Below are 108404 nucleotides of genomic sequence, written 5' to 3'. Positions count from 1 at the left end.
CTGAATACGACGCTCGCCAGCGTGATGCCCGCGCACGTGGTGTACCCCAAGGTCGATTCGCGCCCTGCCGGCTTCTCGTCGCGCTGGCTGAACGACATCCTGCGCGGCCAGCTCGGCTTCGGCGGGGCCATCGTGAGCGACGACCTCAGCATGGCCGGCGCGCGTGTGATCGACGGCAAACCCGTCAGCTTCACCGAAGCCGCGCTCGCGGCGCTGGAGGCGGGCTGCGACCTCGTGCCGCTGTGCAACCAGTCGGTGGAAAGCGAAGGCGGTTCGGCGATCGACGAACTGCTCGAAGGCCTGGCACAGGCCAAGGCGAAGGAACGCTGGCAAGGCAGCGACGTGAGCGAGGAGCGGCGGCTGGCCCTGCTCGCGCGCGGCCCCGCCTTGCCATGGGATGAATTGATGTTCGAGCGCGACTACATGCACGCGCTCGACCTGCTGCCGTGACAGGCGCAGCGCGTCAGCGGATCGCACCCGCGTAGGCGAGACCGGACGCCACGCCACCGAACAGGTCGCCCACGATCAGCTGGGCGCCGGGGAATTCGCGGCGCAGCAAGTCCTGGAACGGCCGCAGGGCCGACGATCCGCCCGTCAGGTACAGGCCGCCCAGTTGAGAGGGCTGCAAGCCCGCCCGGCGCAGGCATTCGTGCCCGCAATCGGCGACGTTCTTCAGCAGGTCCGCGAGGTCGTGCGCGGTTTGCGCCGCTGCGAGGGGCGAGGCCAAGCCCGGCTCGATGCAGGATAGGTCGATGGCCGTGGGCGCATCGGACATCGAGGTGCGGATCTTCGCCTGTTCCACTTCGCTCGCGAGCTGGTGGCCGAGCCGATCCTGCAGGACACGGGTGAGCCGGTCATGCAGGGTCTTGTCTCGATAGTCCACGCGCAGGTCCTCCACCTGCCGCATCACGCGGGGGGTGTAGAGCCAGTTGATCAGGTGCCAGGTGGACAAGTCGAAGAAGACGCTGCTCGGGACCTCTCGACCCGTGGGGCCCGCATGACGGTACCCGAGCAGCGGCATCACGCGCTCCAGGCTCAGCTTGCGGTCGTAGTCGGTGCCACCGATGTGCACCCCGGTCGTCGCCAGCACGTCGCCCTTGCGCTCCCGCCGCATCGCGCGGTCCGGGCCGAGCCGCACGACCGTGAAATCGGATGTGCCGCCGCCGATGTCGACGATCAGCACGACCGTCTCGCGTGTCACGCGCCGCTCGTAGTCGAAGGCTGCGGCGATGGGCTCCAGTTCCAGCGACACCTCTTCGAAGCCCGCGGCATGCGCCGCCTGGGTCAACGCCTGCTGGGCCCGCTTGTCGCGTTCCCGGTCCTCGTCGACGAAGTGCACGGGCCGGCCCAGCACCGCCTTGCGCACGTCGTGCCCGAGGCGCTGGCAGGCCCGGGCGCGCATTTCGCGCAGGAAGCGCGCGATCACGTCGCGAAAGCTCACCATGCCCTCTGGCACGCGCGTCTGCTCCTCCAGCAGGCTGCTGCCCAGGAGGCTCTTGAGCGAGCGCATCAGGCGGCCGTCGACGCCGGTGAGGTAAAGGGCGATCGCTTCGCGGCCGAAATGGATGCTGCGCTCTTCCGCGTTGAAGAAAACGGCGGTCGGCAGCGTGGGCTCGTCGCCTTCGAGCGGAACCGGACGCGCCAGCCCGTCCGGCCCCACGAAGGCCATTGCCGAATTGGAGGTGCCGAAGTCGACGCCTAGCGTGCCGCGGGCCGCGCCGGGCATGCGGCTCAGGTCTCTCGCCGCAGGGCGGGGAACAGGATCACGTCCCGGATGCTGGGGCTGTCGGTGAGCAGCATCATCAGGCGGTCGATGCCGACGCCGCAGCCGCCGGTGGGCGGCATACCATATTCCAGCGCGCGCACGAAGTCGTGGTCGTAGAACATGGCTTCGTCGTCGCCCGCGTCCTTGGCATTGACCTGCGCGTTGAATCGCGCGGCCTGGTCTTCGGCGTCGTTCAGCTCGGAGAAGCCGTTGCCGAATTCGCGGCCGGTGATGTAGAGCTCGAAACGCTCCGTCACTTCCGGGCGCTCGTCGTTGGCGCGCGCGAGCGGCGAGATTTCCGTGGGGTGCTCCATGATGAAGGTGGGCTGCCAGAGCTTTTCTTCCACGGTCTCCTCGAAGTAGAGCACCTGCAGGCTGGCGAGCGACCGGCCCGACAGCTTGTTCTTTTCTTCGGTGAGGCCGAGCTTGCGCACGGCATTCGTCAGCCACTCGCGGTTGTCCACGTTGTCACCCGCGTCGGTGTGTTTCACGATGGCTTCGCGGATGGTGAGGCGCTCGAAGGGCTGGGACAAATCCACCTCCCTGCCGCCGTAGGTGAGCTGCAACTTGCCCGTGGCACGCTGCGCGGCGTCGCGGATCAGTGCCTCGGTGAAGTCCATCAGGTCGCGGTAATTCCAGTACGCCGCGTAGAACTCCATCATGGTGAACTCGGGGTTGTGGCGCACCGAGATCCCTTCGTTGCGATAGCTGCGGTTGATCTCAAAGACCTTCTCGAAGCCGCCCACGATCAGCCGCTTCAGGTACAGCTCCGGCGCGATGCGCAGGAACATCTGCTGGTCCAGCGCGTTGTGGTGCGTGACGAAAGGCTTCGCGTTGGCGCCGCCCGGGATCGGGTGCAGCATCGGTGTCTCCACCTCGAGGAAGCCGTGCGACACCATGAATTCGCGGATGCCGCTCACGGCCTTGCTGCGGGCGACGAAGCGGTCCTTCGCCGCCGGGTCCATCATCAGGTCCACATAGCGCTGGCGGTACTTCACCTCCTGGTCGGCCACGCCGTGGAACTTGTCCGGCATGGGGCGCAGGCTCTTGGTGAGCAGGCGGATCTTCGTCGCATGCAGCGACAGCTCCCCGGTGCGCGTCTTGAAGACCTTGCCCTCGGCCGCGACGATGTCGCCCAGGTCCCAGTGCTTGAAGGCGGCGTAGGTGTCCTCGCCGACGTCGTCGCGCGTCACGTAGACCTGGAAGCGCCCCGTGGCGTCCTGCAGCGTCGCGAAGCTCGCCTTGCCCATCACGCGCTTGAGCATCATGCGGCCCGCGATCGTCGCGGGAGTGCCTTCCCCGGCCAGAAGTTCCGGCGCCTTCTCGCCGTGCGCGGCGAGCAGGTCGGCGGCGCGGTCGGCGGGCTTGAAGTCGTTCGGGAAGGCGACACCGCCGCCTTGCCGCGCTGCCTCGCGCAGGGCCTTGAGCTTCTCCCTGCGCTCGGCGATCAGCTGGTTCTCGTCCTGGGGGACGGGCGGGGCGGGCGTTTTGTTGTCGGACATGGATGTGGGGTGCGTGTGGCGGAAAAAGCGGGCTCCGCGAGCGGGCGAAACCGTCCATTTTAGTTTTTTGGCGGCGCCCGCGCGCGCGCCTCGATAATCGCGCCCATGTTTCTCAAAGCCGGCGCCTTGTCCCTGGCCCTGCTGCTGGCCAGCCGGGTGTTCGGGCTGCTGAGGGAGTCCGCCCAGGCGGCGGCGTTCGGCGCCTCGGGATTGGCGGACGTCGCAGTCCTCATGCTCACCTTGCCCGACTGGCTCACGGGTGTCCTCGCGAGCGGCGCGCTCGCCTATGTGCTGGTCCCCGCCTGGGCCGGCGAGACACGCGCCCGCGTCACGGCGAGCGAACGCGCGGTGGCGCGCATCCTCCTGGCCCTGGCCGCTGCGCTCGTGGTGGCGCTGGTCCTGGCGCGGGCGTTCGTGGTCTCCCACCTCGCGGGCGGCGTGCCGGCGTCGATGGTGCCCACCGCCACGACAGCCCTGACGTGGAGCGCCTTCGCACTGCCCGCGGCCTTGCTCGCGAGCCTGTGGACCACGCGGCTGCAGCACGAGCACGACTTCACGGGCATGTACGCCGCGAACCTCGTGGTGAACGCCGTGCTGATCCTCGCAATCCTCGTGGCGGCCCCGCGCGTGATCCAGGGGGACGCGCTGCAGTGGCTCGGTGGCGGCCTGCTCGCGGCGATGGCGTTGCGCCTTGCGTGGCTGCGCTGGCGGATGCGGCCCGCGCTGCAGGACCCGGCCGACCCCGGCGCGGGCCGGATCGCGCTGCCCGCGCCGCCGGTCTGGCTGTGGGCGATCCTGTCGGCCGGGCTCCCGCTGGCCTTGCCCTTCGTGGCGCGCTCCGTGGCGTCCCAGGCAGGCGAGGGCGCGCTGGCCACCTTCAACTACGCGTGGAAGCTCGTCGAGCTGCCGCTCATGCTCGCGATCCAGCTCGTGGCGACGCTCGCGTTCCCGGCGATCGCCAAGGGCATGGCCGCGAGCGACGAAGCGGGGACGGCACGGGCCGTGCAAGGTGCCATCGCCCTGGCCTGGACCCTGGCCTGTGCGGCGGCGGCCGCGCTTCTCGTCGGTTCCCCCGCCATCGCGCAATTGCTGTTCGGTTGGGGCCGCATGCACCCCGAGGCGCTGGAGCGAGTCGCGCAGTGGGGCGCCATCGGCGCGTGGGGCCTGCTGCCGCAGGCGCTGATCGCCGTGGCCCTCACGGTGCTGGCTGCGGGCGGACGCATGCGTGTTGCCGTGCTCGCCTACGGCCTCGCGCTGGTGCTTCTGCTGGTGGCGGCGCGGCTGGGCGTGGCCGATGGCGCGACCTTGATGGGTCTTCTCAACCTGCTGCTGGGCGCGGTCGCCGTTGCCGTGCTGCGCGCGCTCGGTCCGCAGTTGCGCGCATGGATGCCTTGGCGTGCGCTCGCGATCGCTTTTGCGAGCCTCGCCGTGCTGGCGATCCTGAGCCTGAGCTTGCCGATGCCGGAGACACTTTCGCTGGCCGCGGGACTGGCGACTGCCGTCGCGGCCGCGGCGCTGGTGATGGGCCTCACCTGGTGGGGCAGCCCCGAGCTGCGTGCAGCCCTCGCGCGATAATTGCGGGCTCCCATGCTCGAACTCCTCCAGATCACGAACGACCCGGCGTTCGCGCGCCGCTGCGACGCGCAGGGCCACTTCCGGCTCTTTGTCGATCTGGAGCGGCTCGGCAAGGCCGAGCGGCAAGCGGGCCGCAATACCTTCATCAGCGTCCACCAGCTGGACGACGTCTCGCGCATCCGCGACGCCGTGAAGCATTCGCCCCTGATGGTCCGCGTCAATCCGCTGAACGACGGGACGGCCTCCGAGGTCGACGCCGTCATCGCGCGCGGCGCGGACCTGCTGATGCTGCCGATGTTCACGACGGCGGCCGAACTGCAGCGCTTTGCATCGCTGGTGGACGGGCGCGTGCCGATCGTGCCCCTGCTCGAGACCGCGTCCGCCCTCGACTGCCTGGGCGACTGGATCGCCACGCCGGGACTCCAGGAGGCGTATGTCGGCCTGAACGACCTGCACCTCTCGCTGGGCCATCGTTTCATGTTCGAGCCGCTGGCCATGGGCCTGGTGGACCGCGTGGCATCCGCGGCGCACGCGCAGGGCCTGCGTTTCGGCTTCGGCGGCATCGCGCGGCTGGACGAAGGCCTGCTGCCGGGGCGCGACGTGCTGGCCGAGCACCTGCGGCTGCGCTCGGGCGCGGTCATCCTGTCGCGTACTTTTCACCGGGCGCAGGACGGTTCGTTCGAGGACCAGGTCGCGCAGTTGCGCCAGGCCGAAGCGCAGCTGGCAGCCCGCTCCGCCGAGCAGGTCGAGGCGGATCGCCTGCGCATCGCGGACCTCATCCGCCGCATCGCCGCCGGCATGGGCTCGCTGCCATGAAGCGCCTGCTGGACGTGCTGCTTTCATCGGTGGCGCTGCTGTTGCTGTCGCCGGTCCTGCTGGGCGCGGCGCTCGCCATCGCGCTCGAGAGCGGCTTTCCGGTCCTGTTTCGCCAGACCCGGGTCGGCCTGCAAGGTCGCGAGTTCGGCATGTACAAGTTCCGCAGCATGGTGAAGGACGCGGCATCCATCGGCCCCTGGCACACCGCGAGCGACGATCCGCGCATCACGCGCGTCGGCAGGTTCTTGCGCCGCACCAGCATCGACGAGCTGCCGCAACTGGTCAACGTGCTCAAGGGCGACATGAGCCTGGTGGGCCCGCGTCCCGACGTCCCCGCGCAGCGCGGGCTCTACAGCGATGCCGACTGGGCGCAGCGATGCAGCGTGCGACCTGGCATCACCGGCCTGGCCCAGGCGCAACTGCGCTCGGAGGCCACGCCCGCGCAACGCCTCGCGCTGGACCTGCGTTACGCGGCGGAACACAGCCTGTGGCTGGACGCGCGCATCATCGGGTGGACACTGGGCCGCGTCACCGGCAAGGGAAGCAACTAGATGTGCGGGATCTTCGGTTACTGGGACAGGCAGCGCCGCGCGCTGGATGACGCCGCGCTGGGCGGCATGGCGCGCAGGCTCGCGCACCGGGGCCCGGACGACGAGGGCATCTGGAGCCGGCCGGAGCGCGGCGTGGCCATCGGCAACCGGCGCCTGTCGATCATCGACCTCGGCGGCGGCCACCAGCCCTTCGTCTCCGACGACGGAAAGGTCGCCGTCGTGCAGAACGGTGAAATCTTCAACTACATCGAACTGGCGGCGGAATTGCGCGCCCAGGGCGTGCAGCTGCGCACGGCCTCCGACACCGAGGTGATCCTGCGCCTGTACGAACGCGAGGGCATCTCGTTCCTGTCGAAACTCAATGGCATGTTCGCGATCGCGATCGACGATGCGCGCGAGGATGCGATGTACCTGGTGCGCGACCGCATCGGCGTGAAGCCGCTGTACTTCTGCGACGACGGCACGCGCGCCATGTTCGCATCCGAGATCAAAGGCATGCTGCCCTGGTCCGGGCTTCCCACCGGGTTCGACGGGATCGACCTCGAGGCGATCCACCACTACCTCACGTTCAACTACATCCCCGCGCCATGGACGGTGTGGCGCGGCGTCCGGCACGTGATGCCGGGCACGTGGATGAAGTTCACGCGTGGCGGCGTGGAGACGCAGCGCTGGTGGAACCTTGCCGCCCAGCGCGAGCAGGATTACGAGTTCAGCGAGTGGTCGCGGGAGTTCATGGAAATCCTCGACGACGCCACGCGCATCCGCCTGCGCGCCGACGTGCCCTGGGGCGCGTTCCTCTCCGGCGGTGTGGACTCCAGCACCATCGTCGGCCTGATGGCCCGCCACGTAGACCGCCCCGTCAAGACCTTCTGCATCGGTTTCGCGGACCCGCGCTTCGACGAATCGCCTTTCGCAGCCGAAGCCGCGCGCCGTTTCGGCTGCGAGCACACGATGGAAGTCGCCGAGCTGAACATGCTGGATCGCTGGCCGAAGGTGCTGTACCACCTGGACCAGCCGCACGGCGACGCGTCGTTCATGCCGACCTTGCGCGTGAGCGAGCTGGCGGCGAAGCACGTGAAGGTGGTGCTGACCGGCGACGGCGGCGACGAGCTTTTCGCGGGCTACGAGAAGTACGAGGAGTTCTTCGCGCGGCCGGAGGCGCAGGTCCTCCCGGAAGACGCGTTCCGCCGCAGCTACTTCGATTCGATCTCGCTGTTCTCCCCGCAGGGCAAGGGCGACTTGTACGGGGCCGAGATGGCGGCGGCGGTCGGCGGCATCGACAGCTTCTCCACGGCGGCGAAGCCTTGGTTCGACGAGGCCTCGCACTTCGACCGGCTCAACCAGGCGCTCTACCTCGACATGCAGCTGCTGCTCTCGGGCAACAACCTCGTCAAGCCCGACCGCATGGGCATGGCGGTGTCCATCGAGGCGCGCACGCCCTTCCTCGACTGGCGCATGATGGAATTCGCGTTCCGCTCGCGCGGGGCGACCAAGCTGCAGGGCGCGGACAAGAAGCATTGGTACAAGAAGGCCGTGTCGCCCCTGATCGGCGAGGACCTCGCTTACCGCAAGAAGCAGATGTTCACGGTGCCCGTGGGCGAGTGGTTCCGCAAGGACAGCTTTCCCTGGCTGCAGGCCACGTTGCAGGGCAGCGACCTGCTGCAGCGTCTGTTCAAGCGCGAGGCGGTGGGGGGCCTGCTCACGCGGCATCGCGAAGGAACGGCCAACCACACGCGCGAGTTGCGCGCGCTCGCCGCCCTGGCGCTCTGGTGGACCGGCATCCAGGCGGGCGCGTGAAAAAGGTCCTGTTCGTCTGCTACGGCTCGGGCCATGTGCGCATGGTCGTCCCTGTGGCGAAGGCATTGGTCGCGCAGGGCCTCGCGAGCGTGCAGGTCCTGGGGCTGACCACGGCCGCCCCGGTGGTGCGCGCGGCGGGCTTGCCTTTGCTGCAGATCAAGGATTTCATCGAGGCGTCCGATGCAGCGGCGTTGGCGCGGGGCCGCGAGCTGGTGGCCGGGATGGGACAGGTCGACGACCCGGTCGAAAGTGCGGCGTACCTGGGCCTCAGCTACGCCGACCTGTCCGCTGAAGCGGGCGAAGAAGAGGCCGCGCGAAGGCATGCGCAGCTGGGCCGCCAGGCCTTCCTGCCGGTGCGTACGCTGCGCAGGGTGCTCGAGCGTGTGAAGCCGGACCTGCTGGTCGTCACCAACTCCCCGCGCGCGGAGCGCGCCGCCGTCCTCGCCGCGCGCGGACTCGGCATCCCCGCCGTCTGCATCGTCGACCTGTTCGCGGTGGACGAGGTCCGATGGATAGGCGCGCGGGGCTACGCTCAGCGCATATGCGTCCTCAACGAGGGCGTGCGGGACTTCCTGGTGGCGGCAGGCCGGCAGCCGCGCGAAATCGTCGTGACGGGAAATCCGGCCTTCGATGCACTGCGTGACCCGGCCAACGCGACGCTCGGCGCGCAGATCCGCCGCAGTCAGGGCTGGGAGGGCAGGCGTGTGCTGCTCTGGCCGAACCAGGCCGAGCCGGCGATCCACCCCTTCGACGGTTCCCCGGGCGATCCGGACCTGCCCGCTCGCGTCCTGCAGGCACTGGTGGACTGGACGTTGGCGCATCCCGACGCCGTGCTGTGCGTGCGGCCGCGCGCCGGCGAAGCACCGCCGCCGCTTCCTTCCGCGAACCAGGTCGTCGTCACGGGACAGGACTGGGCACTTCCCCCGCTCCTCCACACCGTGGACGCCGTGGTCACCTTGACTTCCACCGTCGGGCTGGAAGGGCACCTGTGCGGTGCGCGGCTCGTGCAGGTGCTGGGCTCGGTGTTCGACGCCGCGATGCCTCTGGCGCGCTTCGGGGTGGCGGACGCGGCCGTGCCCCTGGCGGGACTCGGGGACGCGCTGGATCGCTGGACTGCCGCCGGGCGCGGCGCGACCACCGGCGCCCCGGGCGAGGCCACGGACCGCGTCGTCCGGGTGCTGGCCGAATTTCTATAATCCAGCTTTCACCGGCGGCCGCTGCCATGACGCGGCGGCGCCTCCTTTCCGCTCCCACACACGCATGCCGCTCATTCCCAATCCGAAGCCGGTCGACCTGGCCGCCTTCGATGCTCCCGACGACACCGCCGAAGTCAAGTACGGCCTGCCGCGCTATGTGCATTTCTGCAAGCACTGTGTCATTTCGAACCAGCGGCCGAATTCGGCGGTGGAGTACGAGCACACCAAGGCAAGCAAGAAGGCCACCATCAACTTCGACGAGGAAGGCGTTTGCGACGCGTGCCGCTACGGCGAGCAGAAGCGCGGCACGATCGACTGGAAGGCGCGCGAGGACCAGCTCGCGGCCCTGTGCGACAAGTTCCGCAGCAAGTCGGGCTACGACTGCCTGCTGCCCGGCTCGGGCGGCAAGGACAGCTTCTACGCCTCGCACATCCTCAAGACGCGCTTCGGCATGCATCCGCTCACCTGCACCTGGGCGCCGCACGTCTACACGGAATGGGGCTGGAAGAACTTCCAGTCCTGGCTGCACGCGGGCTTCGACAACTACCTGATGACGCCCAACGGCCGCGCGCACCGGCTGCTCACGCGCCTGGCGGTCGAGAACCTGTTTCATCCATTCCAGGCTTTCATCTTCGGGCAGAAGTCGCTGGCGCCCAAAATGGCCGTGCTGCACGACATCCCCTTCGTCGTCTACGGAGAAAACGAAGCCGAATACGGCAACCCGATCGGCGACACGTCCAGCGCCAGGCGCGACTGGTCGTACTTCACCTCCTCGGACAAGTCGAAGATCTACCTGGGTGGCACCTCCATGGCGAGCCTGGTGAACGATTACGGGCTGGACGAGCAGGACCTGCTGCCTTACCTGCCGGCAGACCCCGCGCAGATCGAGAAGAAGCAGGTCGAGGTGCACTACCTGGGCTACTACCTCAAGTGGCATCCGCAAAGCTGCTACTACTATGCGGTCGAGCACGGCGGCTTCGAGGCTTCCCCCGAGCGCACGCCCGGCACCTACAGCAAGTACAACAGCATTGACGACCGCATCGACGACTTCCACTACTACACGACCTTCACCAAGTTCGGCATCGGCCGCGCCACCTACGACGCCGCGCAGGAAATCCGCTCGGGCGACATCGACCGGGACGAGGGCGTCGCGCTGGTGCGCCGCTACGACGGCGAATTTCCGGAGCGCTTCGCCGAGGAAATCTTCCGCTACCTGAGCATCAACCCCAAGGAATTCCCCAAGGCGTCGAAGATGTTCGAGTCGCCGGTCATGGACCGCGATTACTTCATGCGGCTCGCGGACAACTTCCGCTCGCCTCACCTGTGGAAGCGCGAAGGCGGCCAGTGGAAGCTGCGCCACACGGTGTGGCAAGAGCCGACCGCCTGACCGGGAGCCGCCAATGAGCCATGTCCGGATCATCGCCAGGCTGGACATCAAGGGTCCGAACCTCATCAAGGGCATCCACCTCGAGGGCCTTCGCGTGGTGGGCGACCCGCACGAGCACGCGCTGCGCTACTACAGCGAAGGCGCGGACGAGCTGCTCTTCATCGACATCGTCGCGAGCCTCTACCAGCGCAACAACCTGTCTGACATCATCAAGCGCACGGCCGACCGCATCTACGTGCCGATCACGGTGGGCGGCGGCATCCGTTCGCTGGACGACGTGAGCAAGATGATGCACTCCGGCGCCGACAAGGTGGCGATCAACACGGCCGCGATCGCGCGGCCCGAATTGATCGGGGAGGTCGCGCGGCGCTACGGCTCGCAATGCATGGTGCTCGGCATCGAGGCCAAGCGCACCGCGCCGGGCAAGTGGGAGGCCTATACCGACAACGGCCGCGAGCGCACGGGGCAGGACGTCGTCGAGTGGGCACGACGCGCCGTCGACATGGGGGCAGGGGAGATCCTGCTGACGTCCGTGGACCAGGAAGGCACGCGCAAGGGGTTCGACATCCCGCTGGTGCAGCAGGTGTGCGATGCGGTGAACGTGCCGGTGACGGCCAGCGGCGGCTTCGGCCGCGCCGAGGATCTCGCGGCGGTGGGCGCGACGGGCGTCTCCGGCATTGCCATTGCCGATGCGCTGCACTGGAAGCGCATGTCGCTCATCGACATCAAGGCGGCAGCGGCAGCCGCGGGGCTCGACGTGCGGCCGATCGCGGGGAGCCCGGCATGAGCATTCCCGTCACGGTCCTCGATTACGGCATCGGCAACCAGCTGAACATGCTGCGTGCGCTCGAGCATTGCGGTGCGGCGGTGAAGGTGGTGCAGAAGGCATCGGCCGCCGACCTGGATGCCGACCGGCTCGTGCTTCCCGGCGTCGGCGCGTTCGGCGACGGCATGACGGAGCTGCGCGCACGCGGCTTCGACGATCTCGTGAAGCGCTTCGCCCAGACGGGGCGGCCCTTCCTGGGCATCTGCGTGGGCATGCAGGTGATGTTCGAGGCGAGCGAGGAGATGGGTGAGCATGAAGGGCTGGGCCTGCTCGCCGGGCGGGTGCGCGCGGTGCCGGCCACCGGCGCGGACGGCAAGCCGCATCGCATTCCGCATATCGGCTGGCGGCCGCTGCAGGCGACGTCGGCGTGGGAAGGTTCCATCCTTGCCGACGTGCAGCCGAAGGAGCGCGTCTACTTCGTCCATTCCTTCGCTGCGCACCCTTCTCGTGACGGCGTGGAACTCGCGCATGCGGATTACGACGGCGTGCCGGTCTGCGCGTCGGTGCGGCAGGACAACCTGCACGGTTGCCAGTTCCATCCCGAGCGCAGCGCTGAGACGGGGCTCAGCGTCCTGCGCCGTTTCCTCAAGCTATGAGCACCGGCCGCACCATTGCCACCATCTGTGCCCGGGGCGGCAGCAAGGGCCTGCCCGGCAAGAACATCCGCGAGTTCGCGGGCCGGCCGCTGATCGCCCACACCATCGCGCAGGCGCTTGCTTGCGAGGCCCTCGCGGGCGTCTATGTATCCACCGATGACGAGCGCATTGCCCAGGCAGCGCGCGCGGCGGGCGCCACGGTGCCCTACCTGCGGCCCGCAGAACTCGCCACGGACCAGGCGGGCAAGCTGCCGGTGATCGAACACATGGTCGCCCACCTGGAGCAGCAGGGCATCGCGATAGACCGCATCGTGGACCTGCAGCCGACTTCGCCGCTGCGGGAAAGCAGCGACATCGCTGCGGCCCTGAAGGAGGGGCCCGGTGCGCAGCTGGTCGTGAGTGTCACCGAGGCGCACGACAACCCTTACTTCAACCTCGTGGAGCAGGGCGCCGATGGCCTCGTGCGCCTGTCCAAGGGGAACGGTGCGGCGCGCCGGCAGGACCTGCCCGCCGTTTACGCGCTCAATGGCTCGATCTACGTGTGGCAACGCGCGGCCTTGGCGCATGCGGCCATGCATGGCTTGTGGAGCGTAGGCGTCGCGCCTTACGTCATGCCGCGCTGGAAGTCGGTGGACATCGACACGCTCGAGGATTTCGAATACGCCGAGTGGCTGCATGCGCGGCACTTCGGCCAGGGAGCGCCACGTGGCTGAACATGTGTTCGTGATCGCGGAAGCCGGCGTCAACCACAACGGCGACCTCGCGATGGCCCTGCGCCTGTGCGATGCCGCCAAGGCCACCGGTTCGGACGCGGTGAAGTTCCAGACCTTTCGCGCGCAGGACCTCGTGGTTCCCGGCGCACCCACTGCCCAATACCAGGCGCGCGAGACCGGCCAGCAGGACCAGTTCGCGATGCTCCAGCAACTCGAGTTGTCGGTGGAGCAGCACCGGGCGATCAAGGCGCACTGCGAAAAGATCGGCATCGAGTTCTTCTCGACACCGTTCTCGGTGGACGCGGTCGACATGCTGGTGACGCTGGGCGTGCGGCGCATCAAGCTGTCCTCGGGCGAACTCACGCATCGCGCGCTCGTCGAGCGGGCCGCCGCGGCGCAGTTGCCGCTGCTGGTGTCCACCGGCATGGGAACGATGGAGGAGATCCGCGAGGCGCTGGGCTGGATCGCGGGCGCGCGCGGTTCGCTGCGCGACGTCACGGTGCTCCATTGCACGTCCGCCTACCCGGCGCCCGACAACGCGCTCAACCTGCGCGCGATGCAGTCCATGGCGCGGGACCTCGACGTCGCGGTCGGCTACTCCGACCACAGCCTCGGCATCGAGGCGACCCTCGCCGCGGTGGCACTCGGCGCATCCGTGATCGAGAAGCACCTCACGCTGGATCGCACCCTGCCCGGCCCCGACCACAGCGCGTCGCTGGAGCAGGCGGAGTTCACCACCATGGTCGCGGGCATCCGGCGCGTGAGCGCGATGCTGGGCGATGGCGTCAAGGCGCCGACGCCCGAGGAGCGGGATACTGCGCGCGTCGCACGCCGCAGCGTGGCGGCCGCCGTCGACATCGCGGCCGGCACCGTCATCACGGACGCCATGCTGATGTGCCGCCGACCCGCCACCGGGATCGCGCCGGCCGACCTGCAGAAGGTCGTCGGCACGAAGGCGCGCACCCCGATCGCAGCGGGTACCGTGTTGACGTGGGAGCAGTTGCAAGGCGGGCGTCCGACATGAGCGAAACGGCCACGCGGCGCATCGTCTATCTCTCCGGCACGCGAGCCGACTTCGGCCTCATGCAGTCCACCCTGCAGCGCATCGCCGCGACGCCGGGGCTGGCGGTGCAGGTCGCCGTGACGGGCACGCACCTGAGCAAGGCGCACGGCGAGACGATCACCGAGATTCGCGCGAGCGGGCTGCCCGTCTGCGCGGAGATCCCGGTGGATGTCTCGACGCGCACGCCGCGCACCATGTCGCTGGCCATTGCCGAGGTGTTGCGCGGCATGACGGAACTGCTCGATCGCGAGCGCCCGGATGTCCTGCTGCTGCTCGGCGACCGCGGCGAAATGCTCGCGGGTGCGGTCGCGGCCCTGCACCTCGGCGTGCCGTGCGTGCATGTGCACGGCGGCGAGTTGTCGGGCACCGTGGACGAGCCGGTGCGCCACGCGATCAGCAAGCTCGCCGCCTATCACTTCGTCGCGACGGCAGGCTCACGCGAGCGGCTGCTGCGCATGGGCGAGGCGGAACCCCGAATCTTCGTCACGGGCGCGCCCGGGCTGGACGGCCTCGCGGAGCTGGGCAACATGTCGCGTGAAGAGTGCGCGCGCGCGCTGGGACTGACCGGCACGGGCCCGTTCGTGCTCGCGCTTTTCCATCCGGTCGTGCAACAGGCCGGCGAGGCCCGCACGCAGACCCTCGCGCTGATCGAAGCGCTTGGCAGGCTGGCACTCCCCGTGGTCTGGCTGGAACCGAATGCCGATGCGGGATCGCTCGAGATCCTCGCGGCGCTGGACGAATCCCCCCTGCCGCCGGGATCGAAGCGCTTGCGCCATGTGGCCCGGCCGCTCTATGCGTCCGCGTTGCGCCATTGCGCGGTGCTGGCAGGGAACTCGTCGTCCGGCATCATCGAAGCAGCGTCGTTCGGCACGCCGGTCGTGAACATCGGGGACCGCCAGCGGCTGCGCGAACGCAATCCCAATGTGACGGACGCCCCGCCTGAGGCGCAGGCGATGGAGACTGCGTTGCGCGCGGCCGTCGCGCACGGGCGGTGGCCGTGTGAAAATCTCTGGGGAGACGGGCATGCGGGCGAGCGCATCGCGCAACTGCTGGCGACGCTGCCGCTGCAGCCCGGTTTGCTCGAAAAAATCAACTCTTACTGAAACGGGAACAGGCCAGGCGTGTCGACGTTGCTGATTCTGGGTGCGGGCGGCCATGGCCGCGTGGTGGCCGATGCCGCGGTGGCATCGGGCGCATGGACGCGCGTGATCGCGTCCGACCGGGATCCGGGACGTTGCACGGGGGAGTTGCTGCCCGGGGTCGCGCTGATGCCGCTCGACCAGGCGCTTGGCCTCGCGGGCGCGGTGCATGTCGCGATCGGCCAGGCGGCGGCGCGCGAGCGCGAAGTGAAGTCCCTGCCCGCGGGCAAGCTCGCGAGCGTGGTGCATCCGCGCGCCAGCGTTTCGGCACACGCGCAAGTGGCGCCTGGGTGCTTCATCGCGGCGCAGGCCGTGGTCGCGCCGCGCGCTGTGCTGGGCGCCTCGGTGATCGTCAATCATGGCGCCGTGGTGGACCACGACGTCGAGGTGGGCGACTATTCGCACGTGGCGCCGCTCACGGCGCTCGGCGGCGCGGCGCGCATCGGCCGCGCGGTCCTGGTCGGCAGCGGCACGAACGTGCTGCCGGGCAAGCGCGTGCGGGACGGCATCGTGATCGGTTCGGGCGCGGCGGTGGTCGATGACCTCGCCGAACCCGGTGTGTATGCGGGCGTGCCTGCAAGGAGGATCAAGTGACGGCTGACGAATTCGCGGCGCTGTGCGTGCCCGCAAGCTGCACGCTGCATGATGCGCTGGCGCGTCTGAACGACACCGGCCGCGGCGTGCTGCTGGTGCTGCATCCCGATGGCCGGCTTCGCCGCACCCTGACCGATGGCGACCTGCGCCGCGCCGCGCTGGCCCATGTGCGCGACACGGAGCGCATCGAGGCGCTGCCCGAACATCCGCCGATCACCATCGGCACGGACGCCACGATGCCTGCCGGGCTCGCCGTGCTGGACAGGCACCAGATCGACCACCTGCCCATCGTCGACGCGGATGGGCGTGCGGTGGACGTGATGTTCCGCCGCGAACTGTCGCAGCGCATCTGGCTGTCTTCCCCGCACCTCGGTGAAGAGGAAACCGCGTTCGTCGAGGACGCCTTCCGCACCAACTGGATCGCGCCGCTCGGCCCGCACGTGGACGGCTTCGAGCGCGACCTGGCTTCGTACGCGGGTGTGGGCCATGCGGCGGCGGTGAGCTCCGGGACCGCGGCCATCCACCTCGCCTTGCTGCTGCTGGGCGTCGAGCGCGGCGACACGGTCTTCTGCTCGTCGCTGACCTTCGTCGGCAGTTGCAACCCCATCCTGTACTGCGGCGCGCAGCCGGTCTTCATCGACTCCGAGCCGCAGACCTGGAACATGTCGCCTTCCGCGCTGGAGCGCGCCTTCGCGTGGGCGAAGCAGGAGGGCCGCATGCCGCGCTGCGTCGTGGTGGTCAACCTCTACGGCCAGAGCGCGGACATGGACGCGATCCTGCCGATCTGCCAGCGCTATGGCGTGCCCGTGCTGGAGGACGCCGCCGAGTCGCTGGGCGCGCTGTACAAGGGGCGCGCCAGCGGCAGCTTCGGCCGCATCGGCGTGTTTTCCTTCAACGGCAACAAGATCATCACCACCTCCGGCGGCGGCATGCTCGTCGCGGACGACGAAGCCCTCGTGCAGCGCGCGCGCAAGCTTGCGACCCAGGCGCGTGAACCCGCGGCGCACTACGAACACGTGGAGGTGGGCTTCAACTACCGGATGAGCAACGTCCTTGCCGGCATCGGCCGCGGCCAGCTTAAAGTGCTGGAGCAGCGCGTGGCGCAGCGCCGCCAGGTGTTCGAGACCTATCGCAAGGAATTGGCCGGTCACACGCAGCTGCACTGGATGCCCGAGCCCGCGGGCGACAGGTCCACGCGCTGGCTCACCTGCTTCACGCTCGACGGCCCGCATGCGTCCGTCAAGCGGGACCTTGTCCTGCGCTACCTGGAGCGGCATTCGATCGAGGCGCGGCCCGTGTGGAAGCCCATGCACCAGCAGCCGCTCTTTCGCGGCGCGCCGTACTTCGCGCACGAGGGGGGCGACCTGTCGGGCTCGCTCTTCGACGCGGGGATCTGCCTGCCGTCCGGCTCCAACATGACGGACGAGCAGCAGGCACGCGTGATCGAGCAGCTGCGCCGCGCACTCGCCCTCGCAGAGGACACGCGTGCGGCTGCCTAGGAACACGCTGGTCCTGCTGGTCGCCGATCTCGCGCTGGTCCTCGTCGCGGGATGGGCCGCGTTCTGGCTGCGTTTCAATTTCGACATCCCGCCCGAATTCGACCGGCTCGCGCTGCTCGCGAGCCCGTGGTCGGTGCTGGCCTACGGTGTCGGCCTGTCGATGGCGCGCGTGTACCGGCAGGTGTGGAGCTACATCGGCTTGCCGGAGCTGCGGCAGCTCGCCACCGGCATCATGCTCGGCGGCCTGCTGACCAGCGCGCTGATCCTGATGCAGCGCATCCCCAGCTTCCCGCGTTCGGTCCTGCTGCTTCAGCCGCTGATCGCGCTGGTGCTGCTCGGCGCGGCGCGCGCAGGCTGGCGGACCTTCGTGGAGCGCCGCACGCTCGGGCACGGCGGGCGGCGCCTGCTGATCATGGGCTCGCTGCAGGACGCCGCCGATGCGCTGCGCGCGCTCAAGGGCTCCGCGCAGTGGCAACCCGTGGGCATCGTCTCGCCGATTGCCGGCGAGGCGGGCCGCTCGCTCCAGAACATCCGCGTCCTGGGGCACACCTCGGACATCGCGCATATCGCGGAATCCGAAGAGGCTGCGGCAGCGCTCGTCGCGAGTCCGGCGGGCTCCGAGGAACGCCGCGAAGCGCTCATGAATGGCGCCGGCTCCCGGCTCGCGCTCCTCACGATGCCCCGTCCCGACGAGTGGCTGAAAACGGAAAGCGCCGGTCCCCGCCGGATCGAGCTCGAGGACCTGCTGGGGCGCACGCCCGTGCAGCTCGACGTCGCGGGCCTGGGGGACATGCTGTCCGGGCAGACGGTCCTGGTCACCGGCGCCGGCGGCTCGATCGGCTCGGAGTTGTGCCGCCAGGCCGCGCGCTTCGGCGTGGGCCGGCTCGTGTGCGTGGACGTCTCGGAGTACGCCATCTACCAGCTCGAACAGGAAATGCGGCAGACGCATCCCCAGATGCAGGGCCTGTATTACACGGCGAACGTGCGCGAGCTGGACCGGCTGCGCGCGATCGCCATGAAGCACAAGCCGGCCGTGGTGCTGCACGCCGCGGCCTACAAGCACGTGCCGCTGATGGAGGAACTCAACGAGATCGAGGCCTTGCGAACCAACGTGATCGGGACCTTGCATGCGGCGCGGGTGGCGGGCGAGTGCGGCGCGCGCCGCTTCGTCATGATCTCCACCGACAAGGCCGTGAACCCCACCAACGTGATGGGCTCGAGCAAGCGCCTCGCGGAATTGATGGTGCAGGGCGTGGCGGCCGAACACGCGGGCACGCAGTACGTGTCCGTGCGCTTCGGCAACGTGCTGGGCTCCAGCGGTTCGGTCGTGCCGCTCTTCACCAAGCAGATCGCGCGCGGAGGTCCCGTCACCGTCACGCACCCGGAGATCGTGCGCTACTTCATGACGATTCCCGAGGCCGCGCAGCTCGTCCTGCAGGCGGGACTCATGGGCCGGTCGGGGCAGATCTTCGTGCTGGACATGGGTGAGCCCGTGAAGATCGTCGAGCTCGCCCGCATGCTGATCCGCCTCTCGGGCAAGACGGAGCAGGAGATCCCCATCAGCTATTCGGGCCTGCGGCCGGGCGAGAAACTGTACGAGGAACTGCTCGCGGACGACGAGACGACGGAGCCGACGCCGCACCCCAAACTGCGCGTCGCGAAAACTTCGGGCCAGTTGCCCGACATCGAAGCGGTGCGCGCATGGATCGGCGACGCGGGCGCATGGCCGTCCAGCGAAGAACTGCGCGCGTGGCTGCGCACGCAAGTGCCGGAGTACTCGCCGCGCTAGGTCGCGATGCCCGTGCGCGCGAGCACGTCGCTCACGAGTTCGAGCCGCACCAGCGGGTTGTCCAGTTCCATCATCCGCTGCTTGAGCGGCGTGGGCAGCGGCAGCAGCTCGCACCAGCGGTTGGCCACCCATCCGCAGTTTTCGAGCTGGAAGGGGCCCTGCAGCGGCATCTGACCGTCGCTGGGCGTTTTTTCCTCCAGGGACTGGATCAGTTTGCCGAGGGCGGTGGCGGTGAACTTGAGGTCCTCGGGGATGGGGACCGCCATGTCCGCCGGCAGCCGCTCCACGTCGGCGACCCACAGGCCGTGTTTGAGCTGGTCGCTCGACGTGATGCGAAACCGCTGGGCGCCGCTCGCGCGGATCATCATGAGGCCCGGACGCGGATTGTCCAGTTCGTCGATGGTGGCGAGGGTCCCGACGTGCGAGAAGGCTTCGCTGACGCTCGGGTGGCGCACTTCGCCGCCCTGCGTCAGCAGCACCACGCCGAAAGGCGCGCCGGCCTTGTGGCAGCGCGCGATCATGTCGAGGTAGCGGACTTCGAAGATGCGCAGCGGCAGGACGCCGCCGGGGAACAGAACGGTACCCAGGGGGAAGAGGGGCAGCGACTGCAGGGTCAGGGCAGGGGACACGTGGTTTTCCGGTTTCTGCCCGCTATCATCCCACGACCCACAGCGCCCCGCCCCATGGCCTACCAAATCCTTTCCTTCCTCCTGGACGTCGCTGCAGGCCTGCTCGGCGGCGCCTGCCTGCTGCGCATGTACATGCAGTACCAGCGCGTCCCGTTCGGCAATCCGGTCGGCCGTTTCGTGTTCGCGCTCACCGACTGGCTGGTGCTGCCGCTGCGCAAGATCCTGCCGGCCATCGGCCGCATCGATACCGCCAGCGTCGTGGCCGTCTTCCTCGTGGAGCTCGCGCAGTTCAGCCTGCTGTGGCTGCTGACGGGCCGTCTCACGGGCTACGAAGTGATCCCGCTGCTCGCGGTGTTCGGGGTGCTGAGGCTGGTGATTTCAGCGCTCACGGGGCTGGTGATCGTCTACGCGGTGCTGTCGTGGATCCAGGCGGATTCGCCGGTGGTCGACATCATCGACCGCCTGTGCGCGCCCCTGCTGCGCCCCTGGCGCAAGCTGATCCCGCTGGTGGGCGGCATCGACCTGTCGCCGCTCGCGTTCCTGGTCGCGCTGCAGGTGGCGGCGATCGTGCTGGCGTACCTGCAGGCCGCTGTGTTGCGCTAGCCGACCGAGTCGGCGGGCTGGCGCTGGAGCATGGCCAGCGCGTGCGAGACGGTCTTGCGCAGCTCCCGCCGGTCGCAGATGAAATCCACCGCACCCTTGGTCTGCAGGAACTCCGCGCGCTGGAAGCCTTCCGGCAGGGTGACGCGCACGGTCGATTCGATCACGCGCGGCCCCGCGAAACCGATCAGCGCCTTGGGTTCCGCGATCACGATGTCGCCCACGAAGGCGAAGCCCGCGCTCACGCCGCCCATGGTCGGGTCGGTCAGCACGCTGATGTAAGGCAGGCCCTTCTTCGCGAGCCGCGTCAGCGCGGCGTTGGTCTTGGCCATCTGCATGAGGGACAGCAGGCCCTCCTGCATCCGCGCGCCGCCGGTGGCGGTGAAGCAGATGAAGGGCACCTTCTGCTCGATGGCCGCGTGGACGCCGCGCACGAAGCGCTCGCCCACGACGCTGCCCATGCTGCCGCCCATGAAGTCGAATTCGAACGCGGCCGCGACCACGCTGACGCTTTGCACGGCGCCACCCATCACGACCAGCGCGTCGGTCTCGCCGGTGTTTTCCAGGGCTTCCTTCAGGCGCTCGGGGTACTTGCGGCTGTCCTTGAACTTGAGTGCATCGACCGGCAGCACTTCCTGGCCGATCTCGTAGCGGCCTTCGGCGTCGAGGAAGCCGTTCAGGCGCGCGCGGGCGCCCATCCGGTGGTGGTGGCCGCAGGTCGGGCAGACGTTCTGGTTCTGCTCGAGGTCCGTCTTGTAGAGGACGCTCTCGCAGCTCGGGCACTTGATCCACAGGCCCTCGGGCACCTGGCGGCGCTCGGCCGGGTCGGTCTGTTGGATCTTGGGGGGGAGTAGTTTTTCGAGCCAGCTCATCGTGTTTGTTCGCTCCTTGGCGGATTATGCGTCGAGTGCCGCGCGGATTTCGCCGAGGAAATCCGACACCGCGCCCACCACCTTGTCGCGCGGCTGGGCTTCGGCGACCTGGATGAGCCGGGTGCCGATCACCACCGCGTCAGCGACCTTGCCGACGGCCTTGGCGGTGGCCGCGTCGCGGATTCCGAAACCCACGCCCACGGGGACTTTCACATGCCGGCGGATGCGCGGCAGCATCTGTTCGACCGCGCCCGTGTCCAGGTGGCCCGCACCCGTCACTCCCTTGAGTGAAACGTAGTACACGTAGCCGGTGGCGATGCGGGCGACCTGGCCCATCCGCGCGTCCGTGCTCGTCGGCGCCAGCAGGAAGATCAGGTCTAGGCCCTGGGCTTTCAGCTTCGCAGCGAATTCCTCGCACTCTTCGGGCGGGTAGTCCACGATCAGGACGCCATCGACCCCTGCCGCGGCCGCATCGCGGATGAACGCGTCGGCGCCGTGCATGAGGTCGTAGCGCTCCACCGGGTTGGCATAGCCCATCAGGACGACGGGCGTCTTGTCGTCGCGTTCGCGGAATTGGCTGACCATCTGCAGTACCTGGACGGTGCCGATGCCCAGGGCCAGTGCCTGCTCGCCCGCCTTCTGGATGACAGGGCCGTCCGCCATGGGGTCGGAGAAGGGCACGCCCAGCTCGATCACGTCGGCGCCGCCGCGCACCATGCCGTGCATCAGCTCCGGCGTGACATCGGCGAAGGGGAAGCCGGCGGTCATGTAGGGTATGAGCGCCTTGCGGCCGCGCGCCTTCAGCGCCTCGAACGTGGCTGCGATGCGGCTCATGACTTTCCGCCCTTCACCTGCAGGCCGCGCATCGAAGGGCGGTCGTAGAAATCGACGCCGGCGAGGTCCGCCACGGTACCGATGTCCTTGTCGCCGCGCCCGGAGAGGTTCACGAGGATGCTCTGCGTGGGCTTCATCGTCTTCGCGAGCTTCATGGCGTACGCGATGGCGTGACTGGATTCGAGCGCGGGGATGATGCCTTCGGTGCGGCACAGGTAGTGGAACGCCTCGAGCGCCTCCTGGTCGGTGATGCCCACGTACTCCGCACGGCCGATGTCCTTGAGCCACGCGTGCTCAGGGCCGACGCCGGGATAGTCCAGGCCCGCGCTCACGCTGTGCGTTTCGGTGATCTGGCCGTTCTCGTCCTGCAGGATGTAGGTGCGGTTGCCGTGCAGGACGCCGGGGCTGCCGCGTTGCAGGGACGCGGAGTGCTTGCCGCTTTCCAGGCCTTCGCCTGCGGCTTCGACACCGACCAGCCGCGTGTTCACATGATTGATGTAGGGATAGAAGATGCCCATGGCGTTGCTGCCGCCGCCGACGCACGCCACCACGACGTCCGGCTGCCCGCCGGCGATCTCGGGCATCTGCGACAGGCACTCGTTGCCGATGACGCTCTGGAAGTCGCGCACCATCATCGGGTAGGGATGAGGGCCAGCCACCGTGCCGATGATGTAGAAGGTGTTCTCGACGTTCGTGACCCAGTCGCGCATCGCCTCGTTCAGTGCGTCCTTCAGCGTCTTGCTGCCGGACTCCACCGGCACGACACGCGCGCCGAGCAGGTTCATGCGGTAGACGTTCGGGCTCTGCCGCTTCACGTCGGCGCTGCCCATGTAGACGACGCATTCCAGCCCGTAGCGCGCGCAGATGGTGGCCGTGGCCACGCCGTGCTGGCCCGCGCCGGTTTCCGCGATCACGCGGGGCTTGCCCATGCGCCGCGCGAGCATCGCCTGGCCGATCACGTTGTTGATCTTGTGGGCGCCCGTGTGGTTCAGGTCCTCGCGCTTGAGGTAGATCTGCGCGCCACCCTGCTCGAGGCTCATGCGCGCCGCGTGGTAGACCGGCGAGGGCCGCCCCACGAAGTGCTTGAGCTCGCTTGCGAACTCCGCGAGGAACTGCGGATCATGCTGGTAGCGCGCGTACGCCTCGCGCAGTTCGTTGATGGCGTGGGTCAGCGTCTCGCTGACGAAGCTGCCGCCGTACTTTCCGAAGTGGCCGGTCGGATCCGGTTGTTGGTAGCTGGACATGGGTCCCTCATGCAGGAAGCTTGTCGGCGGCACGCACGGCCGCGACGAAGCGATGGATCTTTTCCGGGTCCTTGATGCCCTTGCGGGTGCCGTCCCCGTCGGACACCTCGACCCCGGAGCTCACATCGACGGCCAGCGACTTACAGCGCGGCCGCACCTGCACGATGCCATCGGTCACGTTTGCAGGCGTCAACCCACCAGACAAGACGAGGCGAGCGTTGACGTTTGGAGGAAGGCGTGACCAATCGAAGGCTTTCCCGCCGCCGCCGTATCCCTCGACGTGGGCGTCGAGCAGGAGGGCTTGGGCATGTGGATATTGAGCCGCGAATTTTAACAAGTCGAAGGGTTCGGTGGACTGCAGAGGTATGCGGGCCGCGCGCAGGTAGGGACGCAGTCCGCCGGACGTGGCCGCGTCGCATTGCGCAGGCGATTCGTCGCCGTGGAACTGCAGGGTGGCGTGGGGCAGCTGGGTGCAGGCCTGCGCGATGCGCTCCGGCGACTCGTTCACGAAGAGGAGCACCGGCGTGACGAACGGTGGAAGCCGCCGCGCGAGTTCGGCGGCCCGCTGGGGCGAGACGCAGCGCGGGCTGTGCGCATACATGACGAAGCCGACCGCATCCGCGCCGGCATCGACTGCGGCATCGACGTCCTGCTCGCGCGTCAGCCCGCAGATCTTGATGCGGGTGCGTGAAGGTGTCGTGGAGGCTGCGCTCATGGCAGCCAATCATAAGCAGGCGTGCGGGTGGGCAGGTTCCACTCGGCCCCATAGACCGGCCCCAGGAAATACAGGCCGTCGGGCGAGAACGTCGGCGAGGCCGCGTCCCGGTCGCGCGCCTCGAGCACCCCGCCCATCCAGGACGCCGGCTGTTGGCCCTGGCCCACGACGAGCAGTGAACCTATGATGTTGCGGATCATGTGGTGCAGGAAGGCGTCCGCTTCGAAATCGAAGCGCCAGTACGCGCCGCGCCTGGCGATGGCTATGCGCATCATGGTCTTGACGGGCGAGCGCGCCTGGCATCCGGAGGCGCGGAACGAGGTGAAGTCGTGCTGCCCCAGCAGGAAGGCGGCTGCCTCCTGCATGGCATCGAGGCGCAGGGGGCGGAACACCCAGCCGACGCGGCCCGCGTCCACGCTGGGACGCACCGCCGACTCGCGCACCACGTATGCGTAACGCCGGGACGTGGCGGACGCCCGGGAATGGAAGGCATCAGGGACCGGGCGAGCCCATTCGACCGCGATGTCGGGCGGCAGGAACCGATTGGTGCCGCGCACCCAGGAAAACTCCTCGCGCTGCAGTTCGGTGTCGAAGTGGACGACCTGCATCAGGCCGTGCACGCCCGAATCCGTGCGGCCCGCGCAGACGGTGGAGACGTCCTGCGCCGTGAATTGGGAAAGGGCGGATTCCAGCTTGTCCTGGACGGTGCGCCCCGAAGGCTGGCTTTGCCAGCCTTCGTAGGCTTGTCCGAGGTAGCTGATACCCAGCGCCAGCCTCATGGGCAGGCCTTTCGTGAGGAAGACGGGCGGCGCCTCAGCCGATTTCGGCGAGGAACTTCTGCGCCTTGCTCTTCAAGTCGCCCGAGGCTTCCGCGACGACTTCCTGGGCCAGCGAGCGAGCGCCGTCCGGGTCGCCGATGGCGTTGAATTCCTGGGCGAGGGCGAACTTCGTGGCCAGCGGGTCGCCGCTGGCGGAATCCTCGAATCCGGCCGTGCTTTCGCCGGACCTGCTGGAAGGACCCGAATCGATTTCTGGCAGGCCCTTGGCGGCGGCGGCAGGCGTGGCGGCCGCTGCGGCGGAAGCCGCCGGCGCGGGCGTCGCGCCGGGAAGATCGAGGGACAGGGAACCCAGGTCGAATTCGATCATGCCCGAGCTGTCCGCAGCCGGAGCGGCTGCCACCGGCGCTGCGGCGGGTGGCGGGGAAGCGGGGGGCGGTGCATCCAGGTCGAAGCTCAGCGCGTTGTCGTCCGCGGCGGGGGACTCGAGGTGGGCGGGCTCCGTGGGCGCTGACGTCATCGAAACCGTCGACGCGGAACCGAAATCCATGTCCAACGGGGGCATGGCATCGGATCCGGCGGGAGCGGGCGGCACCGTCATGGCCAGCGTCGGCTGCGGCGCCGGGGCAGGGGCGTAAGCACCCATCACGGGGGCCGCGGGTGCCGCGGCAGGTGCTTCGGCCGGCGAGTCCAGGTCGAAGTCGAGATCGAGGTCCAGATCGACCGGCGCGGCGGCCACCGGCTGGGTGGCTTGCGAACCTTGCGTGGCCTGCTGCGCCGACGTCGCGCTGAAGGCCGCGCCCGCGGCTGTGGCGGCAGCCGCTGCGGCCACAGCGCCTTCGGCGGGTGCGCCGCCCGGACGGTACAGCGGATTCGTCGCGTCCAGTTCGTGGCCGAGTTCGCAGATGTGTTCCCACACCGGGCCTTCACCGTGGGTGAGGCCGTAGGCCTCCGTAGCCACGAGCTCGAAGGCCTTGTTGTCGCGGCGCTTGGAGTAGATTTCCAGCAGCTTGCTGTGCACCGCCACGCGTTGCGGGTTGGTGCGCAGGGCTTCCTTGAGGATTTCCTCGGCCTGCAGGTCGCGCCCGTAGGCGAGGTACACGTCGGCTTCAGCCACCGGGTCCACATCGCCGGCGGCGTCGAGCTGGCTGGGCGAGTACACCATCGAGGAGCCGGTCGCGTTGCCCTCGTTGGTGTCGATGCGCTGGCCGCCGCTGGCGCCGAAGAAGGAATCGGGCTGCAGGCGGCTTTCCAGGAAGGAACTGTCGACCTGAGTCGACTTCTTGCGCTGCTGGGCGCGATAGAAACCGAAGCCGAGCAGGAAGGCCAGGATGCCGCCTATCGCAGCCGGGACCATCGGGTTTTCGAGGAGGTCGTCGAGGAAGCTGGTCTCGGCCTTGCGGGGCACCGCCGACGGCTTGGGTGCGGAGGCGGCGGCGACGGTCGCCGGCGCGGGAGCGCTGGCCGGCGCCGCGGCGGACGACGCAGGGCTGCTCGCGGCGGCACTTGCGCTGACGGAGGAGGGCATCGCGACAGGCGCGCTTGCGGCCGACGATGCAGGCGATGCGGAAGCGACTGCTGCCGAGGCCGACGGCGGGGACACGGTGGCCATCGGCGAGGCGCTCGATGCCACCGGAGACGGTGCGGCCACCACGGCCGGGGCCGCCGAGGCCGGCCTGGCCGCGGAGGCCGAGGCGGCGACGGGTGCGGACGCGGCTGCGGCAGGCGCAGAGGCAGGCTTGGCCGCCGAGGCAGGCGCGGTGGCCGTCACCATCGCCGGTGCGGAAGCCGGCTTGGCTGCCGGAGCCGAAGCAGCCGCGGATGCCGGTTTGCCGGCCGAACTCGCCGCCCCTGCGACGGGGACACCCACGCCAGGCCTCGCGCCGCTGGCGCCTGCGCCTGCCGGACCCGAAGCGGCGCTGAGCCGGTTCAGGTCGGCGATGTTCTTGTTCAACTCCGCCACGCGGGCGGCTGCGTCCTTGGCCGACCTCTCGCGCGCAATCTTGTCCTCGGCCGCCTTGCCTTGCACGGCACCCTTGGAAAGCGTGAGCTTGTCCGGAGCCGAGGCGCCGGGCTTCTTTTCCTGGACCTGCGCCTGGATCTTGCCGGAGGACTGGCGGTCTGCGGGCGCCACGTTCGTCGTCGGCAGGCCTTCGGCCAGGCGCCGACGGAATTCGTTGAAGTCGCGGCTCTGGGCGACCAGTGTTTGCTTCGCGTCGTCGGGGGGAATCAGGTTGGCGTCTTCGGTGGTCGGTACCGTCACGACGGCGCCGGCGCGCAGGCGGTTGATGTTGCCCCCGATGAAAGCGTCGGGGTTCGCGCGCAGCATGGCCACCAGCATCTGGTCCAGCGAGACGCTGGCGGGCTTGTTCGCCGCTGCGATCTTTCCTGCGGTGTCGCCGGCCTGCACGGTGACCTGCTTGCCGTCCCCGGACGGCGCGCGTGACGCCGCTGCGGGCGCGGGACGTTCCGCGGGCGCACGGGCGGCTGGCGCGGCCGGCGCGACGGAGGGCGCGCGGGCTGAAGGAGCGGGGGCCGGAGCCGGTGCGCGCGTGGAAGGCGCCGCCGGCGTCACCTGGGCGGCGAGCGGCGCCGCGTTCGAGCGCAGGGCCGGCGGGTCGAACAGCATCGTGTAGTCGCGCACGATGCGGCCGGAGGACCAGGTGGTTTCCAGGATCAGGTCGACGAAGGGATCGTTGACGGCCCGGTTGCTGGACAGCTGCAGGAAGTGGCGGCCGTCGGGCCGGCGCTGCAAGGTGATGACGATGCCCGAGAGCGTCGGGTTGAATTCGAAACCGGCTGCGCGGAATGCTTCAGGTGACGCCACCGCCGTACGCAGGCTGGCGATTTCTTCCGCGTTGATTTCGGGAACGTCGATCTCGGCCCGCAGCGGCTCGCCGAGAGCCGACTGGACCGTGATGCGACCCAAGCCAAGAGCGTAAGCAGTCGATGTGGAAACACCCAGCAACGCCGCCGCCGCGATTGCCAGAGCGGTAGCGCGCCATTGCGGCTTCGTCATCGGTTTTTGCGCCCCCATTGCTCGGTCTGCAGGCAATTTTTTTCTCATCATGCGGACAAACGCCTCGACGCTGAATTTGCTAAAAGGACCATAACATCAATGTCTTAGGCTGACAAGCTGAGACAGCTTTTAACTTCCGCACGCACTCTCGGTGCGCACATGCACCACGCACGTTGTTGTGATGTGACAACGGCCTGTCACCATCGGTGACAGGCCGTCGTTCGCGGCTCGGGCGGGATTATGCGTCGAGAAGGATGCGCAGCATCCGGCGCAGCGGCTCCGCCGCGCCCCACAGCAACTGGTCGCCGATCGTGAATGCGCCGACATACTCCGGGCCCATCGCGAGCTTGCGGATGCGGCCCACCGGGATGCCCAGCGTGCCGGTCACCGACACGGGCGTCAGGTCCTTGAGCGTCGCTTCTCGGTTGTTCGGCACCACCCGCACCCATTCGTTGTCCGCCGCGATCATCTGTTCGATGTCCGCCACGGGAACGTCCTTGCGCAGCTTGAAGGTGAGCGCCTGGCTGTGGCAGCGCATGGCGCCGACGCGAACGCAGAAGCCGTCCACGGGCGTCGCGGGCTTGGCAAAGCCGGGGCCCTGGCCCAGGATCTTGTTGGTCTCGGCACCGGCCTTCCATTCTTCCTTGCTCATGCCGTCGCCGAGGTCCTTGTCGATCCAGGGGATGAGCGAGCCGCCCAGCGGCACGCCGAAGTTGGCGGTCTCTTCGCCGGACATGGACTGCTGGCGCGCGAGCACCTTGCGGTCGATCTCCAGGATCGCGGACTTGGGGTCGTCCAGCAGGCCGCGCACCTCGGCGTTGAGCGTGCCGAACTGCGTGAGGAGTTCGCGCATGTGCTGGGCACCCCCGCCGGATGCCGCTTGGTAGGTCATGCTGCTCATCCACTCGACGAGGCCGGCCTTGTACAGCGCGCCCACGCCCATCAGCATGCAGCTCACGGTGCAGTTGCCGCCGATCCAGTTGCGCCCGCCCTTGACCAGCGCCGACTTGATCACCGGCATGTTCACCGGGTCCAGCACGATGACGGCGTCATCCTTCATGCGCAGGGTCGATGCCGCGTCGATCCAGTGGCCGGTCCAGCCGGCGGCGCGCAGCTTGGGAAAGACTTCGGTCGTGTAGTCGCCACCCTGCGCGGTGATGACGATGTCGCACTTCTTCAGCGCGTCGATGTCGAACGCGTCCTTGAGCGTGATCTCGTTCTTCGCCTGCGCCGGGGCCTTGCCGCCCGCGTTGGAAGTCGAGAAGAACACCGGCTCGATCAGGGCGAAGTCGCCCTCGGCCTGCATGCGGTCCATGAGGACCGAGCCGACCATGCCGCGCCAGCCGACCAGGCCGACCAGCGGCTGCTGTCCGTTGGAGAGTTTCATTTCAGATCGCCCTTTCTAGAAAAATCAATCTCTGGTCCCCGGCTCGTCTGGCCGGGGAAGGGCGCGACGAACCGGAGCTTGCTAGCCCTTGGTGGTCTTTTTGGTAATCGCGGCCACGACGGCGTCGCCCATCTCGCGCGTGCCGACTTTCGTGGTGCCGCTGGAATGGATGTCCGCGGTGCGCAGGCCCGAGGCCAGCACGGCCTTCACCGCGGACTCGATACGGTCGGCGGCGGCGGCTTGGTTGAGGGAGAAGCGGAGCATCATGGCGGCAGAGAGGATTGTAGCCAAAGGATTGGCGATGCCCTTGCCCGCGATGTCCGGCGCGCTGCCGTGGCTGGGCTCGTACAGCCCCTGGTTGCTGGCGTTCAGGCTGGCCGAAGGCAACATGCCGATTGAACCCGTCAGCATCGCGGCCTCGTCGGACAGGATGTCGCCGAACATGTTGCCCGTTACCACGACGTCGAACTTCTTGGGCGCCTTCACCAGCTGCATCGCCGCGTTGTCCACGTACATGTGGTCGAGCTCGACGTCCGGGTATTCCTTGCCGACTTCCGTGACGATGTCCTTCCAGAACTGGAAGGTCTCGAGCACGTTGGCCTTGTCGACGCTGGTGACGCGCTTGCTGCGCTTGCGGGCGGCCTCGAAGGCGACGCGCGCGATGCGCTCGACTTCGGGACGCGAATAGCGCATGGTGTCGAAGGCTTCTTCGCTGCCGGGGAAGTGCCCGTCGACGGCGGTGCGCCGGCCGCGCGGCTGGCCGAAGTAGATGTCGCCCGTGAGCTCGCGGATGATGAGGATGTCCAGGCCCGCGATGAGTTCCGGCTTGAGGCTGGATGCGCCGACCAGTTCCTCGTAGCAGATGGCCGGGCGGAAGTTCGCGAAGAGGCCGAGGTTCTTGCGCAGGCCGAGGATCGCCTGCTCCGGGCGCAGCGCGCGTTCGAGCTTGTCGTACTTCCAGTCGCCCACGGCGCCGAAGAGGACGGCATCCGCTTCCTTCGCGAGCTTGAGCGTGGCTTCGGGCAGCGGGTGGCCATGGGCTTCGTAGGCGGCGCCGCCGACCAGCGCGGTCTCCGATTCGAACTTCAGGTCGAGCGCGTGCAGGACCTTCACCGCTTCCGCGACGATTTCCGTGCCGATGCCGTCGCCGGGGAGGATTGCGATTTTCATGAGCGTGCAGGGTTCAGTTGACGAGGGAATGGGCGAGCCAGGGCTTGGAGGCGAGGCGCTCGGCTTCGAAGGCGCGGATCTTGTCGGCCTGGCGCAGCGTGAGTCCGATATCGTCGAAGCCGTTCATGAGGCAGAACTTGCGAAACGGCTGCACGTCGAATTCGAATGCCTTTCCGTCCGGCTTGACGACCAGCTGGCGGTCGAGGTCGATCGTGAGCTCGTAGCCCGGAAATGCCTGGGCGGAATCGAACAGTTCGCTCACCTGCGCATCCGGCAGGACGATCGGGAGCAGCCCGTTCTTGAAGCAGTTGTTGAAGAAGATGTCGGCGTAGCTCGGCGCGATGATCGCGCGAAAGCCGTACTGGTCCAGCGCCCACGGCGCGTGCTCGCGCGAGGACCCGCAGCCGAAGTTCTTGCGCGCGAGCAGGATGGAGGCGCCCTGGTAGCGCGGCTGGTTCAGCACGAAGTCCGGGTTGGGCTTGCGCGTGGCGGGGTCCTGGCCGGGCTCGCCGTGGTCCAGGTAGCGCCATTCGTCGAACAGGTTCGGGCCGAAGCCGGTCTTGCGGATCGACTTCAGGAATTGCTTGGGGATGATCGCGTCGGTGTCGACGTTCTCGCGATCCATCGGGGCGACGAGGCCCTTGTGGACGGTGAAGGGCTTGAGGGCTACGGTGCTCATCGTACGTTCTCCTGGCTCAGGCGAATTGGCGGACATCGACGAAGTGGCCGTGCACGGCGGCGGCCGCGGCCATCGCCGGGCTGACCAGGTGCGTGCGGCCCCCCGCGCCTTGCCGGCCTTCGAAGTTGCGGTTGCTGGTGGATGCGCATCGCTCGCCGGGCTCGAGCCTGTCGGCGTTCATCGCCAGGCACATGGAACATCCCGGCTCGCGCCATTCGAAACCCGCGGCCTTGAAGATCTCGTGCAGGCCTTCGCGCTCGGCCTGCTCCTTCACGAGCCCCGAACCCGGGACCACCAAGGCGAGCTTCACGTTGCGCGACACCTTGCGGCCCAGCTTGCGAACCATCGCGGCGGCCTCGCGCATGTCCTCGATGCGGCTGTTGGTGCACGAGCCGATGAAGACCTTGTCGACGTGGATGTCGTTGAGCGCCTTGCCGGGCTCGAGCCCCATGTACGTCAATGCGCGCTCGATCGCGCCGCGCTTGTTCGCGTCCTTCTCCCGGTCGGGGTCCGGCACGCGCGCGTCGATGCCGAGCACCATCTCGGGGGAGGTACCCCAGGTGACCTGGGGGATGATGGACGAGGCGTCGAGTTCGACGACGGTGTCGAACTTCGCGCCCGCGTCGGACTGCAGCGTCTTCCAGTACGCCACGGCATGATCCCATTCGACGCCGGTGGGCGCGAGGGGGCGGCCCTTCACGTACTCGATGGTCTTGTCGTCCACCGCCACGAGCCCGGCACGCGCGCCCGCTTCGATTGCCATGTTGCAGACCGTCATGCGGCCCTCCATCGACAGCGAGCGGATCGCCGAGCCGGCGAACTCGATCGTGTAGCCCGTGCCGCCGGCCGTGCCGATACGGCCGATGACGGCCAGCACGATGTCCTTGGCCGTGACGCCGGGCGCGAGCCGGCCCTCGACCTTCACCAGCATGTTCTTCGCCTTCTTGGCGAGCAGCGTCTGCGTCGCCATCACGTGCTCGACCTCGCTCGTGCCGATGCCGTGCGCGAGCGCGCCGAACGCGCCATGGGTCGAGGTGTGCGAGTCCCCGCAAACGACGGTCATGCCCGGCAGCGTCGCGCCCTGCTCGGGGCCGATCACGTGCACGATGCCCTGGCGCTTCGACAGGAAGGGGAAATAGGCCGCCGAGCCGAACTCGCCGATGTTCTTGTCTAGCGTGGTGACCTGCTCCTTGCTGATCGGGTCGTCGATGCCGTCGTACCCGCGCTCCCAGCCGGTGGTGGGCGTGTTGTGGTCCGCCGTGGCGACGATGGAGCTCACGCGCCATACCTTGCGCCCGGCCTGCCGCAGGCCCTCGAAAGCCTGGGGGCTCGTCACTTCATGCACGAGATGGCGGTCGATGTAGAGGATGGCGGTGCCGTCCTCCTCGGTGTGGACGACGTGCTCGTCCCAGATCTTGTCGTAGAGGGTTCTTGCCATGGTCTGTTCTCTCGCTTGGGATGGCTAGGAGGCGGCCAGTTCGGCCGCTTCGATGACGGGGACGCGCGCGGTGAGGTGTTCCACCAGCAGGCGGCCCGTGACGGGAAGGGTGGAGAAGTCGCGCGACACGAGGTCGATGCGGCGGTCGGCCCAGGCATCGGTGAGGCGAACGCTTTCCAGATCGCCGACGCCGTGCATCAACTCGAAGGCGCGGCGCGGCATCACGCCCACGCCGAGGCCGTTGTGGATCATGCGGCACATCGCGTCCAGCCCGGTGACGTGGATGCGAAGCCGGATGTTGCGGCCCGCGAGCGCGGCGGCGTCGCGCATCGCGAGGTAGACGGAGCTGTTCGAATGCAGGCCCACGTGGTCGCAATCGAGCGTGTCCTCGAACGCGACCGCCTTGCGGCGCGCCAGCGCATGCCGGCGCGGGACGATCAGCACGAGCTGGTCTTCACGATAAGGGCGCGTCTGCAGGCCGTGGCCGGGCGACAGCACCGCCGAATTGCAGATGCCCAGGTCGGCGGCGCCTTCCTGCACGGCGCGAACGACCTCGGTGGAGAGGTGCTCCTCGAGGTCGATCTTCACTTCGGGGTGGGCGCTGATGAATTCGCCGAGGTCTTCGGGCAGGAACTGCACGACTGCCGAAATGCTCGCGTGCACCCGCACGTGGCCGCGCACGCCGTCGGCGTATTCGCTCAGCTCGCCCTGCATCTTCTCCAGGCTGAAGAGCACGGAACGCGCGTGGTGCAGCAGGCTTTCGCCGGCAGGCGTCAGGTCCACCCCGCGGGTGTGGCGGTAGAGCAGCGGGGTGTCGAGCGTCGCCTCCAGGTCCGACAGGCGCTTGCTCACGGCGGAGGCGGCGATGAACTCGCGCTCCGCGGCCTTGCCGATGCTCCCCAGCTCACACACGGCCACGAACAGCTGGAGCGACGTGAGGTCGATCCGGCGTGCGAAGTTGCGTTCCGAGGGCTTCATGGCGGTGATGGCTTGAGTCATCGCGGTTGGCGATGGGAGAAGGCGATTTTCCCCTAAAACAGGGGATTTCGGCATCGCGAACCGAGATGGCCATGCTGCCCGGCTGGAAACGAAAAAGCCCGCCGAAGCGGGCTTTGCGCGGACCGCGGCGGTTCAGCGCTGCGCGAGCGGCTTCACGTCGCGCTTCACCGAGCCGGTGAAGAGCTGGCGCGGACGGCCGATCTTGTATTCCGGGTCGCCGATCATTTCGTTCAGCTGGGCGATCCAGCCCACGGTGCGCGCCGCCGCGAAAATCGCGGTGAAGAGCGACACCGGGATGCCGATCGCGCGCTGCACGATGCCGGAGTAGAAGTCCACGTTCGGGTAGAGCTTGCGGGAGACGAAGTATTCGTCTTCCAGCGCGATCTTCTCGAGCGCCATCGCGAGCTTGAACAGGGGGTCGTTTTCCAGGCCGAGCTCGCCCAGCACTTCCTTGCAGGTTTCCTGCATGAGCTTGGCACGCGGGTCGTAGTTCTTGTAGACGCGGTGCCCGAAGCCCATCAGCTTGATGCCGGAGTTCTTGTCCTTCACCTGCTTGATGAATTCGCCGATCTTCTCGACGCCGCCCGCCTTCTGGATGTCGTAGAGCATGTTGAGCGCCGCCTCGTTGGCGCCGCCGTGCGCGGGGCCCCAGAGGCAGGCCACGCCCGCCGCGATGGCCGCGAACGGGTTCGTGCCCGACGAGCCGCACAGCCGCACGGTGGAGGTCGATGCGTTCTGCTCGTGGTCCGCGTGCAGGATGAAGATGCGGTCGAGCGCGCGCTCGAGCACCGGGCTCACGGTGTAGGGCTCGCAAGGCGTGGCGAACATCATGTGCAGGAAGTTGCCTGCGTAGCTGAGTTCGTTCTTCGGGTACATGTACGGCTGGCCTGCGCTGTACTTGTAGGCCATGGCAACCAGCGTCGGCATCTTGGCGATCAGGCGGATCGCGGCGATCTCGCGGTGCTCCGGGTTGTTGATGTCCGTGCTGTCGTGATAGAAGGCCGACAGGGCGCCGACCAGGCCGGTCATGATGGCCATCGGGTGCGCGTCGCGGCGGAAGCCCCGCAGGAAGAACTGCATCTGCTCGTTGACCATGGTGTGCATGGTCACGGTGCGCGTGAACTTCTTCTTGCCTTCCTCGTTGGGCAGCTCTCCGTACAGCAGCAGGTGGCAGGTTTCCATGAAGTCGCACTTCGTCGCGAGCTGCTCGATGGGGTAGCCGCGATAGAGCAGTTCACCCTTGTCGCCGTCGATGTAGGTGATGGCCGACTGGCACGCGGCCGTGGACATGAAGCCCGGGTCGTACGTGAACATGCCGGTCTGCGCGTACAGCTTGCGGATGTCGATCACGTCGGGGCCGACGCTGCCCTTGTAGACAGGTAGTTCGACGTTCGGGCTGCCGTTGGAGAACGACAGGGTGGCCTTGTTGTCAGCGAGTTCCATGGCTTTCTTCCTTTAACTAATCGGTTGGCCTGCTTCGCAGCATCGCAAGCACTTCACGCACGGGCTTCGTGTCCAGTTCGCCCTCCGGCTCCTTGCGCCGCAAATGCAGGTCCAGCAAGTCGTTGTCGGGCAGATCCATCAACTCATTCAGCGCCGCCGCCTGACCGGTGGTCAGCGACGCTTCGTAGCGGCTGAAGAACCGTTCGATGAACAGGTCGTTCTCCAGCAAACCGCGGCGGCACCGCCATTTCAGTTTGGAGAGCGCCCGCTCGTCAAGCAGGTCGTCAGCTTTCGCGTCCATATCCGGTGGTGCGTCAGATCGACCGGCGCACCATCAATTCCTTGATCTTGCCGATGGCCATGGTCGGGTTCAGGCCCTTCGGGCACACATCCACGCAATTCATGATCGTGTGGCAGCGGAAGAGCCGGTACGGGTCTTCCAGGTTGTCCAGTCGCTCGGCGGTGGCTTCGTCGCGGCTGTCGGCGATGAAGCGGTAGGCCTGCAGCAGCCCGGCCGGGCCGACGAATTTGTCCGGGTTCCACCAGAAGCTCGGGCAACTCGTGGAGCAGCTCGCGCACAGGATGCACTCGTACAGGCCGTTGAGCTCCTCGCGTTCCTCGGGCGACTGCAGGCGTTCCTTCTCGGGCGGCACGTTGTCGTTGATGAGGTAGGGCTTGATCGAGTTGTACTGCTTGAAGAACTGCGTCATGTCCACGATCAGGTCGCGGATGACGGGCAGGCCGGGCAGTGGCTTGAGCACGATGGTGCCCTTGAGCGTGAGCATGTTGGTGAGACATGCGAGGCCGTTCTTGCCGTTGATGTTCATCGCGTCCGAGCCGCACACGCCTTCGCGGCAGGAGCGGCGGAAGGAAAGCGTCGGGTCCTGCGCCTTGAGCTTCATCAGGGCGTCCAGCAGCATGCGCTCGTGGCCGTCGAGTTCGATCTCGATGGTCTGCATGTACGGCTTGGCGTCCTTGTCCGGGTCGTAGCGGTAGATCTGGAAGGTCCGTTTTTCCATGGCTTTATCCGTTTAATTTAGTCGTTGCTGCGGTAGGTACTAGAACGTACGGACCTTGGGGGGAACGCTGTCGACGGTGAGCGGCTTGAGCTGCACCGGCTTGTACGACAGGCGGCTGCCTTCGCTGTACCACAGGGTGTGCTTCATCCAGTTGGCGTCGTCGCGGCCCATCGGCGCCTGCGGGTCGTCCACCGGCTTTTCGTAGTCGCTCACGGTGTGGGCGCCACGGCATTCCTTGCGCGCGGCGGCCGACACGATGGTGGCCTGCGCGCACTCGATCAGGTTCTCGACCTCCAGCGCCTCGATGCGGGCGGTGTTGAAGACTTTGGACTTGTCCTTGAGCGCCAGGGAATTCACGCGGCTGCGGATGGCGGCGATCTTGCCGACGCCTTCGTCCATGCTCGCCTGCGTGCGGAACACGCCCGCGTGCAACTGCATGCTCGCGCGGATGTCGTTGGCGACGTCCTGCGCGTATTCGCCGGAGGCGGTGTTTTCGAGGCGGTTCAGGCGTTCCAGCGTGCGGTCCGCGGCGTCGGCGGGCAGATCCTTGTGGGACTTGCTGCGGCTCGCGAATTCCACGATGTGGTTGCCCGCGGCCCGGCCGAACACCAGCAGGTCCAGCAGCGAGTTGGTGCCCAGGCGGTTGGCGCCGTGCACGCTCACGCAGGAGCATTCGCCCACCGCGTAGAGGCCGTTGACCACCTCGTTGTGCACGCCGCCGTTCTGCACGACGACCTGCCCGTTGACGTTCGTCGGGATGCCGCCCATCTGGTAGTGGATGGTCGGCACCACCGGGATCGGCTCCTTGGTGATGTCGACGTTGGCGAAGTTCACGCCGATCTCGTACACCGAGGGCAGGCGCTTGTGGATGGTCTCGGCGCCCAGGTGGTCGAGCTTGAGCAGCACGTAGTCCTTGTTGGGACCGCAGCCGCGGCCTTCCTTGATCTCCTGGTCCATCGAGCGGGAGACGAAGTCGCGCGGCGCGAGGTCCTTCAGGGTGGGGGCGTAGCGCTCCATGAAGCGCTCGCCGTTGCTGTTGAGCAGGATCGCGCCTTCGCCGCGGCAGCCTTCCGTGAGCAGCACGCCCGCGCCGGCGACGCCGGTGGGGTGGAACTGCCAGAACTCCATGTCTTCCAGCGGGATGCCGGCGCGCGCCGCCATGCCCAGGCCGTCGCCGGTGTTGATGAAGGCATTCGTCGACGCCGCGAAGATCCGTCCCGCGCCGCCCGTGGCGAGCAAGGTGGTCTTCGCCTCGAGGATGTGCAGGTCGCCCGTTTCCATCTCGAGCGCCGTGACGCCGACGACGTCGCCTTCCGCATCGCGGATCAGGTCGAGCGCCATCCACTCGACGAAGAAGCTGGTCTTGGCCTTGACGTTCTGCTGGTACAGCGTGTGCAGCATCGCGTGGCCGGTGCGGTCCGCCGCGGCGCAGGCGCGCTGCACGGGCTTCTCGCCGTAGTTGGCGGTGTGGCCGCCGAACGGGCGCTGGTAGATCGTGCCGTCCGGGTTGCGGTCGAAGGGCATGCCCATATGCTCGAGGTCGTACACGACCTTGGGTGCTTCGCGGCACATGAACTCGATCGCGTCCTGGTCGCCGAGCCAGTCGGAGCCCTTCACGGTGTCGTAGAAGTGGTAGTGCCAGTTGTCCTCGGACATGTTGCCCAGCGACGCCCCGATGCCGCCCTGCGCCGCGACGGTGTGCGAACGGGTCGGAAAGACCTTCGAGAGCACGGCGACGTTCAGGCCCGCGCGCGCGAGCTGCAGCGACGCGCGCATGCCGGAGCCCCCGGCCCCGACGATGACGACGTCGAACTTGCGCTTGGTGATGTTCTTGTTGGTATACGACATGCTCAGAGTCTCCAGAGAACTTGAATCGCCCAGCCGGCGCAGGCCGTAAGCCAGACGATGGTGAAGACTTGCAGCACGAGACGCAGCCACACGGCCTTGATGTAATCCATCCACACGTCGCGCATGCCCACCCAGACGTGCCAGAGGAGCGCGGCGATCACGGTGAAGGTCAGCACCTTCATCCATTGCGACGAGAAGATCCCCGCCCATTTGTCGTATCCCATCGGGCCGCGCGAGAAGATGACCTGCAGCAGGACGATAAGGGTGAAGAGAGCCATCAGCGCGGCGGTGACGCGCTGGCTGAGCCAATCGCGCAGGCCGTAGTGCGCGCCGACGACGATGCGCTTGGAGCCGTAGTTCACGGACATGTTGTTGTTCCCGTTGTTCTTGTCAGTAGAGGCCGAAGAGCTTGGCGCCCAGGACGAGCGTGAGCAGGACGCTCGCGCCCAGCGTGACCTGCGCGGAACGGAAGCCGAATTCCTTCGTCACGGCCGCGTGGCTCACGTCCATCCAGAGGTGCCGCAAGCCGGCGATGAGGTGGTGCAGGTAGGCCCAGATCAGCGCCAGCACCACGAGCTTCATGAACCAGCCCGGAAAAATCCAAAGGCCGCTCGTGAAAGCGGCCCGGAACTTGGCGAAGGAGATTTCGGAGGAGACGGACTTGTCGAACATCCAGATGATGAACGGCATCAGGAGGAACATCATCGCGCCGCTGATACGGTGCAGGATGGACACGATGCCCGCGGCGGGCAGCCGGTAGGAGGGGAGGTCCGTCAATGCGTGGATGTTGCGAAACTCGGGCCGCTTCTTGGCTGGCTCTGTCATGGCTTGGCTTTCTTGGTGGTGCGCATGTGCGGTTCGTGACGGAAATAAGCAGACAACCCAAAATTCTATTGCAATGCACCAAACTGACACGGGGCCTTCATGAAATCCATACGGCCGCGGTCATCGGCGTGTGGTCAGCTCAATTCGTTGCGGTAGTGGTGGGTCTCCGTGACGTACAGCCCGCGCCGCAGTTCCATCGGCACGTCGTTATAGGTGTAGGCCACCCGCTCGACGCTCAGGAGCGGCGTGTGTTGCTCCACTTTCAATAGCATGGCCTGTTGCGCGTCTGCCGCCACCGCGCGGATGCGCTCCTCGGCGCGCACCATGCGCACGCCGAATTCCACCTCGAACATGGCGTAGGTCGGCCCGTGGTATCCCGCCATCTGCCCGGCATTGAGGCCCTTGAACGCGTTGCCCGGCAGCCAGAGGTCTTCCAGGATGGTGGGCACGCCGCCGAAGGACAGGATACGGCGCACCTGCACCACCGGGTCGCCGGTGCGCAGGCCCAGCGTGCGGGCGATGTCGGCGCTCGCGCGAGCGCGTTTGCACTCCAGCACCTCACGCTGCGCGGGCCCTTCGGTGTCCACGTCGCCGCTGTCGGGAATGAGCCGCAGGAAGCGATAGCGCACGTGCTGCTCCGCGTGCGTCGCCACGAAGGTGCCCTTGCCCTGGCGGCGCACCAGGAGGTTTTCCGCCGCGAGCTCGTCGATCGCCTTGCGCACCGTGCCCTGGCTCACGCGAAAGCGCGCGGCGAGCTCGATTTCGCTCGGGATCGCCTCGCCCGGCTTCCATTCTCCGTCCTGCAGGCTTTGCAGGATCAGCACCTTGATCTGCTGGTACAGCGGGCTGAACGCGGGCGTGGCCTGCACCGCGCCGTCGGCGGCGGCGCTGTCGTTGCTGGAGGGAGGTGTCTGCGACATCGCGGGACAGGTGCTGCGGAATTCGTGCTGCGATACGCGTGCTGGAAAGGGCGGGGCCCACCGTTGAAGTGGTCGAATCATATCTTATATAAGACATAAGACAAATTGACGTGCTAGGGTTTTCGCGGGTAAACTTCGCGGTTCCCCCCACACGAAATTTCGGAGATTTCCATGAGCAAAAAGCCCGTCCGCGTTGCCGTCACAGGCGCTGCCGGCCAGATCGGTTACGCCCTGCTGTTTCGCATTGCCTCCGGCGAGATGCTGGGCAAGGACCAGCCCGTCATCCTGCAATTGCTCGAAATCCCCGACGAGAAGGCCCAGAAGGCGCTCAAGGGCGTGATGATGGAGCTCGAGGATTGCGCGTTCCCCCTGCTGGCCGGCATGGAAGCCCACAGCGACCCGATGACGGCCTTCAAGGACACCGACTACGCGCTGCTGGTCGGCTCGCGTCCCCGCGGCCCGGGCATGGAGCGCGCCGAGCTGCTCGCCGTCAACGGCGCCATCTTCACGGCACAAGGCAAGGCGCTCGACAAGGTCGCGAGCCGCAACGTCAAGGTGCTGGTCGTGGGCAACCCCGCCAACACGAACGCCTACATCGCGATGAAGAGCGCCCCGAGCCTGCCGCGCGAGAACTTCACCGCCATGCTTCGCCTCGATCACAACCGCGCTCTGAGCCAGATCGCCGCCAAGACCGGCAAGGCCGTCGCCGACATCGAGAAGCTCACCGTGTGGGGCAACCATTCGCCGACCATGTACGCCGACTACCGCTTCGCCACCGTCGGCGGCAAGGCCGTCAAGGACCTGATCAACGACCAGGTCTGGAATGCCGAGACCTTCCTCCCCACCGTCGGCAAGCGCGGCGCCGCGATCATCGAAGCGCGTGGCCTCTCGTCGGCCGCTTCCGCCGCCAACGCCGCGATCGACCACATGCGCGATTGGGCCCTGGGCACCAACGGCAAGTGGGTCACCATGGGCGTGCCCTCCAACGGCGACTACGGCATCCCGAAGGACATCATGTTCGGTTTCCCCGTCACCACCAAGGACGGCAAGTATGAAATCGTGAAGGGCCTGGAGATCGACGCGTTCAGCCAGGAGCGGATCAACAAGACCCTGAAGGAACTGCAGGACGAACAGGCCGGCGTCGCCCACCTGCTCTGAAAGCGGGTGAAGTGAGCGACGACGGGCCGCCCCTAGGCGCGAAGACCCCCTCGGGGGGCAGCGTAGTACACGAAGTGACAAGCGTGGGGGCCATGCTTCATCCGCGCGATATCCTCCTGGGCGCCCAGGCGCAGACTGGTTTTCTTCCGGTTTGCGACCACTACAGCGGTGTCGAGGCGCGGATGCGAAAGAGCCTGCAGCTGCAGGCCGAGATGACCGAGGAATTCGGCGCCTGCGTCTTCGATGTCACGCTCGACTGCGAAGACGGCGCGCCCGTCGGCGGTGAAGCCGAGCATGCGGCGCTGGTCGTCGCGCTCGCCTCCCTCGCCAGCGACAAGGCGCGTGTCGCGGTGCGCGTCCATCCCGTCGACCACCCGGCATTCGAGCAGGACATCGCCACCATCGCAGGCAAGGCCGGCAAGAAGCTTTCGCACGTGATGGTGCCCAAGGTGGAATCCGTCGCGGACGTGGAGCGCGCGGCCGCCGCGCTCGATGCCGCCGGTGCACAGCGCCTGCCGCTGCACGTGCTGATCGAATCGCCGGCCGCGGTGCATCGCGCCTTCGACATCGCCGCGCATCCGCGTGTGCAATCGCTCAGCTTCGGCCTGATGGATTTCGTGTCCGCGCATGGCGGCGCGATTCCCGCAGCGGGCATGGGCATCGACGGCCAGTTCACGCATCCGCTGGTCGTGCGCGCGAAGCTCGAAATTGCTTCGGCCTGCCACGCGCACGGCAAGGTGCCCGCGCACGGCGTGGTCACTGAATTCAAGAACACGAAGGCGCTGGGTGCGGCCGCCCGCCGCGCCGCGCAGGAACTGGGCTTCACGCGCATGTGGAGCATCCACCCGGACCAGATCCGGCCGATCCTGGAGGCGTTCTCGCCCGGGACGCAGGAGATCGAGACCGCCGCGAAGATCGTGGAGGCTGCCGCGCGTGCGGACTGGGCGCCGATCAGCCACGACGGCAAGCTGGAAGACAGGGCGAGCTATCGCTACTACTGGCAGGTACTGGAGCGCGCCCACCGCACCGGCAGGAAACTGCCCGATGGCGTGCGGGCCTGGTTCACGGCCGCGCCTTGATGCATACACGGAGACAACCACAGATGAAGTTCCTTCTCACCGCGACGCTGATCGCCCTGGCGCCGGCACTGTCGCTGGCGCAGGCGCCTGCCAAGGCGAAGTCCGCGCCTGCTTCGGCCGCGAAGGCCACGGTCAAGAAGCGGGGCGGCCAGGTCGTGCCTAAGACGACCGAGGAAAAGATCGAGATCGACGACGACCCCGCGGTGAAACTGACGCCCGCCGACCTGGAAGTCGCGAAGCTCGTCCATACGGGCGACATCGCGTGCGAGCTGGGCGCCACCGTCCACGTGACCCCGCACAAGCGCGAGGGCTTCTTCATCGTCCGCGTGGGCCTGCAGCGCTTTCGCATGCACCCCGTCGAGAGCCGCACGGGCGCCATCCGGCTGGAGGATCCCGTCGGCGGCGCGATGTGGCTGCAGTTGAGCAACAAGTCGATGCTCATGAGCCAGAAGCTGGGCCGAAGGCTCGCCGACGAGTGCATGAGCACGGCGCAGTCCGCGGTGGCGGATGCCCTCAAGAAGAACCCGATGCCCAGCCTGCTGGAGCCGCTGCCGGCGGCCAGCGCTGCCGCATCCGCGCCGGTTGCGGCGGCATCCGCGCCGGCGGCCGCCGCCTCGGCACCGGTCGCGGCTGCGTCCGCTCCCCCGCAGGCATCGGCGCCCGCCGCGCCGGCGTCGAAATGAACGTGACTGTCCAGAGAATTTGAAACCGAACGGAGAACACCATGTTGCAAGCCTATGTTGAACACGTCGCCGAACGCGCCGCGATGGGAATCCCGCCGCAGCCCCTGTCGGCCAAGCAGACTTCCGACCTGATCGAACTGCTGAAGAACCCCTCTGCCGCGGAAGCGGACTTCCTGCTGAACCTCATCACGAACCGCGTGCCCGCGGGCGTGGACGACGCGGCGAAGGTGAAGGCCAGCTACCTTGCCGCCGTGGCGCACGGCACCGAGAAGTGCATGATCATCAGCCGCGCGAAGGCGACCGAACTGCTCGGCACCATGCTCGGCGGCTACAACATCAGTCCGCTGATCGACCTGCTGGACGACGGGGAAGTCGGCGCCGTCGCGGCCGATGGCCTGAAGAAGACGCTGCTCATGTTCGACCAGTTCCACGACGTCAAGGAAAAGGCCGACAAGGGCAACGCCAACGCGAAGGCCGTGCTGCAAAGCTGGGCGGACGCCGAATGGTTCACCTCCCGTCCCGAAGTGCCGGAAAGCATCAAGGTCACGATCTTCAAGGTCTCGGGCGAGATCAACACCGACGACCTGTCTCCCGCGCCCGACGCGTGGAGCCGCCCGGACATCCCGCTGCACGCGCTCGCGATGCACAAGAACCCGCGCCCCGGCATCACCCCCGAGGAAGAGGGCAAGCGCGGCCCGGTGAAGTTCATCGAGGAGCTCAAGGCCAAGGGCAACCTGGTGGCCTACGTCGGCGATGTCGTCGGCACCGGTTCGTCGCGCAAGTCGGCGACCAACAGCGTGCTGTGGTGGACCGGCCAGGACATCCCGTTCGTTCCGAACAAGCGCTTCGGCGGCGTGTGCCTGGGCGGCAAGATCGCCCCGATTTTCTACAACACGATGGAAGACGCGGGCGCGCTGCCGATCGAGCTGGATGTGAGCAAGATGGAGATGGGCGACGTCGTCGAACTGCGCCCCTACGAAGGCAAGGCGATCAAGAACGGCGAAGTCATCGCCGAGTTCAAGGTCAAGAGCGACGTGCTGTTCGACGAAGTCCGCGCCGGCGGCCGCATCCCGCTGATCGTGGGCCGCGGGCTCACGGCCAAGGCGCGCGAAGCCCTGGGCCTGCCGCCTTCCACGCTGTTCCGCCTGCCCACCCCGCCGGTGGACACGAAGAAGGGCTTCACGCTCGCGCAGAAGATGGTCGGCCGCGCCTGCGGCTTGCCGGAAGGCCAGGGCATCCGCCCGGGCACCTATTGCGAGCCGAAGATGACCTCCGTGGGTTCGCAGGACACGACCGGCCCGATGACGCGCGACGAGCTGAAAGACCTCGCGTGCCTCGGCTTCTCCGCCGACCTCGTGATGCAGTCCTTCTGCCACACCGCCGCGTACCCGAAGCCCGTCGACGTGAAGATGCACCACGAGCTGCCGGACTTCATGTCCACGCGCGGCGGCGTCTCGCTGCGCCCCGGCGACGGCGTGATCCACAGCTGGCTGAACCGCCTGCTGCTGCCCGACACGGTGGGCACGGGCGGCGACAGCCACACGCGTTTCCCCATCGGCATTTCTTTCCCCGCAGGCTCCGGCCTCGTGGCTTTCGCGGCCGCCACCGGCGTCATGCCGCTGGACATGCCCGAATCGGTGCTGGTGCGCTTCAAGGGCCAGATGCAGCCGGGCGTCACGCTGCGGGACTTGGTCAACGCGATCCCGCTGTACGCCATCAAGCAGGGCCTGCTGACGGTCGAGAAGAAGGGCAAGAAGAACATCTTCTCCGGCCGCATCCTCGAGATCGAGGGCCTGCCCGACCTGAAGGTCGAACAGGCTTTCGAGCTGTCCGACGCGTCCGCCGAGCGCTCGGCCGCCGGCTGCACGGTGCACCTGAACAAGGAGCCCATCATCGAGTACGTCAACAGCAACATCACGCTGATGCGCTGGATGATTTCGCAGGGCTATGCGGACGCACGCACGCTGGGTCGCCGCATCGCCGCGCAGGAAGCCTGGCTGAAGGATCCGCAGCTGCTCAAGGGTGACGACGATGCCGAGTATGCCGCGGTGATCGAGATCGACCTGGCGGACGTGCACGAACCCATCGTCGCCTGCCCGAACGATCCGGACGACGTGAAGACGCTGTCGGAAGTCGCGGGCGCGAAGATCGACGAGGTCTTCATCGGCTCGTGCATGACCAACATCGGCCACTTCCGCGCGGCGTCCAAGCTGCTCGAAGGCAAGCGCGACATCCCGGTCAAGCTGTGGGTTGCGCCGCCCACCAAGATGGACGCGACGCAACTGACGGAAGAGGGCCATTACGGCGTGCTCGGCCAGGCGGGTGCGCGCATGGAAATGCCGGGCTGCTCGCTGTGCATGGGCAACCAGGCGCAGGTGAAGGAAGGCGCCACCGTGTTTTCCACCAGCACGCGCAACTTCCCCAACCGCCTGGGCAAGAACAGCAACGTGTACCTCGGTTCCGCCGAGCTCGCGTCGATCTGCTCCAAGCTCGGCCGCATCCCGACGAAGGAGGAGTACATGCTCGACATGGGCGTGCTCACCGCCGCGAGCGACAAGGTCTACCAGTACCTGAACTTCGACAAGATCGACGACTACCAGTCGGCCGCGGACAAAGTGCCCGCCTGAGTTTTCCGGCGCAAAGAAAAAGCGGCCCGAGGGCCGCTTTTTTCATGGAAGGCCGCTGCTTAGTTGCGGTCGGCCTTGGCCATGCGCTTGCCGGACATGCCGGTGCTGGACGTGTCCGTGTTGGAGCCCATGGTGGTGGAGCTGCTCGTCGAGCCGCCCATGGTGCTGCCGCTGGACGACGTATTGCCGGCGGTCTGCGAGCTGCTCGAACCCGTCGGGCTGGAAGTCGTGCTGGCCGTCGAATCGGTGGACGACGTGGAAGGTGCCGCGCCCATCGTGGAGGTCGAGCCGGCCGTCGTGCCCGTCGTGTTGCCGGCGGTCGTGTTGCTGGTGGAGGAGCCGGCAGCGGCGCCCGTGGAACCTGCCGTGCCCGAGCCGCCGCCTGCCGTGGCCGCCGTGCCCGTCGAGCCCGACGTCCCTGCAGAGGTACCCGCGCCGCCGCCGGTGGCGCTGGCGCCCGCGCTCGTGCCGCCCGTGCCTGCAGAGCCGCTGCCTTGCGAGAAGGCGACACCGAAGGTGCCTGCCAGCGAGGCGGCGAGGACGGTCATGGCGAGTTTGCGATGGATGGATTTCATGGATGCTCCCTAAGGTGTGAGTGGGTGGAGCGCCACGGAATGCGGCGCGCTGATGCATGTTGTGTCGGCTGGCGCGTGCGCATCGTCGGCCTTTCTGCCGCACGTGCGTCGGCGTGCGCTGACGCCGCGTTGCCACTGCTCAGGCAGTCGAACCCGGAGGCGATCAGCGCGGTGCGAGCGAGCGCAGCACGCTACCGGTGTGCGCATCCGCAGGGAAGAATGTTTCCAGTGCGAGTTCCTGAAGGGTCACGTCCACCGGCGTGCCGAAGACGGTGGTGGTGCTGATGAAGCTCAGCACGCCATGACGGGTGCGGAACCTGAACGGCATGGCGATACCCAGGTGCTCGCCGTCGATGTGCAAGCCGTCGGCATCCGCCGGAGCGGGATAGCCGCGCAACTCCTCCAGCAAGGCCGCGAGCGTGGCGTCACCCGTCGCGTGGATCTGCTGCCGCAGCCGCTCGAAGAGATGTGATCGCCACTGGTGCAGGTTGACGATCTTCGGCGCGAGGCCCTGGGGGTGCAGCGACAGGCGCAGCACGTTGACGGGGCCTTGCAGCAGCGAAGGGTCCGCGCCTTCGAGCAGGTGCGGCAGCATGCGATTGGCGGCCAGCAGGTTCCAGTGCCGGTCCACCGCGAGGGCGGGGTAGGGCTCGTGGCTGCGCAGGATCAGGTCGACGGCCTCGCGGGCCGACGCCAGCGCGGGATCGTCGAGCGGGCGCTCGCGGTACATCGGCGCGTAGCCCGCGGCCACGAGCAGTGCGTTGCGTTCGCGCAGCGGGACCTCCAGCCGTTCGGCCAGGCGCAGCACCATCTCGCGGCTGGGCACCGAGCGGCCGGTTTCGACGAAGCTCAGGTGGCGGGTCGAGATGTCCGCCTCCTGCGCGAGGTCGAGCTGGCTCAGGCGCCGGTGCTGGCGCCAGTGCCGCAGGTGTTCGCCGAAAGCACGTGGCGTGGTGCGGCGGGACGGGGTCGCGCCGGAGGTCGCGGTGTTCATGGACCGCATCGTAGTGCGGGCGCCGCGCCTTGCCCATGACCTCGCGGGTAATCGACGCGGTGCGGCGCACGGCGAATGATCGCGCCACTTCGTCATCAAGGAGCCCTCATGTCCCTCTTCGCTTCCCCCCGGTTTCTTCGCCACGTGCTTTTCGCGGATGCCGCCTCGTGCGTCGCCACGGGGCTCGCGCAAGTCCTGTTCGCCAACTTCCTCGCCACGTGGCTGGGGCTTCCCGCGTGGCTCCTGACGGCCACCGGATGGTTCCTCCTCGCCTACGCGGCCGTGGTCGCCTTCACGGCTTCGCGGCCCGTCGTTGCGCACGGGTGGGTCCGGCTGTTCGTCGCCGGCAACCTCGCCTGGGCCGTGCTCTGCGTTGCCGTGCTCGCGGGTGGCGTCTTGTCGCCGGGCAAGCTCGGGATGGCCTGGATCCTGGCGCAGGCAGTGGTCGTCGTCGTATTGGCCGAACTTCAGTGGATGTCGCTGCGCAGGGCTCCGGCCGTCGGCTGGGCCTGACGCGGGCGCGGGGCTGCATTGCAGGCGGGAAAGGGGATTTCCTTTCTTGTATGCTGGCTGCACTATGACCCGCGTTTTCAACTTCAGCCCCGGACCCGCCACCCTGCCCGAAGCCGTGCTTCGCCGCGCCGCCGACGAGATGCTCGACTGGCACGGCTGCGGCATGTCCGTGATGGAAATGAGCCATCGCGGCAAGGACTTCATGTCGATCTTCGCGGAGACGGAAAGCCTCGCGCGCGAACTGCTGGCCGTTCCCGCGAACTACAAGGTGCTGTTCATGCAGGGCGGCGCACTGGGCGAGAACGCGATCGTGCCGATGAACCTGATCGGCAGGACGGGCAAGGCCGACTACGTCGTCACCGGCGACTGGTCCAAGAAATCGCTGAAGGAAGCCGGCAAGTACGGCGCTGCGCGCATCGCGGCGTCCGGCGATGCGAGCAACTTCACCGCCATCCCGAAACAGTCCGAATGGAAGCTCGATCCGGCCGCGTCGTACGTGCACATCTGCTCGAACGAAACGATCGGCGGCGTCGAATACCACTGGACGCCGGATACGGGCAGCACGCCGCTGGTGGCGGACATGTCGTCCAACATCATGTCGCGTCCCATCGACGTGAGCCGGTACGGAGTGATCTACGCGGGCGCCCAGAAGAACATGGGCCCTTCGGGCGTCACGCTCGTGATCGTCCGCGACGACCTGCTGGGGCACGCGCTGCCGATCACGCCTTCGGCCTTCAACTACCAGGTGCAGGCCGAGAACGAATCGATGTACAACACGCCGCCCACCTACGCCATCTACATCGCCGGGCTGGTGTACCAGCACATCAAGGCGAGCGGCGGCCTGGCGGCGATGGAGAAGCACAACGCGCAGAAGGCGGCGCTCCTGTACGACTTCCTCGACGAGAGCCGCTTCTTCACGAACAAGGTCGCGAAGGCGGACCGCTCGCTCATGAACGTCACCTTCTGGCTCAAGGACGCTGCGCTGGACGACGAATTCGTGAAGGGTGCCCAGGCCAGGGGCATGGTGCAGCTGAAGGGCCACCGCTCGGTCGGCGGCATGCGCGCGTCCATCTACAACGCGATGCCGGCCGAGGGCGTGAAGGCGCTCGTCGCCTACATGAAGGACTTCGAGGCGAGGCATGCCTGACCCCTTCCGGGTGCTGGTGCTCAACCAGGTTTCGGCCAGCGGGCTGAAACGGTTGCCGTCCGACACCTATGTGGTCGGCAAGGAAGTCACCGACCCGGATGCCGTGCTGCTGCGCTCGGCGGACATGCACGCGATGGACATCCCGCCGGGCGTGAAGGCGATCGGCCGCTGCGGCGCGGGCACCAACAACATCCCCGTCGCCGCGATGAGTGCACGCGGCGTGCCGGTCTTCAACGCGCCCGGTGCCAATGCCAACGCAGTGAAGGAACTGGTCCTCGCCGGCATGCTCATGGCCGCGCGCAACCTGGCGCCCGCCCAACGCTTCGTGGACCTGCTCGACCCGGGCGCCGCCGACCTCGAGAAGGCGGTCGAGGCCGGCAAGAAGGACTTCGCGGGCACCGAGCTCGCAGGGCAGACCCTCGGCATCATCGGCCTCGGTAAGATCGGCAGCCTCGTCGCCGACGCTGCGATCAAGCTCGGGATGAACGTGCTGGGCTACGACCCAGAAATCACCGTCGATGCCGCTTGGAGCCTGCCTGCGCAGGTGAAGAAGGCCGCCGGCGTGAACGACGTGCTCAAGAGCGCGAACTTCATCACCCTGCACGTCCCCTTGCTGGACGCCACCCGCAACCTCGTCAACGCGAAGAACCTGGCGCTGGCGAAACAGGGGGCGGTCCTGCTCAATTTCTCGCGCGAGGGCGTGGTCGACGACGAGGCCGTGCTCGCGGCCCTGGACCGCAAGGATCTCGGCTGGTACGTGTGCGATTTCCCCGGCTCGCGCATCCTGCGGCACGCCAGAGTCATCGCCTTGCCCCATCTGGGTGCGTCCACGCACGAGGCGGAGGAGAACTGCGCCGTCATGGTCGCCGACCAGCTGCGTGATTTCCTCGAGCACGGCAACATCGCGAACGCGGTGAACTTCCCGAACGTGAGCATGGAGCGCGAGTCGCGGTTCCGCGTCGCCATCGCCAATGCCAACGTGCCGAACATGCTGGGCCAGATCTCCACCGCCATGGCGCGCGCCGGCCTGAACATCCACACGATGGTGAACAAGTCGCGCGGCGACATGGCCTACACGCTGGTCGACGTGGACAGCCCCGTGGGCGAGGAAGTCATTGCCGCGTTGAAGCGGATCGGGGGCGTGCTGGCGGTGCGTTACCTTCCCCAGCCCTAAGGTCGTTGTTCTGGTTGCAAAATGGGTGCAAGAGCAACAACACGACCGAGGTTCCGATGCCCCACGCGTTCGCCGACACACTGAAGAGCTTCAGGACGGCATCCGGCAAGTCCGGCAAGTTCTACTCCCTGCCCGCGCTCGCGAAGCAGTTCCCCAAGATCAACCGCCTTCCCGTCTCGATGCGCATCGTGCTGGAGTCGGTGCTGCGCAACTGCGACGGCAAGAAGGTCACGGCCGACCATGTCCGGCAGGTAGCGAGCTGGTTTCCGAACGCGGACCGCAACGAGGAAATCCCTTTCGTCGTCGCGCGCGTGATCCTGCAGGACTTCACTGGCGTGCCGCTGCTCGCCGACCTCGCGGCGATGCGCAGCGTCGCTGCGCGCCTGGGCAAGCGGCCCGGCGCCGTGGAGCCCCTGGTGCCGGTGGACCTGGTGGTCGACCACTCGATCATGGTCGATCACTACGGGACCAAGGGCTCCATCGACCTCAACATGAAACTGGAATTCCAGCGCAACCGCGAGCGCTACGAGTTCCTGCGCTGGGGCATGCAGGCCTTCGACACCTTCGGCGTGGTGCCTCCGGGCTTCGGCATCGTGCACCAGGTGAACCTGGAGTACCTCGCGCGCGGCATCCATCGCGGGCAGGACGGCGTCTGTTATCCCGATTCGCTGGTCGGCACCGACAGCCACACGACGATGATCAACGGCATCGGCGTGGTGGGGTGGGGCGTCGGCGGCATCGAAGCGGAAGCCGCGATGCTCGGCCAGCCGGTCTACATGCTCACGCCCGACGTGGTCGGCTTCGAGCTCACGGGGCGGCTACGCGAGGGCTGTACGGCCACGGACCTGGTGCTCACCGTGACGGAAATCCTGCGCAGGGAAAAGGTGGTCGGCAAGTTCGTCGAATTCTTCGGCGAAGGCACGCGCACGCTCGCCGTGCCGGACCGCGCCACCATCGGCAACATGGCGCCCGAGTACGGCGCGACCATGGGCTTTTTCCCGGTCGACGAGAAGACGATCGAATACCTCACCGGCACCGGCCGCACGCCCGAGGAGATCGAGGCGGTGGAAGCGTACTTCCGCGCGCAGGGCCTGTTCGGCGTGCCGCGCGCCGGCGAGATCGACTACACGCAGGTGGTGAAGCTCGATCTCGGCCAGGTCACGCCGAGTCTCTCGGGCCCGAAGCGTCCGCAGGATCGCATCGAGCTCGGCAAGGTCGCGAGCCAGTTCACGCGCCTGTTCAGCAAGCCGCCCACGGAAAATGGCTTCAACCAGTCCGCCGACGTGCTGCTGACGCGCCACCTCGTGCGCCACGCGGGCGAAGTCCCGTCGCCCAAGGTCCCGGCGAACCCGCCCACGCCTCCCGCCGCGCCCCGCTTCGAGATGGAAATGGAAGGCAACAAGCCCACGCTCGCCGCCGCGCACGCAGAGGCACCGCCGCCGCTGGTGGAGGTGGAGAACATCACCATCGGCAATGGCGACGTCCTGATCGCGGCCATCACCAGTTGCACGAACACCTCCAACCCGGGCGTGATGCTCGCCGCCGGCCTGCTCGCGAAGAAAGCGGTGGAAGCGGGCCTCACCGTCAAGCCGCACATCAAGACCTCGCTCGCGCCCGGCTCGCGCATGGTCACCGACTACCTCACGAAGACCGGCCTGATGCCCTACCTCGAGAAGCTGGGCTTCGCGCTGGTGGGCTACGGTTGCACCACCTGCATCGGCAACTCGGGCGACCTCACGACCGACATCAACGAGGCGATCACCAAGAGCGACCTCGTGTGCGCCGCGGTGCTCTCGGGCAACCGGAATTTCGAAGCGCGCATCCACCCGAACATCAAGGCGAACTTCCTCGCGAGCCCGCCCCTGGTGGTGGCCTACGCCATCGCGGGGACGGTGCTGCGCGATTTGATGACCGAGCCGGTGGGCAAGGGCAAGGGCGGCAAGGACGTGTTCCTGGGCGACATCTGGCCGTCCAGCGATGAAATCCACAAGCTCATGAAGTTCGCGATGTCGGGCAAGGCCTTCCGCGACAACTACGGAAAGGTCCGCAGCGATCCCGGCGAGCTCTGGAAGGGCATCCACGGCGTGAGCGGCGAGACCTACACCTGGCCTACCAGCACCTACATCGCGGAGCCGCCGTTTTTCGAGCACTTCGAGATGAATCCGCTGGTGGCGCAGCCGCAGGGCGTGGGCGGCGCGGGCAAGAAGGAAGCCGTGTCGGTGCGAGGCGCGCGCGTGATGGCGCTCTTCGGCGATTCGATCACGACCGACCACATCTCCCCCGCCGGGTCGATCAAGGAAACCTCGCCGGCCGGGCAGTGGCTGCTGGCGCACGGCGTGCAGAAACCCGATTTCAACAGCTACGGATCGCGCCGCGGCAACCACGAGGTGATGATGCGCGGCACGTTCGCCAACGTGCGCATCAAGAACCTCATGATCCCGGCCGCGGCCGACGGCTCGCGCGAGGAGGGCGGCGTGACGCTGTACCGCGGCCCCGGCGGCGGCGAGCCGAAGAAGATGTTCATCTACGACGCCGCGATGAAGTACATCGCCGACGGCGTGCCCACGGTGGTGTTCGCCGGCGAGGAGTACGGCACCGGCTCCTCGCGCGACTGGGCGGCCAAGGGCACGCAGCTGCTGGGCATCAAGGCGGTCATCGCCAAGAGTTTCGAGCGCATCCACCGCAGCAACCTCGTGGGCATGGGCGTGCTGCCCTTGCAGTTCCAGGGCAGCGATACCTGGCAGTCGCTGCGCCTCACCGGCGACGAGACGATCGACGTGATCCCCGACCCGGAGCTTCGCCCGCGCAGCCCCGCCAAGGTCATCGTCACGCGTGCCGACGGCAGCACGCAGGAAATCACGGTCACCCTGCGCATCGACACGCCGATCGAGGTGGACTACTACCGGCACGGCGGCATCCTGCCCTTCGTGCTGCGGCAGCTGCTGGCTGCCTAAGTCGCCTTGGCCATGTAGTTGCCGAGGAAGCCCACCGCATATTCCGCGATGGGCGACAGGCTGCGCCCGCGCAGCGAACTCACACCCACCTCCGAGGCCTGCGGTGGCAGGTCGCGCACCTCCAACGGGTGCAGACGTCCCGCCGCGACCTCCGCTTTCACGATGGCGGGGGTTCCCACCATGACCGTGTCGGTGGCGAGGGCCACGGCCTTCAGCGCGGTCGTGTCGTCGCACTCCAGCGCCACCGGCAGGCCCTCTTCGGGACGCCGCCCCATCAACCGGAGCAACAGCGCCTGCACTTCCTCGGGCAGCCGGCCGAGCGCCAGCTTGTACGGCGCGACATCCGCCATCGAGACCGACCTGCGGTCGCGCAGCGGGTGGCCCTTTCGCACGTAGAGGCCGCCGGAAAGCAGTCCCAGCCGCCGGACCTCGAACTCCGGGTTGTCCTGGGTGGGCCTGATATCGCCCACGAAGAAATCGTGCTCTTCGCTGCGCACGTGCTGCAGCGCGTAGATCGGGTTGTTCACCTGCACGCGCACCTGGATGCCGGGGTATTTGCAGCGCACATCCAGCAGCAAGGGGATGAGGAGCGTCGCCGCCGGGAAGGGGCCGATGCCGAAGGAGAGGTCGCCGATCTGGCGGTCCCGATAGAGCTCGACGTCGCGTTCGAGCGCCCGCGCGGATTGCAAAAGGTGTTTTGCCTTTTCCACCACGAATGCGCCCGCCGCCGTGCACCGCACCTCGGTTCCGCCGCGCTCGAACAGCTTCATGCCCCACTCGGTTTCCGCGGCCTGGATGCTGCGGCTGAAGGCGGGTTGGGTGAGATGGACCCGCGCGGCGGCCTTGCCGAAATTGCGTTCCTCGGCGAGCGCGACCAGGTGGCTCATTCGGCGGGTTTCCATGATGTTCACGCTCCCATGCAGTGAGTGCATCGATTTTAATCCGTCAATGCATTGGACGCTCATATTGAATATATTAATAATTCACGTGTCAATTACTTAGTTGTGAAGGAGTTATCGATGCAAGGGGCCGAAAGCGTGCAATCTGTCCACCGTCTCATGGGTGCGAGCGTGTCCCGCATGCCGGGCTCGGTGGTCGAGCAACTTCTCGGCCTGCGCAAGCAGATCACCGCGTTCAACGCCAGCCGCGGCATGCGGACGGCGCTGCTCTACAGCAACGGCTGGTTCGTGCAGTGGCATGAAGGCCCGAGAGATGCGGTGGAGGCGTTCTGGGCCGCCGCGCAGGCCCACCCTGGCAACGCGCACTCCCGCCTCATCCATCGCAGCGACGGCGTCGCCACGCTCCCGAGGCCCCTGCACATCGCCAGCCTGCACGGCCGGGACAAGCCCAGCGACGTCGCCCGCCGCATCTACGCCGTGGAGCGCGAGCGCGAACTGGGCTGGGTCGCCGAGCCGCACGAGATCTGGGAGGCGCTGAGCGCCCCGTGCACGATCCGCGGCGCCGACGCCATGAGCGCGGCTGCGCGCACGCACATCGTCGCCGTCACCTCCGAGTTCAACGAGTCGGTGGATCTCGTGAAAGCCGTGGCCGACCGCAGCCACACGCCCGTCACCTACCAGCGCTTCGCCGACGGCGATCCGCGCAATCCGGACATCGGCGCGGCCTACGTCGACACCGTGGCAGGCGGCCAGATGACGCGGCTGCACGCGCTGTCGCGCCGCGCCATGGAGGACGGCATGGTGCAGCTTTCGATGCGGCGCATGCATTGCCTGGTGCTGCTGCTGGGCAACCGGCAGCGCCCGACCTCGCGCCTGGCCGCGACCACCGCCGAAGTGCTCGCGAGGATGCCGACCCGGCCCCCCATCCGCCTCGTGGGCCCTTGTCTCGACACCTGCGACGACGTCGCGCGCGCCCTGCGCGGTGTGGCGGGGCTGAACATCGCATCGATCCGCGCGGGCATCCCCGGCCGCAGCCGCGCCGACGCGGTGCTCGATTCCGTGGCGGACGGCTCCTGCACGATGCCTGCCGAACTCGACCTGCTCCTTTCCTGACCCTTCCGTTTCCTCCCACTTCCAAGGACCTTTTTATGAAGCTCAAGACCCTCTTCTCCCTGTCCGTCATCGGTGCCGCGCTCGCGCCCGCGATGGCCGCCGCGATGGTGTTCGCCGTGAACGAAGGCGCGACCTACCGCGTCTCCGACCTGGAGATCCAGAACAAGTACAAGCCCGTGGCCGAGGACCTGAGCAAGCTGCTCGGCCAGAAAGTGACCATCGTTCCCGTGTCGGACTACAAGTCGATGTCCGAGGGGCTGAGCGCGGGCCGGTTCGACCTCGCGTACATCCACCCCGCGCACATCGCGCTCAAGGGCCTGGCGCAGGACGGCTACCAGCTCGTCGCGCTGACCAAGGGCTTCACGGACTACCGCGCGCACTTCCTGGTGCGTGCGGACTCCGGCGCGAAGAGCGTGGCGGACCTGAAGGGCAAGAAGCTGGGCATTCCGTCGCCGGACTCGATCACGTCCGTGCTGACGCGCAGCACGCTGCGCGAGGGCGCGCGTGACGGCGCCGACCCGGTCGCCTATGTGTCCACGCGCTACCAGGACGCGATTCCCTTCATGGTGGAGCATGGCCTGGTCGATGCCGGCGTGACCGGCTCCGACAGCGTCGCCAAGGCCTGGACACAGGCGGGCGGCCGCATTGCCTTCTCCAGCAAGTCGGTCCCGGTGAAGCTCATGCTCGCGTCGAAGAACGTGCCCGCCGCCGAACTCACGGCGCTGCAGAACTACTTCACTTCCCTCGGCCAGAGCGACAAGGGCCGCCACACGCTGGAGGCGATCGACAAGCAGGGCTTCGTCGCCTTCGACGCCAAGGCGCTCGCGGCGGTGGACCGCTGGATCGAGACCGGCGTCAAATAATCGCTTCGCGCATGTGCACAATCGGTGCGCATGACCCAACAGGCGTTGATCGTCGGCGGCGGCATCGCCGGACTCGCGGCTGCCACGGCCGCGATGCGGGCGGGCTGGCAGGCCCGGCTCTACGAGCGCGCCGCGCAGTTCAGCGAGGCAGGCGCGGGCATCCAGCTGGGCCCGAACGCGACTCGCATCCTCATCGGGTGGGGGCTTCGCGAGCCCCTCGAAACCATCGCCGCGCTGCCCGAGCGCCTGCGCGTGCAAGGCGGGCTGGACGGGCGGGAACTCGGCGTCCTCGAACTCGGCCAGCCCTTCGCGCGGCGCTACGGCGCCCCTTACCTCACCGTGCACCGCGCGGACCTGCAGGGCATGCTCCTCGAAGCGGCGCGGGCCTTGGGCGTGGACTTGCGGCTCGCATCGCCGATGCAGGAAGCGGCGGAGGAAGGGGAGGCGGTGTTGCTTCGCACGCCGGCGGGCGTGCCCATCGAGGGCGACGCGCTCATCGGCGCGGACGGCTTGTGGAGCGCGGTGCGTGCGCGCGTCTGCAGCGACGGCGCACCGCGCGACACGCGGCACGTCGCCTACCGCGCGTTGACCGCGCAGCGCGACCTGCCCGCGCGCCTGCGCAGCTTCGACGTCCGCGTCTGGCTCGCGCCGCGACTGCACGTCGTGGCCTATCCCGTCAGCGGCGGCGAGCACCTGAACGTCGTGGTGCTGGTGGAAGACGAGTCCCATGGCGGCGACGTGCGCGACTGGGACCGGCACGCCACCTTCAACGCGCTGCAGGCCGCGGCCGGCCCGCTGTGCGCCGACTTGCAGGAGTTGCTGATCTCGATGCCGGGCTGGCGGCTGTGGGCGCTGCATGACCGTCCGCCCGTGCGCGGACCGGAGGAGATGGCGCGGGGACGCATTGCGCTGATGGGCGACGCGGCGCACCCGATGCTTCCGTATTTCGCGCAGGGCTCGGGCATGGCGATCGAGGATGCGCGCGAGCTGGGCCGCGCCTTCGAGTCCGTGCGCCAGGGCGTGGTGGACGTTCCGCTGGCCCTGCGCCGCTATGCGCTCAACCGCTGGCAGCGGGTCGCGCGCGTGCAGGCGATGTCGCGGCGCAACGGGACCATCTTCCACGCGCAAGGCCCGCTGCGCTGGGCGCGCGACCTGTCCTTGCGCCTGCTGTCGGACCGGCTGCTCGACCAGCCTTGGCTCTACCAGGACCCCTGGGGATAGCTCACAGGTCCGTGCGCAGTTTCCAGATCTCGGGGAAGAGCACGGTGTCGAGCATCTTGCGCAGGTAGCTCACGCCGCCGGTGCCGCCGGTGCCGCGCTTGAAGCCGATCACGCGCTCCACCGTGGTGACGTGGCGGAAGCGCCAGAGGCGGAACGCGTCTTCCAGGTCCGTGAGCTCTTCGCCGAGCTGGTAGAGGTCGAAGTACCGCTCGGTATCGCGGTACACGACGAGCCACGCCTGCTCCACCTCCGCGCTCTCCTGGTAAGGCTGGGTCCAGTCGCGCTGCGTGTGCGATGCGGGCACCGGCAGGCCGCGGCGCGCGAGCAGGCGCAGCGCCTCGTCATACAGCGAAGGCGCCTCGTAGGCGGCCTGCACCTGCGCGAGCAGGTCGGCACGGTGCGCGTGGGGTTTGAGCATGGCCGCGTTCTTGTTGCCCAGCGCGAATTCGATGCAGCGGTACTGCGCGCTCTGGAAACCGCTGGAGTTCGCGAGGTAAGGGCGGATCGCGCTGTATTCCGGCGGCGTCATCGTCGCGAGCACGTCCCAGGCGTGCACGAGCTGTTCCATGATGCGGCTCACGCGCGCGAGCATCTTGAAGGCGCCCCCGAGTTCGTCGGCGGCGACCTTGGCGATGGCGGCCCGCAGTTCGTGCAGCATCAGCTTCATCCACAGCTCGCTGGTCTGGTGCTGGATGATGAAGAGCATCTCGTTGTGGTCCGGCGAAAGGGGCTTCTGGGCGTTGAGCACGGCATCCAGCTGCAGGTAGTCGCCATACGTCATCGCGTCCTTGAAGTCGAGCTTCGGCGCTTCCTCGACGACGATGGACTGGGGCGTGGCGGGTCGTTCGGTCTTCATCTCAGGTCACCGCCTGCTTGCGATTGAATTCGGGTCGCTGCCATTCGCGCCCGGCGAGCACGAGGCGCAATTGTTCGACGGCGTTCCACACGTCCTCGAAGCCGATGTAGAGCGGGGTGAAACCGAAGCGCAGGATGTCCGCATGCGCGCCGCCGTCGCCCGCGCGGAAGTCCCCGATGACGCCGCGCTCGATCAGCGCCTGCACGATCGCATACGCGCCATCGGCGCGGGACAGGCACACCTGCGATCCGCGGCGGGCGTGCTCGCGCGGCGTGACGAGCGAGAGCCCGTGTCCGCCGCATCGCTCTTCGACGAGGCGGATGAAGAGGTCGGTGAGCGCAAGCGACTTGTTGCGCAGGGCCGGCATGCCGCCCAGCGGTTGCGCGGCCAGCATCGCGTCGAGCCCGCATTCGAGCGCGGCCATGCTGAGGATCGGCTGCGTGCCGCACAGGTAGCGGGAAATGCCGGCGGCGGGCCGGTAACCCGGCGTGAATTCGAACGGGGCCGCGTGGCCCCACCAGCCGGAGAGCGGCTGGCGGAACCGGTCCGCGTGAGTGGGATGGACCCAGGCGAAGGCGGGCGCGCCGGGGCCGCCGTTGAGGTATTTGTAGCCGCAGCCGATGGCAAAGTCGGCATCGGCCCCGTGCAGGTCCACGACGACCGCGCCCGCGCTGTGCGCGAGGTCCCATACCGTGAGCACGCCCGCTTCGTGTGCCGCGCGGGTGACGGACGCCATGTCATGCATGGCGCCGGTGCGGTAGTTCACGTGGGTGAGCATCAGCACCGCGACATCCGCCTGGAGCGAGGCGGCGACCTGCGATTCCTCCACGAGGCGCAACTCCATGCCATGCTGCTCGCACAGCGATTCGGCGATGTAAAGGTCCGTGGGGAAGTTGCTGCGCTCGCTCACCACGGCCTTGCGCGCCGGGTCCCTCGAGCATGCGATCCGCAGCGCCGCGCTCAGCACCTTGTACAGGTTGATCGACGTGGTGTCAGTGGCCACCACCTCGCCGGGCTTCGCGCCGACCAGCAGTGCGATCTTGTCCCCCAGGCGCTGCGGCATGTCGAACCAGCCGGCGGTATTCCAGGATCGGATGAGGCCCTGGCCCCATTCCTCCTCCACCGCGCGCGCGACGCGCGATGCGGCGGACCTGGGCAGCACGCCGAGCGAATTGCCGTCGAGGTAGGTCACGCCGCGCGGCAGCGTGAAGAGGTCGCGCAGTGCGCGCAGCGGGTCTTGCGCGTCGAGCGCGCGGCAGTCTTGCAGGGTGGTCATGGTTCGCGCAGCACGGCGCGCACGGGAGAGGCGTCGGCCGTCATGAGTTTCAGGGGCAGGGCGATCAGTTCGTAGTCGCCTTCGGGGACCTCGTCGAGCACCAGGTTCTCCAGCACGCGCAGGCCCAGGCGGCGGATCACCTGGTGGCTGGAGAGCGCCTTGCTCTCCGCGGGATCGATGCTCGCGGTGTCGATCCCCACGAGGCGCACGCCGAGCGATGCGAGCTTCTCGATCGTCTCCGGCGCGTAGGCAGCCAGTTGCGGGTCCCACCGGTCGTGCGGCATGCGCTCGTACGTACGCACGAGCACGCGTGCGGGCAGGTCGCGCGCGGCATGTTCGAGGTGCCGCCATTCGATGAGCGGCCCCTGTGCGATCGCATGGATGACGCGGCAAGGGCCGAGGTAGGCGGTGAGGTCGACTTCGCCGATCGGCGCGCCGTCCGGGTCGTAGTGCAAGGGCGCATCCGCGTGGGCGCCCACGTGCGGCGACATCGTGATGCGGCTGACGTTCACCGGGCATCCCGGCCCCAGCGTGGCGGACCATTCCTGGCTATAGGGGGTGTCGCCCGGAAACACCGGCGAGCCCGCCGCGACCGGCGGCGAAATATCCCAGATTCTTTTCATGCGGCGAAGTTTGCGCCGGGCTTCGCGGGCGTGGTGTCGGTTAATCCCAACACGGTCAACCGCGGTGTGACGGGGTGCGTTGCTTCGATGCTGTATGAATAAACAGTATCGCATCCACTTTCAACACCCCACCGAGAGGAGACCACCATGGAATTGCAGACGGCTCGCCAGATCATCGACACGCTCGCGAGAGGTGTTCACCCCGTGACCGGCGAGTGCATGCCGGCCGACAGCCCGTACAACGAGCCTCCGGTGATCCGCGCGCTCTTCACGGTGTCGAAGGCGCTGGAGGACGTGCCGGCGCGCGCCGCGCGAACCCCGCGCGTCGCGCCGCCGAATGCCGGCAAGCCCTGGGCGCCGGAAGACGACGCCACGCTGGAGAACGGATTCGATGCGGGAACCGAGGCGAAGGAACTGGCGGCGCAGCTGGGCCGCACGCGATTCGCGGTCGAGGCGCGGCTGGCGGCGCTGGGCAAGCTGCCGCAACCCGCGGGGATGCGCTTTCCGGTGGCGGCCGCGCGCTGAAGCCGGCTCAGCCGACCTTGCCGAGCAGGAGGTACTCCATGAGTGCCTTCTGCGCGTGCATGCGGTTCTCGGCCTCGTCCCATACCACCGACTGCGGGCCGTCGATCACATCCGCTTCGACTTCCTCGCCGCGATGCGCGGGCAGGCAGTGCATGAAGAGCGCGTCGGGCTGGGCCACGCGCATCATTTCGGCGTCCACGCACCAGTCGGCGAAGGCCTTCTTGCGCTCCTCGTTCTCGGCTTCGAAGCCCATGCTGGTCCACACGTCGGTGGTCACGAGGTGCGCGCCGCGGCACGCATCCATCGGGTCCTTGAAGACCTGGTAGCTCTCGTTGCTGCGGATACCGGCGATGGTCTGGTCCACCTCGTAGCCGCTCGGCGTGCTCAGGTGCACCTTGAAGCCCAGCAGCTCCGCGGCCTGCAGCCAGGTGTTGGCCATGTTGTTGCCGTCGCCCACCCACGCCACCACCTTTCCCGCGATCGAGCCGCGATGTTCGATGTAGGTGAAGATGTCCGCGAGGATCTGGCAGGGATGGAACTCGTTGGTGAGCCCGTTGATCACCGGCACGCGCGAGTGCTGAGCGAAGAGCTCGATCTTGTCCTGGCCGTAAGTGCGGATCATCACGAGGTCTACCATGCGGCTGATCACCTTCGCGCTGTCCTCGATCGGCTCGGCGCGCCCGAGCTGGCTGTCGCCCGTGGTCAGGTGCACGACGCTGCCGCCCAGCTGGTACATGCCGGCCTCGAAGCTCACGCGCGTGCGCGTGGATGCCTTCTCGAAAATCATCGCAAGCGTGCGGTCCGCGAGCGGATGGTACTTTTCGTAGGACTTGAATTTCTTCTTGATGACGGCCGCGCGCTGGAACAGCCACTCGTACTCGGCCGCCGTCAGGTCGCTGAATTGCAGGTAGTGCTTGATCGTCATGGGCGCCTCATTGCGCAAGGAATTCCTTCACCAGCGGGGCGAGGATGCTGACGACTTCATCGGCCTCCGACGTGGTCATGATGAGCGGGGGCAGCAGGCGGATCACGTTGTCCGCGGTGACGCTGATCAGCAGCCCGGCTTCCGCGGCGCGCGGCGTGAGCACATTGCAGTTCTTCTCGAGCTCGACGCCGATCATGAGGCCCTGCCCGCGGATTTCCTTCACGCCGGCCAGGCCGCCGATCTCCCGCGCGAGCGCGCCCTTGAGGTGCGAGCCGACAGTGGATGCGTTCTCCAGCAGGCGGTCTTCCTTCATGATGCGGATCGTCTCCACGCCCGCCCGCATCGCCAGCGGGTTGCCGCCGAAGGTGGTGCCGTGGTTGCCCGGCTGGAAAATGTCGGCGGCCTTGGGGCCCGCGACCACGGCGCCGACCGGCACGCCCGAGCCGAGGCCCTTGGCGAGCGGCATGACGTCCGGCACGATCCCGGCCCACTGGTGCGCGAACCACTTGCCGGTGCGGCCCATGCCGCACTGCACTTCGTCGATCATCAGCAGCCACTCCTGCTGGTCGCACAGCTGGCGCACCTGCTGCAGGTAGTCCAGGCGCATTGGGTTGATGCCGCCTTCGCCCTGGATCGTCTCGAAGAACACGGCGACGACGTTCCTGTTGCCTTCGGTCGCGGCCTTGAGCGCGGCGATGTCGTTCAGGGGCACGCGGATGAAGCCTTCGACCAGCGGGCCGAAGCCCTTCTGCACCTTCTCGTTGCCGGTGGCGGAGAGCGTCGCGATGCTGCGGCCGTGGAAGGCCTTCTCGTACACGACGATCTCGGGCCGCTCGATGCCGCGGTCATGCCCGTACTTGCGCGCGAGCTTGATGGCGGCCTCGTTGGCTTCCAGACCGGTGCAGCAGAAGAACGCGTTGGTCATGCCCGAGAGCGCCGTCAGCTCGGCCGCCAGGCGCTCCTGGTTGGGCACGTGGTAGTAGTTGCAGCTGTGGATGATCTTGCTGACCTGGTCCTGCAGCGCCGGCACGAGCTTGGGATGGTTGTGCCCGAGCGTGTTGACGGCGATGCCGGCCAGCGCATCGAGGTACTGCTTGCCATTGACGTCCCACACGCGCACGCCCTGGCCGTGCGACAGCGCGATCGGCAGCCGGCCGTAGGTGTTCATGGTGTGGGGCGAGGACGCCTCGATGAAAGCCATTTGCAGCACTCCTGAAATGAAAATCGGCTCAACGAAGTGAGCCGCTGAGGACCGATTTTAGGCACATCGCCACGCGCCGTTGGTTGCCGATTGCGCATCACTGCGATGCGCCTGCACCCGCCCGCTGACAGCGCTTCGACAGGGCGCAAGCATATCGCGCAGATAGAATGGTTGTGCGCCGCAACATGATGGTTTCCCCCTCCGCCAAAGAAGTTTTCATCCAGGGCATCACCCGGGACGGGAAGACCTTTCGCCCCAGCGACTGGGCGGAGCGGCTGGCGGGCGTCATGAGCTCGTTCCGGCCCGGCGGGCCACAGCCGGGCAGCCACCTCAGCTATTCGCCCTGGTGTGTGCCCACCACGGTGGACGGCGTGAAGTCCGTGGTGGTGAACTCCGAGTTGAAGGCCTACGACGTCATGGCCTGGGACTTCGTCATGAACTTCGCGCGGGACAACGACCTGCAGGTGGTCGAGGCATGCCTTCTTCCGGATGCGCCGGTGGCCGCTCCGCCCACACGCGGGCCGGCGGCATGAAGGGGTTGCTCGCCGCCGCGCTGGTGTTGTGCGCCGGTACAGCCGCTGCGCAAGGCGATTGGGACGCCCCACAGGCGCCATTCACGGTCCACGGCTCTACGAATTACGTGGGCACGGCGGGCATCAGCGCCTTGCTCATCACTTCGCCCGCGGGCCACATCCTCATTGACGGCACGACGGTGGCCGGCGCCAAGGTGGTCGCGGCCAACATCCGCACGCTCGGCTACGACGTCCGGGACATCCGCTACATCCTGAGTTCGCACGCGCACGGCGACCACGCGGGGGGCATCGCCGCCTTGCAGAAGGCGAGCGGGGCCCGCGTGCTCGCGGGGACCGGCAATGTGGAGACGCTTCGCACGGGAGTGACGCCCCGGCAGGACCCGCAGTTCGGTACGCTGTCGCCATTTCCCGGTTCCGCGCGCGTGGGGGCTGTCCGCGACGGCGAAGTCGTGAAGCTCGGGCCTCTGGCCCTCACGGCGCACAGCACGCCCGGGCACACGCCGGGCGGCACGACCTGGACGTGGCGTTCGTGCGAGAAGGACAAGTGCCTGAACATGGTGTTCGCCGACAGCGTCACGGCCGTGGCCGCCGAGGGCTTCCGGTTTTCCCGGCACCCCGAGTTGATCGCCCAATTCCGGCGCAGCTTCGAGGCGATGGCCCAGCTCCCCTGCGACATCGCCATTGCCGCCCACCCGGAAGTGAATGCCCTCTGGGGTCGCCTCGAGCGTGCGGCACGGGAAGGGTCCGCGGCTTACGCCGACACCGGGTCGTGCAGGGCGATCGCCGATGCGGGACGCAAGCGGCTGGACGACCGCCTCTCCCAGGAAAAGCGCTGACCTTGCTTCGATGGCCCGGAAATGCAAAAGGCCGTCTTTCGACGGCCTTTGGCTTTGCTCGACAGCGCACCCGTTTCAAACGGCGGCTTCCTGTGGACAGGAGGCCGGGCTGGACCTGAATACGTCAGGCGGCGGCGGTAGCCAGGGCTTTCACCTTGGCGGCCAGGCGGCTCTTGTCGCGAGCGGCCTTGTTCTTGTGGAAGATCTGCTTGTCGGCGATGGTGTCGACGATGCTTTGCGCCTTGGCGAAGGCTTCCGTCGCCTTGGTCTTGTCGCCTGCGGCGACAGCCTTCTCGACGTTCTTCACTGCGGTGCGGTACTTGGAGCGCAGGGACGTGTTCGCTGCATTGAGCTTGACGTCCTGGCGTGCGCGTTTACGGCCCGACGCGAGGCGCGGGTTCTTTTTCTTGGGTTTGGCTGATGCCATGAGTAAATCCTTTGTGTCTGAGGATGATGCCGAGCAAAGCCCACCATTATAACGCGGCCCGCCGTCCCGCGCCCACGGGCTAAACTCCCGGGCAAAGACCCCCGATGAGCCTACTCAAAGCCGCCTCCACCGTTTCCCTCCTGACCTTCGCCTCCCGCGTGACCGGGCTCATGAGGGACCTGCTGATGGCATCCACCTTCGGGGCGAGCGCGCTGACGGACGCCTTCAACGTTGCCTTCCGCATCCCGAACCTGTTCAGGCGCCTGTTCGCCGAAGGCGCCTTCAGCCAGGCCTTCGTGCCCGCCCTCGCGCATTCCAAGGAGCGCGACGGGGCGCAAGTGACCCGCCGGCTGATCGATTCCGTCGCCACCGCGCTGGCCTGGGCGCTGTTGGGGACCTGCGTCGTCGGGGTCGCGGGCGCACCGGTCCTGGTGTGGGCGCTGGCCAGTGGCCTGAAGCAGTCCCCGCACGGTTTCGAGGCGGCCGTGCTCATGACCCGGTGGATGTTCCCGTACATCGGCTTCATGTCGATGGTCGCGCTGTCCTCGGGCATCCTGAATACCTGGCGGCATTACGCCGTGCCCGCGGCCACCCCCGTTCTGCTCAACCTGTGCATGATCGCGGCCGCGTGGTTCGGCGCGCCCTGGTTCGGCCGCATGGGCATCGAGCCCATCTACGCGATGGCGGGGGGCGTGATGCTGGGCGGGGTCATGCAGCTGGCCGTACAGGTTCCGGCGCTGAGGCGCCTGGGCCTGCTGCCACGCATCGGCGTGAGCTGGCGGCGCATTCGCGAGGCCTGGGCCGACGCCGGCACGCGCGAGGTGGCGGGGATGATGGCGCCGGCGCTGCTGGGGGTGGGCGTGTCGCAGATCTCCCTGATGATCAACACGCAGATCGCGTCCTGGCTGGGCCCCGGCAACGTCACCTGGCTGGATTACGCGGGCCGCCTGATGGAATTCCCGACCGCGATGCTCGGCGTCGCGATCGGGGTCGTGCTGACGCCGCAGCTGGCCAGCGCCAAGGCCAGCGACGATCCCGTGCGCTATTCCGCCATGCTGGATTGGGGCCTGCGACTCGTCGTGCTGCTGGCCGTGCCTTCCTCCGTGGCCCTCCTGGTGTTCGCCAAGCCGCTGGTTGCAACGCTGTTCCACTACGGCGCGTTCAAGGAAAGCGACGTGTCGCAGGTGTCGCTCGCGCTCGCGGGCTACGGGGTGGGTCTGCTCGGCCTGGTCGCGATCAAGGTCCTGGCGCCGGGCTTCTACGCCAGCCGCGACATGAAGACGCCGGTGCGCATCGCGATCGTCGTGCTCATCGTGACGCAGCTGCTCAACCTCGCGCTCGTGCCTTCGCTGCGCCAAGCCGGTCTCGCGTTGTCCATCGGCATCGGCGCGCTCATCAACGCGGGCTGGCTGCTGGTCGGGCTGCTCAAGCGCGGCAGCTACAAGCCGTCGCCCGGCTGGGGCGTGTTCGGCCTGCAGGTGGTCGGCGCGAGCGCGCTGCTGACCATCTTCCTCATGTGGGCCGCGACAAGCTTTCCCTGGATCGAGATGCGGGCCGAACCGCTGTACCGCGCCGGCCTCATGGCCTGTGTCCTGGCTGCCTCCGGCGCTATTTATTTTGTAGCGCTGTGGGCCGCCGGGCTGAAACTGCGGCAGTTCGTGACGCGTTGATGCAACCGCGGTCCGCAGTCGCTTGACGCGCGCGGGCCACTCCATTACAAAGACTTCATGCAGCTGAACCTCACGGCCCCGACGCCGCTCGAGTATTTCGCCTCGCTGGTGCAGAGCGACGACGAATTTCCCCTGCTGGAAGCCGCGGCCAGCATCGCGCAGGACGAATACCCCGACCTCGACGTGCAGCAGGTGCTGGGCGACGTGGACCAGTTGCTCGCCCGCCTGAAGCGCCGGCTGCCGGCGGACGCCGGCGCCTTGCAGCGGCTGCGCATGCTCAACCAGTTCTTCTTTCGCGACCTGTCGTTCGGCGGCAACGTCAACGATTACTGCGACCCCGACAACAGCTACCTCAATGTCGTGCTGCGCACCCGCCGCGGTATCCAGATATCGCTGGCGGTGCTGTGGGTCGAACTCGCGCAGGGCCTGGGCCTGCATGCGCGGGGCGTCTGTTTTCCCGGCCACTTCATGGTGAAGGTCAACCTGCCCAAGGGCCAGGTGGTGATCGACCCGTTCACCGGGCAGTCGCTGTCGCGCGAGGAACTCTCCGAACGGCTCGAACCCTACAAGCGCCGCAGCGGCCTGGTGGACGAATTCGAGGTGCCGCTCGGCCTGTACCTGCAGGCCGCGCCCGGCCGCGACATCATCGCGCGCATGCTGCGCAACCTGAAGGAAATCCACCATGCGCAGGAGGACTGGCAGCGTGCCATCGCCGTGCAGGACAGGCTGGTGATCCTGCTGCCGGAGGCGTGGGCCGAATACCGGGACCGCGGTCTCGCGCATGCGGAGCAGGGCCATGCCGCGCTGGCCGTGCACGACCTGGAAACCTACCTGGTCCACGCGCAGGACGCACTGGACATCGATGTCATCGCCGACCGCGTGGCGAGCCTGCGGCGCGAGAAGAACTGAAGTCCCCGCGGTCCCCGGGGCGCACGCACGGTGCGGCGATAATTTGGGGATGAATCCGAAAGACACGTCCACCGGCACCTTGAGCTATGAACAGGCGGGCGTCAATTACGACCTGATCGACCCCCTCAAGGTGGCAGCGCAGCGCGCGGCGGCAGCCACCGGCGCCAACCTCGCGGCGCATGGGTTCACCGAAGTCCCCGCCTCCCGGGGCGAATCGGCCTATGTCGTGGATGTGGGCCCTTTCTACCTCGCCTCGATCGTGGAGTGCCTGGGCACCAAGACGCTCGTCGCGGACGATATGCAGAAGCTCACCGGCAAGAGCTACTACGACTCCATCGCGCAGGACACGATCGCCATGGCGGTCAACGACCTCATCACCGTCGGCGCGACGCCGCTGGTCGTCCAGGCGTACTGGTCGGCGGGCGGGTCCGACTGGTTCGGCGACGCGCAGCGCTCGCAGGCGCTGGTGGCGGGCTGGAAGCGCGCCTGCGACACCTGCGGCGTGGCGTGGGGCGGCGGAGAGACGCCGGCGCTCGCAGGCATCGTCGAAGCCGGGCGGATCGACCTGGCGGCATCCTGCACCGGCCTCGTCAACCCGAAGGAGCGGCTGTCGGTGGGCGACAAGCTCGCGGCCGGCGACGCCATCGTGCTCCTGGCTTCCAGCGGCATCCACGCCAATGGCCTCAGCCTCGCGCGCAAACTGGTGGAGCGCCTGCCGCAGGGCTATCTCACGAAGCTGCCCGACGGCACGACGTATGGCGAAGCGCTGCTCGCCCCGACCGTGCTCTATTCGCCGGTGACCGAAGCCTTGTACAAGGCGGGCATCACACCCCACTACTGCGCCAACATCACGGGGCATGGATGGCGCAAGCTCCTGCGCCACCCCGCCACCCTGACGTACCGCATCGACAAGGTGCCTCCCGTGACGCCGGTCCTGCGCTTCATGCAGGAGCACGCGAAGCAGGACGATCGCGAGGCCTACAGCACGCTCAACATGGGCGCGGGATTCGCGCTCTTCGTGCGCGCGCAGGATGCGCAGCGCACGGTGGAAGTGGCGCAAGCGGCGGGCGTGGCCGCGCTCGTCGCGGGCCGCGTGGAAGCCGGTCCCAAGCAGTTGCTGATCGAGCCGCTGGGCATCCGCTTCGGCGACGACGACCTCCAGCTGCGCTGACCCGGCCCGGCACGATGCAGTTCACCTCCGGCCAGAAACGCGCGGCAGCCTGGCTGCTGATCGCGCTGCTGGCCGTGCTGGCGCTGCGCTCCCTCGGGCCGGTGCTGACGCCCTTCGTGGTAGCCGCGGTGCTGGCCTACGCCCTCACGCCGCTGGTCGATCTGCTGTCCCTGCGCACGCGCATGCCGCGCGTGCTGGCGGTCATTGTCGTGGAGCTGCTGTTCATCCTCGCGTTCGTGAGCCTCGTGCTGCTGATCGTGCCCGTGGTCGCCAAGGAAATCCCGCTGATGCGCCAGCAGCTTCCCTCGGTGTTCGACAAACTCAATTCGACCCTCGCGCCCTGGCTGCAGCAGTTCGGCATCCACGTCGCGCTGGACCTCGAGAGCCTGAAGGCGGTCGTGCAGCGCTACCTCAACGCCAATTACGCCGATGCGTTCAATTCGGTGCTGCCGTCCCTGCGCCTCGGCGGCAGTGTCGCGCTGACCGTCATCGGCAACGCGGTGCTGATCCCCGTCGCGCTCTTCTACCTCCTGCTCGACTGGAAACAGTTCGTCGCGCGCGTGCTGGAGCTCGTGCCGCCGCGCGCGCGCCCCGGCGTCGACTCTTTCCGGGAGGAAGCCGACATGGTGCTCGGGCAGTACCTGCGCGGGCAGTTGCTGGTGATGCTGACCATGGCGGTTTTCTACAGCGTCGGCCTCGCGCTGTTCGGCCTGGACCTCGCCCTGCCGATCGGCTTTTTCACCGGCCTCGCGATGTTCGTGCCTTACGTCGGCTTCGGAATCGGCTTGCTGCTGGCCCTGCTCGCGGGGCTGCTGCAGTTCGCATCCTTGAAGGCGCTGGTGATGGTCGCCGCCGTGTACGGCACGGGCCAGGTGATCGAGGGTTTCTACCTCACGCCGCGGCTCGTCGGCGAGCGCATCGGCCTGCATCCGCTGGCGGTCATCTTCGCCTTGCTGGCCTTCGGGCAGCTGTTCGGCTTCGTCGGCGTGTTCGTGGCACTGCCCGCAAGCGCTGTGCTGCTGGTGGCGATCCGCCGCATCCGCAGCGGCTATCTCGGCAGCAACCTCTACCGGGGCGGGGTGTGAAGCAGATCGCGCTGGACATCGGCCTCGCCCGCGGACCGACGCTGTCGAGCTTCTGCGCGGGACCCAACGAGGCGGCATTCCGCCATCTCCAGCTGTGGGCGGGCAGCCCGACGCGCTCGCCCGTCCCCACCTACCTGTGGGGCGCGAGCGGCAGCGGCAAGACGCACCTGCTCAAGGCCGTCGCGGAAACCTTGCGCGAGCAGGGCGCGACGGCCGGCTGGCTCGATCCGTCCGTGCACGAGCCGCCGGAGTTCGACGAGCGGTGGGCCGTGGTCCTGATGGACGATGTCCACCTGTACACGGCCGTGCAGCAGCACGCCGCCTTCAACTGGTTCGTGAACGCGCAGACCCTGCAGCGCGGCGTGCTGGCGGCGGGCGAGCTGCCGCCGGCCGACCTCAAGCTGCGGGAAGACCTGCGCACCCGCCTCGGGTGGGGGCACGTGTTCCAGCTGCAGGTGCTGAGCGAGCCGGAGCGCCGCGCCGTGCTGCGCCAGGCCGCCGATGCGCGGGGCGTGTTCCTCGGCGACGAGGTGATGGACTTCATGCTCACGCGCTTCTCGCGCGACCTCGGCAGCCTGATGCAGCTGCTCGAACAGCTCGACGGCTACGCGCTGCAGACCAAGCGCGCGATCACCATTCCGCTGATCAAGGCGATGCTGGAGAGCGAATGAAAACGGCCTGCGCATGAAGCTCGCGCTCTTCGACCTCGACCACACGCTCCTGCCCATCGACTCCGACTATTCCTGGGGCGTGTTCAGCCAGGACATCGGCTGGACCGACCCCGTCGTGTTCAAGCGCCGCAACGACGAATTCTTCGAGCACTACAAGGCCGGCACGCTCGACATCCACGACTACGTGCGCTTCGCCGTCCAGGCGGTGCGCGAACGTGGCCCGCAGGAAGCGGAGAAGGCCCACCGGCTCTTCATGGAGACCGTGATCCGGCCCGCCCTGCGCGAGCCTGCGCTCGAGCTCGTGCAGCGCCACCGCGAGCAGGGCGACCAGCTCGTGATCGTGACGGCCACCAACGAATTCGTCACCCGACCGATCGCGAAGGCCTTCGGGGTGGATGAGCTGATCGCCGTCGAGCTGGAGCGCGATGCCGGCGGCTGGATCACCGGCGAAATCGCCGGCATTCCCTCCGCGCGCGAAGGCAAGGTCCAACGTGTGGCCCAATGGCTGGCGGCGCGCGGCCTGGATTGGGACGGCGTGGAGTCGACTTTCTATACCGATTCCATCAACGACCTGGCCCTCATGGAACAGGTGGACCACCCGGTGGCGACCAACCCGGACGCGCGCCTGCGCGCCGTCGCGCAGGCGCGCGGCTGGCGCATACTCGATTTATTCGACAAGACATGATCAAGAAATTCATCGACAAGCTGCTGGGCAAATCGTCCGGCCCCAAGGGCGGCAAGCCCAGTTTCGGCAAGCGCCAGGAAGTGGGTCCGCAGGAGCACGGGATCGACCCGAAGCTCGTGGACGACCGCGCGCTCAACGTGGTGCACACACTCAAGGAGGCCGGCTACGAGGCCTACATCGTCGGCGGCGCCGTGCGCGACCTGCTGGTCGGCCTGCGGCCCAAGGACTTCGACGTGGCGACGTCGGCCACGCCGGAGCAGGTCAAGAGCCTCTTTCGCCGCGCATTCATCATCGGCCGGCGCTTTCGCATCGTGCACGTCGTGTACGGCCGAGGGCGCGAACATGAAGTGATCGAGGTGTCGACCTTCCGCGCCTACATGGACAACGCCGCCGCGGAACAGGTCGCGGGCAACGAGAAGACGAGCAAGAGCGAACTCGCGGGCATGAAGCACGCGGTGGACTCGACCGGCCGCGTGCTGCGCGACAACGTGTGGGGCCCGCAGGAAGAAGACGCGACGCGCCGCGACTTCACCATCAACGCGATGTACTACGACCCGGAAACGCAGACCGTGGTCGACTACCACAACGGCATCAAGGACGCGAAGAAACGCACCCTGCGCATGATCGGCGACCCGCTCACGCGCTACCGCGAGGACCCGGTGCGCATCATCCGCGCCGTGCGCTTCGCGGCCAAGCTGAACCCGCTCGGCTTCAAGCTCGACCCGAAGACGGCCGCGCCCCTGGTGCAGTGCCAGGCGCTGCTGGCCGACGTGCCGCAAAGCCGGCTGTTCGACGAAATGCTCAAGCTGCTGCAAACTGGCCATTCGCTCGCGACCATCGCGCAGCTGAAGGCGCTGGGCATGTCGCGGGGCATCTATCCGCTGCTGGACCTCGTCGTCGAACGTGCGGACGAGCCCTTCGTGCAGTCGGCGCTGCAGGACACCGACCGGCGAGTCAATGAAGGCAAGCCCGTCGCGCCCAGCTTCCTGCTGGCCTGCGTGCTGTGGTCCGACGTGCGCGACGGCTGGGCGCGGCGCCTGCAGGACCGGCAGCACCCCTTCCCCGCGCTGCAGGACGCGATCGACGACGTGTTCAACGCGCGCATCGGCGACGTGTCGGGCCGCGGCAAGCTCGCCGCCGACATGCGCGAGATCTGGATGATGCAGCCGCGTTTCGAAAAACGCACCGGCAGCGCGCCCTTCAGCCTCGTCGAGCAGCCGCGCTTCCGCGCGAGCTTCGACTTCATGCGCCTGCGCGCCGACATCGGCGAGGTCGATGTCGTGCTGGCCGACTGGTGGCAGGAGTTCAGCCAGGCCAGCGACGCCGTGCGGGAGGACCTCGTCGCGCAACTGCGTGACGAGCAGGGCAAGGGCCAGCGGCGGGTGCGCGTGGCCAGGCCAGTCGCCCGCGATGCCGACTCCGAGGCCGGCGCGCCGCCTGCGCAGGCGGAAGCATCGCGCGGCGACGGAGGGGACGATGCGGGCGCGGACGCCCCGCGCAAGCGCCGTCGCCGCCGCCGCAAGCCGGCCGGCGATGGCGCGGCGCCGGCGGCGGGCGACTCGCAGGACTGATCGCGCGGGAGCTTTCGCGATGCGCGAGCCCGTGACCGCCTATGTCGCGCTCGGCGCCAACCTCGGCGATGCGGCGCGCGCGGTGCGCGATGCCTTCGACGCGCTGTCGCGCATGCCGGGGACGAGCCTCGTGCGCCGGTCGTCGCTGTACCGAACGGCGCCGCTCGATTCGTCCGGGCCCGACTACATCAATGCCGTGGCGCAGGTCTCGACGCAGCTCGGGGCGCACGAACTGCTCGCGCAGCTGCAGGCCATCGAGGCGCGCGCCGGTCGCGAGCGGCCCTACCGCAATGCGCCGCGCACGCTCGACCTCGACCTGCTGCTGTACGGCGACAGCCGCATCGCCACCGGCACCCTGGAAGTGCCGCACCCGCGAATGTGGGAGCGCGCCTTCGTGCTGATGCCGCTGCGCGAAATCGCGCCCGACCGGGTGACGCCGGATCAGCTGGCGGCAGTCGCCGGGCAGGGCGTCACGCGGCTCTAGCGGCGGCCGGGACCATGACCTCCCAGGTCATTGCCCGCATGATGCGCGGCGCGGATGATTCCTCCATCGAGTTTCTTTTCAACCATGGAGGTATGACATGAGCGATACGGGCCTGATTGCGATTGCGTGCGGACTGATCATCGGCCTGGGGGCGATCGGCGCCTGCCTGGGCATCGGCACGATGGGCGGGCGCTTCATCGACGGCGCGGTGCGCCAGCCGGAGATGATGGAGCCGCTGCAGACCAAGATGTTCCTGCTGGCCGGACTCATCGACGCGAACTTCCTGATCGGCGTAGGCGTGGCGATGATGTTCGTCTTCGCCAACCCGTTCGTGAAGTGAACCCGCGCGAGGGTGCCTAGAACCAGTCGACGAAGCCGGCCTGGGCGGCGTTCTCCGGGTTGGAGCCGGCTTCCCGCACGCGCTCGATGGCCTGCGCGGTGTCCAGCCCCAGCGCCTTGAGCACGCACGCGGCCGTGCTGCCGGTGCGGCCGATACCCGCGGCGCAGTGCAGCATGACCGCGTCCCCCTGCTTCAGCGACGCGACGATCCTCCCCACGTCGCGCCGGAAGGCCGCCTGGTCCGCCGGCACGCCGTAATTCGGCATGGCCACCTGCAGCCACCCGAAAGGCAGCGTGCCCTGCACGATGGCTGCCTGGTAGGCGGGGGAGAGTTCCTTCACTTCGCTTTGCGGGGTCAGGCAGACGACGAGCCGCAGAGAGGCCCGGCGGGCCTGCGCCTCGAATTCGTTCCACGAGCCGAAGCGCCCCGGCATCGCACCCAGCCAGAGCGAGCCGGGCACGTCGACGGGCAGCAGGACGGGACGCAGCGACATGCGCCCGATTGTGCCCGCGGCGCTCACGGCGTGGAGCTGCTGCGCTGCTGCGCGACGTCGAGTTCGCTCACCGCCGGCGCGTTGTTGCCCCACGCGTGGCGCACGTGGCTGATGACGGCGGCCACATCCGCGTCGCTCAGCACGGTCGCATAGGGCGGCATGCCGAAGGGCCGCGGGTTGCCGGCCGTCGCGGGCGGGAAGCCCCCGCCCAGCACCACCTGCACGAGGTTGGACGTGACCGGGAGCCGCAGCGCGCGGTTGCCCGCCAGCGCCGGGTACGCGCCGGGCACGCCCTCGCCCCTGGCGCCGTGGCACTGCACGCAGTGCTGCTCGTACACCTTCGCGCCGCGCTCGGCCATGCGCGGGCCCATCTCCAGGGCGCTGGATTTCTGCTCGTGCGCGGTGCCTTCGGGCAGGGACTTCAGGAATACGGCCATGGCCTGCAGGTCCGCCGGCGCGAGGTGCTGCGTGCTCTGCTTCACGACGTCGGCCATCGGGCCCAGCACCGTGCCGCGCGGGGCGATGCCGGTCTGCAGCAGACGCACGACCTGCGCCGTGTCCCAGCCCGCCACGCTGGCTTCCGACGGGGCCGAGAGCGAGGGGGCGTACCAGTTCTGCATCGGGATCACGCCGCCCGAGAGGTCCATCATGTCGCTGGTCGCGCCCAGGGCGTTGCGCGACGAATGGCACGCCCCGCAGTGGCCCAGCCCGCGCACGAGGTAGGCGCCGCGGTTCCATTCCGCGGGCTTCGACCCGTCGTCGACATGCTCGCCGGGCGTGAAGTACAAGGCGCGCCAGACGCCGAGCGCGGCCTGCGTGCTGTAGGGCCAGCGCAGCTTGTGCGGGGTGTTCGCGCGGTCCACCGCCGGCACGCTGCGCAGGTAGTCGAACATCGCATCCGAATCGGCGCGCGTCACCATCGTGTAGTGCGTGTAGGGGAAGGCGGGGTAGAGCAGCCGGCCGTCTTTGGAGCGGCCGTTGTGCAGCGCGCGCCAGAAGTGGTCCGGCGACCAGCCGCCAAGCCCCGCCGCGGCATGCGGCGTGAGGTTGCTCGCATACACCGTGCCGAAGGGCGTGTCGATCGCGCGCCCGCCGGCCAGCGGCGCCCCGCCGCGGTCGGTGTGGCAGGCCGCGCAGTTGCCCGCGCGCATCAGGTACGCCCCGCGGGCGATGCTGTCGGCCGCAGGGGGCGCGAGCGCCTGCGCCTCGCGGATGGGGGATTCGCCGCGCAGGTTGAGGAAGATCACCAGCCCGGCGAGGGCGATGGCAAGGAGGAGGGCGCCGATGGCGAGCCGCTTGATCATCGCTGCGCCCCACCCGCGAGGGCCGCGCTGCCGCACGCGATGCCGGGCGTGCGGGGCAGCGCCGCCACCGCATGCGCATTCGCCGGCACGGGTTGCGAGGACAGCCACGCGGCCACCGCCGTGAGGTCTTCGGGCGAGAGCATGCGCGCCACCTGCTGCATGCAGTCGGGCGCATGGGCGCGGCGCTGGCCGCTTTGCCACGCACCGAGCTGCGAGTTGAGGTAGTCGCGCGGCAGGCCGAGCAGGCCTGGCGTCGCGGGCATCGCGCCCGTGAGCGCGTCGCCGTGGCACTGGACGCACGCGGGGATCTTCTTCGCCGTGTCGCCTTGCCGGACCAGTGCTTCGCCGCGTTGCATCACGGCGGCGGGCACCTGGGCGGGGGTTGGCCGCGGATATGGCAGGTCCAGCGCGGCGAAGTATTGCGCGATCTCCATCAGGTATTCATCGGAGAGCGGGTCGATCAAGCGGGTCATCAGGCCGTAGTGACGCCGGTTGTCGCGAAAGTTGACGAGCTGGTTGTAGAGGTAGCCGGCCGGCTTGCCCGCGAGGCGCGGGTAGTAGCCGTCGGGCGCGGCGCGGCCTTCCTTGCCATGGCACGCGGTGCAGGCGAGGGTGCGCTGCGCCATGGTGTCTTCGAAGGGTGCGGCAAACGCCGCGCCCGCGCAAGCTGCCAGGAGGAAGGCCAACAGGAATTTCATCGGTCTTGGACTATGCCACGCGCGCTGCTCCTACAGGCCCATGGGCGCGGCGCGCCTAAGGTTGCCCCATCTACCGGAGATATGACGATGAGCACACCCAAAGAGCAACCGGCCGCGCAGGACGAGCGCGAGAGGACACCCGACGACCGCAAGCCGGGCACCAATGCTGTCGAGCACGAACCGGATCCCTCGGCCGAACCCATCGCGGATGGCGAACACAAGTTCGTGCCGCGCAGCCCTTACAGCGCCGGCAACACCTGATCACGCGGCGGGCCCCTGGAGCGTCACATCGGACTGCGGGTAAGCCACGCAGGGCAGGATCCACCCTTCGGCCTTTTCCTCGGCCAGGAGTCCCGGCCATTCGATGCGGTAGGAGACCTGGCCTTCCAGCAGCAGGGTCATGCAGGTGCGGCACGTTCCGTTCCTGCAGGAGCTCGGCAGCGGGATGCCCGCCTGCTCGGCCGCCTGCAGCAAGGGCTGCCCGGCCGTGACCTCGATGATTTGCGCGCCCGGCTCGAAGCGCGCGATGTAACGCTGGGTCATGGCCGATGATAATCAGCGCTCAGTTTTTCAGAAGAGTTATTCGATGACCACCTACCAGGTCCGGCCAGCGGCCGACAAGGATGCGGACGCAGTCGCCGCCGTTCACGCTTCATCGTCCCATGCCGCCTACGAGGCCGTGGCGCCCGAAGGCGTGCAGAGCCTCCCCATGGAAAAGCGGCGCGCGTTCTGGCGCGATGCGATCGAATACGGCGAGCCGCTCGTCCATGTCGCGCTCGAAGGCTCCAAGATCATCGGCTTTGTCGGCTACGACCGCTCGCGCGACCCGAAGTCCAAGCCGACGACGGGCGAGATCTGGGCCCTGTATGTGGATCCCGCGCGCTGGGACACGGGCGCGGGGCTCGCCCTCTGGGACGCCGCGCGCGAGGGCCTCATCGAGGAAGGCTGCACCGAAGTCACCGTCTGGATGCCGCTGTGCAACGAGCGCGCACTGCGCTTCCTGGAGCTTGCCGGGTTCAAGCGTGAGCTGAACACCGCGAAGACGGCCGTCATGGGCGGCGTGAAGCTCGAGGAAATCCGCCTCAAGCGCCCCCTCGACTGAACCGGCCGGCCCCGCCATGGTGACAAGCCTACTTGCCCTGCTCGACGACATCACCACGGTGCTGGACGATGTGTCGGTGCTCGCGAAGGTCGCGGCGAAGAAGACCGCGGGCGTGCTCGGCGACGACCTCGCCCTGAATGCGCAGCAGGTGAGCGGCGTGAGCGCGCAGCGCGAGCTGCCCGTCGTGTGGGCCGTGGCGAAAGGCTCGTTCATCAACAAGGCGATCCTCGTGCCGGCCGCGCTCGCGATCAGCGCGTTCGCGCCCTGGGCCGTGACCCCGCTCCTCATGGTGGGCGGCGCGTTCCTGTGCTTCGAGGGCTTCGAGAAGATCGCCCACCGCCTCCTTCACAGCAAGGAGGAGGACGAGGCGCACCACCAGGAGCTCGCCCGCGCTCTGGCCGACCCGAAGGTCGACCTGTGCCAGGTGGAGAAGGACAAGATCAAGGGCGCGGTGCGCACGGACTTCATCCTGTCCGCGGAGATCATCGCCATCACCCTCGGCACGGTGGCCGAGAGCGAGCTCATGGTCCAGGTCGGGGTGCTCGCCGGCATCGCCATCGTGATGACGATCGGTGTGTACGGCATCGTCGCGGGCATCGTGAAGATCGACGACCTCGGCCTCTACCTCTCGCGCCGCGCCTCGGCCTTCGCGCAGCGCAGCGGCGCGGCGATCCTGCGCGCCGCGCCCTGGCTGATGAAGGCCCTGTCGGTCGCGGGAACGGCGGCGATGTTCCTCGTCGGCGGCGGCATCGTGGTGCACGGGCTGCCGCCGCTCCATCACGCCGTGGAGCGCTGGGCGGAGCAGGCGGGGGCCTGGCACGGTCCGGTGAACCTGCTCTCCAACGTGGCCGTCGGGCTCGCGGTCGGCGCTGTCGTGCTGGGCGTCGTCACGCTCGCGCAACGGATGCTGGGCCGCAAGGCGGCCGCTTGAGCGACGATGCACGGGTCGAGTGGGCCGACGGCGGCCGGACGCAGTCCGCCCGCTGGCGCTCCGAAGCGGGTGCGCCGCCCCCGAAACGCATCGAACTCGTCGACGACACCCTGACGGCGGACCGCGCCTGGGCGCTCGCGAGCGAAGGCACGGGCCTGTTGTGGCGCAGCGATTTCCAGAATGCGCGCCAGCTGCTGCAGGCGATGTCGCGCCGCGCCGACCGCAAGGCCCACAAGCGAGCGGCGCCGGCTTCGCCGCTGGAGGCCTTCCACCAGCATCGCATGGCGCAGGGCCAGCGCGCGCGGGTGCTCGCGAAGGTCCTGGTGCGGCTGGAAGGCGACTACGGGATCGACCTGCCGCGCGCACCCGACCTGCGCCTGGCCTGCGCGCAGGCCTGGGGGCCGGCCGACGGCCAGCCTTGCGTGGCCTCGCTGCGCGAGTTGCTCGGCATCGTCGGCGCCTTCGAATGGCGCAAGAAGGGCGTGGAGATCGCCGCGCTCGGCGATCCGCCGGGCAATCGCATCCACCCGCATTACGGCGTCTTCTCGCCGGTGCGTGGCGAGTACCTGGCGCTGATCGCGGCGGCGCCCCTGCCTTCGATGGAGCTGGCCTTCGACATCGGGACGGGCACGGGCGTGATCGCCGCGCTGCTGGCCAGGCGCGGCGTCCAGCGCATCGTGGCGACGGACGTGGATGCGCGGGCATTGGCCTGCGCACGCGCGAACTTCGCAAGCCTCGGTGTCGCCGGGCGCGTCGAGCTGCTCCAGGCCGATCTCTTCCCGGCCGACAGGGCGCCGCTGATCGTTTGCAACCCGCCGTGGCTGCCCGCGCGCCCCGCGTCGCCGCTGGAGCATGCGATCTACGACGAGGGCGGCGCGATGCTGCGGGGCTTCCTCGAAGGCCTGCCCGCGCACCTGGAGCCGGGCGGGGAGGGCTGGCTGGTCATCTCCGACCTCGCGGTGCATCTCGGCCTGCGGGCGCCGGGAGAACTGGAGGCGATGTTCGCCGCGGCGGGACTGCGGGTGATCGCACGTCACGATGTGCGCCCGACGCATCCCAAGGCGGCTGATCGCACCGACCCCCTGCATGCTGCGCGCTCGAAGGAGATCACCACCCTGTGGCGGCTCGGCGCGGGCGCTTCCGGAAAACCGTAGGCAGGCTCCTACGCGACAACGCGTCCTTCGCGGATACGGGGGTCTGCCTCAGCGGCAAACAATGGCTTCACCCCGCACCACACCGGAGCCCACCATGTCCGACGACGCCGCCCTCGATCCGCAGTCCTTCCACCGCGTCCCGCCTGCCGCGCTCGTCCAGGCCGCGGCCGGCTGGTTCGACATCGACGACGACGTCGCCCTCGGTTGCGAGTGCGCGGACCCGGCGCTGCAGATCGAGCGCTGGGGCCAGGAGATGCAGGCCTTCCCGCTGCAAGCATCCTGATTCGTTTCGATGCAGCTCGTGACAGCGCATCTCCTACATGCGCTGCCGCCATCGCCTCACCCATGCTCCAGGCCTCGCGGATAGATTGAAAACAGCTGGCAGCCGCCGGCGTTTTTCTTCCAACCCGAGGTGCCCCAGCGGCACGAAAACAGGAGTGCAGTACCCATGAAAACCTCCCGCAAAGCCTTGACCACCCTCGCCGTTGCCGCGGCCCTGGCCGGCGGTGTCGCCATTGCCCAGACCTCGTCGGGCACGAGCAGCGACGCCAACGCAGGCGCGAACACCGCCAACAGCACGAGCACGATGGGCGCCAATACGCCGAGCACGGACACCTCTTCCTCGTCCATGCCGTCCAACAGCGGCTCGACGGACACGACCGCCTCCAGCGCCCCGGCGCCGCAAGCCGACCGCAACTGACCATGCAACCGCAGGCCAAATCCGAGTTCCTGGACGCCGTGCAAAAAGGCGTCCTCCTGGGCGCCGCCGTGCTGGCGCTGGTGCTGCCGCCTGCCAGCATCGGAGCCAAGCAGACGCCGCGCGGCGCGGCCCAGGACTTCTCCATGGCGCGGGCGGATGCCTCCGGTGTCCGCCACGCCGATTTCGCAGGCGAAACCCCCACGGAAGACGTGCGGCAGCTGGCCAACTGGAGCGTGCACACGCGCGACCACCAGAACCTGAATTTCATCATCCTCGACAAGAAGGACGCGCGCGTCTGGGTCTTCGACAAGCGGGGCCACCTCAAGGCGGAGTCCCCGGTGCTGCTGGGCTCGGCGGTCGGGGACGACAACGCGCCCGATATCGGCACCAAGGCGATCGCCGACGTGAAGCCCGAGGAAAAGACCACTGCCGCCGGCCGCTTCATCGCCGAGATGGGGATGAACACGCGCAACGAGGACGTCGTCTGGGTCGATTACAACGCGGCGGTTTCCATGCACCGGGTGCTGACGACCAATGCGGATGAGCGCCGCCTCGAGCGCCTCGCCACGCCCACGCCCGAAGACAACCGCATTTCCTACGGTTGCATCAACCTGCCCAAGGCGTTCTATGAAAACGTCGTGGCGCCGACGGTCCGCACCGGCGGCGCGGTGATCTACGTGCTTCCGGAGACGCGCTCCGCGCAGCAGGTGTTCGGCTCGTGGGACGTGGACAAGCCGGAAACCCGCTTTGCCCAACGCTGAGGCGTGATTTTTTCGCGGTTGAGCCAGGCCGCGCGACCGTTACCTTTACAAAGCGCCGTACCTCAGCGGCTGCTTGCTAGCATCCCTTCCTCTTGAGCTCGGCCATTGCCGGGCTCGCGACACGAGGGGACTCGGATGCTTTGGATCGGCAGGGCGGCTGCGGCCGCAGGCTTGTGTTTGGCCTTCCTGGGCGCGCCTGCATGGGCGGGCCCCGGCACCAGGATCGCGGACTTCGGCGCCGCGGCGCCATCCGACGAGGCGCGCCAGATCGCGCAGTGGTCCGTCAGCACCGGCGACCACCAGGGCATGCCTTTCGCCGTCGTCGACAAGAAGCAAGCCCGAGTGTATGTCTTCAACGGCGATGGAAAGCTCGCAGGCGATACCCCGGCCCTGCTGGGCGAATCGGTCGGCGACCAGTCCGCGCCGGACGTCGGCGACCACACCCAGTCGGGCTTCGTGCCCCTCGAGGAGCGCACCACGCCCGCGGGCCGCTTCGTGTCGGAGCCCGGCCAGAATCTCTCCGGCGAGCACGTGGTATGGGTCGACTACTCCGCCGCATTCGCGATCCATCGCCTGCGCCCGGGCGCGAGCATGAAGGCGCGCGAGGCGCGGCTGGCGTCCCCGTCGCCCGCCGACAAGCGCGTGTCGCTGGGCTGCGTGATCGTGCCGCCGCCGTTCTACGAGCAGGTGGTGCAGCGCGTGCTCGGCCGCACGCGCGCGGTGGTCTACGTGTTGCCGGAGACGACGCCGGTGCGTGAGGTGTTCGCGGCGATGTGACTCAGCGGGAGGTGGGGACTCGTCTTACACAAAGACATGTTCGTTGCCGACGCAGCGGGAACTCCCCCGCCGTAGCCTTGTTGGAGCTGGTGGTTTTCACCGGCACGCCACCAAAACCATCAAGGAGCTACTCATGACCGCATCCCTCATTTCCAAGGGCCTCTTCGCCGGCCTCGCCGCCGTCACCATCGCCGGCGCCGCTTTCGCGCAAAGCACCCCGCCGAACACGGCCGCCAAGGATCCCGCCACGGGCGCCGGCCAGCAAAGCACGCAAGCCACGCCCATGGGCACGACCGGCACGCCTTCCAACGGCGGCTCGACCATGAGCAACAAGTCCACGACCGACAAGACCATGGCCGACAAGTCCTCGTCCACCACGGACAAGTCCTCCAGCACGACGATGGGCGCCGGCTCCAGCAGCTCCGGCTCCACCTCCGCCAGCACCGACATGTCCAGCAACGACACGAAGGTCGCGAAGTCGGGCAAGGCCGCCAAGGCCGACCGCAACTGATCGCTTTCGCTGTCACACCAGAAAAACCGGGCTTCGCCCGGTTTTTTTGTGTCCGCCCCGGTCAGGCGTCGCGCCAGCGGTTCTCCGAGACGACGCAACCGCCGATGCGCCAGCTGTTGTCCGGCTGGCGCTCGAGCGCGAAGAGGGCGAGCCAGGACTTGTCGTGGTCGTCGCGGATCTCGACGAGCTGCAGCACGCTGCCGTCGGAGAGTTCGGGTTTCTGCAGGTGGATGGCGACCGGGCGGTAGACCATCGGGTAGGCGCCGCGCACCAGGGCCAGGAAGTGCCCCGAGTTGCCGATGGCGGCTTGTACCGCGGGTGTGGCCGTCTCGAACGCGCGGTCCGCGTCGTCCTGGGCGAAGGCCTCGAACTGCGCGACCACGATGCGCTGCACCTGCTGCGCGTCGTTCTCGGCGAGCGTTTCCGCATGCGCTTTCAACGCGGACGTCGCCGCGATCGCCATCGCGGCCACCATGAAAAATCGAACGAACATCGGGTTCATCTGCTTCTCCCAGGATGCGGCCATGGAAGATTAGGCCGAGCTTGCCCGCCGGGGCTGTAGGCAGGAAACGCCGTGGCTCGTCAGCGCCGCGCGTGTCAGCTGAACAGCGCGTCGAAGCCTTCGTACGGCTCGAAGCGCTGGTCGCGGTGGTACAGGCGAAGCGGGCCGGGCAGGGCGCGCTCGCGCACCGGGTGGCACTCGTCCCCGGGATAGCACATGGCCCGCGTGCCCTCGTGCTGGATCGCGAAGGGTTCGATGAGCGGCGGCGGGCGCGGCGAGGCTTCCCCGATGGCGCTCGCCACGCTCGCATGGCGCGACAGGTGCGCGAGGCTCATGATCTGGGGAGGTGCCAGCTCGATCTTCCGGTCGCGGTACTGCTCCAGCGCGGTGCGCGGCGTGAGCCACACGCTCTCCGTCGCTTCGTGGTTGTCATGGGTGGCCGTCTGGCCCTCGGGCACGGCGGCGAGGAAAAAGCGCGTGTCGAACCGCTTGCGGATCACCCCGCCGATGAGGGGCGTGATCCACCGGCACCAAGGATGCAGCCGGCTCGCCTGCAGGCGCAGCCGCATCATCGCCAGCACTTCGTCGAACGCGCGGCCCTCGCGCAACAGTTCGGTGGCCAGCGCAGCGCGCCCGGCATCCACCCCCTCGGCGAAGAGGACACCCGTCTCTTCGAAGGCCTCGCGCAGCGCCGCGATGTACAGCACCGCCGCTTCGTCATGACCGATGCCGTCTTCATGCAATGCGGCGTGCAAGGCGGCGGGGTCGGCATCGAGGTGGGTGGCGACGTCAAGCTCGGCGTCGGCGAGATCGACTTTGCCGCCGGGAAAGACATAGGCGCCGCCCAGCACGTCCGACATGCCGTGGCGTTTGAGCAGGAACACCTCGAGGCCCGCGCGCGCGTCGCGCAGCATGACGACCGTCGCGGCGGCACGGACGGGCGAGTCGCTGCGCTCTGTATGCATCTCCATCGCCCAAGGCTAGCACGCTGCTGTGCTTGCAAATTGTTGCGATGCGGCACGTCGGTGAATGCGCCGCAGGCGCGGCCTCCCTCGTCCGACATGCTGTCAGGCGGGGGCCTGACGCCATGCGGCAGTGCCGCAATTAACCTGCAGACAGCTGGCCGAAACGCCGGCGTCTGTCTAAAAACCAATTCGATAAGGAGCCCTCCATGAGCGCACTCACCAAAATCGCCGGCATCGCGGCCGGCCTCTCCGCAGTCGCCGTCTTCGGCGTCGCGGTCGCACAGAGCGAACCGCCGAACCCCTACATTACGAACCCCGCCATCGGCGCGGGCCAACAGAGCACGCACATGACGCCCATGGGCGAGACCGGCGTGCTCACGCACGAGAACGACGTTCGCACCGCCACGTTGATCCGTGAGCCCGAGGTGGCTGTCGCCCCGGCGCCCGAGCCCGCCGCACCCGCCGCGCAGGAACCTGTCGCCGTGGCCCCGGCCGCCGAGCCCGCACCTGCGACCACCGCGATGGGCGCCGCGCCCGAGCCGCAGCAATCGGAAGCCGCACCCCAGAAGGTCGCTCGCGCCGACCGCAACTGATTCGCGGATTCGCGCAACGCAAAGCCGGTGGCCTTCGGGCTCCCGGCTTTTTTTCCGAACGCGTGCTGGCCTAGCGGCTGCCCGTCGTCTGCCGGCCCATGCGACCGAGGATCATCGCTCGCGTCGAACGCACGTCGCCGGCGAAGGGGCTGTGCGGGTCCGCGGCCGCCTTGTCGATCTGCGCGAGCGCTTCCTCCTGCCGGCCCTGGTCGGACAGGGCCTGCGCGAGGTTGTTCATCACGATCACCGATTGCGGGTTGCGCTTCTGCGCTTCGCGCAGCACCGCGACCGCCGCGGGAAACTGTCCGCGCGCGTGATACTGGTTGGCCAGGCCGATGGCGGCCGGCAGGTTGTCGGGCCAGCGTTTCAGCGCGGCCTGGTAGGCCTTGAGCGCGCTCACGTCGTCGCCCGTTTTCGCGATGGCGAGCGTGGCGGCGGTCCAGCCGTTTTCGGTTGCGGTCACGGGTATGCGGTCCGGGGGCGTGACCACCATCGCCCAGTAGTTGCTCTTCATCCACTCGCGCTCGAAGGCGGTGAAGGGCATCTCCTGCACTTCCTTCGTGCCCGAACGCAGGTAGAGCGTGCCGGAGGGATAGTCGAAGCCGTAGACCACGGCGTAGTGCCACTGCGTCCACATCGGCCCCACGTCCTGCAGCACGAGCACGGGGTTGCCGGCGGCGACTTCGCGCAACAGGTCCTGGTAGCGCGGCGCGAGCGCATAGGGCACGCGGCCCCAGCGGCGCGGCGCGGAAAACATCTCCAGTTGCAGGCTGCCGTGGCGCGACGGCAGGTAGACCTGCGGCACGAGGTCGTCCGGCTTCGCGTTCACGCCGCTGAAGGTCAGGAGCGTCGCGAGCGACGCGGGGCCGCACTGATAGTCTTCCTGGGGGAAAAAAGGCACGTTCGGGATCACCGAATGCCGGGCGACACCGTCAGGCCAGGCGCTGCGCAGCGAAATCGTCTGCGGCACCAGCTGCGCGCAGCCCGCGAGCGCGGCCAGCGCGGCGGCACAGAAAAAGCGGATGAAAAAGCCCGCCGCGTGGCGGGCCCGGGTTTGCGGCACCTTCGGCAGCGTATGCCGTTCAGCGGCGATACGCGAAGTACCAGATCAGGCCCGCGATCACCACGACGGCGATCCAGCCGCCGCTGGTCAGGGCACCGGCCGGCGCGGTCTGGATGTCCTGCGCGAGGGCGTGGACTTCCTGGTCGGTCATCGCGGCGACGCGCTCGCGCGCCATCGTGGGGTCGATGCCTTGCGCCTGCAGCTGCTGGGCGGTTTCCGCGCGCGCGAGCACGCTCATCACCATGCCTCGATCCGTCTGCGCGGCACCCGCGGCAGCGGCCTGGTCGGCGCCGATCATTCCCGCGTTCGCGGATTGAAAGGAGAGGGCCAGCAGGGACACGACCAGCGCACGGCAGGTCATTTTCTTCATCGAAATGGTCATCTTCAGCTCCTAGGATGGTTGGACTGCTCGGCGCCGCGGCAGGACCCACCAGGGCGCAGGGCCAATATACGCGCGCCCCGCGGATTTGTGTGTTGCGAATGGCTGACCCGGCGGCGCTGACCCCGGCCCACGGATTCCTCCTACGCGGCGCGGCCGGGCGGCGGGCGGTAATGGCTCGTCCACACTTGGAGTCCGATCATGAAGACATGGCTTGCGATCGCAGCAATCTCGGCAATGTTGGCGGCGTGCGCGCAGCAGCCGGTGGCTGTTGCTGTCGAGCAGCCCGCGGACGAAGGCACCGTGATCGCCGCGTCGCTCGGCTACCACGGTCCGGTGGCCCGGCCGTCGGCCAGGGCCCCCGATTAGTCCTTACTCGGCGACCGGCGCGTCCTTGCGGATGGTCTCGCGGGCGCGGTGGTCCTGCCGGTCCTGCTTGCCCAGCTGGTGGTCGAGCAGGTGGATCAGTTTCTGCGTCGCGCCGCGAAACGCGAGATCCTGGTTCTCCGCGTGATGGCTCACCGCGAGCGGCGCGTGGCCGTTCATGCGGGCTTCCAGCATGCAGCGCTTGTCTGCCGCGCCCTTTCGTTCGCTGTTCTCGTCGCTGAGCTGCACTTCCACCCGCGTCAGGTCCGCGGTGAATCGCGAGAGGGAGGTGTTGAGGTATTCGGTGGCAAAGGCCTGCAACGTGTCGCTGTTCTCGATGCCGTTGCTGGTGTTGACTTGTACTTGCATGCGGATCCTTTCTTTTCCCCAGTCTGGCCGACCGCTGGCTGACGCCTTGTAGGAAAGCGTCCACCGGCGTGTCGGACGCGTCGAGGCAGTATGCTCGCGCTTCGAAGGAAAAAGGACAGGATCGCAATGGCCGCGCTGGAAACACTGGAACATGAGACCGGGCCGCACCCCGGCGCCACCGTCATCGTGCTGCACGGGCTGGGCGCGGACGGCAACGACTTCGTGCCGATCGCGCGCGAGCTCGACCTGTCCGCGGTGGGGCCGGTGCGCTTCGTGTTCCCGCACGCGCCCGTCATCCCCGTGACGATCAACAACGGGTATCGCATGCGGGCGTGGTACGACATCCTGGGCATGGAACTCGTCAAGCGCGAGGACGAGGCGGGGCTGCGCCGGTCCCTGGCGCAGGTCGAGGCGTTGCTGGCGCAGGAACAGGCGCGCGGCATCCCGGCCAACCGCATCGTGCTCGCGGGCTTCTCGCAGGGCTGCGCGATGGCGCTGATGACGGGCGTGCGCCACAAGGAGCGGCTCGCCGGGATCGTGGGCATGTCCGGCTACCTGCCCCTCGCCGCGACCACCCCGGCGGAACGCAGCGACGCCAATGCGCTGACGCCGATCTTCCTCGCCCACGGCGAGTTCGACAACGTGGTGAGCGCGGAGCGCGGCCGCGCCTCGCGCGACATGCTCAAGGCGCTGGGCTACGGGGTGGAGTGGCACGAATACCCGATGGCGCACTCGGTCTGCCCGCAGGAGATCGAGGACCTCAACGCCTGGCTGCTTCGCGTCCTCGCGAAGCCCTGAGGCGGCGGCGCGTCAGGCTTCGCCGCCGAAGCGCTTGATCAGGTTGGCGATGTACTTGTCGACGAGCTTCTCGAACTCGCTCTCGACCACCGGCGCCACGACCATCTTCATGAGGCCGGGCAGGGGCAGGGTGATCTCCCCGGTGATCTTGAGCTCCACGCCGGTGGATTTCTTGTTGTCCTTGAGCTTCCAGTGGCCGCCCACCAGCGCGTTGCCCACACCCGGCACCGGGGTCCAGGTGACGGTGCCCTTGGCCTTGTTGCTGGCGTACTTGCTCGCGTAGACGGTCTGGATGTTGACCTGCGCGGTGCCCACCTTTTCCATCTCCCACTTGTAGACGCCGTCGCCCATGTCGGTGAGCTTGTCGACCTTGGGGAAGTGGGACACCGATTCGGGAACGTCCGACAGGACCTCGAAGACATCCGCGAATTTCGCCTTGACTTCGAACTCGTAGCCCAGGTCGATGTTGACGGTCACAGCCATAGCAAGCCCCCTCGTCTTGATGAGCTGCCATTCTGCCAGCGGGCGGCGCGCACGCCTACCCGCGCCGGCCAGGTCAGGCGGTTTTGCGCAGGGCCGCTTCGGCGAAATCGGTCGCGCGGGCGATCGCGGTCACGGTGGCGCCCACGAAGGTGTCCACGGCTACTTCGGCGCCGCTCGCGCTCATGGCGAGGGTCTTCGCATAGAACGCCGAGAAGGCTTTCCGGGCGCGCGCCGCGTTCTTGCGCGTTTCGGCCGTCAATTGCGGTTTGCTTTGCTCGAACGCCGCGTCCCAGCGCGCTTCCAGGCCGGCTTTCGCGCGTTCGCCGCCTTCGCGGTACAGGTCGATGACCTGGTGGGCGCCGTGGCCGAACTTGCCGACCAGGTCGATGGCGGCGGTGGAGATCTGGTGGGTGTCCATGGGGAAGGCTCCGGGAAGGTTGATGAGCCGATTGTCCGCAGCGGGCCTAGTGGCCGCGACCTAATGGGGCCGGCTTTCGTAGGGGCGCCTGCCTAACAGAATCGGGCAATGGCTGCGGCGGGGCGGGCAAAGCAGGAATCGGGCAGCCGTGCTACCGTGCGGGCCATCACAAGAGACAACACAAGTTCGCACATGAGCAACCTGCAGGAGCGCCTCGCCGCCTTTTCGCCGGACCGGCTGAAAGGCATGCGCCGCGGCATCGAGAAAGAAAGCCTGCGGGCGAACGCCGACGGCAGCCTGGCGATGACGCCGCACCCCCAGGCCCTGGGTTCGGCGCTGACGCATCCGCACATCACCACCGACTACAGCGAAGCGCAGCTCGAGCTGATCACCGGCGTGCACGCAACTCCTGAAGCCTGCCTGGAGGAGTTGCACCAAGTCCACCAGTTCACCTACCGCGCGCTCGGCGAGGAGATGATGTGGGTGTCCAGCATGCCGTGCAAGCTGCCGGCCGACGAGACGATCCCGATCGGCCGTTACGGCTCGTCCAACGTGGGCCGCGCCAAGAGCGTCTACCGCATGGGCCTCGCGCACCGCTACGGGCGCCGGATGCAGACGATCTCCGGCATCCACTACAACTGGTCGCTGCCCGGCGTGACGAGCGAGGAATACTTCGCGCTGATCCGCAATTTCAGGCGCCATGCGTTCCTGCTGCTCTACCTGTTCGGCGCCTCGCCCGCGGCCTGTTCGAGCTTCGTCGCCGGCCGCCGGCATGAATTGCAGGAACTCGCCGAGGGCACGATGTACATGCCCCACGGCACTTCGCTGCGCATGGGGCGCCTGGGTTACCAGAGCGATGCGCAATCGAGCCTTGCCGTGAGCTACAACGGCCTCGACGGCTATGCGCAGTCGCTGCAGGAGGCGCTCACCAGGCCCTACCCGGCGTACGAGGCGGTGGGCATCGTGAACCCGGGCGGCGACTACAACCAGCTGGCCACGAGCCTGCTGCAGATCGAGAACGAGTTCTACGGCACCATTCGGCCCAAGCGCGTGATCTTCCCCGGCGAGCGGCCGCTGCACGCGCTGCGCGAGCGCGGCGTGGAGTACGTCGAAGTGCGCCTGCTCGACCTCAACCCCTTCGTGCCCATCGGCATCACCGCGCCGACGGTCCGCTTCCTGGACTTGTTCCTGCTGCACTGCCTGCTCAGCGACAGCCCCCCGGACACGCCGGCGGAGATCGCGGCCCTGGGGCGCAACCAGCACAAGACAGCCGCATTCGGCCGCCAGCCCGGCCTCACGCTCGAACGCGATGGCGTGCCCGTGGCGCTCACGCAGTGGGGCGCCGAGCTCGTTGCCGCCTTCGGGCCCATCGCGCAGGCGCTGGACGCGGTACACGGCACGACCGAATATGCGGACGCCCTGCGCGCGGCGGGCTCGCTGCTGGAGCAGCCGGACCTCCTGCCGAGCGCGCGCGTCCTGGCGGTGATGAAGCAGGAGCATGCCGATTCGTTCCTCGGCTTCACGCGCGCGCAGTCGCTGCAGACGCGCGCGAAACTGCTGGCGCAGCCGTTCAGTTCGGCCCAGCAGGCCAGGCTGGCCGCCATGACCGAGCAGTCGGTGCGGGACCAGAAAGCGATCGAGGCGGGCGACAGCATGCCTTTCGAGCAGTACCGCCAGCAATACGTGTCCCCCGAGCGCCTGCAGCTCTCCCGCACTGCCATCGCCCCGTCGCTGGCTGCAGTCTGACAGCGCTTCGCGGCATGGGTTTACGCCGCGCCGGCGCGCTTTGTGCGGCGAACGGCTAAAATACGCTCATCCATCGCGCCGGCCCACGGGCCTGTGCAGTGCGGGCACGGCAAAGCCCGCGCGCCGGCCAGCCAAGCCGACCCCTACAGGGCTTGCCCCCAACAAGCTTCACAGACCTTCCGGGTGCGCAAGCGGCGTTCACGGCGGGAGTTAAACGAATGCCGCAGGAAACGAAGACATGCCCAAGGAAGAATTGATCGAAATGCGCGGATACGTGGACGAGGTGCTCCCCGATTCGCGTTACCGCGTCACGCTGGAAAACGGTCACCAGGTGATCTGCTACAGCGGCGGCAAGGTGCGCAAGAACCACATCCGCATCATCGCGGGCGACAACGTGTCGCTCGAGATGTCGCCCTACGACCTCACCAAAGGCCGCATCACGTTCCGCCACCTGGCCGGCCGCAACGGCCCCCCGCCGCGCAACTGAGCCATTGGCGCAGGCACGGTTGAGCTTGCGTCCTACAGGCAGGGGTCAACGCCAGGGCCACAGTGGCGTTGTGCATGAGGCACACATCAAGGAGCGCTGCGCATGACCCGATTCCCCTTCAACCGCCGACTGGCCGCCCTGGCCATCGTTTCGATCTTCGCCTCCGGCCCCCTGCTGGCCAAGGACCACGGCGACGATCACGGCAAAGGCCACGGCAAGGACAAGCACGAGGCCAAGCAGATGCAGAAGGAAGCGAAGCGCGAGGCCAAGGAAGCCAAGCATGCCGCCAAGCATCGCGAGGACATCCGCCCCGGCACCTACTTCAACGACGACCAGCGTGCATACGCCCGCCGTTATTACTCCGAGCACTACGGCCACGGCCGCAACTGCCCGCCGGGCCTCGCCAAGAAGAACAACGGCTGCATGCCGCCCGGCCAGGTGCGCAACTGGGCCGTCGGCCAGCCGATTCCCCGCGGCGTGACCGTCTATTCGGTGCCCCAGCCGGTGATCGTCCAGCTGCCCCCGGCGCCCTACGGCTATCGCTACGCGCGTGTCGGAAACGACATCGTCCTGGTGCGCACGGACACGCAGCTCATCGTCGACATCATCCAGGGCCTCCTGGGCTGACCATTCGCGAAGACGTCCTACAGCGGGGCGCAGGGGCTGGACCGACATTGCGGACATGTCCGCATCGTTGGAGCAACCCCAAATGAAATTTTCCCGATCATCCCTCGCGCTTGCGCTGGCCGCAGCGTGCCTGCTGGCTTCCGCCGGTCCCGCGATGGCCGCTACCGGCGACAAGCCCGCAGCGGCCGCTTCCGCCCCCGCAGCCAAGCCCGCCGCCCCGGTGAACTACGGCGTCAAGCTCGGCGGCTTCTTCACCGAGGAGCACAAGAAGGAAGCGCGCAAGGCGTTCACCCAGCGCTATGCGAAGGCCAAGGACTGCCCTCCCGGTCTCGAGCGTTCAGGCAAGACCTGCGCCGCCCCCGTGAAGGGCCGCTACTGGGCCGTCGGGCAGTCGTTGCAGAAAGCCGTGGAAGCGCATCCCGCGCCCGAAGCGGTCGTCGCCAAGCTCCCGCCCCCGCCCAATGGCTATGAATACGTGAGTGCCGGCGGCGACATCCTGCTCGTCTCCAAGGGCATCCACCTGGTCGTCGACATGATCGAGGACGTCACCGGCTGAGCGGCCGGTGCGGTGCCTGCTTACTTGTACTTTTCCTTGCCCTTCGGCAGCACCACCGTCATCGGCGGCGTGGGGCGGTCCGAGGTGCCGGGCGTCTTGGGCAGGCTTGTGTCCTTCTTGGGCTTTTTTTGCATCTTGTCTTTGTGCTGGTCGCGATTGGCCATGGGCCCTCCGTCGTCATTGTGTTGAACCGATGGGTACGGATGGTAGCGCGACCGCGCCGCGCGCTGCTAGAGACGCTCGAGCTTCGACGGTTCGGTGGGTGCGAAGGTGTGCGGCGAGCCGGCCTGGCTGTTGTGGAGGCGGTCGGCGTCGCGGATGGCGAAGAGCTTCTCGAGGTCCTCGCGCGCGGTCGCGGCAGGGTCGGCGTGGCCGATCACGACAGGGCCCGAAATCACGTCGCCCGAACCGCCCACCGTCAGCGCGACCGGCGCCACTTCCACCGGGCGGTGCGGCTCGGCCGTCCAGATGCCCGGATGCGGCATCGGCGGGCAGGCGGACTCATCGTCCAGCGCGAACTGCCAGGAAATCCCCATGAGCCAGTTGGTGGCCAGCGGGTCGAAGGACATCACCCGCTTGATCATGTTGTTCTGCAACGCGACCGTGTGGGTCATCAGGCGCTCGTCCCAGTGCTTGATCGACAGCCTCCAGTGAATGCCGGGCTCGCGCAGCCGCGAAGTGGCGACGAGCATTTCGGCGGTGATCCAGGAGGTGGGGATGCCGTGGCGCGTGAGCGTGTCGCGCAGGACCACGCGCAACAGTTCGCGCCGGGTCGCGTTTTGCGTCGCGACGGCGTGGGGCGACATTTGCGACTGCACCGACGAGATCTGCGAGTGCGGAACGGACGGCGACTGCGAATGCGAGTGCGGTTGTGAATGCGGTGGCTGCGTCGTTCGCGTCGCGTTCGCATTGCGGCCGAGAAGGCGGTTGATGAGGCTCATGGCGAAAACTCCTGGGTGCGCCAACAAAATCAGTGCTTCATTCTTGCTGTTCCCGTATAGTAACTAGATGTTTCAGCCGCCGCCAGCGGCATTTCTGGCTCTTTTTTCACACACATGACCGAATCCTTGCCCCTTTTCGAAGTTCTGCCCCGCGACCTCAGCGCCTACCGGGAGGGAAACACCGGCATCGACTATGTCCACCGCTTCGAATCCGGGCGTCCCGGCCCCCACGTCCTGGTCAACGCCCTGACGCACGGCAACGAGATCTGCGGCATGGTCGCCGCGACCCATCTCCTCGATCGCGGCATCCGTCCGCAGGCGGGCACGCTCACCGTCTCCTTCGCCAACGTCGCCGCCTATGAATCCTTCGACCGGGCCCAGCCCTTCGCAAGCCGCCAGCTGGTGCACAACCTGAACCGGATCTGGTCGCCGGAGTGGCTGGACGGCAGCCAGGACAGCCCCGAACTGCGGCGGGCGAGGGAGCTGCGGCCCGTGGTGTCGGCGGCCGACCACATCCTGGACATCCACTCGACTTCCCACGCGGTGGCACCGTTCTGGGTCTACCCCGGGTTCGCGCGAAATGGCGCCGCGGCGCTCGCCATCGGCCAGCCGGACATCCACCTCGTGATGCCCAAGGGCATGACCACCGGCGCGCCGCTCATCCAGCATGGGGCGCACGGCACCGAGTCGGGCGGCGTGGCGCTGGTGGTGGAGTGCGGGCAGCACTTCGCGCAGTCCGCGGCAGACCTGGCGACCGACGTGACACTGCGTTTCCTCGCGCACTTCGGCCTCATCGCCCCCGTGGATTCACCGGGCAACGTGTCGAAGCCGCGGCGCTTCGAACTGCTGGTGACCCCCGTCATCCGCACGGAGAGCTTTCGCTTCGTGCGCCCCGTGGTGGGCGGCGAGACCTTCGCGATGGGCGAGCTCATCGCCACCGACGGTCCCGACGAGATCCGCGCGGTGTGCGAAGACTGCACGATCTTCATGCCCGCGCGCGCCGCGATCGTGGGGCGCGAAGCCGTCTACCTCACGCGGCCCCTCGAGTGAAGCTCACACCAGGCGCTCGATCTTCTTCTTGCGCCACACGAGGTTGTAGTACGCCGACTGGAACGCCAGCATCGCGACGAAGGCGATCGGGTAGGCCATCCAGACGCCGTTCAGGCCGAAGCGATGGCTGAGCAGCCAGGCGGACGGAAGTTCGATCAGCGCGATGCACAGCACCGAGATGCCCGTGGGCACGAGCACCGACCCGCTGGCGCGCATCACGCCACTCAGCACCGATGCGAACCCGAACACGACGCAGCCCCACAGCATGATGTGCAGCAGCGTCTGCGCGATCTCGATCACCGGCGCGCTCGTGACGAACGCGCCCACGAGGTAGCGCGAGAAAAGGTAGCCCAGCACGACCAGCGTGCCGGTGATGACCACGTTCAGCTTCAGCCCCATGCGCGCGATGGCGCCCAGGCGGTCCGCGTGCCCCGCGCCGATGGCCTGCGCCCCGAGGATCGACGCCGTGATGGCGATCGACATCGCGGGAAACTGCACGTAGTTCACGACCTGATTCACGGCACCGTACGCCGCGGTGGCGTCGGAGCCGAAGCCGTTGACAAGCCAGAGCAGCACGATTTCCGCGACGGACAGCACGATCATCTGCACGCCCGTCGGAAGCCCGATCCGCATGACCAGCCGCAGCAGGCGGGGATTCAACCGCAACGCGCGCAGCAGCTCCATGTCGGGCGCGAGCGGGTGGTGGCGCCTGCGCATGATCCACGCGAGGAACAGCAGCGCCGCCACGAAGGCGATGATGGAGGCGACAGCGGCGCTCGTCACACCCAGCCGGGGCAGGCCCCACCAGCCCTGGATGAAGGCGGGCGTCATGATGCACGACACCGAGGTCGACAGCAGCAGCGCATAGAGCGGCGTGAGCGTGTCGCCCACGCCGCGCATCAGCTGCGTGAGCAGGATGAAGACGAGCAGGCCGGGCATCGCGAGCATCATCGTTCGCGCATAGCCCACCGCGATCGGCATGATGTCCGGCGGTGTCTTCAACAGGCGCAGCATCGCCTCGGTGAAGGTGCCCCCGAACAGCGCCACTAGCAATCCGAGCAGCAGGCCCAGCGACAGCGCCGTGCCGGCGATGGCTTTCACCTTGTGCGGCTCCTTCGCGCCCCAGGCCTGGCCGATCAGCACGGACGCGCCCGCGCCGACCCCGATCACCAGCGAGATGAAGAAGAACACGATGGGGAAGATGCCGGACGCGGCGGCGAGCGCCTGCGTGCCCAGCAGCTGGCCGACGAACACGCTGTTGATCGTCCCGGAGAGCGACTGCAGGATGTTGGCCACGAGCATGGGGCCGAGGAAAGCCAGGAAACTGCGCCAGAGCGGACGCGGCGCGGGTGCGGGGGAATCATTCACGACGCGAAGCGTACAGGATGCGGCTCTGCAGCGAGGTACATGTCGATACCAGGCTTTGCACTGCCGCTACCCCACCATTGCACGGGCGACACCTGGGCGGCGCACGATGAAGTCCTAGCAAAGTCGAAAGGGAGTTCATCATGAAATCGACCGTCATCGCCAGTACAGTTTTCGCAGCCGCAGCGCTGGGCTTTTCGTCGCTCGCGCTCGCGCAGGACCATGGTCGCGCCGATCGCCACGAGCATCGGGGCCAGGCGCAGCGCCAGTGGCAGCAGCCGCAACACCAGCAGCCGCAGTACCGCCAGCCGCAGTACCAGCAGCGGCAGTACCAGCCCCAGTACCAGCATCCGCAGTACCAGCAGCGCTCCTACGCGCCGCAAGCCCAGTGGCGCGGCCAATGGGCCGGGCACGGGTCCTACCGGCGCGGCGACGTCCTGCCGTGGCAATACCGCCAGCGTGCGTACTACGTGAACGACTGGCGTGAGCGCCAGCTCTACGCGCCGCCGTACGGCTACCAGTGGGTGCGCGACGACGCGGGGGATTACCTGCTCGTGGCGCTGGCCACGGGGATCATCGCCAACCTGCTCATCAACTCGTATTGACGGGGTTGCTCAGAACGGGCCGGGCAGCGCGCGGAAGCCGACCCAGGCGGCACCGATCACCGCGTTGACCGACACGGTCAGCGCGCTCGGGATATAGAAGATCGCCGAGAGCGCGGGCTCCTGCAGCAGCATCTCGATCACGATGCCCAGGCCGTAGAGCAGGGCGCCGCACCACAGCCAGCGGCGCATGTAGGTCAGCAGCCAGTGCGACCGCTCCTTGTTGTACCGCCACGCCGCGGCGCGTTCGAGCATGCTCCCGCGGCTCGCGTCCTTGAACAGCCAGCCGAAGAAGAAGTACCGGTAGAGCAGAGTGCCGAAAGCAAGCTGGTGCATGGCAGCTCCGCGTGGCGCTACAGGCCCGAATCGAGTTGGGAGAAGTCGCTCGCGCCCTGCATTTCGACCACGGGGGTGACCGTGAGCCAGATGAGCGCCTCCTGGCGGGACGAGAACACGCGCAGCCGCATGCCTGCTTCCTGCGCGGCGCTCTCGCTCTTGCGGGTGAGGCGCTCGGGCGGCACGACGGAAGCGATCTTGTCGATGTGCTGCAGGTCGCGCGCGACCAGTTCGCCCAGGAAGATCTGCTCGGCCGGCGCGAGCTCGCCTTCGACGCCGCGCAGGTCCACGAGCACCTTGCGGTCCGACCAGAACGCGGTGTCTTCGCGCAGGCGCTCGATGAGCTCGACGAAGCTCTTGATGTCCGCCGGTCCCTGGACGGCGACCTGGACATACTGCGTGAAGCGGGTGATGGAAACAGCAAATCCCATGGCGCCAGTTTGCCACGGTGGGCGCCGTTCGTGGGGCAACTCGTGCCGACCGGCGCTGTGCGCTAGTTCACGAAGGCCGCGCGGCGGTCGTGGCGCGCGAGGCGTTGCAGCAGGTGGTCCACTTCGGTGCGCGCGGCGGCCGTCAGGACGGCCGCAGGCTTGCGTTGCGCGGCGCTCGACAGCAGGCCGCGGCGCATCATGATGTACTTCCGTACAGCCAGGCCGACGCCCGGCTGCTGCTCGTAGCGCAGCAAGGGAAGGTGCGCGTCGAAGAGGTCGTGCGCTTCCTCGCGCTGCCCGGAGGCGGAAAGCCGTACGACATCGCACAGCATGTCCGGGAAGGCATAGCCCGTGTTGGCGCCGTCCGCCCCGCGCTCCATCTCGTAATCCAGGAACAGGCCGCCGTTGCCGCAGAGGATGGAGATGTGGCGCATCGTGCCTTCGCGTTCCCAGCCGCGCAGGGTGCTGATCTTCTCCAGCCCCGGCCAGTCTTCATGCTTGAGCATCACGCACGAGGGCACCTCCTGGACGATGCGGCGCACGACGGCGGGTGTCATCTGCACCGTGAACGTGAGGGGATAGTCCTGCAGCACGAACGGGACGTCCGCGCCGATCGCTTCGGCCGCCTGCTTGTAGTAGCCGACGATCTGCTCGTCGGTGCGCAAGGTGTTGGGCGGGGCAATCATCACGCCGGCCGCACCCGCGTCCATCACGTCGCGCGTCAGCGCGCGCATGGCTGCGAAGCCGGGCGCCGATACGCCCACGACCACCGGCAGGTTCGACGCGCGCCGGATCATGCGCGTCGCGATGTCCACCGACTCCGCGTGTTCGAGTTTGGGCGCCTCGCCCAGCTGGCCGAGGACCGTGATGCCCGTCGCCCCGCAGGCGAGGTAGAAGTCGGTGAGCTTGTCGATCGACGCGGTGTCGATGGCGCCATCCTCGAGGAAGGGCGTGGGCGCGATGGGCATCACCCCGCGAATGTCGGATGTCAGCTTCATGGGGAAATTTCCTACGCGAAGGCCGGGGAGGCGGGTTCTAGATTCGGGGAATCCTCATCTTAATTGGAGAAATGCCATGCCACGTGGAGACAAATCCGCCTACACCGACAAGCAGAAGCGCCAGGCCGAGCACATCGAGAAAGGCTACGAAAAGCGGGGCGTCGGGGCGAAGGAAGCCGAAGCCCGCGCGTGGGCCACGGTGAACAAGGAAACCGGCGGCGGCAAGAAGAGCGGCTCCGGCCGCGGCAAAGCGATGGACACGAGCCCGTCGAAGAAGGGCGGCAAGGCCGGCGGCCGTGCATCGGCATCGCGTTCGGCGGAAGAGCGTTCCGCCTCCGCGAAGAAAGCCGCCGCCACGCGCAAGCGCAACGCGGCCTCCCGCTGAAGCCGCCTGTCGCGGCGACAAAAAAAATGTGGCGCCCCGGGGCGCCACATTGCATTGGCGCCCGTCCTCAGATACGGCGGCGGCCGCGCACCAGGCCGTAGATGACCAGCAGCACCATCGCGCCGATCACCGAGGCGATCCAGCCGGCGGGCTCGTTGGCGTTGTACAGGCCGAGCGCCGAGCCGGCATAGCGCGCGAGGAAGGCGCCGGCGATGCCGAGCAGCGTGGTCAGGATGAGGCCCATGCGGTCGTCGCCCGGCTTCAGGGCGCGCGCAAGAAGGCCGACGATGAAGCCGACGACGATGGTTCCGATGATGGACATGCTGGTAACTCCCTACAGTTGAAATATGGGGGTCATCGTGGCCGAGGACCCGGCAGGGCCGTGTAGGTAGCCGCTGTCTCCGCGCGTACGAACGCGGCTCATGCGCGATGGGCGTCAGATCTGCGCGCAGAGGGCGATGACGCCCGCGAGGACGAGGAGCAGGCCGGCCTGCTCGAGCCGCGAGAGTTTCTCCTTGAGGAACCTGCGCGAGACGAGGTAGCTGAACACCACCTCGACCATGCCGAGCGCGCGCACGTTCGCCGCCGTCGTGAGCGCGAAGGCCGTGAACCACCCGATGGACGCGAGCGCCCCCGCGAGTCCGGCGATCACCGAGACGCGCCATGCACGCGCCGTGGCCCGCAGGGCGTCGGGCGATTTCACCGCGAGCCAGCCGCCCAGCACCAGCGTCTGCGCGGCCTGCGCCCACAGCACGCCCCATGCGCCGATCAACCAGGGCGATACGCCCGGCAGCTGCAGCGCGGCACCGCGGTAGCCCACCGCGGAAAACGCGAACCCCGCGCCCGAGGCCAGGCCCAGGAGCGCCGCGAGGCCGCCGAACGCGCGCACTTCTCCTGCGGGCGAGGCGCCCGGTTTTTGCGGCAGGGAAAGCATCACGACCCCCGCGGTGGCCAGGCCGATCGCGAGCATCGTCAGCCAGCCGGGCAACTCCGCCAGGAATACCGCGCCGAAGAGGGCGACCTGCAGCGCATCGGTCTTGGAGTACGCGACGCCGATCACGAAGTTGCGCTGCTTCATCGCCGCCAGCATGAACGCGGTGGCCGCGAGCTGGCCCATGGCGCCCAGCATCAGCCAGCCGAAGTAGGCGGCGCCGAAGCGCGGGATCGCCGCGGCCGTCGCCGGCAGCGCATGCAGCACGGCGACCCAGATCGCCGCGAAGGGCAGGCCGTACTGGAAGCGGGCGAGCGTGGCCCCGAGCGTGCCCGCCTGCGCCACCAGCGAGCGCTGGGCGGCATTGCGCGCGGTCTGCGCGAGCGATGCCCACAGGACGATGGGAATCCACGCGTAAGACAGGAACGAAGCGGTGGCGGCCATGCGAGGGGATTGTCCGGGATCGCCACCCGGTCCGCCCCCTTGGATTTACGATGGCGGCCTGAGCCAAAGGAGCACGCCATGCTGGACAAGGTGAAACGCGAGTCGATCTACCAGCCGGAGCAGCCGGGGTTGAAATTCCCGGAGGTGCCGGTGTTCGATACCCCGGCACTGGAGCGCCGGCACCGGCAGGAGCGCCTTGTCGCCGCATGCCGCGCCTTCGCGCTCGAGGGCCTCGACTACGGATTCGCCGGCCATCTCACCGTGCGCGACCCCGAGCGGCCCCACCTGTACTGGACCAACCCGATGGCGGTGCATTTCGCGCAGGTGAACCTCTCCAACCTGATCCTCGTGGACCACGCCGGGAAGGTGGTGGAGGGCGACTACGCTGTGAACCGCGCAGGCTTCGTGCTGCACGCGGCGGTGCACGAGGCGCACCCGGACATCGTCGCCATGTGCCACGCGCACACCGTCTACGGGGTTGCGTTCGCGGCGCTCGGCAAGAAGCTGGAGCCGATCACGCAGGACGCGGCGGTGTTCTACGAGGACCACGTCGTCATCACCGCCGAAGGCGGCAAGGTGGCGGTGGAGGAGGGCGCGGGCCTGAAGATCGCCGACTGGTTCAAGGGCGTCAAGGCGGCGATCCACCAGAACCACGGCCTGCTCACCTGCAGCCGCCACAGCATCGAGGCGGCGGCCTTCTGGTTCATCGCGCTGGAACGCTGCTGCCGCCAGCAATTGATGATCGACGCCACGGGCATCGCGCCCAAGCTCGTGCCGCCCGACAAGGCGCGCTACAGCCGCGAGCACGTGGGCAGCGAATACATCGGGTGGCTGCATTTCCAGCCGATCTGGGGCCGGCTCGTGCAGACGCAGCCGGACATGTTCGACTGATTCGCGGACGATCGACGGGCCCGGAGAACGGGCCTTGCCGTCCTGCGGCTGAGGGCCCCTGGCGGCGTGGTCCTACGCATCGGCGTGTTGCAGCCTTCTAGGATCGTTTCCATCCAATACAAGGGGTTGCAATGTCCGCCGAAAAAGATTCGATGTCGCAGGTCTGGGCCGACCGCTTCGACGACCGTGACGATGAAGAGCTGCAGCGCGAAATGTGGGCGCGCAGCCTGGCCGCGCGCGAGAAGGCGATGGCTCAGCCGTTCAAGAATTTCTCGTTCGACGACCTGAAGCCCTCCACCGAGCGCGAAGGCCCGAGCGTCGCTTCCGAGAAATAAAGCGCGGCCGCGAGGCCGAGATCGCCGGTAAAAGTCGTTAACGCCGCCTCCTGCTCATCCGCGGGCATGCGAAGCAGCGCCGACGGGTGAAGGGTCACCAGCACCCGCAGGCCATCGGCCCGCGCGTGCCAGCCGCCGCGCTCGCTCATGACCGCCACCGGCCGCTGCAATAACGAGCGCGCCGCCGTCGCACCGAGCGCCACGATGGCGCGCGGCTGCACGAGCGCGATCTCCCGCTCCAGCCAGTGCGCGCAAGCCGCGGCTTCCGCCTGCGAGGGCGTCTTGTGGATGCGCCGCTTGCCGCGCACCTCGTATTTGAAGTGTCGTACCGCGTTGGTGAGGAATACCTGCTCCCGCGAAAGACCTGCCTGCGCCAGTGCGCGCATCAGCAATTGCCCGGCAGGTCCCACGAAGGGCCGGCCGCGCAGGTCTTCCTGGTCGCCGGGCTGCTCGCCCACCAGCATCACGCCGCCGCGCTGCGGTCCTTCGCCGGGCACGCCCTGCGTCGCCAGCGCTCCGATGGGGCATTCGCGGCAGCGCTGCACCGCGTCGCGCAGGCCCTCGAGCGTGGTCTCGGGAGCCGCGGGCGCGGGTGTCGGCCGGGCGATCGCCCGGATCGTCCGCCGGGCTTGCGTCGGCGCGCTCTCCACCATCGTGCCGCTGCGCGCGAGCGCCCCGGCGACCAGCGGTGAAATCGATTCCGCCTCCGGCAGGTTGCGCCAGTACTTGCGCGGCATCTCCTTTTGCATCATCGCGATCTTGAGGCGCGCGGGATTGAAGATGCTGCGGTAATACGTGAGCCAGAGTTGCTCGCCCGCGTCGGCCGCCGGTGCATCCGCGCGCCTCGCGCCGGGCTGGAATCGCAATGCCTTCCCGTCCCACGCGACGCAGCGCAGCGGCGTGAGGATCGCCCAGTGCATGTTGGTGAAGCGCCGCATGAACCACGGTGCGTTCGCCTCGACGATGTGGTGCTCGGGCTCGAACCACGCGACGTGCAACACGCCGCCCGGCGCGCCGGCATCGGGCACCTCGCGAAAGCGAAGGAACGCATGCATCTTGTGGATGTCGCGCCGCACCGCCCGTGCCATGTCGCGTGCCCGCATCATGTCGGCGTCGAGCGGGTCGTCGCGCAGCGCGGGCTCGCTCGCGAGCCGCCACAGCAGCCGGTAGAGCAGGGCGAACCGCTGCGGGTCGCGGTGCAGCACCACCGTCTTGCAGAGCTCGAGAAAGGAGGCGGGCACGGCGACGCCCGGCTGCGCGGCCGCCGGCGCAAGGGGGGAATCGTCGCCTGCGAAAAGGTCGCCATCCGCATCCCCGGTGACCCACTGGACATCCTCGGGCGCGACGCCCCGCGACAGCAGGGTCCGGGCCTGCGAGCGAAAGCCCTCGAAATCCGTCTCGCCCGACAGCCTCGCCTGCATGACTAGAACAATGCGGCCTGGGCGGGCAGGGCCTTGGCGGGGACGCTCGCCACCGCGGCGCCGCGCGGGCGGTGGTCCGCGAGCACCACGAAGGGCAGCACCCTGCGCATCGTGACGTGCAGGCGTTTAAGGTCGTCCGCGCGCAGGCGGCGGCCGCGCCGCGCGAGCAGCACACGGTCCACGGCCTTCACGCCCAGGCCCGGAACGCGCAGCAGCATTTCCCGGGGAGCCGTGTTGAGATCCACCGGGAAACGCTCCGGATGCGCGAGCGCCCATGCGTGTTTCGGGTCGACGTCCAGCGAGAGCATGCCGTCGCCCGCCCCCGCGATCTCGCCCGCGTGGAAGCCGTAGAAGCGCATCAGCCAGTCCGCCTGGTACAGCCGGTGCTCGCGCACCAGCGGCGGCGCCTTCAACGGCAGCGAAGACGACGCGTCGGGGATGGGGCTGAAGGCCGAGTAGTACACCCGCTTGAGTCGATAACCGCCGTAGAGCTGCGAACTGGTCGAGAGGATCGCGGCGTCGCTCGCGGCGTCCGCGCCCACGATCATCTGCGTGCTCTGCCCGGCGGCGGCGAAGCTGCGCGGCTTCGCGCGCGTGGGCGCCACGCCTGCCAGCGAGGCCACGGGCTGGCGCGCGTGATCGGCGGCTTCGGCCTTCGCGTCGTCGATGTGCACGCGCAGGCGTGCCATCGACCGCTTGATCGCGGCGCTGTCCTTTTCCGGCGCGAGGGCGGCCAGGCCTTCCTCGGTCGGCAGTTCGATATTGATGGAAAGCCTGTCCGCATAGCGCCCGGCACGCTGCAGCAGTTCGGGGGAGGCGTCGGGGATCGTCTTGAGGTGGATGTAGCCGCGGAAGTCGTGGTCTTCGCGCAGGCACCGCGCGACTTCCACCACCTGCTCCATCGTGTAGTCGGCGCTGCGGATGATGCCGCTGGAGAGGAACAGCCCCTCGATGCAGTTGCGGCGGTAGAAGTCGAGCGTGAGATGCACCACCTCCTCGATGGAGAAGCGCGCGCGGGGCACGTTGCTCGTCACGCGGTTGACGCAGTACAGGCAGTCGTACTGGCAGAAGTTCGTGAGGAGGATCTTGAGCAGCGAGATGCACCGGCCATCGGGTGCGTAGCTGTGGCAGATGCCCATGCCCTCGTTGGAGCCCACGCCCCTGCCGTCGACGGAGTTGCGCTTGACCCCGCCGCTGGAGGCGCAGGACGCGTCGTACTTCGCCGCGTCCGCGAGAATGGCCAACTTCGAATTCAGATCCACTGGATGAATGTACAGCATCCAGGGCATGAAAAAGCCCGCCGAAGCGGGCTTTTACGTGTGAAGCCGGAAGGCTTACTTCTTGGCGGCGTCGGCCTTGGCTTCAGCCTTGTCGCTCTTGGCGTTGGCGCCGGCGACAGCCTTGTCCTTGGTGGCGGTGGCTTGAGCCTTGGCTTCCTTGGCCTTGGCATCGGCAGCGGCCTTTTCAGCCTTCTTCTTGGCGGCGGCTTCCTTCTTGGCGGCAGCAGCTTCGGCCTTGGCCTTCTTCTTGTCGGCCTTGGCTTGGGCCTTGGCGGCCTTTTCGTCAGCCTTGGCGTCGGCCTTGACTTCCTTGCTCACGGCAGCGGAAGCGGCGGGCTTGGCGGCGGAGGCGCCGGCCATGGGGGCGCCGGTGTGCGAAGCCGCGAAGGAGGAAGCGGCGAAGAAGGTAGCGGCCAGGACGGCGAGGAGCTTGTTCATGAGAGTCTTTCCGAGGGATGGTGGATTAAAAAGCTGCCCTATCCCGGGCTGCCCAACCACAACGCCGGATGAGGCGGAAGGGTTGACGCAGCCATCGCGCGGCTCGCGTTTTCCCTTAAAAGCCCGACAATCGCGCGGGGGAGCGCAGCAAGGAGGGGATCACACATGTCAGTCTCGACGGCTGTAATGGGCGCACCCGCCCTGGCGGCGACGGCGCCCGCCGGGCAGGGGGAGCGCCTGCACGCGCTGGACAGCCTGCGCGCCACCGCCATGCTCCTGGGCATCGTGCTCCACGGGGCCGCATCCCTGACCACCATTCCCATCCCATGGCCGGTGCACGACGTGTCGCGCAGCCGGGCCTTCGACGGCATGCTGGGGGCCATCCATGGCTTCCGGATGCAGCTGTTCTTCCTGCTGGCCGGGTTTTTCGCGCACCTTGTCTGGCGTCGCATGGGCACGCGGGCCTTCCTGCGGCAGCGCGCGCTGCGCATCGGCGTCCCCTTCCTGGCCGGGCTGTTCGTGGTGATGCCGCTGGTGATCGCGGTCAGCATGTGGGCCGACGCGCGGACCGCGTCGGGTTTCATGAAGTCCGCACCGGCGAATCCCACGCTGCTGGACTTCCCGACGGGCCCCTTCTGGTTCCTCGAGATCCTGCTCGTGCTCTATGCGGTGGCGATGGGTATCGCCTGGTGGGGCCGGTTCGCCGCGGTCGAGGCATTCCTTCCCGGGCTGGACGCCGCCTTCGACGCGCTCATGCGCACGCCGATCAAGCCGCTGCTGCTGGCGATCCCCACGTTCGCGCTGCTCTGGTTCGGGCCGCGTATCCCGGAGATCGACGAAGCCGGCATGCGGCTCGTCCCGCGATGGATCGCCGTCGCCTACTACGGACTCTTTTTCGCCGCGGGCTGGTGGCTGCACCGCCGCGTCCACCTGATGGAGACGCTCGACCGCTGGCTCGTGCCGTACTTCCTGCTTTCGCTGGGCGCCTGGCTGGCGTTGGGATTGGGGCTGCGCGCGTCGATGCTGCCGGAATACGCCGGGCACCGCCTCGCGGCGAAGGCCCTCGCGCTGGCCGGCGCGTCCATCTATGCCTGGAGCATGACATTCGCGGTGACGGGCCTCTTCCTGCGCGTCGCGTCCGGACACAGGCCCTGGATGCGCTACATGGCCGACGCGTCCTACTGGTGGTACGTGGTGCACCTGCCGCTGGTGATCGCGCTGCAGGCGTGGATGTTCGACTGGCCGGTGAACGGCTGGCTGAAGCTTCTCCTCATCCTGGCCATCGCCTCCGCGGCGCTCGCGTCGAGCTACCACGTCCTCGTGCGGTACACGTGGATCGGCCGCATCCTCAACGGCCCGCGCGAGCGGCCCCGCGCACGAATCGCTAGCTGAGCTTGATGTGCCCTTCCTTCACGTAGCGATCGTATTCGTCGCGCGTGATGGCGGTGGACAGCGCGTCGTCCCCGGCCGTCCAGCCGATGGTGACGCTGTCGTCGGCGACCTCGATGTCCACGGGCCCCGGCGGGATCGGCATGGTCACGCCGTCCCCGGCCCGAAAGCAGACTTCCCCGCGAATGATGGCGTGTTGCATGGCGACTCCTGGTGTGCGCAAGCCTCCATTCCAGCGCTGCCGCCGCCGCCGCGATGTCAGCCAACGTCGCCAATGGGTGCGGGAAGCCGGGCTCGCGCTAGCGCGAGCCGCCCTTGGCGTATTTCGCGACGAGGTCGAGCAATTCCGAAGGAGACACGGGCTTGGTGAGGTGTGCGTCGAAGCCGGCCGCCCTGGATGCCGCGCGATCCGTCGCCTGGCCGTAGCCCGTGAGGGCCACCAGATAGCCGCTGTACAGCGTCGGCGGCGCCTTGAGCAGCCCCGCCAGCTCGTAGCCGCTCATGCCGGGCAGCCCGATGTCGAGGATCGCGAGGTCGGGCCGGAATCCCGCCACGGCCTCGATCGCGGCCTGCGGCGTGTAGGCGACCCGCACCGTGTAGCCGCTCATCTCCAGCAGCGTCGCACAGGTGTCGGCGGCATCCTCGTTGTCGTCGACGACCAGCACGCGACCCTCTCCATGCGCATCCGGGGCCGGCGGTGCCGCGTCGGCGCCCGCTGGCGGCTCGCACAAGGGCAGGCGCACGGTGAGGCATGCGCCGTAGCCGGGGCCGTCGCTGGCCGCGGACACCGTTCCCCCATGCATCTCGACCAGGCTGCGCACGATGGGCAGGCCGAGCCCGAGCCCGCCCTGCGCGCGGTCGGAGCTCTGCGGCGCCTGGTAGAACAGCTCGAAGATCCTGTCGATCTCCTCACCGGAGATCCCGATGCCGCGGTCGCTCACGTCCACCTGCACGCTCCCCTCGAGCACCGCGGCCTCGACGCGGATGCTGCGGCCCGAAGGCGTGAACTTGATCGCGTTCACGAGCAGGTTGTTGAAGACCTGCACCAGCCGCACCTCGTCGCCTGAAACCCACGCGCCCTGCGTGCCCTCGCCCAGCACCAGCGACAGTTCGCGGTCGTGCAGCGAGGGCCGGATCGTCTCCACCACCTGCGTGAGCACCTGCGCGATGCGTACCGGCTGCTTGTGGATCGTGAGGCGCTTGCCCGTGATGCGCGAGATGTCCAGGAGGTCGTCGACCAGCCGTGTCACGTGCACGAGCTGGCGTTCGATGATGTGCCGCTCCTGCTCGGTCGTCCGGTCGCCCTTGATCGCCATGATCTTCACCGCGTTGGAAATCGGCGCGAGCGGGTTGCGCAGCTCGTGGCCGAGGACGCGAGGAACTGGTCCTTGCTGCGGTTCGCGTCTTCCGCCATTCGCAGCGCGTCGGCCGCCTGCGCGGAGAGCTTGTCGCGTTCGAGCCGGGCCCTGTCGCGCTCGACGGCCGCGTCTTTCAGCGCAACCGCCACGTCGTCGAGCTCCACGATCTCCAGCGGAGGCAGCTGCACGGGGTCGCCGCGGCCCAGCGCCGCCGCGCCGGCCTTCAGCGCGTCGATGGGTTCCAGCACGCGGCGCGAAAGCACCCAGGCCAGCAGCGACGAGAGCGCGAGCGAGGCGGCCAGGCCGAGGGCGACGGCGCGCAGGAGCGCGAGCAGGCCTTCATTGGCTTCGTCGACCGAGGTGCCGACGACCACGACCCAGTCCGAGCCGGGCAGGCGCGTGAAACCCGTGTAGTTGTCCGTCCCTTCGCGCGTGAGGGTGCGCCCGACACCCTGGCGCTCCCCGCGATCGAGGAGGGCCTGGAGCGACGGCGTGGGCCGCGGAGACGTGGTCTCGACGGACCGCGCCACGCGGCGGTTGCCCTGGTCGAACACCGACGCGATGGTATTGGGCGGAATCCCCTGGCGCCGGAGCACCGAGGAGATCGCGTCGGCGGGCACCACGGCACTGATCACATAGACCAGCTTGCCGCTGCGCAGCACGGGCACGCGCACGCTGAACGCATTGGCGTGCCCGGCCGGCGATTCGACGATGCGCGAGACGACGGGCTGCAGCGTCTTCAATGCGCGCGCCATGCTCTCCGGCTCGACCGGGGCGGGGCGCGAAGCACCGAAAGGCTCGCTGGTGCGCATCAACACGCGTCCCTCGCCGTCGCTGAGCGTGATCTGGCGCCAGCCGAGCTCGTCCGAGCTGCGGATGGCCGACAGGTAGAAGCCGCGCAAGTCCGCGGTCTCCAGCTCTTCCGAATGCCCGAGATGGTCGAGCAGCACCTCGATGGAGCGCAGTTCCGAGGCGACCGCGGTACCCAGGGCGCGCGACAGCGCGAGCACCGAGCGTTGCGCCTGCTCGCGCCGCTCCTCGACCAGGTGGTCCAGGCCCCAGGCGAGGACCAGCACGAGCGGCACCAGCCCGCTCGCGGCCAGCAGCAACAGCCGCATGCGCAGCGGCCGCGCACGCGATTGCAGGCTGGGTGCGGGTGCATTCATCACAGGCAATGTATAGCAGGGGTGTACTCATCCGCGCCGTGGGCGGGCGCGTGCCGGCTCAGTCCGCTTCGGCGAGGCGCTGCACCGAGCCGGAGGCGACGACCGCATTGCCCACCATGCACTGGAAGCGCGTTCCCACCGGCAGGCGCGGCAGCGCGTGCGCGGGCCGCAGCAACTGGAGCTGCACGTCCCGCGAACCGGCGCCGGACGACAGCAACTGCGCCCAGGGAGTGGCGGCGCGCGCCGTGAACCCCTCCTGCCCGACCACGAGCGTGCACAGCGCGAGACCGGCCGGCAGGGACGCGATCCGCTCCGCCTGTCCGGCTGCGCTCTCCAGCCGCGCGACGAGATTCGCTTCGAACGCCGCCGCTTCCTCGAACGCGACCACGCGCGCCGCGCGCCAGGGCATCCTGCGAACGGCGAAGGCGACGAGATTGCCGATGGCGGGCAGCCACAGCACCAGCATGAGCGTGCCGATGTCGCGGGCGAGGGACGGGTTGGGAGCCGAGTAGCGAATGACCGCGCCGATCGCGGCAAGGCTGAGCAGGACGCCCATCACGATCTGGCGGCGCGGGGAATCGACGTACTTCATGCGTGCCGCATCCTACCGCCGCTGGCGCTGCCGTCGGACGCGCCGGGGCCGGCTCTTCGGCCAGAATGCTTCCATGCTGACCCGAACCCTGCTCGCCGCTTGCATCGCGCTCTCGTGCGCGGCGCCGGCGTTCGCGCAGGCGGCGGATTCCGTGCAGCCTCCGCTGAAACCGGGCAAGCACAGCCACACCCGCAAGCAGGTGGGCAAGGCGTCCTATTACGCGCACAAGTTCGCGGGCCGCAAGATGGCCGACGGCACGCGCATGGACCCGCACAGCGACAACGCCGCGAGCAAGACCCTGCCGCTCGGGACCCGCGCCCGCGTCACGAACCTCGACACCGGCGACAGCGCCGAAGTCACGATCCGCGACCGCGGCCCGCACGTGCGCGGCCGCATCATCGACGTGTCGCCCGCCACCGCGCAGGAGATCGGGCTCACGAAGCAGCGCGGCGTCGCGCGCGTGGAGGTCGTGCCGCTTACTGATTCAGCAGCAGCTGGGCGATGATGCCGGTCGCGATCGCGACGAGCACGTAGACGCCGCCGACCTGCACCCACTGGTGGCCGCGCGGCGGCGCGTTCAGTTCCCCATGACGGTCGCGGCGCGCCCACGCCGTGCCCGCCGCGCATCGCATAGCATGCGTGCATGGCCGATCCGCGCCGGGCTCCCGGTTACCTCCTGCTCTTCGCCGCCGCGCTCGTGGTGGCGGGATGGTTCGCGTATGACCGCTATGTCGCGCCGCATTCCGCCGTGGGCACCAGCGTGCTGGGCTCCGGCATCCCGGTCGTCATGCGCAGCCCGGGCGGCTTGCTGGAGATATCGACCGTCACCGTGTACGAGCGCTTCCGCCGCACCGACACGAAGGACATGCTGGGCATCCCGCTGGGCACTACGGTCTCCATCATCCAGGTGCCCGTCACCTACCGCTATCACATCGAGATGGCGAAGGAGTGGCCCATCTACCTGAATGGCAAGACGGCGCTGGTGCGCGCGGGCGAGGTGCACCCGTCGCTGCCCGTGGCCATCGACACCTCGAAGATGGAGAAGTTCACCCAGAGCGGCTGGGCGCGCTTCAACAAGGACGAAAACCTCGAGTTGCTCGAAAAGTCGATCACCCCGCAATTGCAGCTTCGCGCCGAGCTCCCGGCGGTCCGGCAGCTCGCGATGGACGCGGGCCGCCAGACGGTGCGCGAGTTCGTGACGACCTGGCTGCTCAAGGAGCAGGGCTGGAAGCAGGGCGACGGCGGCAAGGTGATCGTGCTCTTTCCGGGCGAGCCGGTGCCGCGCGCCGGCGCGGACCCGGGCTGAGCCGCGGGCAGCTCCGCAGCGCCGCGGGCGGATTTCAGTTACGCTTCGCGCCCACATGCCCGACGCGATCCTCACCATCGACCAGGTCTCCAAGACCTACGCCACCGGCTTTTCCGCACTCAAGAACGTCAGCCTGCAGATTCGCCGCGGGGAAATCTTCGCGCTGCTCGGGCCCAACGGCGCGGGCAAGACCACGCTCATCAGCATCGTGTGCGGCATCGTCAACGCGTCCTCGGGCAAGATCACCGTGGACGGCCACGACATCCTGGCGGACTACCGCGCGGCGCGATCGCTGATCGGCCTCGTGCCGCAGGAGCTCACCACCGACGCCTTCGAGACGGTGTGGAACACCACCACCTTCAGCCGCGGCCTGTTCGGCAAGCCGAAGAACCCCGCGCACATCGAGAAGGTGCTGCGCGAGCTCTCGCTCTGGGACAAGAAGGACAACCAGATCCGCCAGCTGTCCGGCGGCATGAAGCGCCGGTTGCTGATCGCGAAGGCGCTTTCGCACGAACCGCAGCTGCTGTTCCTCGACGAGCCCACCGCGGGCGTGGACGTGACGCTGCGCCAGGAGATGTGGGCGCTCGTGCACCAGCTGCGCGAATCGGGCGTGACGATCATCCTCACCACGCACTACATCGACGAGGCCGAGCAGATGGCCGACCGCATCGGCGTGATCAACAAGGGCGAGATCATCCTCGTGGAAGACAAGCATGAACTGATGCGCAAGCTCGGCAAGAAGCAACTGACGCTGCAGCTCGCGCATCCGCTGCAGCAGGTGCCCGGCGCGCTCGCGGCGTATCCGCTGCAGCTCGGTGCGAACGGCAACGAGCTCACCTACACCTACGACGCCAAGGGCGACCACGCCGGCATCGCGAAACTGCTGCAGGACCTGGAGGAGGCCGGCGTCGCCTACAAGGACCTCAAGACCAGCCAGAGCTCGCTCGAA

121 protein-coding genes (2 of these 121 only partly in view) are annotated in these 108404 nt (G+C 68.1%); 64 read left to right on the top strand and 57 right to left on the bottom strand.

The genetic code is table 11. The annotated features are described in order from the left end of the window. Positions 1 to 450 carry the end of a beta-N-acetylhexosaminidase gene (gene nagZ / locus I5803_RS07575; protein WP_196985766.1) on the top strand. The gene continues 615 nt to the left of window position 1, outside the view, so 450 of the gene's 1065 nt are visible here — the last part of the coding sequence; its start codon lies beyond the left edge, outside the window; the stop codon is at positions 448 to 450. A gap of 13 nt (positions 451 to 463) precedes the next feature. On the opposite strand, the gene I5803_RS07570 is transcribed toward nagZ, so the two are convergent. Together I5803_RS07570 and lysS are read right to left on the bottom strand one after the other, a co-directional pair. Continuing rightward, positions 464 to 1726 carry an Hsp70 family protein gene (locus tag I5803_RS07570; RefSeq protein ID WP_196985765.1) on the bottom strand — a complete coding sequence of 421 codons (1263 nt, stop codon included), beginning with the start codon at positions 1724 to 1726 and terminating at the stop codon, positions 464 to 466. A 5-nt stretch (positions 1727 to 1731) separates the two neighbouring features. Then, a complete protein-coding gene (gene lysS, locus I5803_RS07565) occupies positions 1732 to 3267 on the bottom strand; it encodes a lysine--tRNA ligase (protein WP_196985764.1) in 1536 nt (511 codons plus the stop codon). A 105-nt stretch (positions 3268 to 3372) separates the two neighbouring features. On the opposite strand from lysS, the gene I5803_RS07560 reads away from it, so the two are divergent. From I5803_RS07560 to I5803_RS07495, 14 genes are all read left to right on the top strand, one after another. Beyond that, positions 3373 to 4842, top strand: coding sequence for a lipid II flippase MurJ (locus tag I5803_RS07560; protein WP_196985763.1), 1470 nt, complete (start codon positions 3373 to 3375; stop codon positions 4840 to 4842). 12 nt (positions 4843 to 4854) lie between these two features. Continuing rightward, positions 4855 to 5658: an aldolase/citrate lyase family protein gene (locus I5803_RS07555; protein ID WP_196985762.1), complete on the top strand. Its 804-nt coding sequence runs from the start codon at positions 4855 to 4857 to the stop codon at positions 5656 to 5658. Beyond that, positions 5655 to 6209, top strand: coding sequence for a sugar transferase (locus I5803_RS07550; protein WP_196985761.1), 555 nt, complete (start codon positions 5655 to 5657; stop codon positions 6207 to 6209). Before I5803_RS07555 ends, I5803_RS07550 begins: the two co-directional genes overlap by 4 nt. Then, the gene (asnB, locus tag I5803_RS07545; RefSeq protein WP_196985760.1) at positions 6210 to 8006 is read left to right on the top strand and encodes an asparagine synthase (glutamine-hydrolyzing); all 1797 of its coding nucleotides are present in this window, start codon (positions 6210 to 6212) and stop codon (positions 8004 to 8006) included. After that, entirely contained in the window at positions 8003 to 9202 is a 1200-nt protein-coding gene (locus I5803_RS07540; RefSeq protein ID WP_196985759.1) for a capsular polysaccharide export protein, LipB/KpsS family, read from the top strand. The genes asnB and I5803_RS07540 overlap by 4 nt, the downstream gene beginning before the upstream one ends. Before the next feature lie 64 nt (positions 9203 to 9266). After that, entirely contained in the window at positions 9267 to 10589 is a 1323-nt protein-coding gene (locus tag I5803_RS07535; protein WP_196985758.1) for an N-acetyl sugar amidotransferase, read from the top strand. A gap of 13 nt (positions 10590 to 10602) precedes the next feature. Continuing rightward, positions 10603 to 11376: an imidazole glycerol phosphate synthase subunit HisF gene (gene hisF / locus I5803_RS07530; protein WP_196985757.1), complete on the top strand. Its 774-nt coding sequence runs from the start codon at positions 10603 to 10605 to the stop codon at positions 11374 to 11376. Beyond that, the gene (gene hisH, locus I5803_RS07525) at positions 11373 to 12011 is read left to right on the top strand and encodes an imidazole glycerol phosphate synthase subunit HisH (protein WP_196985756.1); all 639 of its coding nucleotides are present in this window, start codon (positions 11373 to 11375) and stop codon (positions 12009 to 12011) included. Before hisF ends, hisH begins: the two co-directional genes overlap by 4 nt. Then, on the top strand, positions 12008 to 12724 hold the full coding sequence (locus I5803_RS07520) for an acylneuraminate cytidylyltransferase family protein (protein ID WP_196985755.1): 717 nt from the start codon (positions 12008 to 12010) through the stop codon (positions 12722 to 12724). Before hisH ends, I5803_RS07520 begins: the two co-directional genes overlap by 4 nt. Beyond that, positions 12717 to 13748 carry an N-acetylneuraminate synthase gene (gene neuB / locus I5803_RS07515; protein ID WP_354001633.1) on the top strand — a complete coding sequence of 344 codons (1032 nt, stop codon included), beginning with the start codon at positions 12717 to 12719 and terminating at the stop codon, positions 13746 to 13748. Before I5803_RS07520 ends, neuB begins: the two co-directional genes overlap by 8 nt. Continuing rightward, positions 13745 to 14890 carry a UDP-N-acetylglucosamine 2-epimerase gene (neuC, locus tag I5803_RS07510; protein WP_196985753.1) on the top strand — a complete coding sequence of 382 codons (1146 nt, stop codon included), beginning with the start codon at positions 13745 to 13747 and terminating at the stop codon, positions 14888 to 14890. The genes neuB and neuC overlap by 4 nt, the downstream gene beginning before the upstream one ends. Positions 14891 to 14908: 18 nt before the next feature. After that, positions 14909 to 15520: a NeuD/PglB/VioB family sugar acetyltransferase gene (locus tag I5803_RS07505; protein WP_354001632.1), complete on the top strand. Its 612-nt coding sequence runs from the start codon at positions 14909 to 14911 to the stop codon at positions 15518 to 15520. Continuing rightward, complete coding sequence (locus tag I5803_RS07500; RefSeq protein WP_354001631.1) at positions 15517 to 17019, top strand: aminotransferase class I/II-fold pyridoxal phosphate-dependent enzyme; 1503 nt, start codon at positions 15517 to 15519, stop codon at positions 17017 to 17019. Before I5803_RS07505 ends, I5803_RS07500 begins: the two co-directional genes overlap by 4 nt. Next, positions 17006 to 18808 carry a polysaccharide biosynthesis protein gene (locus I5803_RS07495; protein WP_196985751.1) on the top strand — a complete coding sequence of 601 codons (1803 nt, stop codon included), beginning with the start codon at positions 17006 to 17008 and terminating at the stop codon, positions 18806 to 18808. The genes I5803_RS07500 and I5803_RS07495 overlap by 14 nt, the downstream gene beginning before the upstream one ends. Here the strand turns inward: I5803_RS07495 and I5803_RS07490 are convergent. Next, positions 18805 to 19437 (bottom strand): LON peptidase substrate-binding domain-containing protein, encoded by a 633-nt coding sequence (locus tag I5803_RS07490; protein ID WP_196985750.1) that lies wholly within the window; start codon positions 19435 to 19437, stop codon positions 18805 to 18807. The two genes, I5803_RS07495 and I5803_RS07490, sit on opposite strands and share 4 nt — an antisense overlap. A gap of 54 nt (positions 19438 to 19491) precedes the next feature. On the opposite strand from I5803_RS07490, the gene I5803_RS07485 reads away from it, so the two are divergent. Continuing rightward, positions 19492 to 20040 carry a YggT family protein gene (locus tag I5803_RS07485; protein ID WP_196985749.1) on the top strand — a complete coding sequence of 183 codons (549 nt, stop codon included), beginning with the start codon at positions 19492 to 19494 and terminating at the stop codon, positions 20038 to 20040. On the opposite strand, the gene accD is transcribed toward I5803_RS07485, so the two are convergent. From accD to I5803_RS07395, 18 genes are all read right to left on the bottom strand, one after another. Then, the gene (gene accD, locus I5803_RS07480; RefSeq protein WP_196985748.1) at positions 20037 to 20909 is read right to left on the bottom strand and encodes an acetyl-CoA carboxylase, carboxyltransferase subunit beta; all 873 of its coding nucleotides are present in this window, start codon (positions 20907 to 20909) and stop codon (positions 20037 to 20039) included. The two genes, I5803_RS07485 and accD, sit on opposite strands and share 4 nt — an antisense overlap. A 24-nt stretch (positions 20910 to 20933) precedes the next feature. Further along, positions 20934 to 21743 carry a tryptophan synthase subunit alpha gene (gene trpA, locus I5803_RS07475; protein WP_196985747.1) on the bottom strand — a complete coding sequence of 270 codons (810 nt, stop codon included), beginning with the start codon at positions 21741 to 21743 and terminating at the stop codon, positions 20934 to 20936. Continuing rightward, on the bottom strand, positions 21740 to 22987 hold the full coding sequence (gene trpB, locus I5803_RS07470; RefSeq protein WP_196985746.1) for a tryptophan synthase subunit beta: 1248 nt from the start codon (positions 22985 to 22987) through the stop codon (positions 21740 to 21742). The genes trpA and trpB overlap by 4 nt, the downstream gene beginning before the upstream one ends. 7 nt (positions 22988 to 22994) lie before the next feature. After that, a complete protein-coding gene (locus I5803_RS07465; RefSeq protein ID WP_196985745.1) occupies positions 22995 to 23702 on the bottom strand; it encodes a phosphoribosylanthranilate isomerase in 708 nt (235 codons plus the stop codon). Next, positions 23699 to 24481, bottom strand: coding sequence for a tRNA pseudouridine(38-40) synthase TruA (truA, locus tag I5803_RS07460; protein ID WP_196985744.1), 783 nt, complete (start codon positions 24479 to 24481; stop codon positions 23699 to 23701). Before truA ends, I5803_RS07465 begins: the two co-directional genes overlap by 4 nt. A gap of 34 nt (positions 24482 to 24515) precedes the next feature. Continuing rightward, positions 24516 to 27407 carry a FimV/HubP family polar landmark protein gene (locus I5803_RS07455; RefSeq protein ID WP_231402368.1) on the bottom strand — a complete coding sequence of 964 codons (2892 nt, stop codon included), beginning with the start codon at positions 27405 to 27407 and terminating at the stop codon, positions 24516 to 24518. A 328-nt stretch (positions 27408 to 27735) separates the two neighbouring features. Next, positions 27736 to 28884, bottom strand: a complete 1149-nt coding sequence (gene asd / locus I5803_RS07450; RefSeq protein ID WP_196985742.1) for an aspartate-semialdehyde dehydrogenase — start codon at positions 28882 to 28884, stop codon at positions 27736 to 27738. 81 nt (positions 28885 to 28965) lie between these two features. Beyond that, positions 28966 to 30054 carry a 3-isopropylmalate dehydrogenase gene (leuB, locus tag I5803_RS07445; RefSeq protein ID WP_196985741.1) on the bottom strand — a complete coding sequence of 363 codons (1089 nt, stop codon included), beginning with the start codon at positions 30052 to 30054 and terminating at the stop codon, positions 28966 to 28968. 13 nt (positions 30055 to 30067) lie between these two features. Then, the gene (gene leuD, locus I5803_RS07440) at positions 30068 to 30733 is read right to left on the bottom strand and encodes a 3-isopropylmalate dehydratase small subunit (protein ID WP_196985740.1); all 666 of its coding nucleotides are present in this window, start codon (positions 30731 to 30733) and stop codon (positions 30068 to 30070) included. 16 nt (positions 30734 to 30749) lie between these two features. Continuing rightward, a complete protein-coding gene (gene leuC / locus I5803_RS07435) occupies positions 30750 to 32171 on the bottom strand; it encodes a 3-isopropylmalate dehydratase large subunit (protein ID WP_196985739.1) in 1422 nt (473 codons plus the stop codon). A gap of 24 nt (positions 32172 to 32195) precedes the next feature. Then, a complete protein-coding gene (locus I5803_RS07430) occupies positions 32196 to 33149 on the bottom strand; it encodes a LysR family transcriptional regulator (protein WP_196988493.1) in 954 nt (317 codons plus the stop codon). Between the two features lie 153 nt (positions 33150 to 33302). Continuing rightward, entirely contained in the window at positions 33303 to 34613 is a 1311-nt protein-coding gene (gene gltA / locus I5803_RS07425) for a citrate synthase (protein ID WP_196985738.1), read from the bottom strand. Positions 34614 to 34629: 16 nt separating this feature from the next. Beyond that, entirely contained in the window at positions 34630 to 34914 is a 285-nt protein-coding gene (locus tag I5803_RS07420; RefSeq protein ID WP_196985737.1) for an FAD assembly factor SdhE, read from the bottom strand. 13 nt (positions 34915 to 34927) lie between these two features. Next, a complete protein-coding gene (locus I5803_RS07415; RefSeq protein WP_196985736.1) occupies positions 34928 to 35632 on the bottom strand; it encodes a succinate dehydrogenase iron-sulfur subunit in 705 nt (234 codons plus the stop codon). A gap of 39 nt (positions 35633 to 35671) precedes the next feature. Next, a complete protein-coding gene (gene sdhA, locus I5803_RS07410; RefSeq protein WP_196985735.1) occupies positions 35672 to 37480 on the bottom strand; it encodes a succinate dehydrogenase flavoprotein subunit in 1809 nt (602 codons plus the stop codon). Between the two features lie 2 nt (positions 37481 to 37482). After that, complete coding sequence (gene sdhD, locus I5803_RS07405) at positions 37483 to 37848, bottom strand: succinate dehydrogenase, hydrophobic membrane anchor protein (protein WP_196985734.1); 366 nt, start codon at positions 37846 to 37848, stop codon at positions 37483 to 37485. 22 nt (positions 37849 to 37870) lie between these two features. Continuing rightward, positions 37871 to 38305, bottom strand: coding sequence for a succinate dehydrogenase, cytochrome b556 subunit (sdhC, locus tag I5803_RS07400; RefSeq protein ID WP_196985733.1), 435 nt, complete (start codon positions 38303 to 38305; stop codon positions 37871 to 37873). A 134-nt stretch (positions 38306 to 38439) separates the two neighbouring features. Beyond that, positions 38440 to 39225, bottom strand: a complete 786-nt coding sequence (locus I5803_RS07395) for a GntR family transcriptional regulator (protein ID WP_196985732.1) — start codon at positions 39223 to 39225, stop codon at positions 38440 to 38442. A gap of 171 nt (positions 39226 to 39396) precedes the next feature. Here I5803_RS07395 and I5803_RS07390 point away from each other — a divergent pair, with 171 nt between their 5' ends. From I5803_RS07390 to I5803_RS07375, 4 genes are all read left to right on the top strand, one after another. After that, positions 39397 to 40383 carry a malate dehydrogenase gene (locus tag I5803_RS07390; RefSeq protein ID WP_196985731.1) on the top strand — a complete coding sequence of 329 codons (987 nt, stop codon included), beginning with the start codon at positions 39397 to 39399 and terminating at the stop codon, positions 40381 to 40383. A 92-nt stretch (positions 40384 to 40475) separates the two neighbouring features. Continuing rightward, complete coding sequence (locus tag I5803_RS07385) at positions 40476 to 41462, top strand: HpcH/HpaI aldolase/citrate lyase family protein (RefSeq protein WP_196985730.1); 987 nt, start codon at positions 40476 to 40478, stop codon at positions 41460 to 41462. 23 nt (positions 41463 to 41485) lie between these two features. Continuing rightward, positions 41486 to 42145, top strand: coding sequence for a hypothetical protein (locus I5803_RS07380; RefSeq protein WP_196985729.1), 660 nt, complete (start codon positions 41486 to 41488; stop codon positions 42143 to 42145). Positions 42146 to 42186: 41 nt separating this feature from the next. Then, complete coding sequence (locus tag I5803_RS07375; RefSeq protein ID WP_196985728.1) at positions 42187 to 44772, top strand: bifunctional aconitate hydratase 2/2-methylisocitrate dehydratase; 2586 nt, start codon at positions 42187 to 42189, stop codon at positions 44770 to 44772. A gap of 59 nt (positions 44773 to 44831) precedes the next feature. Here the strand turns inward: I5803_RS07375 and I5803_RS07370 are convergent, their stop codons facing one another. Together I5803_RS07370 and I5803_RS07365 are read right to left on the bottom strand one after the other, a co-directional pair. Next, positions 44832 to 45347 carry a hypothetical protein gene (locus I5803_RS07370; protein ID WP_196985727.1) on the bottom strand — a complete coding sequence of 172 codons (516 nt, stop codon included), beginning with the start codon at positions 45345 to 45347 and terminating at the stop codon, positions 44832 to 44834. Positions 45348 to 45510: 163 nt separating this feature from the next. Next, positions 45511 to 46341: a helix-turn-helix domain-containing protein gene (locus I5803_RS07365; RefSeq protein ID WP_231402367.1), complete on the bottom strand. Its 831-nt coding sequence runs from the start codon at positions 46339 to 46341 to the stop codon at positions 45511 to 45513. Positions 46342 to 46449: 108 nt separating this feature from the next. Here I5803_RS07365 and I5803_RS07360 point away from each other — a divergent pair, with 108 nt between their 5' ends. The 4 genes from I5803_RS07360 (at position 46450) to I5803_RS07345 (ending at position 52129) form a co-directional block, all read left to right on the top strand. After that, positions 46450 to 46854 carry a hypothetical protein gene (locus I5803_RS07360; protein WP_196985725.1) on the top strand — a complete coding sequence of 135 codons (405 nt, stop codon included), beginning with the start codon at positions 46450 to 46452 and terminating at the stop codon, positions 46852 to 46854. 64 nt (positions 46855 to 46918) lie between these two features. Further along, positions 46919 to 48001 carry a 3-phosphoserine/phosphohydroxythreonine transaminase gene (gene serC / locus I5803_RS07355; RefSeq protein ID WP_196985724.1) on the top strand — a complete coding sequence of 361 codons (1083 nt, stop codon included), beginning with the start codon at positions 46919 to 46921 and terminating at the stop codon, positions 47999 to 48001. Continuing rightward, on the top strand, positions 47994 to 49175 hold the full coding sequence (locus tag I5803_RS07350; RefSeq protein WP_196985723.1) for a phosphoglycerate dehydrogenase: 1182 nt from the start codon (positions 47994 to 47996) through the stop codon (positions 49173 to 49175). Before serC ends, I5803_RS07350 begins: the two co-directional genes overlap by 8 nt. 56 nt (positions 49176 to 49231) lie before the next feature. Further along, on the top strand, positions 49232 to 52129 hold the full coding sequence (locus I5803_RS07345) for an aconitate hydratase (RefSeq protein ID WP_196985722.1): 2898 nt from the start codon (positions 49232 to 49234) through the stop codon (positions 52127 to 52129). On the opposite strand, the gene I5803_RS07340 is transcribed toward I5803_RS07345, so the two are convergent. Continuing rightward, the gene (locus tag I5803_RS07340; protein ID WP_196985721.1) at positions 52126 to 53031 is read right to left on the bottom strand and encodes a LysR family transcriptional regulator; all 906 of its coding nucleotides are present in this window, start codon (positions 53029 to 53031) and stop codon (positions 52126 to 52128) included. The genes I5803_RS07345 and I5803_RS07340 overlap by 4 nt on opposite strands. A gap of 135 nt (positions 53032 to 53166) precedes the next feature. Between I5803_RS07340 and I5803_RS07335 the strand changes: the two genes are divergently transcribed. The 3 genes from I5803_RS07335 to I5803_RS07325 are packed head-to-tail and all read left to right on the top strand — an operon-like array spanning position 53167 to position 56225. Beyond that, positions 53167 to 54141, top strand: coding sequence for a BLUF domain-containing protein (locus I5803_RS07335; protein WP_196985720.1), 975 nt, complete (start codon positions 53167 to 53169; stop codon positions 54139 to 54141). Positions 54142 to 54176: 35 nt separating this feature from the next. Further along, a complete protein-coding gene (locus I5803_RS07330; protein ID WP_196985719.1) occupies positions 54177 to 55004 on the top strand; it encodes a phosphate/phosphite/phosphonate ABC transporter substrate-binding protein in 828 nt (275 codons plus the stop codon). 30 nt (positions 55005 to 55034) lie between these two features. After that, positions 55035 to 56225, top strand: coding sequence for an FAD-dependent monooxygenase (locus tag I5803_RS07325; protein WP_196985718.1), 1191 nt, complete (start codon positions 55035 to 55037; stop codon positions 56223 to 56225). Position 56226: 1 nt separating this feature from the next. On the opposite strand, the gene kynA is transcribed toward I5803_RS07325, so the two are convergent. Genes kynA through kynB form a run of 3 tightly spaced genes read right to left on the bottom strand, consistent with a single transcriptional unit; the run spans position 56227 to position 58980 of the window. After that, positions 56227 to 57081 carry a tryptophan 2,3-dioxygenase gene (kynA, locus tag I5803_RS07320; RefSeq protein WP_196985717.1) on the bottom strand — a complete coding sequence of 285 codons (855 nt, stop codon included), beginning with the start codon at positions 57079 to 57081 and terminating at the stop codon, positions 56227 to 56229. 1 nt (position 57082) lies between these two features. Continuing rightward, positions 57083 to 58357 carry a kynureninase gene (gene kynU / locus I5803_RS07315; RefSeq protein WP_196985716.1) on the bottom strand — a complete coding sequence of 425 codons (1275 nt, stop codon included), beginning with the start codon at positions 58355 to 58357 and terminating at the stop codon, positions 57083 to 57085. Continuing rightward, positions 58354 to 58980, bottom strand: a complete 627-nt coding sequence (kynB, locus tag I5803_RS07310) for an arylformamidase (RefSeq protein ID WP_196985715.1) — start codon at positions 58978 to 58980, stop codon at positions 58354 to 58356. The genes kynU and kynB overlap by 4 nt, the downstream gene beginning before the upstream one ends. 147 nt (positions 58981 to 59127) lie before the next feature. On the opposite strand from kynB, the gene I5803_RS07305 reads away from it, so the two are divergent. Beyond that, positions 59128 to 59505: a hypothetical protein gene (locus I5803_RS07305; protein WP_196985714.1), complete on the top strand. Its 378-nt coding sequence runs from the start codon at positions 59128 to 59130 to the stop codon at positions 59503 to 59505. A 7-nt stretch (positions 59506 to 59512) separates the two neighbouring features. Here the strand turns inward: I5803_RS07305 and argF are convergent, their stop codons facing one another. Both argF and I5803_RS07295 read right to left on the bottom strand, forming a co-directional pair. After that, a complete protein-coding gene (gene argF, locus I5803_RS07300) occupies positions 59513 to 60430 on the bottom strand; it encodes an ornithine carbamoyltransferase (protein ID WP_196985713.1) in 918 nt (305 codons plus the stop codon). Positions 60431 to 60437: 7 nt separating this feature from the next. Then, positions 60438 to 61631: an aspartate aminotransferase family protein gene (locus tag I5803_RS07295; protein ID WP_196985712.1), complete on the bottom strand. Its 1194-nt coding sequence runs from the start codon at positions 61629 to 61631 to the stop codon at positions 60438 to 60440. 188 nt (positions 61632 to 61819) lie between these two features. Here I5803_RS07295 and I5803_RS07290 point away from each other — a divergent pair, with 188 nt between their 5' ends. Both I5803_RS07290 and blaSMB read left to right on the top strand, forming a co-directional pair. Then, positions 61820 to 62164, top strand: coding sequence for a DUF3579 domain-containing protein (locus I5803_RS07290; protein WP_196988492.1), 345 nt, complete (start codon positions 61820 to 61822; stop codon positions 62162 to 62164). Then, positions 62107 to 63000: an SMB-1 family subclass B3 metallo-beta-lactamase gene (gene blaSMB / locus I5803_RS07285; protein WP_196985711.1), complete on the top strand. Its 894-nt coding sequence runs from the start codon at positions 62107 to 62109 to the stop codon at positions 62998 to 63000. Before I5803_RS07290 ends, blaSMB begins: the two co-directional genes overlap by 58 nt. A 124-nt stretch (positions 63001 to 63124) precedes the next feature. On the opposite strand, the gene rpsT is transcribed toward blaSMB, so the two are convergent. After that, positions 63125 to 63427, bottom strand: a complete 303-nt coding sequence (gene rpsT / locus I5803_RS07280) for a 30S ribosomal protein S20 (RefSeq protein WP_196985710.1) — start codon at positions 63425 to 63427, stop codon at positions 63125 to 63127. A 104-nt stretch (positions 63428 to 63531) separates the two neighbouring features. Between rpsT and murJ the strand changes: the two genes are divergently transcribed. The 9 genes from murJ to atpE all read left to right on the top strand — a co-directional run bounded on the left by murJ (position 63532) and on the right by atpE (position 72013). Continuing rightward, positions 63532 to 65097, top strand: coding sequence for a murein biosynthesis integral membrane protein MurJ (murJ, locus tag I5803_RS07275; protein ID WP_196985709.1), 1566 nt, complete (start codon positions 63532 to 63534; stop codon positions 65095 to 65097). A 57-nt stretch (positions 65098 to 65154) separates the two neighbouring features. Further along, a complete protein-coding gene (locus tag I5803_RS07270; RefSeq protein ID WP_196985708.1) occupies positions 65155 to 66006 on the top strand; it encodes a SirB1 family protein in 852 nt (283 codons plus the stop codon). Between the two features lie 49 nt (positions 66007 to 66055). Beyond that, positions 66056 to 67177, top strand: a complete 1122-nt coding sequence (locus I5803_RS07265) for an AIR synthase related protein (RefSeq protein WP_196985707.1) — start codon at positions 66056 to 66058, stop codon at positions 67175 to 67177. A gap of 14 nt (positions 67178 to 67191) precedes the next feature. Continuing rightward, positions 67192 to 68262: an AI-2E family transporter gene (locus I5803_RS07260; protein WP_196985706.1), complete on the top strand. Its 1071-nt coding sequence runs from the start codon at positions 67192 to 67194 to the stop codon at positions 68260 to 68262. Then, positions 68259 to 68933: a DnaA regulatory inactivator Hda gene (gene hda, locus I5803_RS07255; protein ID WP_196985705.1), complete on the top strand. Its 675-nt coding sequence runs from the start codon at positions 68259 to 68261 to the stop codon at positions 68931 to 68933. Before I5803_RS07260 ends, hda begins: the two co-directional genes overlap by 4 nt. A 13-nt stretch (positions 68934 to 68946) precedes the next feature. Continuing rightward, a complete protein-coding gene (locus tag I5803_RS07250) occupies positions 68947 to 69618 on the top strand; it encodes an HAD family hydrolase (protein WP_196985704.1) in 672 nt (223 codons plus the stop codon). Next, positions 69615 to 71189, top strand: a complete 1575-nt coding sequence (gene pcnB, locus I5803_RS07245) for a polynucleotide adenylyltransferase PcnB (RefSeq protein WP_196985703.1) — start codon at positions 69615 to 69617, stop codon at positions 71187 to 71189. The genes I5803_RS07250 and pcnB overlap by 4 nt, the downstream gene beginning before the upstream one ends. Positions 71190 to 71208: 19 nt before the next feature. Further along, positions 71209 to 71673, top strand: coding sequence for a 2-amino-4-hydroxy-6-hydroxymethyldihydropteridine diphosphokinase (gene folK / locus I5803_RS07240; RefSeq protein WP_196985702.1), 465 nt, complete (start codon positions 71209 to 71211; stop codon positions 71671 to 71673). Between the two features lie 97 nt (positions 71674 to 71770). Next, complete coding sequence (gene atpE / locus I5803_RS07235; protein WP_196985701.1) at positions 71771 to 72013, top strand: F0F1 ATP synthase subunit C; 243 nt, start codon at positions 71771 to 71773, stop codon at positions 72011 to 72013. A gap of 16 nt (positions 72014 to 72029) precedes the next feature. Here atpE and I5803_RS07230 read toward each other — a convergent pair whose 3' ends face one another. From I5803_RS07230 to I5803_RS07220, 3 genes are read right to left on the bottom strand one after another with little or no spacing between them, the layout of a single operon-like run. After that, positions 72030 to 72506 carry a protein-tyrosine phosphatase family protein gene (locus I5803_RS07230; protein ID WP_196985700.1) on the bottom strand — a complete coding sequence of 159 codons (477 nt, stop codon included), beginning with the start codon at positions 72504 to 72506 and terminating at the stop codon, positions 72030 to 72032. A 23-nt stretch (positions 72507 to 72529) separates the two neighbouring features. Then, positions 72530 to 73807: a c-type cytochrome gene (locus tag I5803_RS07225; RefSeq protein WP_435520872.1), complete on the bottom strand. Its 1278-nt coding sequence runs from the start codon at positions 73805 to 73807 to the stop codon at positions 72530 to 72532. Further along, a complete protein-coding gene (locus tag I5803_RS07220; RefSeq protein ID WP_196985698.1) occupies positions 73807 to 74508 on the bottom strand; it encodes a c-type cytochrome in 702 nt (233 codons plus the stop codon). Before I5803_RS07220 ends, I5803_RS07225 begins: the two co-directional genes overlap by 1 nt. 87 nt (positions 74509 to 74595) lie before the next feature. Between I5803_RS07220 and I5803_RS07215 the strand changes: the two genes are divergently transcribed. Next, positions 74596 to 74769, top strand: coding sequence for a hypothetical protein (locus tag I5803_RS07215; RefSeq protein WP_196985697.1), 174 nt, complete (start codon positions 74596 to 74598; stop codon positions 74767 to 74769). Here I5803_RS07215 and I5803_RS07210 read toward each other — a convergent pair whose 3' ends face one another. Continuing rightward, the gene (locus I5803_RS07210) at positions 74770 to 75051 is read right to left on the bottom strand and encodes a 2Fe-2S iron-sulfur cluster-binding protein (protein WP_196985696.1); all 282 of its coding nucleotides are present in this window, start codon (positions 75049 to 75051) and stop codon (positions 74770 to 74772) included. A gap of 43 nt (positions 75052 to 75094) precedes the next feature. Here I5803_RS07210 and I5803_RS07205 point away from each other — a divergent pair, with 43 nt between their 5' ends. The 8 genes from I5803_RS07205 to I5803_RS07170 all read left to right on the top strand — a co-directional run bounded on the left by I5803_RS07205 (position 75095) and on the right by I5803_RS07170 (position 80444). Further along, positions 75095 to 75610, top strand: coding sequence for a GNAT family N-acetyltransferase (locus I5803_RS07205; protein WP_196985695.1), 516 nt, complete (start codon positions 75095 to 75097; stop codon positions 75608 to 75610). A gap of 16 nt (positions 75611 to 75626) precedes the next feature. After that, the gene (locus tag I5803_RS07200) at positions 75627 to 76541 is read left to right on the top strand and encodes a DUF808 domain-containing protein (protein ID WP_196985694.1); all 915 of its coding nucleotides are present in this window, start codon (positions 75627 to 75629) and stop codon (positions 76539 to 76541) included. Continuing rightward, positions 76538 to 77695, top strand: coding sequence for a methyltransferase (locus I5803_RS07195; protein ID WP_196985693.1), 1158 nt, complete (start codon positions 76538 to 76540; stop codon positions 77693 to 77695). The genes I5803_RS07200 and I5803_RS07195 overlap by 4 nt, the downstream gene beginning before the upstream one ends. Before the next feature lie 94 nt (positions 77696 to 77789). Continuing rightward, a complete protein-coding gene (locus I5803_RS07190) occupies positions 77790 to 77978 on the top strand; it encodes a hypothetical protein (RefSeq protein ID WP_196985692.1) in 189 nt (62 codons plus the stop codon). A 165-nt stretch (positions 77979 to 78143) separates the two neighbouring features. Further along, on the top strand, positions 78144 to 78395 hold the full coding sequence (locus I5803_RS07185; RefSeq protein ID WP_196985691.1) for a hypothetical protein: 252 nt from the start codon (positions 78144 to 78146) through the stop codon (positions 78393 to 78395). Positions 78396 to 78397: 2 nt separating this feature from the next. After that, positions 78398 to 79156 (top strand): hypothetical protein, encoded by a 759-nt coding sequence (locus tag I5803_RS07180; RefSeq protein ID WP_196985690.1) that lies wholly within the window; start codon positions 78398 to 78400, stop codon positions 79154 to 79156. Positions 79157 to 79333: 177 nt separating this feature from the next. Continuing rightward, a complete protein-coding gene (locus I5803_RS07175; protein ID WP_231402366.1) occupies positions 79334 to 79933 on the top strand; it encodes a L,D-transpeptidase in 600 nt (199 codons plus the stop codon). Between the two features lie 133 nt (positions 79934 to 80066). Then, positions 80067 to 80444 (top strand): proteophosphoglycan ppg4, encoded by a 378-nt coding sequence (locus I5803_RS07170; RefSeq protein WP_196985689.1) that lies wholly within the window; start codon positions 80067 to 80069, stop codon positions 80442 to 80444. Between the two features lie 61 nt (positions 80445 to 80505). On the opposite strand, the gene I5803_RS07165 is transcribed toward I5803_RS07170, so the two are convergent. Together I5803_RS07165 and I5803_RS07160 are read right to left on the bottom strand one after the other, a co-directional pair. Beyond that, positions 80506 to 80970: a DUF4864 domain-containing protein gene (locus I5803_RS07165; protein ID WP_196985688.1), complete on the bottom strand. Its 465-nt coding sequence runs from the start codon at positions 80968 to 80970 to the stop codon at positions 80506 to 80508. Positions 80971 to 81041: 71 nt separating this feature from the next. Continuing rightward, positions 81042 to 81917 (bottom strand): NUDIX hydrolase, encoded by an 876-nt coding sequence (locus I5803_RS07160; protein ID WP_196985687.1) that lies wholly within the window; start codon positions 81915 to 81917, stop codon positions 81042 to 81044. A 200-nt stretch (positions 81918 to 82117) separates the two neighbouring features. Here I5803_RS07160 and I5803_RS07155 point away from each other — a divergent pair, with 200 nt between their 5' ends. Further along, a complete protein-coding gene (locus tag I5803_RS07155) occupies positions 82118 to 82504 on the top strand; it encodes a hypothetical protein (RefSeq protein WP_196985686.1) in 387 nt (128 codons plus the stop codon). A 70-nt stretch (positions 82505 to 82574) separates the two neighbouring features. On the opposite strand, the gene I5803_RS07150 is transcribed toward I5803_RS07155, so the two are convergent. Further along, a complete protein-coding gene (locus I5803_RS07150; RefSeq protein WP_196985685.1) occupies positions 82575 to 83567 on the bottom strand; it encodes a PA2778 family cysteine peptidase in 993 nt (330 codons plus the stop codon). 19 nt (positions 83568 to 83586) lie between these two features. Further along, a complete protein-coding gene (locus I5803_RS07145; RefSeq protein ID WP_196985684.1) occupies positions 83587 to 83949 on the bottom strand; it encodes a PA2779 family protein in 363 nt (120 codons plus the stop codon). Between the two features lie 198 nt (positions 83950 to 84147). Between I5803_RS07145 and I5803_RS07140 the strand changes: the two genes are divergently transcribed. Next, positions 84148 to 84315 carry a putative periplasmic lipoprotein gene (locus I5803_RS07140; RefSeq protein ID WP_196985683.1) on the top strand — a complete coding sequence of 56 codons (168 nt, stop codon included), beginning with the start codon at positions 84148 to 84150 and terminating at the stop codon, positions 84313 to 84315. A gap of 3 nt (positions 84316 to 84318) precedes the next feature. On the opposite strand, the gene I5803_RS07135 is transcribed toward I5803_RS07140, so the two are convergent. Beyond that, the gene (locus I5803_RS07135; protein ID WP_196985682.1) at positions 84319 to 84681 is read right to left on the bottom strand and encodes an HPF/RaiA family ribosome-associated protein; all 363 of its coding nucleotides are present in this window, start codon (positions 84679 to 84681) and stop codon (positions 84319 to 84321) included. A 126-nt stretch (positions 84682 to 84807) separates the two neighbouring features. Here I5803_RS07135 and I5803_RS07130 point away from each other — a divergent pair, with 126 nt between their 5' ends. Then, a complete protein-coding gene (locus tag I5803_RS07130) occupies positions 84808 to 85479 on the top strand; it encodes an alpha/beta hydrolase (protein ID WP_196985681.1) in 672 nt (223 codons plus the stop codon). A gap of 12 nt (positions 85480 to 85491) precedes the next feature. On the opposite strand, the gene I5803_RS07125 is transcribed toward I5803_RS07130, so the two are convergent. Together I5803_RS07125 and I5803_RS07120 are read right to left on the bottom strand one after the other, a co-directional pair. Next, positions 85492 to 85962 carry an SRPBCC family protein gene (locus tag I5803_RS07125; RefSeq protein WP_196985680.1) on the bottom strand — a complete coding sequence of 157 codons (471 nt, stop codon included), beginning with the start codon at positions 85960 to 85962 and terminating at the stop codon, positions 85492 to 85494. A 73-nt stretch (positions 85963 to 86035) separates the two neighbouring features. After that, positions 86036 to 86380, bottom strand: a complete 345-nt coding sequence (locus I5803_RS07120; protein WP_196985679.1) for a hypothetical protein — start codon at positions 86378 to 86380, stop codon at positions 86036 to 86038. 192 nt (positions 86381 to 86572) lie between these two features. On the opposite strand from I5803_RS07120, the gene gshA reads away from it, so the two are divergent. The 4 genes from gshA to I5803_RS07100 all read left to right on the top strand — a co-directional run bounded on the left by gshA (position 86573) and on the right by I5803_RS07100 (position 89796). Then, positions 86573 to 88126: a glutamate--cysteine ligase gene (gene gshA, locus I5803_RS07115; RefSeq protein WP_196985678.1), complete on the top strand. Its 1554-nt coding sequence runs from the start codon at positions 86573 to 86575 to the stop codon at positions 88124 to 88126. A 238-nt stretch (positions 88127 to 88364) separates the two neighbouring features. Next, positions 88365 to 88613 (top strand): translation initiation factor IF-1, encoded by a 249-nt coding sequence (infA, locus tag I5803_RS07110; protein ID WP_196985677.1) that lies wholly within the window; start codon positions 88365 to 88367, stop codon positions 88611 to 88613. A gap of 102 nt (positions 88614 to 88715) precedes the next feature. After that, positions 88716 to 89240 carry an RcnB family protein gene (locus I5803_RS07105; protein ID WP_231402365.1) on the top strand — a complete coding sequence of 175 codons (525 nt, stop codon included), beginning with the start codon at positions 88716 to 88718 and terminating at the stop codon, positions 89238 to 89240. 82 nt (positions 89241 to 89322) lie between these two features. After that, positions 89323 to 89796 carry a hypothetical protein gene (locus I5803_RS07100; RefSeq protein ID WP_196985676.1) on the top strand — a complete coding sequence of 158 codons (474 nt, stop codon included), beginning with the start codon at positions 89323 to 89325 and terminating at the stop codon, positions 89794 to 89796. A 20-nt stretch (positions 89797 to 89816) separates the two neighbouring features. Here the strand turns inward: I5803_RS07100 and I5803_RS07095 are convergent, their stop codons facing one another. Beyond that, entirely contained in the window at positions 89817 to 89960 is a 144-nt protein-coding gene (locus tag I5803_RS07095; RefSeq protein ID WP_196985675.1) for a hypothetical protein, read from the bottom strand. 66 nt (positions 89961 to 90026) lie between these two features. Next, positions 90027 to 90737 (bottom strand): hypothetical protein, encoded by a 711-nt coding sequence (locus I5803_RS07090; RefSeq protein WP_196985674.1) that lies wholly within the window; start codon positions 90735 to 90737, stop codon positions 90027 to 90029. A 114-nt stretch (positions 90738 to 90851) separates the two neighbouring features. Between I5803_RS07090 and I5803_RS07085 the strand changes: the two genes are divergently transcribed. Continuing rightward, positions 90852 to 91787, top strand: coding sequence for a M14 family metallopeptidase (locus I5803_RS07085; protein WP_196985673.1), 936 nt, complete (start codon positions 90852 to 90854; stop codon positions 91785 to 91787). A 3-nt stretch (positions 91788 to 91790) separates the two neighbouring features. On the opposite strand, the gene I5803_RS07080 is transcribed toward I5803_RS07085, so the two are convergent. Then, positions 91791 to 93089, bottom strand: coding sequence for an MATE family efflux transporter (locus tag I5803_RS07080; RefSeq protein WP_196988489.1), 1299 nt, complete (start codon positions 93087 to 93089; stop codon positions 91791 to 91793). A 206-nt stretch (positions 93090 to 93295) separates the two neighbouring features. Here I5803_RS07080 and I5803_RS07075 point away from each other — a divergent pair, with 206 nt between their 5' ends. Next, complete coding sequence (locus I5803_RS07075) at positions 93296 to 93757, top strand: RcnB family protein (protein WP_196985672.1); 462 nt, start codon at positions 93296 to 93298, stop codon at positions 93755 to 93757. A 9-nt stretch (positions 93758 to 93766) separates the two neighbouring features. Here the strand turns inward: I5803_RS07075 and I5803_RS07070 are convergent, their stop codons facing one another. The 3 genes from I5803_RS07070 to I5803_RS07060 form a co-directional block, all read right to left on the bottom strand. Continuing rightward, positions 93767 to 94090, bottom strand: a complete 324-nt coding sequence (locus I5803_RS07070) for a hypothetical protein (protein WP_196985671.1) — start codon at positions 94088 to 94090, stop codon at positions 93767 to 93769. A gap of 17 nt (positions 94091 to 94107) precedes the next feature. Further along, positions 94108 to 94521: an STAS/SEC14 domain-containing protein gene (locus tag I5803_RS07065; protein WP_196985670.1), complete on the bottom strand. Its 414-nt coding sequence runs from the start codon at positions 94519 to 94521 to the stop codon at positions 94108 to 94110. Between the two features lie 62 nt (positions 94522 to 94583). Then, positions 94584 to 95519, bottom strand: coding sequence for a dihydrodipicolinate synthase family protein (locus I5803_RS07060; RefSeq protein ID WP_196985669.1), 936 nt, complete (start codon positions 95517 to 95519; stop codon positions 94584 to 94586). Between the two features lie 76 nt (positions 95520 to 95595). Here I5803_RS07060 and I5803_RS07055 point away from each other — a divergent pair, with 76 nt between their 5' ends. Beyond that, on the top strand, positions 95596 to 95904 hold the full coding sequence (locus I5803_RS07055) for a plasmid stabilization protein (protein ID WP_196985668.1): 309 nt from the start codon (positions 95596 to 95598) through the stop codon (positions 95902 to 95904). Between the two features lie 67 nt (positions 95905 to 95971). Here the strand turns inward: I5803_RS07055 and I5803_RS07050 are convergent, their stop codons facing one another. Next, positions 95972 to 96226, bottom strand: a complete 255-nt coding sequence (locus I5803_RS07050) for a GlsB/YeaQ/YmgE family stress response membrane protein (protein ID WP_196985667.1) — start codon at positions 96224 to 96226, stop codon at positions 95972 to 95974. A 114-nt stretch (positions 96227 to 96340) separates the two neighbouring features. Continuing rightward, positions 96341 to 97279, bottom strand: a complete 939-nt coding sequence (locus I5803_RS07045) for an EamA family transporter (RefSeq protein ID WP_196985666.1) — start codon at positions 97277 to 97279, stop codon at positions 96341 to 96343. A 78-nt stretch (positions 97280 to 97357) separates the two neighbouring features. Between I5803_RS07045 and I5803_RS07040 the strand changes: the two genes are divergently transcribed. Both I5803_RS07040 and I5803_RS07035 read left to right on the top strand, forming a co-directional pair. Continuing rightward, positions 97358 to 98170: a class II aldolase/adducin family protein gene (locus tag I5803_RS07040; protein ID WP_196985665.1), complete on the top strand. Its 813-nt coding sequence runs from the start codon at positions 97358 to 97360 to the stop codon at positions 98168 to 98170. Positions 98171 to 98301: 131 nt separating this feature from the next. Beyond that, positions 98302 to 98505, top strand: coding sequence for a hypothetical protein (locus I5803_RS07035; RefSeq protein WP_196985664.1), 204 nt, complete (start codon positions 98302 to 98304; stop codon positions 98503 to 98505). Here I5803_RS07035 and I5803_RS07030 read toward each other — a convergent pair. The 3 genes from I5803_RS07030 to I5803_RS07020 all read right to left on the bottom strand — a co-directional run bounded on the left by I5803_RS07030 (position 98424) and on the right by I5803_RS07020 (position 101644). After that, on the bottom strand, positions 98424 to 99926 hold the full coding sequence (locus I5803_RS07030) for a UdgX family uracil-DNA binding protein (protein WP_196985663.1): 1503 nt from the start codon (positions 99924 to 99926) through the stop codon (positions 98424 to 98426). The two genes, I5803_RS07035 and I5803_RS07030, sit on opposite strands and share 82 nt — an antisense overlap. A 2-nt stretch (positions 99927 to 99928) precedes the next feature. Next, a complete protein-coding gene (locus I5803_RS07025; protein ID WP_196985662.1) occupies positions 99929 to 101188 on the bottom strand; it encodes a putative DNA modification/repair radical SAM protein in 1260 nt (419 codons plus the stop codon). Positions 101189 to 101260: 72 nt separating this feature from the next. Further along, positions 101261 to 101644, bottom strand: a complete 384-nt coding sequence (locus I5803_RS07020) for a cell envelope biogenesis protein TolA (protein ID WP_196985661.1) — start codon at positions 101642 to 101644, stop codon at positions 101261 to 101263. Between the two features lie 165 nt (positions 101645 to 101809). Here I5803_RS07020 and I5803_RS07015 point away from each other — a divergent pair, with 165 nt between their 5' ends. Continuing rightward, a complete protein-coding gene (locus tag I5803_RS07015; protein ID WP_196985660.1) occupies positions 101810 to 103036 on the top strand; it encodes an acyltransferase family protein in 1227 nt (408 codons plus the stop codon). Here the strand turns inward: I5803_RS07015 and I5803_RS07010 are convergent. The 4 genes from I5803_RS07010 to I5803_RS06995 all read right to left on the bottom strand — a co-directional run bounded on the left by I5803_RS07010 (position 103029) and on the right by I5803_RS06995 (position 106149). Next, positions 103029 to 103235, bottom strand: coding sequence for a hypothetical protein (locus I5803_RS07010; protein ID WP_196985659.1), 207 nt, complete (start codon positions 103233 to 103235; stop codon positions 103029 to 103031). The two genes, I5803_RS07015 and I5803_RS07010, sit on opposite strands and share 8 nt — an antisense overlap. 97 nt (positions 103236 to 103332) lie before the next feature. Further along, on the bottom strand, positions 103333 to 104349 hold the full coding sequence (locus tag I5803_RS07005) for an ATP-binding response regulator (protein ID WP_196985658.1): 1017 nt from the start codon (positions 104347 to 104349) through the stop codon (positions 103333 to 103335). Positions 104350 to 104354: 5 nt separating this feature from the next. Beyond that, entirely contained in the window at positions 104355 to 105557 is a 1203-nt protein-coding gene (locus tag I5803_RS07000) for a cache domain-containing protein (protein ID WP_196985657.1), read from the bottom strand. Positions 105558 to 105615: 58 nt separating this feature from the next. After that, positions 105616 to 106149: a hypothetical protein gene (locus I5803_RS06995; protein WP_196985656.1), complete on the bottom strand. Its 534-nt coding sequence runs from the start codon at positions 106147 to 106149 to the stop codon at positions 105616 to 105618. 73 nt (positions 106150 to 106222) lie between these two features. Here I5803_RS06995 and I5803_RS06990 point away from each other — a divergent pair, with 73 nt between their 5' ends. After that, a complete protein-coding gene (locus I5803_RS06990) occupies positions 106223 to 106654 on the top strand; it encodes a septal ring lytic transglycosylase RlpA family protein (RefSeq protein WP_196985655.1) in 432 nt (143 codons plus the stop codon). On the opposite strand, the gene I5803_RS22485 is transcribed toward I5803_RS06990, so the two are convergent. Then, positions 106626 to 106781 carry an RcnB family protein gene (locus tag I5803_RS22485; protein ID WP_435520846.1) on the bottom strand — a complete coding sequence of 52 codons (156 nt, stop codon included), beginning with the start codon at positions 106779 to 106781 and terminating at the stop codon, positions 106626 to 106628. The genes I5803_RS06990 and I5803_RS22485 overlap by 29 nt on opposite strands. 11 nt (positions 106782 to 106792) lie before the next feature. Here I5803_RS22485 and I5803_RS06980 point away from each other — a divergent pair, with 11 nt between their 5' ends. Both I5803_RS06980 and I5803_RS06975 read left to right on the top strand, forming a co-directional pair. Continuing rightward, positions 106793 to 107455 (top strand): hypothetical protein, encoded by a 663-nt coding sequence (locus tag I5803_RS06980; protein WP_196985654.1) that lies wholly within the window; start codon positions 106793 to 106795, stop codon positions 107453 to 107455. Positions 107456 to 107510: 55 nt separating this feature from the next. Next, positions 107511 to 108404, top strand: the 5' portion of a protein-coding gene (locus I5803_RS06975) for an ABC transporter ATP-binding protein (RefSeq protein ID WP_196985653.1). Its footprint extends 42 nt past the window's final position; the window shows 894 of its 936 coding nt (coding positions 1–894); it begins with the start codon at positions 107511 to 107513; its stop codon lies off the right edge, out of view.

This window comes from Caenimonas aquaedulcis, from assembly GCF_015831345.1.
Lineage (GTDB): Bacteria > Pseudomonadota > Gammaproteobacteria > Burkholderiales > Burkholderiaceae_C > Ramlibacter > Ramlibacter aquaedulcis.
Note: the sequence above shows the minus strand (reverse complement) of the source record. Positions and strands in the feature narration are given on the sequence as shown.

Bases quoted from the DNA above. Each gene is read 5' to 3' on its own strand.
- I5803_RS07570 (WP_196985765.1), bottom strand. From the start codon at position 1,726: ATGCCCGGCGCGGCCCGCGGCACGCTAGGCGTCGACTTCGGCACCTCC.
- lysS (WP_196985764.1), bottom strand. From the start codon at position 3,267: ATGTCCGACAACAAAACGCCCGCCCCGCCCGTCCCCCAGGACGAGAAC.
- I5803_RS07560 (WP_196985763.1), top strand. From the start codon at position 3,373: ATGTTTCTCAAAGCCGGCGCCTTGTCCCTGGCCCTGCTGCTGGCCAGC.
- I5803_RS07555 (WP_196985762.1), top strand. From the start codon at position 4,855: ATGCTCGAACTCCTCCAGATCACGAACGACCCGGCGTTCGCGCGCCGC.
- I5803_RS07550 (WP_196985761.1), top strand. From the start codon at position 5,655: ATGAAGCGCCTGCTGGACGTGCTGCTTTCATCGGTGGCGCTGCTGTTG.
- asnB (WP_196985760.1), top strand. From the start codon at position 6,210: ATGTGCGGGATCTTCGGTTACTGGGACAGGCAGCGCCGCGCGCTGGAT.
- I5803_RS07535 (WP_196985758.1), top strand. From the start codon at position 9,267: ATGCCGCTCATTCCCAATCCGAAGCCGGTCGACCTGGCCGCCTTCGAT.
- hisF (WP_196985757.1), top strand. From the start codon at position 10,603: ATGAGCCATGTCCGGATCATCGCCAGGCTGGACATCAAGGGTCCGAAC.
- hisH (WP_196985756.1), top strand. From the start codon at position 11,373: ATGAGCATTCCCGTCACGGTCCTCGATTACGGCATCGGCAACCAGCTG.
- I5803_RS07520 (WP_196985755.1), top strand. From the start codon at position 12,008: ATGAGCACCGGCCGCACCATTGCCACCATCTGTGCCCGGGGCGGCAGC.
- neuC (WP_196985753.1), top strand. From the start codon at position 13,745: ATGAGCGAAACGGCCACGCGGCGCATCGTCTATCTCTCCGGCACGCGA.
- I5803_RS07485 (WP_196985749.1), top strand. From the start codon at position 19,492: ATGGCCTACCAAATCCTTTCCTTCCTCCTGGACGTCGCTGCAGGCCTG.
- accD (WP_196985748.1), bottom strand. From the start codon at position 20,909: ATGAGCTGGCTCGAAAAACTACTCCCCCCCAAGATCCAACAGACCGAC.
- trpA (WP_196985747.1), bottom strand. From the start codon at position 21,743: ATGAGCCGCATCGCAGCCACGTTCGAGGCGCTGAAGGCGCGCGGCCGC.
- trpB (WP_196985746.1), bottom strand. From the start codon at position 22,987: ATGTCCAGCTACCAACAACCGGATCCGACCGGCCACTTCGGAAAGTAC.
- I5803_RS07465 (WP_196985745.1), bottom strand. From the start codon at position 23,702: ATGAGCGCAGCCTCCACGACACCTTCACGCACCCGCATCAAGATCTGC.
- truA (WP_196985744.1), bottom strand. From the start codon at position 24,481: ATGAGGCTGGCGCTGGGTATCAGCTACCTCGGACAAGCCTACGAAGGC.
- asd (WP_196985742.1), bottom strand. From the start codon at position 28,884: ATGAAACTCTCCAACGGACAGCAGCCGCTGGTCGGCCTGGTCGGCTGG.
- leuB (WP_196985741.1), bottom strand. From the start codon at position 30,054: ATGAAAATCGCAATCCTCCCCGGCGACGGCATCGGCACGGAAATCGTC.
- leuD (WP_196985740.1), bottom strand. From the start codon at position 30,733: ATGAGCACCGTAGCCCTCAAGCCCTTCACCGTCCACAAGGGCCTCGTC.
- leuC (WP_196985739.1), bottom strand. From the start codon at position 32,171: ATGGCAAGAACCCTCTACGACAAGATCTGGGACGAGCACGTCGTCCAC.
- I5803_RS07430 (WP_196988493.1), bottom strand. From the start codon at position 33,149: ATGAAGCCCTCGGAACGCAACTTCGCACGCCGGATCGACCTCACGTCG.
- gltA (WP_196985738.1), bottom strand. From the start codon at position 34,613: ATGGAACTCGCTGACAACAAGGCCACCCTGTCGTTCTCCAACGGCAGC.
- I5803_RS07420 (WP_196985737.1), bottom strand. From the start codon at position 34,914: ATGGACGCGAAAGCTGACGACCTGCTTGACGAGCGGGCGCTCTCCAAA.
- I5803_RS07415 (WP_196985736.1), bottom strand. From the start codon at position 35,632: ATGGAAAAACGGACCTTCCAGATCTACCGCTACGACCCGGACAAGGAC.
- sdhA (WP_196985735.1), bottom strand. From the start codon at position 37,480: ATGTCGTATACCAACAAGAACATCACCAAGCGCAAGTTCGACGTCGTC.
- sdhD (WP_196985734.1), bottom strand. From the start codon at position 37,848: ATGTCCGTGAACTACGGCTCCAAGCGCATCGTCGTCGGCGCGCACTAC.
- sdhC (WP_196985733.1), bottom strand. From the start codon at position 38,305: ATGACAGAGCCAGCCAAGAAGCGGCCCGAGTTTCGCAACATCCACGCA.
- I5803_RS07395 (WP_196985732.1), bottom strand. From the start codon at position 39,225: ATGTCGCAGACACCTCCCTCCAGCAACGACAGCGCCGCCGCCGACGGC.
- I5803_RS07390 (WP_196985731.1), top strand. From the start codon at position 39,397: ATGAGCAAAAAGCCCGTCCGCGTTGCCGTCACAGGCGCTGCCGGCCAG.
- I5803_RS07385 (WP_196985730.1), top strand. From the start codon at position 40,476: ATGCTTCATCCGCGCGATATCCTCCTGGGCGCCCAGGCGCAGACTGGT.
- I5803_RS07380 (WP_196985729.1), top strand. From the start codon at position 41,486: ATGAAGTTCCTTCTCACCGCGACGCTGATCGCCCTGGCGCCGGCACTG.
- I5803_RS07375 (WP_196985728.1), top strand. From the start codon at position 42,187: ATGTTGCAAGCCTATGTTGAACACGTCGCCGAACGCGCCGCGATGGGA.
- I5803_RS07370 (WP_196985727.1), bottom strand. From the start codon at position 45,347: ATGAAATCCATCCATCGCAAACTCGCCATGACCGTCCTCGCCGCCTCG.
- I5803_RS07365 (WP_231402367.1), bottom strand. From the start codon at position 46,341: ATGAACACCGCGACCTCCGGCGCGACCCCGTCCCGCCGCACCACGCCA.
- I5803_RS07360 (WP_196985725.1), top strand. From the start codon at position 46,450: ATGTCCCTCTTCGCTTCCCCCCGGTTTCTTCGCCACGTGCTTTTCGCG.
- serC (WP_196985724.1), top strand. From the start codon at position 46,919: ATGACCCGCGTTTTCAACTTCAGCCCCGGACCCGCCACCCTGCCCGAA.
- I5803_RS07350 (WP_196985723.1), top strand. From the start codon at position 47,994: ATGCCTGACCCCTTCCGGGTGCTGGTGCTCAACCAGGTTTCGGCCAGC.
- I5803_RS07345 (WP_196985722.1), top strand. From the start codon at position 49,232: ATGCCCCACGCGTTCGCCGACACACTGAAGAGCTTCAGGACGGCATCC.
- I5803_RS07340 (WP_196985721.1), bottom strand. From the start codon at position 53,031: ATGGAAACCCGCCGAATGAGCCACCTGGTCGCGCTCGCCGAGGAACGC.
- I5803_RS07330 (WP_196985719.1), top strand. From the start codon at position 54,177: ATGAAGCTCAAGACCCTCTTCTCCCTGTCCGTCATCGGTGCCGCGCTC.
- I5803_RS07325 (WP_196985718.1), top strand. From the start codon at position 55,035: ATGACCCAACAGGCGTTGATCGTCGGCGGCGGCATCGCCGGACTCGCG.
- kynA (WP_196985717.1), bottom strand. From the start codon at position 57,081: ATGAAGACCGAACGACCCGCCACGCCCCAGTCCATCGTCGTCGAGGAA.
- kynU (WP_196985716.1), bottom strand. From the start codon at position 58,357: ATGACCACCCTGCAAGACTGCCGCGCGCTCGACGCGCAAGACCCGCTG.
- kynB (WP_196985715.1), bottom strand. From the start codon at position 58,980: ATGAAAAGAATCTGGGATATTTCGCCGCCGGTCGCGGCGGGCTCGCCG.
- I5803_RS07305 (WP_196985714.1), top strand. From the start codon at position 59,128: ATGGAATTGCAGACGGCTCGCCAGATCATCGACACGCTCGCGAGAGGT.
- argF (WP_196985713.1), bottom strand. From the start codon at position 60,430: ATGACGATCAAGCACTACCTGCAATTCAGCGACCTGACGGCGGCCGAG.
- I5803_RS07295 (WP_196985712.1), bottom strand. From the start codon at position 61,631: ATGGCTTTCATCGAGGCGTCCTCGCCCCACACCATGAACACCTACGGC.
- I5803_RS07290 (WP_196988492.1), top strand. From the start codon at position 61,820: ATGGTTTCCCCCTCCGCCAAAGAAGTTTTCATCCAGGGCATCACCCGG.
- blaSMB (WP_196985711.1), top strand. From the start codon at position 62,107: ATGCCTTCTTCCGGATGCGCCGGTGGCCGCTCCGCCCACACGCGGGCC.
- rpsT (WP_196985710.1), bottom strand. From the start codon at position 63,427: ATGGCATCAGCCAAACCCAAGAAAAAGAACCCGCGCCTCGCGTCGGGC.
- murJ (WP_196985709.1), top strand. From the start codon at position 63,532: ATGAGCCTACTCAAAGCCGCCTCCACCGTTTCCCTCCTGACCTTCGCC.
- I5803_RS07270 (WP_196985708.1), top strand. From the start codon at position 65,155: ATGCAGCTGAACCTCACGGCCCCGACGCCGCTCGAGTATTTCGCCTCG.
- I5803_RS07265 (WP_196985707.1), top strand. From the start codon at position 66,056: ATGAATCCGAAAGACACGTCCACCGGCACCTTGAGCTATGAACAGGCG.
- I5803_RS07260 (WP_196985706.1), top strand. From the start codon at position 67,192: ATGCAGTTCACCTCCGGCCAGAAACGCGCGGCAGCCTGGCTGCTGATC.
- I5803_RS07250 (WP_196985704.1), top strand. From the start codon at position 68,947: ATGAAGCTCGCGCTCTTCGACCTCGACCACACGCTCCTGCCCATCGAC.
- pcnB (WP_196985703.1), top strand. From the start codon at position 69,615: ATGATCAAGAAATTCATCGACAAGCTGCTGGGCAAATCGTCCGGCCCC.
- folK (WP_196985702.1), top strand. From the start codon at position 71,209: ATGCGCGAGCCCGTGACCGCCTATGTCGCGCTCGGCGCCAACCTCGGC.
- atpE (WP_196985701.1), top strand. From the start codon at position 71,771: ATGAGCGATACGGGCCTGATTGCGATTGCGTGCGGACTGATCATCGGC.
- I5803_RS07230 (WP_196985700.1), bottom strand. From the start codon at position 72,506: ATGTCGCTGCGTCCCGTCCTGCTGCCCGTCGACGTGCCCGGCTCGCTC.
- I5803_RS07220 (WP_196985698.1), bottom strand. From the start codon at position 74,508: ATGAAATTCCTGTTGGCCTTCCTCCTGGCAGCTTGCGCGGGCGCGGCG.
- I5803_RS07215 (WP_196985697.1), top strand. From the start codon at position 74,596: ATGAGCACACCCAAAGAGCAACCGGCCGCGCAGGACGAGCGCGAGAGG.
- I5803_RS07210 (WP_196985696.1), bottom strand. From the start codon at position 75,051: ATGACCCAGCGTTACATCGCGCGCTTCGAGCCGGGCGCGCAAATCATC.
- I5803_RS07205 (WP_196985695.1), top strand. From the start codon at position 75,095: ATGACCACCTACCAGGTCCGGCCAGCGGCCGACAAGGATGCGGACGCA.
- I5803_RS07200 (WP_196985694.1), top strand. From the start codon at position 75,627: ATGGTGACAAGCCTACTTGCCCTGCTCGACGACATCACCACGGTGCTG.
- I5803_RS07190 (WP_196985692.1), top strand. From the start codon at position 77,790: ATGTCCGACGACGCCGCCCTCGATCCGCAGTCCTTCCACCGCGTCCCG.
- I5803_RS07185 (WP_196985691.1), top strand. From the start codon at position 78,144: ATGAAAACCTCCCGCAAAGCCTTGACCACCCTCGCCGTTGCCGCGGCC.
- I5803_RS07180 (WP_196985690.1), top strand. From the start codon at position 78,398: ATGCAACCGCAGGCCAAATCCGAGTTCCTGGACGCCGTGCAAAAAGGC.
- I5803_RS07170 (WP_196985689.1), top strand. From the start codon at position 80,067: ATGACCGCATCCCTCATTTCCAAGGGCCTCTTCGCCGGCCTCGCCGCC.
- I5803_RS07165 (WP_196985688.1), bottom strand. From the start codon at position 80,970: ATGGCCGCATCCTGGGAGAAGCAGATGAACCCGATGTTCGTTCGATTT.
- I5803_RS07160 (WP_196985687.1), bottom strand. From the start codon at position 81,917: ATGGAGATGCATACAGAGCGCAGCGACTCGCCCGTCCGTGCCGCCGCG.
- I5803_RS07155 (WP_196985686.1), top strand. From the start codon at position 82,118: ATGAGCGCACTCACCAAAATCGCCGGCATCGCGGCCGGCCTCTCCGCA.
- I5803_RS07145 (WP_196985684.1), bottom strand. From the start codon at position 83,949: ATGACCATTTCGATGAAGAAAATGACCTGCCGTGCGCTGGTCGTGTCC.
- I5803_RS07140 (WP_196985683.1), top strand. From the start codon at position 84,148: ATGAAGACATGGCTTGCGATCGCAGCAATCTCGGCAATGTTGGCGGCG.
- I5803_RS07135 (WP_196985682.1), bottom strand. From the start codon at position 84,681: ATGCAAGTACAAGTCAACACCAGCAACGGCATCGAGAACAGCGACACG.
- I5803_RS07130 (WP_196985681.1), top strand. From the start codon at position 84,808: ATGGCCGCGCTGGAAACACTGGAACATGAGACCGGGCCGCACCCCGGC.
- I5803_RS07125 (WP_196985680.1), bottom strand. From the start codon at position 85,962: ATGGCTGTGACCGTCAACATCGACCTGGGCTACGAGTTCGAAGTCAAG.
- I5803_RS07120 (WP_196985679.1), bottom strand. From the start codon at position 86,380: ATGGACACCCACCAGATCTCCACCGCCGCCATCGACCTGGTCGGCAAG.
- gshA (WP_196985678.1), top strand. From the start codon at position 86,573: ATGAGCAACCTGCAGGAGCGCCTCGCCGCCTTTTCGCCGGACCGGCTG.
- infA (WP_196985677.1), top strand. From the start codon at position 88,365: ATGCCCAAGGAAGAATTGATCGAAATGCGCGGATACGTGGACGAGGTG.
- I5803_RS07105 (WP_231402365.1), top strand. From the start codon at position 88,716: ATGACCCGATTCCCCTTCAACCGCCGACTGGCCGCCCTGGCCATCGTT.
- I5803_RS07100 (WP_196985676.1), top strand. From the start codon at position 89,323: ATGAAATTTTCCCGATCATCCCTCGCGCTTGCGCTGGCCGCAGCGTGC.
- I5803_RS07095 (WP_196985675.1), bottom strand. From the start codon at position 89,960: ATGGCCAATCGCGACCAGCACAAAGACAAGATGCAAAAAAAGCCCAAG.
- I5803_RS07090 (WP_196985674.1), bottom strand. From the start codon at position 90,737: ATGAGCCTCATCAACCGCCTTCTCGGCCGCAATGCGAACGCGACGCGA.
- I5803_RS07085 (WP_196985673.1), top strand. From the start codon at position 90,852: ATGACCGAATCCTTGCCCCTTTTCGAAGTTCTGCCCCGCGACCTCAGC.
- I5803_RS07080 (WP_196988489.1), bottom strand. From the start codon at position 93,089: ATGCTCGTGGCCAACATCCTGCAGTCGCTCTCCGGGACGATCAACAGC.
- I5803_RS07075 (WP_196985672.1), top strand. From the start codon at position 93,296: ATGAAATCGACCGTCATCGCCAGTACAGTTTTCGCAGCCGCAGCGCTG.
- I5803_RS07070 (WP_196985671.1), bottom strand. From the start codon at position 94,090: ATGCACCAGCTTGCTTTCGGCACTCTGCTCTACCGGTACTTCTTCTTC.
- I5803_RS07065 (WP_196985670.1), bottom strand. From the start codon at position 94,521: ATGGGATTTGCTGTTTCCATCACCCGCTTCACGCAGTATGTCCAGGTC.
- I5803_RS07060 (WP_196985669.1), bottom strand. From the start codon at position 95,519: ATGAAGCTGACATCCGACATTCGCGGGGTGATGCCCATCGCGCCCACG.
- I5803_RS07055 (WP_196985668.1), top strand. From the start codon at position 95,596: ATGCCACGTGGAGACAAATCCGCCTACACCGACAAGCAGAAGCGCCAG.
- I5803_RS07050 (WP_196985667.1), bottom strand. From the start codon at position 96,226: ATGTCCATCATCGGAACCATCGTCGTCGGCTTCATCGTCGGCCTTCTT.
- I5803_RS07045 (WP_196985666.1), bottom strand. From the start codon at position 97,279: ATGGCCGCCACCGCTTCGTTCCTGTCTTACGCGTGGATTCCCATCGTC.
- I5803_RS07040 (WP_196985665.1), top strand. From the start codon at position 97,358: ATGCTGGACAAGGTGAAACGCGAGTCGATCTACCAGCCGGAGCAGCCG.
- I5803_RS07035 (WP_196985664.1), top strand. From the start codon at position 98,302: ATGTCCGCCGAAAAAGATTCGATGTCGCAGGTCTGGGCCGACCGCTTC.
- I5803_RS07030 (WP_196985663.1), bottom strand. From the start codon at position 99,926: ATGCAGGCGAGGCTGTCGGGCGAGACGGATTTCGAGGGCTTTCGCTCG.
- I5803_RS07020 (WP_196985661.1), bottom strand. From the start codon at position 101,644: ATGAACAAGCTCCTCGCCGTCCTGGCCGCTACCTTCTTCGCCGCTTCC.
- I5803_RS07015 (WP_196985660.1), top strand. From the start codon at position 101,810: ATGTCAGTCTCGACGGCTGTAATGGGCGCACCCGCCCTGGCGGCGACG.
- I5803_RS07010 (WP_196985659.1), bottom strand. From the start codon at position 103,235: ATGCAACACGCCATCATTCGCGGGGAAGTCTGCTTTCGGGCCGGGGAC.
- I5803_RS07005 (WP_196985658.1), bottom strand. From the start codon at position 104,349: ATGGCGATCAAGGGCGACCGGACGACCGAGCAGGAGCGGCACATCATC.
- I5803_RS07000 (WP_196985657.1), bottom strand. From the start codon at position 105,557: ATGAATGCACCCGCACCCAGCCTGCAATCGCGTGCGCGGCCGCTGCGC.
- I5803_RS06995 (WP_196985656.1), bottom strand. From the start codon at position 106,149: ATGAAGTACGTCGATTCCCCGCGCCGCCAGATCGTGATGGGCGTCCTG.
- I5803_RS06990 (WP_196985655.1), top strand. From the start codon at position 106,223: ATGCTGACCCGAACCCTGCTCGCCGCTTGCATCGCGCTCTCGTGCGCG.
- I5803_RS22485 (WP_435520846.1), bottom strand. From the start codon at position 106,781: ATGCGATGCGCGGCGGGCACGGCGTGGGCGCGCCGCGACCGTCATGGG.
- I5803_RS06980 (WP_196985654.1), top strand. From the start codon at position 106,793: ATGGCCGATCCGCGCCGGGCTCCCGGTTACCTCCTGCTCTTCGCCGCC.